Below are 94012 nucleotides of genomic sequence, written 5' to 3'. Positions count from 1 at the left end.
ACGATCCACGGACGGGACTCCCTCTTCCCCACGGATGGCCTAACGAGTAGCCCAGCTGACAGTCACGCCATCACACCACTTCTGTTAGGACCTTTAAGTCCGGGTTCCGCCGGATCCGGTGGTACCGCGGGGTGAACCATGACGGCCGGGTGGTACCGGGGTACCAGGGGCTCCCGGCGCGGCACGTGCGTCAGCGCAGGTCCGTGAGGAGGGTGCCGAGTTCGGCCTCCTGCCGGGCCGGCGACATCGGCGGGTTCGGGTGGTCGATGCCGAAGGTCTTCAGGACCTGGTCCATCTGGGCGTCGAGGAACGTCCAGCCGGTGTCGTCCAGCGGCTGCAGCGAGGCCTGGTCGGCATCCCAGAGGTCGCGCAGCGACTGGGCGGACGCGTGGGCCCCGGCCGCGTCGCCCGACCGCGCGTCCCTGAGCGAGGTCGACGCGAGTGTCCGCAGCGCGTCGACCTTCGCGGGCGGGAACTTCTTCACGGCCTGGCCGGGGGCGAGGTGCACGGTGGAGGTGGCGTCGGTCTCCGGCGCCGGGCCGACGTGCGGCCGGCTGTGCGCCCAGAACAGCAGGCCCCCGGTGGCGGCGGCCAGGAGGACGAAGCCCGCCAGCGCCATGCGCTCCCTGCGCGGGTCGGCGGTGGTCCGCGGGGTGTGCGTGGCCTCGTGGGTCTCGGTCACGTCGGAGCGTGTCGCGGTCAGGTAGAGGACGGTCGCCAGGATCAGGCCGAGGAAGATCAGGCTGGTGGTGAAGGTGCCCAACGCGAGACCGGTCGGGTCGCCCGGGCTCTGAGCGACCTTCGGGGAGGCGAGCCAGTCACCGATGTTGGCACCGAGCGGGCGGGTCAGGACGTAGGCGAGCCAGAAGGACAGCACCGGGTTGGCGCCGAACCTCCGCAGCAGCGCTGTCGACGCGATGAGGCCGAGCGGCAGCAGGACCGAGACTCCCGGGCTCCAGCCGGTGAGTTCGAGGGTCCAGTCGCCGGTCGCGGTGCCGAGCGCGAAGGTGACGAGCACGGTGAGCCAGTAGAACGACTCACGCGGCAGCGTCGTGACCGCGTGGATCGAGAGGGTGCGCTCGCGCAGCCACCACACGCCGAAGACCACGACGAGCAGGACCGAGAACACCGCGGAGCTGATCCACAGCGGTACGCCGAGCTGGTCGGTCAGGATGTCGGTGTACAGCGTGCCCGTGACGCTGACCACGACCACGGTCAGCCAGTAGGGGAACGGGACGTACCGCTTCAGCCGCAACTGGACGCCCAGGACCACCGCGAACACCGCGGTGAAGATCCAGGCCGTGTTCACCAGGCCGACGCCCAGCTTCATGTCGATCCAGTCGGCGAAACTCTCCCCGACCGTCGTGCACAGGATCTTGATCACCCAGAACCAGATGGTGACCTCGGGAACCTTGTTCAGCATCAGCCGCCCGCCGCGGCGCGCGCGGACTTCGCTTGTCGTCGTCATGGGGCCGAGGGTGGCGCGGCCAACCTGCACACAACCTGACCGCGCGATCGCCTAAGACGTGGGGAAGGTCACCTCGACGTGGCCGCGGCCCTCCGCGATCGCACGGACCCCCACGCCCGCGGCCGTGGCGAGACGCCTCACCACGGCCAGCCCCAGCCCGTGCCCGTCGCCGCTGGTCACGCCCGCGTCGAAGACCCGGTCGACGTCCGCCGGATCGAACCCCGGGCCGTCGTCGAGGACATCGATCACGACGCCCTGGGGCTGGACGCGCGCCGTGACCGAGACACGCGACCTCGCGTGCCGCAGGCCGTTCTCCAGCAGGGGCGACAACACCCCCACGACGACCTCGGCCGCCACGGCGACATCGACGTCGACCGGGACGGCGAGTTCGACGGCGCGACCGGCGATCGCCTGGAGCGCCGCCGCCCTGAGATCGCAACGGGTACCGCCCTCGCTCCGTGTCCGGGCGGCGCTCAGAATGGTCGTGATCGCCGTGTTCAGCCGGTCGACCTCGGTCAGGACGGTCTCCGGTGCCAGACGGTGGGCGGACAGCTGCGCCAGCTGTGCCTCACCCCGCAGGGCCGTCAACGGCGTCCGCAGCTCGTGGGCGATCTCGTCGGTGAGCCGGCGCTCGTCCGCGAGCGCGCTGTCCACGCGGTCGAGCAGCCGGTCGAGGGTCCGCCCGAGCTCCCCGAACTCGTCGCGAGGGACGCCGAGGTCGAATCGGCGACCGGGTTCGTGCTCACCCCAGTCGTCGGCGAGAGCGGCCATGTCGTGGACCACCCGCAACGCACGGCCCACCACGAGATGTGCGACGACGCCCGCGAGCAGGATCGAGAGGCCACCCAACAGGAGCGACATCACCAGGCTGCGCTGCTCGGACGTCTCGTACGGTGTCAGATCCACCCTCACGACCGCCGCGACCCGGTGGCCGTCGAGCCGGATCGGCTCGGCATACAGAAGGTCTCCGCCGACCGTGGCCGTGCCGGACCGCCCGGCGCCGGCGAGTGCCTCCACGCGGTCCACGAGGCCGCCCGGCACGATCCCGTCGATGAGGTGCCCGTCGGCGTACACCCACGCGACGGTGTCCAGCGCCTCGTTGCCGCTCTCGATCAGCACGACGTGGCCACCGCGCACGGCCACGTTCGCCGCCACGGCCTCCGCGCGCGCCTGCGCCAGAGCGTGCGCGTCGGCGTCGGTCACCCGGCTCAGCAGCACGTGCGAGACCACCACCAGCACGGCGACCACCGCTGTCGCGATCAGGATCGCCAGCGCGACGACCCTCCCGCGGAAGCCCGTCACTCCCATCGGTAGCCCACCCCGCGGACCGTCGCCAGGCGATCCGCCACGCCCAGCGCACCGAGTTTGGTGCGGAGCCGGCGGACGAAGGAGTCGAGGGTGTTGTCGCTGACCTGCGCGCCGTGGGGCCAACCGGCGGCGATGAGGGCGTGGCGGCGGACGGCGTCACCTTGCGAGGCGATGAGCCTGCCCAGCAGCCGGTACTCGGTCGGCGTCAGGCGCTCGCTCCTCGCACCGTGGATCACGACGTGTTTCGCCGGATCGAGAACGATGCCGTGCGCGGGTGTCGTCGCGGTCGACCTGCGGAGCAGGGCGCGGACCCGCACCAGCAGCTCCGGGACGTCGAACGGTTTCGTCAGGTAGTCGTCGGCTCCGGCCTCGAAGCCGCCCACCTTGTGCTGCATGCCGTCCAGGGCGGTGAGCATCAGCACCGGAGCGTCGACGCCACGTGCCCGCAGCGCCACGCAGACATCGCGTCCGTCGGCGTCCGGGAGCCCCAGGTCCAGGACGATCAGATGGGGGACGGGATCGAGGCGCCGCAGCAGACCGTCCGCCGTGGAAACGACCGCGATCGTGTGGCCGTCGTGTTCGAGTGCGCGCCTGAGGACGTCGCGGACCGCCGCATCGTCTTCGCACACCAGGATGAATGCCACATCTCGATCCTAGGTAGTCCGGGTACCCTTCGTGCGCGCCACGCTAGACCGACTACACACGTGTAGACAAATGTGATCTCCGATCCGTAGGGTGTCCGGGTGACTTCGACAGCTCGTCGCGCCCGTTCGGGCAGCACCACCACAGGCGCCCTCCACGGCGCGGTTCGCGTTCCCGGGATCATCGCCGCCTTCTGGGTGACCAAGGGATTGTCCACGGCCCTGGGGGAGGGGGCCTCGGACTACCTCGTCCAGGCCATGGCGCCCCAGATCGCCGTGGTCCTCGGATTCGTCGCCTTTCTCGTCGCGCTCGCCGTCCAGTTCCGCCAGGCCCGCTACCGGGCGTGGACGTACTGGTTCGCCGTCGCCATGGTCGGCATCTTCGGAACCATGGCGGCCGACGTGATGCACGTCGCCCTCGGCGTGCCCTACAGCGTCTCCAGCGCGCTGTACGCGGGGCTGCTGCTGGCCGTGTTCTGGCTGTGGCGGCGCACCGAAGGCACCCTGTCGATCCACGCGATCGACTCGCCGCGCCGTGAGGCGTTCTACTGGGCGACCGTGGTCGCCACCTTCGCCATGGGCACGGCGCTGGGTGACTTCACCGCCTTCACCCTGCACCTGGGCTACTTCACCTCCGCGGCCGTGTTCGCGGCGCTGATCCTCGTACCGGCGGTGGGGTACCGCCGGCTGGGCTGGAACCCCGTGTTCTGCTTCTGGGCCGCGTACGTGGTCACCCGCCCGCTCGGCGCGTCGATCGCCGACGGCCTGGCGAAGCCCCGCTCCGCCGGGGGCGCCGGCCTCGGGGACGGGCCGGTCGCCCTGGTCCTGCTCGCGCTCATCGTCCTGATGGTCGCCTACCTGGCGGTGACCAAGGCGGACGTCCCGCGCGCCCAGGAGCCCACCCCCGCGCCGGGACCGGTCGCCGCACGCGGCTAGCGGGGCGGGGTCCGCGCCTCAGTCGGCCAGGCCGTGCCCCTCCACGGCCGGCGCGGGAGCTGTTCGGCGCTCCCGCGCCTGGGCGTAGGCCATCAACACGACCAGCACGGTCGCCAACACGGCCGACGAGCCGACCGTGCCCAGGTCCAGGCCCCCCTTGGCGGCCGGCTTCGTCAGGAAGTCACCCGCGGTGGCGCCGAGAGGGCGCGTGAGGACGAAGGCGATCCAGAACAGCACCACGTTGGGGACCGCGGGCACCTTCATCAGCACCACGAGCACGGCGAGCGCCCCGGTCACGAGCAGCGCGCCCCCCGCGTAGCCGAGGCCGGAACTGTCGGACAGGAAGTCGCCCATGGACGTGCCCAACGTGTTGGACACGAGGATCGCGGACCAGAACAGCGCCTCTCCCCTGAGGGTGACGATGTCGCGGATCTGGAACGTCATGCCGCTCAGCTTCCAGGCGAGGAAGATCACCAGGAGGATCGAGATCAGGATCGCCGCGCCCGCCGGGTACCCCAGCCCGAGACCCTGAGGACCCCAGCCCAGTTTCGTCGCGCCGCTCGACAGGTACTTCGCGCTGGCGTCGCGGTTCATGAAGTCGGACATCGTGGTGCCGGCCATGGAGGTCGACAGGATCACGGTCCAGTAGAAGAACGGGTTGTAGTGGCTCGACCGCAGTTGGACCACCAGCGTCACCACGAAGATGAGGAACAGCGCGACCGTGGTCAGGAAGTAACCGAGCCTCAGGGTCTGCGCGAAGAGATCGCCCGCCGTCTCGCCCAGGGTCGTCGCGGCGATCTTCATGACCCAGAACGCCAGCGTGACCTCGGGCAGCTTCTTCATCACCGATCCCGGGACACGGGGCGCGCCCGTCCCGCCGACGCCGGTGGTGACCGACTGTCTCTCCATGGCCATCGCTCCCCTCGGTCCTGCCGTCAGGACGCACGTCCGCAAGGCCGGGCGCCCCGCGCGTTCCGAGCACACCCTTCCCTCGAACCGGGCCGCGCGATCGGACGCGTCGTCCGGTCGAGCGACCTCCTTGCGGGTGGCGGCACCGCGAGGTGTGGCATCACGGTCGGACAACTGAACGACTACAGGCTTGTAGTCGCAAGTCCGTTTGGGTTAGGTGTACCTAAGTTCGACGCCGTCGAGTCGGGCGGAAACCGTGCGGGGAGGGCCACATGTGGGATGACGCGTTTCCGAGCTTCCTGATCGGGCTGCGGGAAGGGCTGGAAGCGGGACTCGTCGTCTCCCTCCTCGTCGCGACGCTCGTACGGGCCAAGGCCCGGTCCCGACTGCCGCACGTGTGGACCGAGGTCCTCGCGGCGGTCGCGCTCGGCATGAGCTTCGGCGCCGTACTGACCTTCACCGCCGCGTTCTGTCCGCGACCGCGCAGGAGAGCTTCGGCGGCACCCTCAGCCTGATCTCCGTCGCGTTCGTCACCGCCATGGTGTTCTGGATGCGCCGCTCGGCCCGGGACCTCTCGGGCCGGATCAGGGAAAAGGTCACCGGCGCGCTCGCCATGGGCGCGGGCGCGCTGATCGTCACCTCGTTCCTGGCCGTCGGCCGCGAGGGCCTGGAGACCGCCCTGTTCCTGTGGACGACCGCCCGGGCGGCCGGGGAGTCCGCCGGACCCCTGACGGGTGCCGCGATCGGTCTGGTCCTCGCGGCCGGTCTGTGCCGGGGCCTGCACCGTCGCGTCCTGAGGATCGATCTGACGAGGTTCTTCACCGCCACCGGCGCCGTCCTCGTCGTCATCGCCGCCGGAGTACTCGGCTACGGCCTGCGCGATCTCCAGGAAGGCGGCGTTCTCCCCGGACGCGCGGCCCACGCGGTCGACCTGAGCGCAAGCGTCGACCCCGGCTCGTGGTACGGCACCCTGGTCCAGGGCGTCCTCAACCTGACGCCGGTCATGACCTGGTTGCAGGTCGTCGGCTATGTCGGCTACCTCACCGTGGTGATGACGCTGTTCGTCCGCGGCCCGCGCCCCACGGCACCGAAGCCCGCCGCCGGGACGGCTGCTTCCGGGCAGGGTGACGCCCCCTCTCCTCGGCGCCGCCCGGCCTGGGTCGTTCCCGTCGCCGTCGTCGTCGTTCCGGCGGTCGTCGCGGCCCTGACGGTCGCCCTGGGCCGCCCCGGACCGGCGGACGCCCAGACCGTCGCCGTCTCCCCGACGGAGTGCGGCAAGGGGTTCACCGCGCCCCGGCCCGGTCGGCGCACCTTCCAGATGCGCAACACCGGGAACACGACCTCCGAGGTGTACCTCGTCGACCCGGCGACCAACGCGGTCCACGGCGAGATCGAAGGCCTGGCCCCCGGTACCACCCGTCCTCTGGTCGCCACCGTCGCGGGCGGCACCTACGCATGGCGGTGCGTTCCCACCGGCGGCACGGCGGTCACCTCCAAGGCCGTACGCGTCAGCGGCACCGGCGCGGCCAGGGCGGTCGTGCCGGTCTCGGCGAAGGACCTCGCCGGTCCCCTCGACCAGTACAAGGCGTACGTCCGAACAGGCCTCGCCACCCTCGTCGCCCAGACCCGCCTCATGGCCGCCGACGTCAGGGCCGACCACCTCGCCAAGGCCCGCGCCGGCTGGCTCACGGCCCACCGAACCTACGCCTCCCTCGGCGCGGCGTACGGCATCTTCGAGGACTTCGACCGGAAGATCGACGGCCTGCCCGACGGCGTCCGCGACAAGGGCTTCACCGGATTCCACCGCGTCGAACTCGGCCTGTGGCACGGCGAGACGGCGGCCTCCCTCACCGCCTCGGCCGCGCGGCTGTCCGCCGACGCCGAAGGACTGCGCAGGGCGTTCCCTCACCAGGACTTCGACCCCGCCGACCTGCCACTGCGCACGCACGAGATCCTGGAGAACACCCTCCGGTTCGAGCTGACCGGCGACACCGACGAGGGCAGCGGCACCAACCTCGCCACCGCCGACGCCGACCTCACCGGCACCCGCCACCTTCTCACCGTCCTCAGGCCGCTGCTCATCAGCCGTGCGGCCCCGACTGCTCCCGACGCTCGACGCGGACATCGCCCGCCTGCGAAGGCTCCTGAACGGCGCCCGCCGCGCCGCCGGCTGGACCCCCGTCGAGCGGCTCGCCGCCGTACAAGCAGCGCCTGGACGGTGCCGCCGGCCGGCTGCTGGAAGACCTCGCTCCGATTCCGGACCTCCTCGAGATCCGGAGGTCCGCCTGATGGCCACCGCGCACCCGCACCCCGAAGGGAACCCGTCGATGTCCACTGCCGAACCGCCGACCTGCCCGGTCGGCCCCGCCCGCCTCTCCCCCGTGCGGACCATGGTGGGCGCCGGTGCCGCGGGGGCGGTCCTGGCGGGCGGCGGATTCGCCCTCGGCGCGAGCGGCACCACCGCGCAGGCCGAGGCGGTCGGAACCGACAGCACCGTGAAGACCCCCTTCCACGGCGCCCACCAGGCCGGCATCACCACCCCGGCTCCGGCCGCGGCCGCCTTCGTCTCGCTGAACGTCATCGCCGACGACCGCAGGGGCCTCGCCGACCTGCTGAGGACCGTCACCGAGCGGGCCCGCTTCCTGACCTCCGGCGGCGCCCCCGCCGATCTCGGCGTCGGCGCGCCGCCCTCCGACAACGGCATTCTGGGCCCCGACGTCCCCGCGGACGGCCTCACCGTCACCGTCGGTGTCGGCGCCTCCCTCTTCGACGACCGCTACGGCCTCGCCAAGGCCAGGCCCGCTCGGCTCACCCCGATGCGGACCTTCCCCAACGACAACCTGAACCCGGCCGAGTGCCACGGCGACCTGTCCCTGCAGATCTGCGCCCAGAGCCAGGACACCGTGCTCCACGCGTTGCGCGACATCGCACGCCACACCCGGGGCGGCATGCAGATCAAGTGGCGCGTGGACGGATTCCAGAACGCTCCCCGCCCCACCGGAGCCCAGCGCAACCTGCTCGGCTTCAAGGACGGCATCGCCAACCCCGACGTCAACTCCGCACGTGAGACGGATCAGTTGATCTGGGTCGGCGGCGGGCAGGGCGAGCCCGCCTGGACCGAGGGCGGCAGCTACCAGGTGATCAGGGTCATCCGGATGCTGGTCGAGTTCTGGGACCGGGTCTCGCTCACCGAGCAGGAGAAGATGTTCGGCCGCCGCAAGGACACCGGCGCCCCGCTCGACGGCGCCGTGGAGACCGACATCCCGCACTACGCCAAGGACCCGCAGGGCAACGCGATACCCATGGACGCGCACATCCGCCTCGCCAACCCGCGCACCCCGCACACCGACACCTCCCGCATCCTGCGGCGCGGCCACAACTACGACCAGGGCGTGGACAACGTCGGCAACCTCGACATGGGCCTGGTCTTCTGCTGCTACCAGCAGGACGTCAAGCGCCAGTTCGAGGCCGTACAGACCCGACTGATCGACGAGCCGCTGGTCGACTACATCTCCCCGACCGGCGGCGGCTACTTCTTCGCCCTGCCCGGCGTGCGCGACGGCAGGGACTGGCTCGGCAGCGCGCTGCTCGCGACCTGAGCCGAGAGTCTTGAGCCAAGAGGCCTGAGCCGAGTGGTCCTCGGCAGTCGACCTTCGCGCCCGAGGTGTGCCAGTGTAGGCTGAAGAGTGCCCTTGACCTGCAAAAAGCGGGCAGGGAGCCGTCATTCAGGAGTCCAAAGTGCTGCGTACTCTGCTCAAGTCCAAGATCCACCGTGCCACCGTCACCCAGGCCGACCTGCACTACGTCGGATCCGTGACCGTCGACGCCGATCTCCTCGACGCCGCCGACCTGCTGCCGGGTGAACTCGTCCACATCGTCGACATCACCAACGGCGCCCGGTTGGAGACGTACGTCATCGAGGGCGAGCGGGGCTCGGGAGTCGTCGGGATCAACGGGGCCGCGGCCCACCTGATCCACCCCGGCGACCTCGTGATCCTCATCAGCTACGCCCAGGTGACCGACGCCGAGGCGCGCGTCCTGATCCCCCGGATCGTGCACGTGGACGCGGACAACCGGGTCGTGGAACTCGGTGCCGACGCGTCCGCCCCGGTTCCGGGGACGGACCAGCGGCGCAGCCCCCAGGCCGTCCCGGCCCGAACGGCTGAGGCGGTCCTTTGAGCGGTGCGCCCACCGAGGGCACCCTCGCCCTGCTGCACACCTCACCCGTCCACGTCCCCGTCTTCGAGGCTCTGCGCGACGCGTCCCGCCCAGGACTCGGACTGCAGCATTTCGTGGCCGAGGACCTGCTGCTCCGGGCGCGCGAGCGGGGCCCCGAGGACGTCGCGGACGCCGTCCGTGCCCTGATCGGTGAAGCCGTCGGGGCGGGCGCCGACGCCGTCCTGTGCACCTGCTCCACGCTGGGAGTCGTCGCCGAACGCGCGGCGGCGCAGGTGGGGGTGCCCGTGCTGCGGGTGGACCGGCCGATGGCCGCCGCCGCGGTCGCGGCCGGGCCGCGGATCGTCGTCGTCGCCGCGGTGGAGAGCACCCTGGAGCCGACCGTCGCGCTGATCCGGCAGGAGGCGGCGGGACGCGCCGTCGAGGTCGTCGCCCGGGTGGTGGACGGCGCCTGGGAGCGGTTCGAGGCGGGTGACACCGAGGGCTACGCGCAGGCGGTGGCCGCGGGGGTGGACGGGGTCGTCGACGCCGACGTGATCGTCCTCGCCCAGGCGTCCATGACGGTGGCCCGGCATCTGGTGACGACGGCCCTGCCGGTGCTGGCGAGCCCCGAGTCGGGGTTCGCGGCGGCCGCGGAGGCGGCGGCACGGGCGGCGGCCGCGGCCGCGCCCGGGAACGCGGGCCGTTCCCTGCCGTGAGCGCCGGGCGCACGCGCCGGGTCCGGCGGGCCGGTTCCCCCGAAGGGCGGGTGTCCGCGGGGGCTCGCCGGGTACCCGGGGAGCCCAGGCCGACGCGCCGAAGGGCTGGAGGACACGATGACGCAGCCGTTCCCCGATCCCGCACAGCCGGGACCGCCTCCGGGACCGGGACCCGGACCGGAGCCGGCTCCCGGGCCGGGCCCCGCGCCGGGGCCGCACCCCGTGCCCGCGGAACCCCAACCCGTGCCGCCGCCGCCGGGACCCGCGCCGCCGGGACCCGACCCCGTGCCCCCTCCGCCGCCAGGCCCGAGCCCGGGCCCCACGCCGCCGTCCCCGGTTCCCGGCCCGGGCCCCGACCGCCCCCGGCCCGCTCCGGAGCCCGGCCCGGACCCCGAGCCGCGCCCCGTCCCGCAGCCGCCGCCCTCACCGGTCCCCGAACCACCGGGCCCGGACCCTGCCCCGCCCCCCGAGCCGGGCCCGCCCCTGAGCTGATCGGCCCCCCCCGGGGCTCGGCCAGGCGCGGCCGACCCCCACGACCGGACCGCCAGCCGGAGCCGGAGCCGGTCGGTGCGGGGGGTGTCCTGGGGTGCCGGGCCCTCGGCCCTACGCCTCCACCTCCGAGCGGTCCCCGCCCCACAGCGTGTGGAACGAGCCCTCGCGGTCCGTGCGCCGGTAGGTGTGCGCGCCGAAGAAGTCCCGCTGCCCCTGGGTGAGCGCCGCGGGAAGGCGCTCGGCGCGCAGTGCGTCGTAGTAGGCCAGGGCCGCCGAGAACCCGGGCGTGGGCACGCCCTGGCGGGTCGCGGCGACGAGCACCTCGCGCCAGTCGTCCTGCGCCGCCGCGATCTCCTGGGCGAACGTCGCGTCGGACAGCAGGCTCGGCAGGTCGGGCCGGGCGTCGTACGCGGCGCGGATCCGGTCGAGGAACGCGGCGCGGATGATGCAGCCGCCACGCCAGATGGAGGCCGTGGTGCCGAGGTCGATGTCCCAGTCGTACTCGTCACTGCCCACGGCGATCTCATGGAAGCCCTGGGTGTACGACACGATCTTCGAGGCGTACAGCGCCTGTTCGACCCGGTCGGCGAACGCCGCGGCCTCCGCCTCGCCCAGCGGCGACGCCTGCGGCCCCGCCAGGTCCCGTGAGGCGTCCCGCAGCGCCTTGTGTCCGGACAGCGACCGGGCGAAGACCGCCTCGGCGATACCGGACACCGGCACCCCGAGGTCGAGCGCGATCTGCACCGTCCACCGGCCGGTGCCCTTCTGCTCGGCCTGGTCCTGGACCACGTCCACGAACGGCTCACCGGTCGCGGCGTCCACATGGGCGAGAACCTCGGCGGTGATCTCGATCAGGTACGAGTCCAGACGGCCGGTGTTCCAGGTGCGGAAGATCTCCGCGATCTGCGCGGGGGAGTAGCCCGCGACGTCGCGCAGCAGCTGGTACGCCTCACCGATCAGCTGCATGTCCGCGTACTCGATGCCGTTGTGCACCATCTTCACGAAGTGCCCGGCGCCGTCGGGTCCGACATGCGTGACGCACGGCGCCCCGTCCTTGGCCTTCGCGGAGATCTTCTCCAGCATCGGGCCGAGGGAGGCGTACGACTCCTTCGAGCCGCCCGGCATGATGCTCGGCCCGTGCAGGGCCCCCTCCTCGCCGCCGGAGACACCGGTGCCCACGAAGTGGATGCCCCGTTCGCGCAGTTCCCTCTCCCTGCGGCGGGTGTCGGCGAAGTGCGCGTTGCCCCCGTCGATGATCATGTCACCGGGTTCGAGCAGCGGCGCGAACTCCTCGATCACCGCGTCGGTGGGGTCGCCCGCCTTGACCATGATCATCAGACGCCGCGGCCGCTCCAGCGCCGCCACGAACTCCTCGGCGGTCCTGGTCGGGACGAAGTCGCCCTCGTGCCCGAACTCCTTCACCAGGTCCTCGGTCCTGGCCTCGGTCCGGTTGTGCAGGGCGACCGTGTAGCCGTTGCGTGCGAAGTTGCGGGCGAGGTTGCGGCCCATGACCGCGAGACCCGTGACGCCGATCTGGGCGGTAGTGCTCATGACGGTGACTCCTAGAGGTCGGTCGTGCACGTCAGTATTGCCCGTCGACCATCCTTGCGTGCCGTCACGCCCCTCGCACATCCGGCCGTTGCGGTGCTCTCGCGACCGATACCTGTCTTGTCATGGCCTGTTCGGGGCGCTTACTTTTGGCCCTCCTGACGCATGCCTAGGGGGTCCCCATGGCCGCACGCGGCCGGCACCGCCGGTACCAGCCGACAAGGATCAACCGCGCCTCGCTGACCGTGACGGCGGGTGGCGCCGGCATCGCGATCCCGCTCATCGGCGCCGGCCTCGCGCACGCGGCCGACGCGGGCACCTGGAACAAGGTCGCCGCCTGCGAGTCGAGCGGTGACTGGAGCGTCAACACGGGCAACGGCTACTACGGCGGGCTGCAGTTCACCCGGTCCACCTGGGCGGCGTACGGCGGGACCGCGTACGCGCCGCGTGCGGACCTGGCGAGCAGAGGCCAGCAGATCGCCGTGGCGGAGAAGGTGCTTGAAGGGCAGGGTCCGGGCGCCTGGCCGGTCTGTTCCGTACGCGCCGGCCTCACCCGGTCCACCACGTCCACCACGTCCGCCGGATCCGCCGCGCCGCCCGCTGCCGCCGCGTCCGCCGCGCACGGGGTGCGGACGCGGTCCGCCGGGCGCTCCGTCCGCGAGGTGACCCCGGGGACCACGCCCCAGTCGCTCGCGGGCCGCGCCGAGATGTACACCGTGGTGCGCGGCGACACCCTCTCCGGCATCGCCGACACCCACCGCGTCCAGGGCGGCTGGCGCGGGCTGTACGCGGCCAACCGCTCCACCGTGGGCGTCGACCCCGACCTGATCCTGCCCGGGCAGCGGTTGGAGCTCGAGGGGAAGGCCCCCGTCCACCGAGCCCCGACCCACCCGGCACCGGAGAGCTCGCGGCCCCACAAGTCGGCCGCCCCGCACCCCGCGAAGCCCGCCGCCGGGCGGTCGTCCGCCTCGCAATCCCTGGTCGCCCCGGTGAACGCCTCGACGGGCACGCCGTACCACGCCGCGGGAACGGAGTGGTCGAAGGGCTACCACACGGGCGTCGACTTCCCCGTGCCCACCGGCACCTCGGTCAGGGCGGTGGCGGCGGGGCAGGTCGTCAGTACCGGTTGGGGCGGATCCTTCGGCTACCAGGTGATCGTCCGGCACGCCGACGGCCGGTACACGCAGTACGCGCATCTGTCGGCGATCTCCGTGAAGGACGGGCAGAGCGTGGCGGGCGGGCAGCGGGTGGGGCGCTCCGGCTCCACGGGCAACACCACCGGCCCGCACCTGCACTTCGAGGTGCGGACCGGGCCGGACTTCGGCAGCGACATCGATCCGGTCGCCTATCTCCGGGCCGGCGGCGTCAGGATCTGAACAACCGGCCCGCCCGGGCCGTCAGGTCTCGACCTTCGACCTCGGGCGTCCGCGGTGCCGGTGAGGCGCCGAGCGCGGTACGAACGGCCCGGGCACCGCGGGCAGGGAGACCCGCAGCTCGGGCAGCGGTTCCGGAAGCGGCTCGGCGGCCGCCCCCGGGCTCTCGGCGGGCGTCGCCGTGGTCCGCCGCTCACCGCCGATCCTTTCGGTGGTGAGCAGGATCAGACCGCCCGTGGCGAGCACGCCGCAGCCGAGGGCGAGCACCGTGCCCGTCGTGCCGTGGTGGAAGACCTCCCCGAACATGGTGAGTCCGACCGCCGCGGCGACCACGGGGTTGACCACCGTCAGCGTGGCCAGGGGCGCCGCCAGACCCGCGCCCCGGTAGGCGGCCTGCGACAGCAGGATGCCCGCCGTCGCGAGCACCGCTATCACCGCGAGGCTGGGCAGGTCGGACAGCGGGACGCCGCTCGCCCAGTCCATCGCGACCGTCTTCGTGAACACCGACGACATGCCGAACGCGACTCCCGACGCGACGGCCAGCAGCACACTGCGCACCGCGGGATGCCGCTGCGTCGCGCGGGCCGCCGCCATCAGAGCCACCACGGCGCCCGCGGTGACCACGGTCAGCAGGACGCGCGGGGAGGTGCCCAGCGTCCGTGTGTCGGACGCGTCGACCAGGGACAGCAGACCGGCCAGTCCCACGGTCGCCATCACGGCGCCCCGCCATGCCGTCGCGCCCGCTCGGCGGCCCACGAACAGCGCCGCCATCGGCAGCGCGAACACGATGGTCAGCGCGCCCAGCGGCTGCACCAGGCTCAGCGGACCGCAGGCGAGGGCCACGACGTGCAACAGCCCGCCCAGGCCGTTCAGCAGGACGGCCGCCCACCAGGCGGGGCGGCGCAGCGTGGCGCCCGACCGACCCGCGCAGGACACGGCCACCTGCTCCTGCACGATCGCCCCGCCCGCGTACGCGAGGGCGGAGACGAGCGAGAGAAGCACGGACAGCGCGAGGGCGCTCATGAGCGTCTCCTCCGCGTGGGGCCGAGGCCCGGGCCGCGGCTCGGATCCCGGCGCGACGAACGGTCTGGTTCCATGATGAACACGATGCCCTGGCGCGTCACTTCCGTCGTCGTCCCTGAGCACTTGATCGCTCGTACTCCTGGAGGAGTACGAGGACCCGCCCGTCCTCCTCCAGGGGGGTGACAGGGGAGGGCGGTCCCCGTGCCTCCCCCCGTGCCGGGCCGCCGACGCGGGCCTTGGTACTACTGACGTTCGTGACTCCCGATCCCGAACTCGCCGCGCTGAGCGCCCTCGGCGGCTTCTTCGTACTACGCACCGGCGTACCCGAGCGCGGCCCCCTGCCGACGCTCGCCCGGGCCTACGCGCACCCGCGCTCCGCCGACGCGCCCGAGGCCCACCGGGATCCGCTGACGTTCCGCGTCCGCAAGGTCGCCGCACGTCTTGACGCGCGGGAGGTCAGGGTCGCCGCGTCCATCGCCCACCAGGGACTCGCGGCACGGCTCAGCTCGATCGCCCTCGGCTGCGCCGTCCTGTATGGACGGCCGCCCGATCTCGGACCGGAACTGCTGCACTGGGACCCGGACGCCGCCGCGCCGGACGACCTGTGGCTGAGCGAGGTGCGGCCCTCGCCCGCCGGGACGGACGCCGAGCCGCTCGACGCGGTCCTGCGCGTGGCGCATCTCGTGCCGCTCGTGAGCGCGGTCGCCGCCCGCCACCGTGTCCCGGAACGGCTGCTGTGGGGCAACGCGGGTTCCGCTCTGGCGGGTGCCGTACGCATGATCGAGCGGTGGGCGCGGGCGGAGGGCCGGCCGGAGACCGCACGGCGCGCCCGGACGCTGGCCGCCGGCCTGTTCACCGGCCCCGGCCTGTCCGGCACGCTCGACGCCGGCACCGGCCGCAGGCGCAGCTGCTGCCTCTACTACCGGCTGCCCGGCGGCGGGCTGTGCGGCGACTGCTGCTTCGACCGCCCGCCGAACCGGCGTTGAGGGGGCTGAGGCCGAGGGGCGGTGCGGCACCGAGCCCGTGATGGCGTGTCAGTCGGACCAGTGCCAGTCGGATCATAGGGAGAAACCGTCGCCCTGTGGACATCGCGCGACGCGCACAGCGCCATATTTCGTAAGTTCCTCGGGAATCCGGCACCCCGCCACCACCATGTGCACAACGCCGTCGATCTTCCGGAGGTCTGCCTGATGAAAAGGACCCGGCTCCTGAGCCTGTGCGCCGCGGGTACGGTCGTGGCCTCGGCCCTGCTCGCCCCGTCCGGCGCCCGGGCCGCCCAGGCGCCGAGCGGCAGACTCACGGACCTGGTCAACCCGTTCATCGGCACCCAGAACGAGGGCAACACCTTCCCCGGAGCCACGGTGCCCTTCGGCATGGTGCAGTTCTCCCCGGACACCGGCCACGGCACCGGGTACGACTACTCCCAGCACCGGATCCGCGGCTTCTCCCTGACCCATCTCTCCGGCGTCGGCTGTGCCGTCGGAGGGGACCTGCCCGTCCTGCCGACGACCGGTGACATCACCCGAACCGACTACTCGGCGTACGCCGTGGGCTTCGACCACGCGAGCGAGCAGGCCGGCCCCGGCTCCTACCAGGTGAGCCTCGCGAACGGCGTCAGGGCCGAGCTGACGGCCACGACACGCACCGGCGTGCAGCGCTACACCTTCCCGGCCACCACCGAGGCCCATGTCCTGCTCAACGCGGGCCAGGCGCTGCACAAGAACGTCACCTCGAAGGTGGAGGTCCTGGACGACCGCACCGTGCGCACCTCGATCACGGGCAGTGGCTTCTGCCGGGACAGCAAGCCGTACACGGTGTACACCGTCACCCGCTTCAACCGCCCCTTCACGGCGCACGGGACCTGGTCCAAGGACGCCGTCACCCCGGGGGCCACCACGTCCTCGGGGGCCGGGCGCAACGGCGCGTACGTCACCTTCGACACGACCCGGGACCGCGCCGTCGAGGCGACCACGGCGCTGTCCTACGTCGACGCGCGGGGCGCGGCGGCCAACCTGGCGGCCGCGCCCCGCGGTTCGTTCGACGAGATCAGGGAGGCCGCGCGCGCCGCCTGGGAGGAGCGCCTCGCGCACGTCAGGGTGCGGGGCGGCAGCGACACTCTGCGCAGGACGTTCTACTCGGCGCTGTACCGGTCCTTCCTCGCGCCCAACACCGGCAGCGACGCCGACGGCCGCTACCGCGGCTGGGACCAGCGTGTCCACCGGGCCAAGGGGTTCACGTACTACCAGAACTGGTCGCTGTGGGACACCTACCGCACCCAGGTCCAGCTGCTGTCCCTCCTCGCCCCCCGCGAGGCACGCGACATGGCGATCTCGATCCTCAGGATCGCCGCCGAGGGCGGCTGGCTGCCCAAGTGGGGCTACGCCACGATCGAGACGAACGTCATGAGCGGCGACCCGGTCACCCCCTTCCTGACCCACACCTATCAGCAGGGGCTGCTCAAGGGGCACGAGGAGGAGGCCTACCGCGCGCTCAGGAGGAACGCCGACGGCATCCCGCCCGCCAAGAGCATGTACACGGGCCGGGAGGCCAACCGGGAGTACATCGCCAAGGGCTTCGCGCCGTACGTCAAGGACCGCCCCTACGCCAAGCCCGGCGACTCGGACTACCACCACGGCGGCTCGGTGACCCTGGAGTACGCGCTGTCCGACGCGATGCTCGCCCAGATGGCGCGCGGCCTCGGCCACGCCGGGGACGCCGACCGCTACGCCGCCCGGTCGCGCAACTACAAGAAAATCTTCGACCGTTCGACCGGGTTCTTCCGCGGCCGTGACGCCTCCGGCGCCTTCACCCAGCCGGCCGACCCCGCCGCGCGCGCGGGCTTCCACGAGGGCACGGCCTGGCAGTACCAGTGGCTCGTCCCGCAGGACATGCGCGGCGTGATCGGGCTCATCGGCGGCGACAAGGCGGCCGGCGAGCGGCTCGACGCGTTCTTCGCCTACGACCGCATGCTCAAGGACCCGGCGACGACGACGCGCGAGGTGTGGGGACACGGGCCGTACGCGTACTACGGCTCGGACAAGTACAACCCGCAGAACGAGCCCGACCTGACCGCCCCCTACACCTATCTGTGGACCGGGCAGCCGTGGAAGACGACGGACGTGGTGCACGCGGCGCTCACCCTGTTCACGGACGGGCCGACCGGCATGACCGGCAACGACGACCTCGGCACGATGTCCGCCTGGCAGGTCCTCTCGTCGATCGGGCTCTACCCGGTCCAGCCCGGATACCCCACCTGGGGGCTGACGACCCCCGTCTTCGAACGGGTCGACCTGGTCCTGGACCGGGACTACTACCCGGGCGGCGGGGTGACCGTCACCGCGCCCGGCACCTCCGACACCGACCGGTACATCCAGGGGGTGCGCGTCGACGCGCGGGCCTACGACCGGACGTACGTCACCACCGACACCCTGCGCCGTCCGGCCCGGCTGGACTTCACGGTCGGCCCGCGGCCGTCCACGTGGGGCACCGGCAAGGACGCCGCGCCCCCCACGCTCAGATGACCCGCGGTGGATGTCGGCGGATGTCCGGGAGCTGGGACTTAATCTGCTGTTAACTGAGGGTAGCTCGATCGTACTTGACCGTGATCGCCTGTCGGAGGTTGACTTCTTGCTCACCCGTCGCTCATCCGTCGTCGACGCGAGGCAAGCCCTTGACCTCTGACCTGCTCGCACCCCTCGACCTGGCGTTCTGGAACATCGAGTCCGCCGGACACCCGATGCACCTCGGGGCACTCGGCGTGTTCGCCTGCCACTCGCCCACCGCGGGCGCCCACGCCGCCGAGCTGCTGGCGGTGCGCGCCGCCGCGGTGCCGGGGCTGCGCATGCGGATCCGGGACGTGTGGCTGCCGCAGGTGAGACTTCCGCGCGACCTCGCCGCCGCCCGGCTCCCGCTCGCCCTGGGCGGCGCCACCAGGGAGAGCGCCCCGGACTTCGACCCGCTCGACCACGTGCGGCTGCACGCCCCCACCGACGACTTCCACGCCGAGGCGGGCCGCCTCATGGAGCGCCCCCTGGAGCGAGGCCGGCCGCCGTGGGAGGCCCATGTGCTGCCGGGCGCGTCGGGTACGTCCTTCGCCGTGCTGTTCAAGTTCCACCACGCGCTCGCCGACGGGCTGCGCGCCCTGGCCCTGGCCGCCGGGATCATGGACCCGATGGACCTGCCGGAGCCCCGGAGCCCGCGCCCCCCGGAGCCCGCCCGGGGCCTGCTGCCCGACATGCGCAAGATCCCGGGCTTCCTGCGCGGCACGCTCGCGGACGTGGGCCGGGCCCTGGACATCGGCGCCTCCGTGGCCCTGTCCACCCTGGGGATGCGCTCGTCCTCGGCGTTCGTCTCCGAGCCCAGCGGCACCCGCCGCACCGCCGGGGTGGTCATCGACCTCGACGACGTCCACCGCGTGCGCAAGTCGGCGGGCGGCACGGTCAACGACGTCGTCATCGCCGTCGTGGCCGGAGCCCTGCGCCGCTGGCTGGACGAACGCGGCGACGGCAGCGCCGGTGTCGCCCCGCGTGCCCTGATCCCGGTCTCCCGGCGCCGCCCGCGCACCGCCCACCCGCAGGGCAACCGGCTCTCCGGCTATCTGATACGGCTCCCTGTGGGCGACCCGGACCCGCTGGAGCGGCTGCGCTCGGTGCGCACGGCCATGGACCGCAACAAGGACGCCGGACCCAACCGGGGCGCGGGCGCCGTCGCACTGCTGGCCGACCACGTGCCCGCACTGGGGCACCGGCTGGGCGGCCCGCTCGTCGGCCAGGCGGCCCGGCTCTGGTTCGACATCCTGGTCACCAGCGTGCCGCTGCCCAGCCTCGGCCTGAAACTGGGCGGCAACCCGCTGGTCGAGGTGTACCCCTTCGCCCCGCTGGCCCGCGGCCAGTCCCTGGCGGTGGCGATCTCGACCTACCGCGGCCGCGTCCACTACGGGCTCGTCGCCGACGGGACCGCGGTGCCGGACCTGGACCGGCTCGCCCGCGCGGTGCCGGAAGAGGTGGAGACCCTGCTGGCCGCCTGCCGCGCGTGAACGGGGCGTGAGCGGTCCGCCGCGGGCGCACGGGAGCGTTCCCGTGCGCCCGCTCCGCGTTCCCGCCCGCCCGCGACCGGGACCCGCCCGCCGCCGGGCAACCCCTCTCGATCATGGTGGGTTTGGAGACCCGGCACGGCGCTCCGTACAATTCCCCGTTCGAAAGCGAGCGCGACCGGAGCGCCGCGCGGGTGAGCGAGGAACGGCAGCGCGATGACGGTGACAGAGGACGTCCTGGCGGGCGGCGACCCGGGCATGGGCGAGGTGCCCGCACAGGCCTCGGGCGAGGAGCCCGCACAGGCCTCGTACGGCCCCGGCGTCGACCCGGAGCGCCTGGCCGTCTGCCTCGGCGTACTGGAGGAACTGGAAAAGCTGGACGTCGACCACCCGGACGCGGTCCTGGTGCGCCGTGCCACCTCGCACATCTACCGGACGGTCAAGCAGCGCCGCCGCCAGGAGCGCCGGGCCGCCAAGACCGCCCACGACAAGTCGGTCACCGAGGCCACCGCCACCGGCTCCGCCCAGCGCATCGACGACGAGACCGAGGGCATCCTGCCGTCCTCCGTCACCGAGGCCGGCCGGATCGCGGGCGTCCTGCGCAGGCCGCGCTCCTGCTACGTCTGCAAGTCCCGCTACGTCGAGGTCGACTACTTCTACCACCAGCTCTGCCCCGCCTGCGCCACCGAGAACCGGACCCGCCGGGACGCCCGCGCCGACCTCACGGGCAAGCGGGCCCTGCTCACGGGCGGCCGCGCCAAGATCGGCATGTACATCGCGCTGCGGCTGCTGCGCGACGGCGCCCACACCACGATCACGACGCGCTTCCCCAACGACGCCATCCGCCGCTTCAAGGCCCAGCCCGACAGCGACGAGTGGATCCACCGGCTGAAGATCGTCGGTATCGATCTGCGTGACCCCGCCCAGGTGCTCTCGCTCGCCGACTCGGTGGCCGCCGAGGGCCCGCTGGACATCCTGATCAACAACGCGGCCCAGACCGTGCGCCGCTCACCCGCCGCCTACAGCGAGCTGGTGTCCGCCGAGTCCGCGCCGCTCCCGGCGGGTGAACTGCCCGCGGCCGAGGTCATCGGCACGTTCGGCTCCGGGGCCGTGGCCGCGCTCCCGACGGCCGGCGGCGGCGAGCTCAGCGCCCAGGACATCACCGAACTCGCGCTGGTGTCGGGTTCGGCCTCCCTGGCCCGGATCGAGGCCGGCACGGCCATCGACGCCGGCGGACTGGTGCCCGACCTGCACGACTCCAACAGCTGGGTCCAGGCGGTGGAGGAGGTCACGCCGGTCGAGCTGCTGGAGGTCCAGCTGTGCAACTCCACGGCTCCCTTCATACTGATCAGCCGGCTGCGGGCCGCGATGGTCGCCTCCGCCGCCCGCCGCACCTACGTCGTGAACGTCTCCGCGATGGAGGGCGTCTTCAGCCGCGGCTACAAGGGTGCGGGCCACCCCCACACCAACATGGCCAAGGCCGCGCTGAACATGCTCACCCGGACCAGCGCCCAGGAGATGTTCGACAAGGACCGGATCCTGATGACGGCGGTGGACACCGGGTGGATCACCGACGAGCGCCCGCACCCGGACAAGATCCGCCTGGCGGACGCGGGCTTCCACGCCCCGCTGGACCTCGTCGACGGCGCGGCCCGGGTATACGATCCGATTGTGCGCGGCGAGCAGGGCGAGGACCTGTACGGCGTCTTCCTCAAGGACTACGCGCCCGGCAAGTGGTGAGTCCACGCGCGGTCCCGGGGCGGTGACGCGCCCCGGGTGACGTGGTCGTGTGTCACCCGGTCCCGGTGGGGAACTCGCACTGGCGTGAGCACCGCGTGAGGAGGTCTCATGGCACTTCACCACCACGTCGATCCCCGTGCGAGCGGCGATCCCCGCAACATCTACCGCGATGACGAGCAGTTCTACGCGTCCGACCGGCCGGAGAACCCCGCCATGCCGGAGGACCGGCCGCGCGGGGGCGGCGCCCCGGACCCGTTGCGGCACCGCGGTACCTGGGCCACGGCCGCGCTGGTCATCGGCATCATCCTGCTGGTCCTCATCGGGATCGCCCTGTTCCCCTGAGGCCGGCCGTCCGGGACGGTCATGAGGCCGAAAACCGCTCGCCGTGTGCGAGCGGTTCCCCCTAGCCTCTCCTTGCCGCGTCGCGTGACCCGTGATCACGTGACCCCGTGAGCCAAGGAAGGCGGCCCCCATGACCGTCCCCGACCTCGACCTTCTCCTGTCCGGCATAGTCGGCTCGACCGCGTACGGGCTCGCCCACGAGGGCTCCGACGTGGACCGCCTCGGTGTGTTCGCCGCGCCCACCGAGGCGCTCCACGGACTGCACCGGCCCCGGGAGTCGCATGTGGGCACCGCCCCCGACCGCACCCTGCACGAGGCGGCCAAGTGGTGCAGGCTCGCCCTGAGCGGCAATCCCACGGCCATGGAACTCGTGTGGCTGCCCGACGAGTTGTACGAGGTACGCACCCCGCTCGGCGACGAACTCATCGGGATCCGGGCGTCGTTCCTCGGCGCACGGCGTGTCCGGGACGCCTATCTCGGCTATGCCACTCAGCAGTTCAGGCGTCTGGTGGGCCGCTCGGAGGGGCCCGTGGCGCCGGGGACCCGCGAGCGCACCGCGAAGCACGCCCGCCACCTCAAGCGGCTGTGCCACCAGGGCCTGGAGCTGTACGGCACGGGCCGGCTGACGGTGCGCGTCGAGGATCCGCAGGAGTACCGCGACTTCGGTGAACGCGTGGCCGAGGACGCCTCGGCGGCACAGCCCCTGCTCAGGTACTACGAGACGGCCTTCGACCAGACGCGCAGCGCGCTGCCGGACCGGGCGGACGAGGCGCCGGCCGAGGCCTGGCTGCTCCGGGTGCGCGCGCACTTCTACGCCCCCGAAGCGGCCCTCTCCCGCTGACGGGCCCCCGGCCGTGTGCCGCCCCGCTCCCACCCGGCCCCGCTCCCTGCGACGACGGCGGCCGGTGACAGCAGGGCGCACCGGAGAGCGGCCGAGCCCGGCCGGGCCGGCTGCCTGCCCGGGCTCAGTCCGCCGCCCCCAGGGGCACCTGCCGTGACGCCAGCATCTCCAGCACCGTCCGCCAGTCCTCCAGCACCCCGCCCTCCATGCCGGCCGCCTTCGCCGCCTCGTCCGCCTGCCGCAGAGCCACCGCGTCGTCGGCCAGCGGCTCCCGTTCGAAGGCGGCGGCCTCCGCGGAGGTCATCGGCGCCTCCCGCCGGGAAGGGGCCGGGGCGGGGTGCGCCCGGGGCCCGCGCCGGGGCGCCAGGTAGCGCCTGGCCGACGGGTGCAGACGCACGAGCCGGGAGACCCGTTCGCCGAGCAGGGGCCGTACGGCGTCGGCCGCCTCGTCGGCCTGCCCGTCCAGGTCGCCCGGGGCGAGGAGCCGGCCGATGCCGTGCACCAGCCCGGCCACCTGGAGTTCCTTGTCCGCGGGGCGGCTGCGGCGCAGCAGGGCGGCGGTCCGCAGGGCGTGCTCATGCGGATCGAACGGGTCGCCGCCGCCCGGGTCGCTCCGTGTGCGGCAGGCGTGCAGCAGATCCATCAGCTCCTCGACACTGCGCAGCTCCATGCGTCAGTCCTCCCGCGAGAAAGGCCGTTGCCGGGCGTCAGCACAGCATGGGGACCTTGCGACTCAGCCAACGGGACCTGAACTGAGCACGGTGTGCTCCGGTTCGTACACCTGCCGTACCGGGGATGCGTGCGAGGGTTGGTCCGAACGGGTGATGCTGAGGTCTGCGTAAAGCCGCGAAAGGGCCCATAGTGGGGCCGGGTGCGACGGTATGACCCAAGACAGTTACCTGGTTGTTTCAGCCCCATCGAGCGGGGGGCCGCTCATTTGGTTAATCTGGTCGGTGCGGACAGCCACTGGGGTGCCACCCACACCCACCGGTCCGCCCCGGGACAAGCCGGTCACCACGGCCTGCTCCCGTACGAGTTGCCGACGCCACCGCGTCCGAACGGATCTCGGCCCACACCCGGGCGGATGCCAAGCGTGCGGCGGCACTCTGGGTCGGCATGCGCAAGGGTTACCCGACACAGAAGGAGTGCGCGGTGACACCGGAGAAGACGAACTACGACCAGCTCCCCAACGAACGCCTGGAGCGCGGGGCGCGGCGGACGGAGAAGAAGCTCGGAAGCCTGGACGTCTGGGCGCGTTCCGCTCCCATCAGGCTGGCCGGATACGAGGACGACCTCGCCGAGCCCCACATCCTGCCGAGTGTCGACTGACGCACTCACGTGCCGCTCGACCCGCCGGGAGCCGCGTCGCACGCACCGCGTGCACGCGGCTCCCGGCGGGTCGCGGTGAGCGCCGTCCGCTCAGTCCTCGCCCCGGACGATGTTCGACTCCGGCCCACGACGTGCCCCGGGAGCCGCCGTCCGGGTCTCGACGGCGGCAACGCAGGTGCGCAGGCTGTCCTCGCCGGCGCTCCGGGACCGCGCCCAGCCCGTCTCGGGCGGGCGTATGACGACGGGCTTCTCGCTCGAATGTGCCGGGTGTGCGCTCACGACGCTTCATCTTCCTTCCGCAGACACGACAGGCGAGGCCTCGGCCGAGGCCGAACGACGCCTTCGGGGCGAGTCCCCGGATTCGGCGACGCGAAACACACGCCGCCGTCACCGGCCCGGCGGCGCCGTGCGCGGCCAGGGCCCCAGCTCCTCCAACCGGGCCGCCACCTCCAGCAGTTCCCCTTCCGACCCCGGCCGTCCGACCAGTTGCACCGCGCAGGGCGCGCCGTTCGGCAGGCTGGAGAAGGGGACCGACATCGCGGGCCAGCCCGTCAGATTCCACGGCGGGGTCATGGGCGAGTAGTTCGTGTCGGCCAGCAGGTTGCGCAGCCAGCCGCGCTCGTGCCAGGGACCCGCGGCCGGTGCGCGCCGGGCCAGCGCCGGGGTGAGCAGGACGTCGTGCTCGGCGAAGAAGGGCTCGAGCAGCGACCGCAGTTGCTCGCGCCGGGCACCCGAGCGCACGCCGCGGACGAAGCGGCGGCCCACCGCCGCGTGCACCCGGGTGCGCCGCGCCAGCAGCCGGGGATCGAGATCCGCCGCGTCCACGGCCGTCCCCGCCGTCCAGTGCGCCAGTGCGGTCGTGCCCAGCCACCACGGGTAGGGCGGTTCCGCCGGACGCACCTCCTCGCCCGCCTCCCTCAGCAGCGCGGCCGCCGCACGGGCCGACTCCGCGTACGGGCGGCTCACGGTCACCCCGAACAGCGGACTGCGCAGGGAGAGCGCGATCCTGCGGGCGCCGACCCGGCCGCCCTCTCCGTGCCGTGCGGACCGTCCCGCCAGGACCTCGAACATCAGCCGGGTGTCCTCGACGGTCGTCGCCAGCGGACCGTTCTCGGACATGCCGAACCAGTCCCCGTTGCCGATGCCCGCCGGGACCGTGCCGTGGCCGGACTTGAGCGTGACCAGCCCGCAGTTGGCGGCGGGGATGCGCAGGGAGCCCATCCCGTCGTTGCCGAGCGCGAGCGGCACCATGCCCGCGGCGACCGCCGCCGCGCTGCCGCCCGAGGAGCCGCCCGCCGTGCGGGAGAGGTCCCACGGGTTGAGCGCCGTCCCGAAGGGCCCCTCGGTGGTGCCGAAGACGCACAGTTCGGGCACGTTCGTCAGGCCGACGACGACCGCGCCGGCCGCGCGCAGCCGGGCCACCGTGACATGGTCCCGCTCCGCGGGGGTGTCCGCGGTCGCGGCGGAGCCGTTGCGCGTGGACTCCCCTCGCACGGCCAGGTTGTCCTTGACGGCCACGGGAACACCGGCCAGGGGAAGGTCCGCCAGGTCCGCCCGGCCCGCCACCTCCTCGGCCTCCGCGCGCGCCGAGGCCGCCCGCACCTGACGGAAGGCACCGATACGGCCGTCGAGCCGCTCGATCAGCGCGAGATGCTCGGCCACCACCTGGCCGGGCGTGACCCGCTTCTCCCGTACGGCGGCGGCGATCTCCGCGGCGCTGCGGCCGGTCCAGTCGTTCACTGCGCTCCCTGGCGTGCTCGGCGTGGTGGGGACATGGTGGTACAACGACGCGCCTTCAGCCAGCCCCACCCCACGGAGCGTTCCCATGCACGACGACCGCACCCTGGTAGAGGCCCGACTGCGGCGCGTGCTGGAGGAGCGGATCCGCCCCGCGGTGTACCCCGAGGCCGTGCCGCTGCGGGTGGCGGTGTGGCACGCGCCCGGCGAGCCCGTGCCGGTCGCCGAAGGCCTCGCGGCCCCGGTGCGGCCCGTCGCGGTGGGCGAGCGCTGGGGCGCCCCCTGGGGCACGAGCTGGTTCCGGGTGACCGGGACCGTGCCCGGAGCCTGGGCCGGACGAACGGTCGAGGCACTGCTGGACCTGGGCTTCGACGGGAACATGCCCGGCTTCCAGTGCGAAGGCCTCGTCCACCGCCCCGACGGCACCCCCGTGAAAGGGCTCCACCCGCTCAACCAGTGGGTGCGGATCGGCTCCCCCGTCCGGGGCGGAGAACCCGTCGACCTGCGGATCGAGGCGGCCTCCAACCCCGTCGTCCTCGGCCGGCCCGCCTTCGCCCCCACCCCGCTGGGCGACAGGGACACCGCGGGCGTCGCACCCCAGTACACGCTCGGCCGCATGGACCTGGCCGTGTTCGACGAGACCGTGTGGGACCTGGTCCTCGACCTGGAGGTGCTCGGCGAGCTCATGGCCGAGCTGCCGGTGGAGTCCGGGCGGCGCTGGGAGGTCCTGCGCGCGGTGGAGCGGGCCCTGGACGCGGTGGACCTCCAGGACGTCAACTCCACGGCCGCGGCTGCCCGCGCCCACCTCGCCGGTGTGCTGGCCGCGCCCGCCGTGCCCTCCGCGCACCGGATCAGCGCCGTCGGGCACGCGCACATCGACTCGGCCTGGCTGTGGCCGCTGCGCGAGACCGTGCGCAAGGTCGTCCGCACGGCCGCCAACATGACGGCGCTGATCGAGGAGCGGCCGGAGTTCGTCTTCGCCATGTCGCAGGCCCAGCAGTGGGCATGGGTGAAGGAGCACCGGCCGGACGTGTGGGCGCGCGTGCGCGAGGCGGTGCGCCGGGGCCGCTTCGTGCCGGCCGGCGGCATGTGGGTGGAGTCCGACACCAACATGCCGGGCTCGGAGGCGATGGCCCGTCAGTTCGTGTACGGCAAGAGGTTCTTCCTCCAGGAGTTCGGCATCGAGAACCAGGAGGCCTGGCTGCCCGACACCTTCGGCTTCGCGGCCGGACTGCCGCAGATCATCGCGGCCGCGGGATGCACCTGGCTGCTGACCCAGAAGATCTCCTGGTCGCGCACCAACAGGTTCCCGCACCACACGTTCCTGTGGGAGGGCATCGACGGCACCCGGATCCTCACCCACTTCCCGCCCGTCGACACCTACAACTGCTCCATGAGCGGCGCCGAACTCGCCCACGCGGAGCGCACCTTCCGGGACAAGGGCGCGGCCGGGCGCTCGCTGGCGCCGACCGGCTGGGGCGACGGGGGAGGCGGCACCACCCGCGAGATGGTCGGGAAGGCGGCACGCCTGCGCGATCTCGAGGGCTCGCCGACCGTGACCTGGGAGACCCCGGAGGCCTTCTTCACCAAGGCGGAGGCCGAGTACGCGCACCCGCCCGTGTGGGTCGGGGAGCTGTACCTGGAACTGCACCGGGCCACCCTCACCAGTCAGGCGAAGACGAAGCAGGGCAACCGGCGCAGCGAACACCTGCTGCGCGAGGCGGAGTTGTGGGCGGCCACCGCCGCCGTACGCACGGGATTCCCTTATCCGTACGAGCGACTCGACCGGATCTGGAAGACGGTCCTGCTCCACCAGTTCCACGACATCCTGCCCGGCTCCTCGATCGCCTGGGTGCACCGCGAGGCCCGGTCGACCTATGAACGGGTCGCCGAGGAGCTGACCGGCGTCATCGAGGCGGCCCAGCGGTCCCTGGCCGGTGACGGCTCCCTGCCCCTCGTCTTCAACGCGGCACCGCACGCCCGCCATGGAGTCCCGGCCGGCGGCGCGGCCACGCCGTCCGCCCAGGGGGAGGTGTCCCGCGCGCCGCGCCCCGGCGGCGGGTTCACGCTGGACAACGGGCTGCTGCGGGTGGAGATCGACGCACGCGGACTGGTGGTCTCCGTGTACGACCTCGGGGCCGGCCGGGAGACGATCGCGCCCGGGAGCGCCGCGAACCTGCTCCAGATCCATCCGGACCTGCCGAACATGTGGGACGCCTGGGACGTGGACGCGTTCTACCGCAACACGGGCACCGACCTGGTGGACGCCGAGGAGGTCGCGCCCGGCGCGGACCCCGCATCGGTCCGGGTCGTACGGTCCTTCGGCGCCTCCCGCACCACCCAGGTGCTGTCCCTGGCGGCGGGCCGGCGGCGCGTGGAGATCGACACCGAGGTCGACTGGCACGAGACGGAGAAGTTCCTCAAGCTCGCCTTCCCGCTGGACGTGCGCGCCGAACGGTACGCGTCCGAGACCCAGTTCGGGCACCTCCACCGGCCGACCCACACCAACACGTCCTGGGAGGCGGCCAAGTTCGAGGCGTGCAACCACCGCTTCCTGCATCTGGAGGAGCCGGGTTGGGGCGTGGCGGTGGTGAACGACTCGACGTACGGCCACGACGTGACCCGCACGATACGCCCCGACGACGGGGGCACGACCACCACCGTCCGGGTCTCCCTGCTGCGCGCCCCGCGCTTCCCCGACCCGGAGACCGACCAGGGCCGGCACCGCTTCCGGCACGCGCTCGTGCCCGGCGCCGGCATCGGGGACGCCGTACGCGAGGGCTGGCGGATCAATCTGCCCGAGCGGTCGCTGACCGGGGCCCGGGAGGTGCCGCCGCTGGTGTCCGTCGCCGAGGACGCGGTCGTGGTCACGGCCGTCAAGCTGGCCGACGACGCGAGCGGCGACATCGTCGTGCGCTTCCACGAGTCGCTCGGGGGCCGCTCGACGGCCACCCTCACCGCCGGCTTCGAGGTGGCGGCGGTGGCGGCCACCGACCTGCTGGAACGGACCCTCACACCCCCCAAGGCGCCGGCGTTCGACCGCGACGGGAACCGGATCACGCTGCGCCTGCGGCCGTTCCAGCTGGTGACGCTCAGGCTCACGCCCGCACCCGGGACGACAGCCGGGTCGGCGGCATGAACTCGCGGACGTAGCTCCGCTTCCAGCACGCCCCCGTCTCGCGCAGCTCCCGCCAGGTCGTGTACCGGTAGCGGAACAGCCGGGCCCGCACGAAGCGTGGGGGAGCGTCCGCCGGGAACGGGCTGCGGCGCAGGAGCCGCAGCGTGTCCCGGTCGTTCTCCAGGAGCCGCTCGACCAGCGGCCCGAACCAGGGTTCGGCGTACAGGGGGGACAGCGCCGCGAACCACATCAGCCAGTCCAACCGCAGATGGTAGGGGGCGTACTGGCGCGGCCACCGGCGCGGATCGCCCGGCTTGCCCTTGAACTCGTACTCCCGCCAGTCGGAGTCCTCGCGTGGTACGCCGTCCGCCGTGCCCTCGATCACGACCTCGTACCGGACACGGCTCACGCTGCCGAAGGCGCCATAGGTGTTGACCAGGTGCAGCGGGTCGAAGGAGCGGTTCATGACCTGGCCGCGCGAGATCATGTTCCGTACCGGGTGCCGGCTGAGCGCGATCAGACCCGCGGCGACCACGAGCACCACCACCACGTACCACAGCGGCGGCCCCGCCACGGCCGGGGCGGTGGCCGGGAAGGCGAGCGCGGACAGGGCCAGCACGATCGTGATCCAGTTCAGCCAGGCGAAGTTCCCCGACAGGACCAGCCACAGCTGGGTCAGGATCATCAGCGACGCGGCGGCCGTGGCGATGGGCTGCGGGGTGAACAGCAGCAGCGGGACGATCAGCTGGGTGACATGGTTGGCCGCCACCTCCACCCGGTGCAGGGGCCTGGGCAGATGGTGGAAGAACCAGCTCAGCGGGCCGGGCATCGGCTGCGTCTCGTGGTGGAAGTCCAGGCAGGTCAGCTTCCGCCAGCAGACGTCACCGCGCAGCTTGATGAGACCGGCCCCGAACTCGACCCGGAAGAGGATCCAGCGCAGCAGGAACAGCACGACGACGGGCGGCGCCACCTCGCCGTTGCCCAGGAACACGGCGAGGAAGCCGACCTCCAGCAGCAGCGACTCCCAGCCGAAGGAGTACCAGGTCTGCCCCACGTTGACGATCGACAGGTACATCACCCACGGGAGGAGCCAGAGCACCATCCCCGCCCACAGCGGGACGAGGGAGTCGGCCCCGGCGACCAGGGCCGCCGACACCGCGCAGCCCGCCCAGCACCACAGGGCGAAGAAGCGGTCCGAGTAGTGGAGGTGGAAGACGCCGGGCGCGTCCCGGAACGCGGTGCGCGCCAGATGACGGGGCACCGGGAGCATGCCGCGCTCCCCGATCAGCGCACGGAACTGCAGCGCCGCCGTCAGGAACGCGAAGAGGTACACACCGGCCAGCGCCCGCTGGAACACCAGCCGGCTCAGCCAGTACTCGGGTGCGACGAACCAGTCCACGGCCGGCCACTCTCCCCTCTGCCGTGCCCCTCGGGTACCCCGCGTGCCCGAGTACCCCGCGCCGTGCCCCGGTGACCCTGGGTGCGGCCGCGCGGGCCGGCCCCGGCTCCCGGGCACAGAAGGTGACGAGCGGGACAAACCCTGGCATGGTGGCCCCATGGCTGATCGGGGAGCGAGTGCCCCTTCACTCCCGGAAGACTGGCCCGCCCGACCGGATCCGATCCTGGCGCTCAACCGCATGGGCAGCTTCGACTGGGACCTGGACACCGCGCAGTTCCACCTGGACGCGCAGGCCCACTCGATCCTCGACCTGGACCCCGAGGAGTTCGACGGCCGCCCCGAGAGCCTCGCCTCGCGCGTCCCGCCCGACGAGGCCCGGCGGATCGATCTGCTCGTCGCCCAGTCGATCAAGGACGGCAGCGAGAACTACGGCACCTACTTCCGCCTGCGCCGCCGGGACGGCTCCCTGGGCTGGGCCCACACCCAGGGCTACATCCGCCGCGACCGCTCGGGCCGTGCGCGCCGGATCATCGGCATCCTCCGCGACGCCACCCAGGAACTGAGCGACAGCCGCGCCCACGCCGAACGGGCGGACCAGGGCGAGGCGCTGCGCCGCCAGACGAACGTGGTCGAGAGCACCACCGCGGCACTGGCCGACGCCCGCACGGTCCGCGACGTCATCGACGTCCTCAAGAACAGCCACGGACTCGTCCACCTCGGGGCCGCCAGCCTCGTCGTGGGCCTGGTGGAGGCGGGCCGCATCCGGCTCGTCGCCGAGGGACCGGAAGGCAGCTTCGTGCCGGGCACACGGGTGGACGAGCCCTTCCCCATGAGCGAGGTGGTGCGGACCCTCAGCCCCCGGTTCATCGAGTCCCCCGAGGAGTTCGCCGAGCAGTACCCGACGCTGTGGCCGTACCTCACGGACCTGCGCGTCACCTCGGCCGCCTATCTGCCGCTGGTCGTGCAGGGCCGTCCGATCGGCGCCATGGGCCTGCTCTACGACGACCGCCACGGCTTCACCGCAGAGGAACGCAACGTCCTGGTCGCCCTCGGAGGCTGCATCGCACAGAGCCTTCAGCGCGCCATGTTCTACGAGCAGGACAAGGACCTCGCCCAAGGCCTCCAGCAGGCGATGCTGCCCCGCTCGATCCCCGACGTCACCGGCGCCGACATCGCCGTCCGCTACCGCTCCGCCTCCCTCGGCCGCGACATCGGCGGCGACTGGTACGACCTGATCCCGCTGCCCGGCGGGCGGGTCGGCGCCGTCATCGGCGACGTCCAGGGCCACGACACCCACGCCGCCGCCGTCATGGGCCAGCTCAGGATCGTGCTGCGCGCCTACGCCGCCGAGGGGCACACGCCCGCCACCGTGATGGCCCGCGCCTCCGTCTTCCTCAAGGAACTCGACACCGACCGCTTCGCGACCTGCCTGTACGCGGAGGTCGACCTGTCCACCGGCGTGGTGCAACTGGTCCGGGCCGGCCACCCCGACCCGCTGCTGCGGCTGGCCGGCGGCGGCTGCCGGCGCCTGCCGGTGGAGGGCGGGCTGCCCCTCGGGCTCTCCGCCGACTTCGACTGCCTCGAGTACCCGGTCACCACCGTCGAACTGGACGCGGGCCAGACCCTCCTGCTGTGCACCGACGGCATGATCGAACTCCCGGGCGCCGACCTGGACGACGGCATCGCCGACCTCCAGGCCCTGGTCGGCAACGGGCCGCTCGACGTACGCGACCTCGCCGACCAGCTCATCGACGCGGCCGAGGCGCGCGGCGGCGACGACGACGTGGCCGTCCTGCTCCTCCAGCGCCGCGGCCGCTCCGCGCGCTCGGGCAGCCGGCTGCGGCAGCGGGTCGGCCCCGCCGACCCCGAGGCGCTCACCGAGGCACGGCGCACCATCCGCTCCGCGGTGCGCGCCTGGGGCGTCGGCGAACGCTCGTACGAGATCGAACTGGTCGCCGACGAGCTGATCACCAACGTCCTCATGCACACCGAGGGCCCCGCGATCGTGACCCTGAGGGTGCTCGCCGGGCACGACCGAAGGCTGCGCATCGAGGTGGAGGACTCCTCCAGCGCCCTGCCGCGCCGCCGCGAGGCGGGCGAGTCCGGGGTCTCGGGCCGGGGCCTGCTGCTGGTCGACCGGCTCGCGGACGTGTGGGGCGTGGAGGCCCGGGGCGGCGGCAAGGTGGTGTGGTGCGAGTTCATGGTGCCTCGGCGGGGCTGAGGCGCCCTGACACGCCGGCCGGTCCGGTCCGGGAGGAGCGGCGCGCCCGCGGGCCCGGTGGCACCCTGGGAGGCATGCCGGAACTGCCCGAGGTCGAAGCGCTCAGGGACTTCCTGGCCGATCGCGCCGTCGGCCGTGAGGTGGTGCGGGTGCTGCCCGTCGCGATCAGCGTCCTGAAGACGTACGACCCGCCCGTCACCGCCCTCGAGGGCCGCCCGGTCACCGCCGTGCACCGGCACGGCAAGTTCCTGGACCTGGACGCCGACGGGCTGCACTTCGTCACCCACCTGGCCCGCGCGGGCTGGCTCCAGTGGAAGGACCGCCTGCCCGACGGCGCGCCCCGCCCGGGCAAGGGCCCGCTCGCCCTGCGGCTCGCCCTGGAGACGGGCGAGGGCTTCGACCTCACCGAGGCGGGCACCCAGAAGCGGCTCGCCGTGTACGTCGTCCCCGACCCGCGTCAGGTCCCCGGCATCGCGCGGCTCGGCCCCGACCCGCTGGCCGCCGACTTCGACGAGAGGCGGCTGAGCGCCCTGCTCTCGGGCGAACGCCGGCAGATCAAGGGCGCGCTGCGCGACCAGAGCCTGATCGCGGGCGTCGGCAACGCCTACAGCGACGAGATCCTGCACGCGGCACGGATGTCCCCGTTCAAGCCGACCTCGTCGCTGTCGCCCGAGGAGACCGGGCGGCTGTACGAGGCGCTGCGCACCACCCTCACGGAGGCGGTCGAGCGCTCGCGCGGGCTGGCCACCGGGCGCCTGAAGGCGGAGAAGAAGAGCGGGCTGCGGGTCCACGGCCGCACGGGGGAGCCCTGCCCGGTGTGCGGGGACACGATCCGCGAGGTGTCCTTCAGCGACTCCTCGCTCCAGTACTGCCCCACCTGCCAGACGGGTGGCAGGCCGCTCGCGGACCGCAGACTGTCCCGGCTGCTCAAATGACCGCGCCCTCGCGTCGGTGCGCCCTTCAGCGCGTCTTTCAGTGCGCCTTGAGGGTGACCAGGTGCCGGCCGTCCCGGGTCCGCACCTCGAAGCGGTCGATCTGCTGCGAGCGCAACGCGGCGCCCCCCTGCACGGTGGTCGGGCCGCCGTCGTCCGCGGGCACCATCCAGCTCGTCACCGTCTGCTCGGAGCCGTCCTTGCCCACCGCGACGAGCCGGCAGGAGTGCGGCCCCGTCCTGTCCTTCACCGTGACACCTATCTGGCTGCCCCAGTCACGGTCCTGCGCGGTGACCTCGGCCCAGACACCGGTCCCCGGGTCGGTCGCGCTCAGCGCCCTCGCCTCGGGCGCCGAACCCTCCATGGACACGCCCGCCACCGCCGACCCGCCGACCGCGAACACCACGGCGGCGGCGAGCGCGTACAGCCGTCGCCTGCGCCGGACCCGGTGCCCCGACACCACCTCGTCCAGCAGCCGCTCCAGCAGCCGGGGGCCCGGCGCGGCGAACGGATGGACGGTGCGGGGGGTCACCTTGCGGTACAGCATCAGCTGCCGCGCGGCGGGCTTGAACTCGCTCACCCGCGCGGTGCAACTCGGGCACTCCATGAGGTGGTCCTCGAAGCGGAAGGCTTCCGCCTCGTCCAGCACGCCGAGCGCGTAGGCGCCGACATCGCGATGCCGTTCCAGGGACCTCATACAAAATCCTCATGCCGGTGGGCGGGGTGGGGGCGGTGGTGCTGTTGCCCATCGGTACGGACCAGGAGGCCGAAACACTCAAGCCCGTTACCGAATCGCGGCCAAGACCTTCGGAGCGGACCGGTGCGCGGATTGGTCCGTCCTCGAAAAAGGTTCGCGGTCCGGCGGAAAAGCGGCGGCACGGCGGGGCACGGGCTCGGAGCGCGGTCAGAACAGGTGGATGGCGAGATGGCCGAGGGGCAGCCCCAGCCGCCAGGCCGGTGTCCAGACCTTCGGCCCGTCGTCCTCACCCGCCGAGGCGCCGCCGGGCACGGCATCCAGATCGGGCGCGAGCAGCTCGGTCTCCTCCAGCCAGCGCCAGGCCGCGGCGGCCAGGTCGAGGTCCGGCGCCGGCCCCGCGTGGTGCGCCGCCTCGGCGGTCAGCTCGGCCATCCGCTCGCCCACCCAGTCCTGCCACGGCTGGTCGTACGCCGTCAGCGAGAGCCAGGTCTCCAGCTGTGTGATGACCCGGATCCCGGACAGCTCGCCCTCGGCGTCGGACAGGAAGATCGTCAGCGCCAGAGCGTCGCGCCCGGCACGGAACTCGAACGACGTGGGCGGCATCAGGTCGCCGGTGCGCAGCAGTTCGTCCGCGATGTACTCCGCGTAGAGCCACGCCATGGGGACGGCCAGGTCGCCGCCGCCGGTGCCGCCCGTGCTCTCTTGGCCTGTGTGCAGCATTCCTTCCTGCCTTCCTCCGGGTGCCTGCGTGCCCCGAACGGGACCCATTCCGGAACACGGATGAAGCAAGCTGATTGCTCAACCATGGTCAGCGGCAAGGCGCTTTACGGAGGCTTGACCTGACCTTCGGTTTCACCGCAGGTCGGCCAGGTATTCCGGGGGAATCCGGCGCGGTTGCGCACCAGGTGTAGTACACGCGGGACTTCACCGTACCGGCCGGGATCACCGGCTCGTGGCGGCGGCCGCCCCCCGCGCCCCAGGGCGCACACCCGCATCGGCCCCTCCCGCCCCCGGGGAGTGAAACTCTTCACAGCCGTGCGCGTGCGGGCGTTCCGAAAGGGTCCCTCAGGGCACCACGGTGACCGGCCAGCGGCCGGCCTTGACCAGGCGCACCGCCACCGAGCCGACGATCCGGTGGCCGGCCTGCTCCGAGGCGCCCACCACCACCGCGTCCGCCTTCAGTTCGTCCGCCGCCTTGACCAGACCGCCGTAGGGGTCCCCGCGGAAGGTGTGGAACTCCCAGCGCACCTCGAAGATGCCCTTCACCCGCTCGGTGGCCTCACGGATGTAGCCGACCAGGTCCTCGGCGATCTCGTCGGTCGTCTCGGTCACCGGTACCCCCAGTGCCGCGCCCGCCGCCATCACCGGCTGCACGTAGACGACCGCCAGCAGCGCGTGCTGACGCCGGGCCAGGCCTCCGGCGTAGGCTGCCGCGCGCAGCGAGGAGTCGGAGCCGTCCACCCCGACGAGGATGACCTTGGGTCCGTCGGTGCCCCGCTCGAACCGGTGCGCGTGCTGTTCCGTCACGGCGGTGAGGCTATCGGAAGCGCCGGATCCGCACCGGCCCGGGCTCCCGCGGAGCCCGGGCCGGTGCGGCCGACCCTCGCCCGGCACCCGCTCAGTGCACGTCCACCAGCCGGGCGAACACCACCACGTTGCCCGCGTACCCGTGTTCCTCGGAGTAATGCCCCCCGCAGGTGATGACGCGCAGCTCCGGGGCGCCCTTGCTCTTGTAGACGCGGTCGCCGGGGAAGTTCTTCTTGCTGAACACCTGGTTTCCGTAGACCTGGAACACCGCGGTCCGCCCGTCCTGGCGCCGCACCTCCACGCGGTTGCCCTGGCGCAGTGAGCCGAGCCCGTAGAACACGGCGGGTCCGTCCTGGTTGTCGACGTGGCCCACGATCACGGCCGTCCCCTTCTCCCCGGGTGAGACCCCGCCGGTGAACCACCCGGCGAGATTCGGGTTCTCGGGCGGCGGGGCGCTCACCCAGCCGGACGCGTCGAGCCCGACCGGCACCACGGGGGCGTCGACCTGGATGGCGGGGATGCGGACCCTGCTGGCGATGGAGTACGTGAGGGCGGAGGCTCTCGCGCCGGGGCTCGCCGAGCCGAGGACGCCGGGGCCCGCCGCCGACGCCGGCTGCGGCGGGCCCGTGTGCAGGTGTCCGGCGCCGTTGCGCACGAGGGCGACACCCATCAGCAGGACGAGCGCCATCGCGCCCCACGGGGCCCGCTTCCTCGGCGCCTCCCCGTCCTCGTCCGCCCCGGACCCGGACATCCGTCACCACCCCTCTCGACCCGGCCGCCGCCACGTCCGTCGCACTGGACAGCACGCTAGGCGCCCCGGCACCGGCGGGCGACGGGGCGCGGGCGAACGGGTGGCGGGCGAAAGGGTGATGCGGCCCCGCCGCGGGGTCCTCGTCCCCGAGCCCGGGACATGCCGCTTTCCGACGGCCGGTGACCTGCGGGGTCCCACCGGACCCGCACGCGTACCGGGGAGGCGCCGCCCTCGACATGCGCTCCCGCGTACGGCGTTCGAGGGTTCGTCCGGGAGGCGCTTTCCCTCCAGCGACCGGGGACGGCTCCCGGGGCGCCTCCACGGAGGCTCTCATGCGTACCACTCGCGCCCTGGCGGTCTGCGCCGTCGCCACCGCCGCTCTCGGGCTCGCCGCGCCCGGGGCGATCGCCCGGGACACGGCGGGCACCGCGGTCGCCGCACCGCACCCGGCCGTCGGCGCCCGCCATGCCGTCGGCGACAGCGGCGGCTCCGGTGCCACCCCGGCGGACATGGCCATCGGCGGCGCTCTCATGGCCGTGGCCGTCGTCGGAGGCGGCATCCTGTGGTGGCTCAACCGGTCTGAGGACGAGAGCTGAGAGCCTGCCGCGGGTCCGGGACCCCATGACGTCGTGTGCCCCGCGACCGACCGGCCGCGGGGCACACGACGTCATGCGACGAGCCTCAGGAGTCGCGGTTCGAGCGGCGGCGCGCCATGTGCCAGGCCAGGCCCACCGTCCCCATGATGAGTGCCCCTCCCAGAGCGACCTCCTTGGGATGGAAGCTGCTGACGCTGCCACCGAGACCGGCGCTCACGCCGTGGCTCTCGTAGCCCTTGCCCCCGGACTGGTTTCCGCCGTAGCCCCCGCCGCCGTACCCTCCGCCACCCCCGCCTCCGTAGCCCCCGCCGCCTCCGCCCCCGTACCCGCCGCCCCCGCCACCGCCGTAGCCGCCCCCACCGATGCCGCCGATCCCCCCGACCCCGCCGATCCCTCCGATTCCCCCCACGCCCCCGATCCCGCCGACTCCGCCGATCCCGCCCACGCCCCCCACTCCGCCGATTCCCCCGACCCCACCGATGCCGCCGACCCCGCCGATCCCGCCGACGCCCCCGACCCCGCCGTACCCTCCGCCGCCGTAGCCCCCGCCCTGGTCCCCGCCGTAGCTCGCGACCTTGTTGCCGACGGCTCCGCCGGTGGTGGTGCGCTCGTCCTGAGCGGCCGCGATGGCGAGCTTCTTGTGGCCGTACTCGTGACCGCACTGGAACGTGACGTCGTACGAGGTGCCGGGCCGGGCCTCGCGGTCGACCGTGGCCGTGGCCGTGGACTGGCCCTTGGGTATGGTGACCTGGTTGAAGACGCCCGAGACCACCGTGGCGTCACCGTCGCAGCCGTGCACGGGCAGCGACAGCCGGCCCCCGGGACTGACCGACTCCGGGTCGAGCTTGTACGAGAAGGCCGCGTCCGAGGCGTTGTTGCTCGCCGCGGCGGTCGTGCACGCGGTGAGGCCGCCGAGGGCGCCGACGCCCAGCATCGCGGCCGAGAGAGCGCGTATCGCGCGCATGGAATCCTCCAGGTCTCCGAGGAGCCTTGCCGCGGACCTCTTCCGCCTGCGCCGGAAATGCACCTCGATGACCGAAACGCTAAGAAGGTGCCCGCACGGGCGCGATCCCAGCCGGGCGAATGGCTCAACCCTGTGCGCCGCACAGGGGAGGAAACGGGGCGGGCGGCCGCGCCTCCCGCCCCGGTCGGCGGACCACCTCACCGCACCACCTCACCCGCCCGCGCTCGGGAACAGTGCCAGGAACGGCTGGGCCGAGGCGGCGACCCCGCGGCTGTAGGGCGCGTCGAAGTCCCAGATGAGGAAGAGCAGGAAGGCGATGAGCGCGGAGAACAACCCGGCCAGCACGAGCTCGCGCGTCGTGCGCCGGATCTGCAGCGCGAACACCATCCCGATGGTGACCACCGCTCCCGAGATCAGTCCGAACCACACCACCGGGGGCATGGTCGAGCCCGTCGCGTCGGAGCGGGCGGCCCGCGCGGCGTCGGCGGCCGTCACCTGGTCCAGGAGCGGCTGGTACGACTGGGCCTGGAAGTCGGTCCTCGGCTGGTAGTCGGTGACGTCCTGGCGGACGCGCTGAAGCAACTCCGCGCCGCGCGCCGTCACTTTGCCCTGGTCGGTCATGGCCTTCCACTCGGTGGTCACGACATGGCCGACATATGCGTTGACGTCGGACCGGATGCGGTCGCGGACGTCGGGCGGATAGACGCGGACCCGTTCGGAGATCTCGTGCAGTGCCTGCGCCTCGGCCTGAACGTGGTCCTGGGCGGCGCTGCGGGCCTCCCAGACGCCCGCGATGGCCAGGCCCAGCACGATGGCGTACACCACACCGATCCACATCGTCATGTACTCGATCACGTCGGGCGTCTCGGACGGGTCGTCGTCCTCGGCGGCCGTGCGCTGGCGCAGCAGGGTCACCAGGATCACGACGGCGCACGGGGCCGCCATCGCGAGGGTGAGAACAAGCCATTCCGACAAGAAGTGCCTCCAGGGGTGGAACGGGGTCGCTCGGCCGGCTCAGCGCGGGCGCAGCGCGGCGATGGCGAACACGGCGGGCGCGGCGATGAGCAGGGTGAACACGAGCGGCGAGGGGCCGTCGTGGGTGGGGCGCGGGTGCGAGAGGGGCCGGTAGCGCGGGTAGTGGACCGGTGTGGGCGCGGGGCGCGGTGCGGGCCCGCGGGCCGGTCGCGGTGCGGGCCTCGGTGCGGGGGCGGGCGGGGGGATCCGTGCCGGGACGGGTCGGGGTGATGGGGCGACGGGGCGCGGGGGCGGGGGTGGTGGCTTCGGCGTGGGTCGGGGCGCCGGGGGTGGGGGAGGGGGTGCGGGCGGCGGGGTGGGAGTCGGCTCCGGCGGCGGTTCCGGGGTCGGGGTCGGCGTGGGTGACGGGGTCGGCGTGGGTGTGGGCGGGGAGCACGGGGAGGCGGGCCGGTGGGGGCCGAGCGGCCAGTGGTCGCCGCGGGGCCAGAGGTGACCGCCCGCCGCGGACACCGCGTCCGTGCCGTCCGAGCCCGTGGAGGCGTACGCGCACGCGTCGGCCGATGCCGTCCCGGTCGGGGCGGACACGAGGATCCACCCCAGCGCCACGACGGCCAACAGCCTGGTGGGAAGGGTCGATCGGGTCCGTTCGGGTCGTTGCACGACCGAGATCATCGGCGGCCGTGCGCCCGACTACGCCGGGGAGCAGGGGAATTGCCCCGAAGGAAGGAGATCGCCTCGGGCGGGTTTGACCACCTGTGCCGGATCCGCCCCAGGGTTCGGAAAGTTTTTCGCGTCCGCGTTGAACGCATCGGGCGTCCCCATGCGTACCTAGGGCCATGCGCGGCAGATAAGAGGAGCCGCAACACCCAAGCGGACAGCGGGAGTTGGAAATGAAGACATCCTGGCGCAGCGCCAGTCTCGTGGCGGGTGCCGCGGCCGTGCTGGCTCTCACGACGGCGTGCGGTCAGGAGAGCGGGACCCCGTCGGTGGGCAGTCAGAACGTGGGGGCCACCGCGGTCCCGGGCGGCTACGGCACCAGCCCGACGGACCCCAACGGCTACGGCGCCGACTCGACCACCGCGCCCAGTGCCGCCGCGTCCGCGGGCGGCCAGACCGCGGGTCGGCTGTCCGTCGCCGACGACGCGAAGATCGGCAAGATCGTCACGGACGGCGCCGGTTTCACCCTCTACCGCTTCGACCAGGACACGGCCTCCCCGCCGAAGTCCACCTGCGACGGCGACTGCGCGAAGGCCTGGCCGCCCGTTCCCGCCGAGGGCGCCACCGTCGCCTCCGGGATCGACAAGGCCATGATCGGCGAGGTCACCCGGTCGGACGGCACCAAGCAGCTGACCATCGCCGGCTGGCCGATGTACCGGTTCGCCAAGGACACCAAGGCCGGGGAGACCAACGGCCAGGGCGTGAAGGGCACGTGGTTCGCCACCGCGCCCGACGGCAAGAAGGCCGGGGGGACCCTGCCGGGCCTGTCGGTCCGCAAGGACCCCAAGCTGGGGGACATCGTCGTCGACAAGAACGGCATGACCGTCTACCGCTTCCTCAAGGACAAGGCGTGGCCCAAGTCGGTCTCGAACTGCACCGGTGCCTGCCTGGAGAAGTGGCCCGCCGTCGCCCCGGTCGCCACCGATGACACCAAGGGCGTCAAGAAGAAGGGCCTCATGGGCTTCACCCGTCCGGACGGCACCAAGCAGATGACCGTCAACTGCTGGCCGATCTACACCTTCTCCGGAGACAAGGCTCCCGGCGAGACCAACGGTCAGGGCGTGGGCGGCACGTGGTACGCCGTCACGCCCGAAGGAAAGCCGGTCGGCGCGCCCAAGTAGGGATTCCCTCCCCAGGGTTGACAGCGCGCACGACCCCAGGCCCACCCCCTCCGCGCCGCACGGAGGGGGTGGGCCTTCCGTTGTGGCGGGGTGGACGGGCCGGTGCGGACGCCGCCCCGGGGCCGGTGCGGAGGGCGTCGTGGCACGTGCCGCGGGCAGTGTCCGGGAACGGATGGTCAATTTCCGTTTTTACTCGCTCCTTCGGCGGACGATCAGTAGCCTCAGCTCGAACACCCCATCGGCCGCTACGTCGTCCACGCCTTGGAGAGTCACATGGAGCGCCCTGCCTGGGCCCCGCGGAGCATAGACATCTCCGTGCCGAGTGTGTCCCGTATGTACGACTTCTACCTGGGCGGGTCGCACAACTTCGAGGTGGACCGGCGGACGGCGCGCAAGGCGATGGAGTACATGCCGGGGCTCCCCAAGATCATGCAGGCGAACCGGGCGTTCATGCGCCGCGCGGTCCGCTTCGCCGCGGGGGAGGGTGTCACCCAGTTCCTCGACATCGGCTCCGGCATCCCGACCTTCGGCAACGTGCACGAGGTGGCCCAGCAGGCCCGGCCCGGCGCGCGCGTGGTGTACGTCGACAACGACCCGGTGGCGGTCGCCCACAGCCAGGCGGTGCTTCAGGGCAACCCCGACGCGGACATCGCCGCGGCGGACCTGCGCAGGCCGCAGCAGATCCTGACGAGCCCTCAGGTGGAGGGCCTGATCGACCTGAAGCGGCCGGTCGCCCTCCTGCTGGTTGCCATACTGCACTTCGTGGAGGACACGGACGACCCGTACAGTGCGGTGGCCGAGCTGAGCGCCGCGCTCGCGCCCGGCAGCCTGCTCGTTCTCACGCACGCCTCGTACGAGGGGATCCCGCTTCCCCAGGAGCGTGCCGAGGGCGCGGTCGACGTGTACAGGAACATACGCAATCCGCTGATCATGCGCTCGCGCGACGAGGTCGCCCGGTTCTTCGAGGGGTACGACATGGTGGAACCCGGACTGGTGCCGATGCCCGAGTGGCGGCCTGACACGGCACCCGAGGACGAGGATCCGTATTCCTTCGCGGGGTTCGGCGGCGTGGGGCGCGCGGCGTGACCGCCGAACCGGGCGGCCCGGAGGACAGACTCCGCAGGTTCGCGACGATCTGGAGCCGGGCCGTGTTTCCGGTGACCTCGACGTCGCTGACCCGGCCGGCGTTCGAGGAGTGCCTGCTGCCGCTGGCCCGGCGGCTCAGCGAGGCGCTGCGGGCCCGGGTGTTCGACCCGGCGGCGGCCAAGGCGATCGGCGCGGCCCTCATCGACGTGCACTGCACCGATCCGGAGGCGCTCAGCCGCACGCTCGACTGCGTCGACGCCTATCTGGTGCTCTACTGCGGCGATCCCGACGGGTCGGCGCGGGCCCATGAGGCGCTGCGCACCCGCTGCGCGCGGGTGCAGCACGCGATGGCCGCCGGGTTCGCCGGGGCCCTGAGGGAGCGGACGCTGGCCGAGCAGGAGGCCATCTCGCACGCCGCGCTCACCGCCCAGGGCGCGGTGGCCCAGGCGCTGCACATCAGCGAGGCGCGCTTTCGCGCGGTCTTCGAGGGGGCGGCGATAGGGATCGGCATCGCCGACCTCGACGGAAACGTCCTCCAGGTCAACGGCGCGCTGCTGCGCATGTTCGGCGGCTCCGAGCACATGGTCCGCGGCCGCAACGTCGCCGAGTGGAACCACCCGGACGACGCGCCCCAGGTCTGGCGGCTCTACGACGAACTCGTCCGCGGTGAACGCGACCACTACCACGTCGAGAAGGCGTTCTGCCGCACCGACGGAACGGTTCTGTGGACCAACCTCACGGTGTCCCTGCTCCGCGACGCGGACGGGCGACCGCAGTACCAGCTCGCGCTCATGGAGGACACCACCGAGCGGCGCCTGCTCCACCTGCGGCTGCGCTACGAGGCCACGCACGACGCCCTGACCGGCCTGCCCAACCGCACGCTGTTCTTCGAGCGCCTGGAGAAGGCGCTCGCGGCGGGCGAGAGCCAGCGGTTCGGGCTGTGCTACCTGGATCTCGACGGCTTCAAGACCGTCAACGACAGCCTCGGCCACGCCGCGGGCGACCGGCTGCTGGTCGAGGTCGCCGACCGGCTGCAGTCCTGCGCGACCGCGCCGGGCGAGATGGTCGCGCGGCTGGGCGGGGACGAGTTCGTCGCGCTGACCACCGGGCCCGACACCCGGCGCGGGGTCGACGAACTGGCCGGGCGCATCATGAACGCCCTGAGCACCCCGATCCGCGTGGACGGGCGCGAACTGACCGTGCGCGGCAGCATCGGTGTCGTGGAGGGCCCGGCGGGGGAGCGGGGCCCCGCGGAGGTGCTGCGCAGCGCCGACATCACCATGTACCGGGCCAAGTCCGCGGGCGGCAACCGCTTCGAGTTCGCCGACCCGGAGGCCGACGCCCGCGCCATCACCCGGCACGGCCTGACCACCGCGCTGCCCACGGCCCTGAACCGGGGCGAGTTCTTCATCGAGTACCAGCCGCTGGTGCACCTCGGCGACGGGACCGTCCGCGGCGCCGAGGCCTTGGTGCGCTGGCTGCACCCGCAGCACGGCGTCCTCGGCCCGGACCACTTCATCCCGCTCGCCGAACGCACCGGACTCATCGTGCCGCTGGGCCGCTGGGTCCTGGAGGAATCGGTACGCCAGGCCCGTGCCTGGCAGGAGCGGCACGACCGCACGGGCCCGCTGCGCGTCAACGTCAACCTCTCGCCCTGCCAGCTCACCCACCCCGGGCTGGTCTCCGACACCGTGGACATCCTGGAGCAGGCCGGCCTCGAACCCGACGCGCTCTGCCTGGAGGTCACCGAGTCGGCCCTCATCGGCGCGGACGACGACCTGCTCAAGCCCCTTCGGTGCCTGGCCGAGATGGGCGTGGACATCGCCCTGGACGACTTCGGCACCGGGTACTCGAACCTGGCGAACCTGCGCCGGCTGCCGGTGCGGATCCTGAAGCTGGACCGGTCCTTCACCCAGGGCATGCAGCAGTACCCGGCGGACCCGGTCGACCTGAAGATCGTCGAGGGGATCGTGTCCCTCGCCCACAGCCTGGACCTGGCGGTCACGGTCGAGGGCGTGGAGACCGGCGCCCAGGCCGAGCAACTGCGCATCCTCGGCTGCGACACCGCCCAGGGCTGGTACTACGCGCGCCCCGGCCCGCCGGAGCGCCTGCACGAACTGGCGCTGGCGGACGCGACCGGCTGACGGTGCGATGAACGGCCGTTAACATGACGGGCAGGCGCCGGTCGCAGGCGTCCGCCCCGCAGGACGTCCCGCCGACGCCGAGGAGTTGACCATGAGCCGCGCCTTCCCCCTGTCCCGCGCGCAGTCTCCCGTGCCGGACGCGGAGCGGGCGGCGATGCTGTCGGACCCGGGCTTCGGGCGGTACTTCACCGACCACATGGCCGCCGCGGAGTGGACGGCGGCGGACGGATGGCAGGGGCACCGGATCGCGCCCCTGGAGCCGTTCTCCCTGCACCCCAGCGCGGCCGTGCTGCACTACGCGCAGGAGATCTTCGAGGGGATGAAGGCCTACCGCCACGCCGACGGCAGCGTGTGGCTGTTCCGCCCCGAACAGAACGCGCGGCGGTTCGCCCGCTCGGCCAGGCGGCTCGCGCTTCCCGAGCTGCCGGAGGAGGACTTCCTCACCAGCGTCGAGGAGCTGGTGCGGGCCGACCGGGCGTGGGTTCCGGCGCACGGCGGCGAGGAGAGCCTGTATCTGCGGCCGTTCATGTTCGCCGCCGAGGCGTTCCTCGGTGTCCGGCCGGCGCAGCGGGTGATCTACTCGGTGATCGCGAGCCCCGCCGGGCCCTTCTTCGCCACCGGGATCAGCGGTGTCACGCTGTGGGTCAGCAGCACCTACACCCGCGCGGCGAAGGGCGGCACCGGCGCGGCCAAGTGCGGCGGGAACTACGCGGCGAGCCTCGCCGCGCAGTCGGAGGCGCGTGAGCACGGCTGCGACCAGGTCCTGTACCTGGACGACACGGGCGGCGAGGGCCGCATCGAGGAGTCCGGCACCATGAACCTGTGCCTGATCACCGCGGACGGCGAGCTGGTGACCCCCGGCCTCGGCACGATCCTCGAGGGCGTGACCAGGGACACCGTCCTCGCGCTCGCCGACGGGTTCGCGCTGACCCCCGTGGAGCGGTCCGTCACCCTCGCGGAACTGCGTACCGGCGTCGAGGACGGCTCGATCACCGAGGCGTTCGCCGCGGGCACGGCGGCCGTCATCACGCCCGTGGTGGGCTTCAAGGGGGACGGATACGCGTTCGAGCTCGGCGGCGGGACCCCCGGGAAGCAGACCCTCGCCCTGCGCAACCACGTACTGGACATCCAGTACGGCCGCGCGCGGGACGACCACGGCTGGCTCAGGCGCGTGCTCTGAGCCACCCGGCGGGGCCGTCAGCGCTCCAGCAGCATCCGCTGGAGCTCGCGGGCCGCGCGCGGCGGTGCCACATCGCTGCGGTGGGCTAGCGCGATCGTGCGGAACAGACCGGGCCGGGCCAGCGGGGTGACCCGTAGGCCCCGCCCCGCCCGGGTGGCCACCATGCGCGGCACGACGGCGATGCCCAGACCCGCCCGGACGAATCCGAGGACGGCGTCCATCTCGCCGCCCTCCACCGCGAGGTCCGGCTCGAACCCCTCGGCACGGCACGCGGCCACGGTCAGTTCCCGCAGGTCGTAGCCGTGGCGGAACATCACCAGACGCTCGCCCTCCAGATCAGAGATCCGCACCGTGCGCCGGCCGCCGCCGGGCCGGTCGGTGTCCGGGGACGACACCACCACCAGGTCCTCACGCAACAGCTCCAGCGTGGTCAGTGCGGGGGAGGGGGTCGGCAGCGGCAGCACGACCAGGGCGAGGTCCAGGGCGCCGCGCGCCAGCTGCCGCACCAGGTCGTGGGAGCCGCCCTCCTCGATCAGCAGCCGGACGCCCGGGTAGCGGTCGTGGAAGGCGCGCAGCACGTCCGGCAGCAGACCCGTGCACACGCTGGGCGTCGCGCCCAGCCGCACCCGGCCGCGCCGCAGCTGCGCCAGCTCCTGCACCTCGTGCCGCGCGGTGTCCGCGTCGGCGAGGATGCGGCGGGCCAGCGGCAGCAGGGCCTCACCGGCGTCGGTGAGCGTGATGTTGCCGCGTGCCCGCAGGAACAGGTCCGCGCCCAACTCCCGCTCCAGGGCCTTGATCTGCTGCGACAGCGACGGTTGCGCGACATGGACGAGATCGGCGGCCCGGGTGAAGTGCCGGGTCTCGGCGACCGCCACGAAGTACTGGAGCTGCTGGAACTGCACCCTCCCAGCATACGCCGGCATAGGCGATGGCTATGGAAACGAGCCGGACCATGTCTTGGACCGATCGGCACTCCCGGGCCTAGCGTTCTGAGACATGGCACCGGCAACGCGGACGGACCGGCGGCCGTCCCTCGTACGCACCGTGTGGGACAGCTCCGTCGGCAAGAAGACAGTGATGGCGGTCAGCGGCCTGATCATGCTGCTGTACCTGGTCGTCCACATGATCGGCAACCTGAAGATCTTCTTCGGGGCGGCCGAGTACAACCACTACGCCCACTGGCTGCGCACGGTCGGCGAGCCGTTCATGCACTACGAGTGGACGCTCTGGCTGATCCGGATCGTGCTGGTCGCCGCCGTGGTCGCCCACGCGGTCTGCGCGTACCAGCTCAGCCGTCGCGACATCAGGGCGCGCCCCGTCGCGTACGTGCACCGCAGGCCCCGGGCGAGCTACGCCACGCGCACCATGCGCTGGGGCGGGATCATCCTCGGACTGTTCGTCGTCTGGCACCTGCTGGACCTGACGACCGGCACCGTGCACTCCGGCGGCTTCCAGGAGGGCCACCCGTACCAGAACGTCGTGGACACCTTCTCCACCTGGTACGGCGACGTGATCTACATCGTCGCGATGCTCGCCCTCGGCCTGCACGTCCGGCACGGCTTCTGGAGCGCCGCCCAGACCCTCGGAGCGGGCAGCCGCAGCCGCGACCGCGCCCTGAAGACCATCGCCAACGTCCTCGCGACGCTGCTCACGGCCGGGTTCATCGCCGTGCCGGTGGGCGTCATGACCAAAGTGGTGAGCTGAGATGACGACATACGCCGACTACCGGACCGGCGAGCCCCTCGCCGACACCGCCGCCCCCGCCGGGCCCGTCGAACAGCGCTGGGACAGGCGCCGTTTCGAGGCCAGGCTGGTCAACCCCGCCAACCGCCGCAAGCACACGGTGATCGTCGTGGGCACCGGCCTCGCCGGCGGCTCCGCGGGCGCCACCCTCGCCGAACAGGGCTACCGAGTCGTCCAGTTCTGCTACCAGGACTCCCCGCGCCGAGCCCACTCGATCGCCGCGCAGGGCGGCGTCAACGCGGCCAAGAACTACCGCAACGACGGCGACTCCATCCACCGCCTCTTCTACGACACGGTCAAGGGCGGCGACTTCCGGGCGCGCGAGTCCAACGTGCACCGCCTCGCCCAGATCTCCGTCGAGATCATCGACCAGTGCGTGGCGCAGGGCGTGCCGTTCGCCCGCGAGTACGGCGGACTGCTCGACACCCGCTCCTTCGGCGGCGTCCAGGTCTCCCGCACCTTCTACGCCCGCGGCCAGACCGGCCAGCAACTCCTGCTCGGCGCCTACCAGGCGCTGTCGCGCCAGATCGCGGCGGGCACCGTCGAGATGCATCCCCGCACCGAGATGCTCGACCTGATCGTGGTCGACGGCCGGGCCCGCGGCATCGTCGCCAGGGACCTGGTCACCGGGAGGATCGACACCCACTACGCGGACGCCGTCGTCCTCGCGAGCGGCGGCTACGGCAACGTCTTCCACCTGTCGACCAACGCCATGAACTCCAACGCCACCGCCGTGTGGCGGGCCCACCGGCGCGGCGCCCACTTCGCCAACCCCTGCTTCACCCAGATCCATCCCACCTGCATCCCGCGCACCGGCGAGCACCAGTCCAAGCTCACCCTCATGAGCGAGTCGCTGCGCAACGACGGCAGGATCTGGGTGCCCAGGGCGAAGGGCGACGACCGCCCGCCGAATGAGATCCCCGAGGACGAGCGCGACTACTACCTGGAGCGCGTCTACCCCTCCTTCGGCAACCTCGTGCCGCGCGACATCGCCTCCCGCGCCGCCAAGAACGTCTGCGACGAGGGCCGCGGCGTCGGCCCCGGCGGACAGGGCGTGTACCTCGACTTCGCCGACGCGATCGCCCGCATGGGCCGGAGGGGGGTCGAGGAGAAGTACGGCAACCTCTTCGACATGTACGAGCGGATCACCGCGGAGAACCCGTACGAGGTGCCGATGCGGATCTACCCCGCCGTGCACTACACGATGGGCGGACTGTGGGTCGACTACGACCTCCAGACCACGATCCCCGGCCTGTTCGCGATCGGAGAGGCCAACTTCTCCGACCACGGCGCGAACCGCCTGGGCGCCTCCGCCCTGATGCAGGGCCTCGCCGACGGCTACTTCGTGCTGCCGTCGACCATCAACGACTACCTCGCCCGCAACCCGCACCAGGACCCGATCACCGACGAACACCCCGCCGTCAGGGAGGCGTTGGCCGAGACGGACGAGCGGCTCAGGCGCCTGCTGGCCGCCGACGGGGACCGCACCCCCGACTCCTTCCACCGCGAGATCGGCGAACTCATGTGGGAGTTCTGCGGCATGGCCCGCACCGGGACGGGCCTGCGCACGGCGCTGGCCCGCATCCCCCTGATCCGCGAGGAGTTCTGGCGGCGCGTCAAGGTCCCCGGCACCGGCGAGGAGTTCAACCAGTCGCTGGAGAAGGCCAACCGCGTCGTCGACTACCTCGAACTCGCCGAACTGATGTGCCTGGACGCCCTGCACCGCGCCGAGTCCTGCGGCGGCCACTTCCGTGAGGAGTCCCAGACCCCGGACGGCGAGGCCGCCCGCCGCGACGAGGAGTTCTCCTACGCGGCGGCCTGGGAGTTCACCGGCACCGGCCAGGCGCCCGTCCTGCACAAGGAAGACCTTCTCTTCGAGTACGTCCACCCCACCCAGCGGAGCTACGCATGAGGCTCACCCTGCGCGTCTGGCGCCAGAGGAACACCGACGCCGAAGGCGCCATGTCCACCTACGAGGTGGACGGCGTCTCGGCCGACATGTCCTTCCTGGAGATGCTCGACACCCTCAACGAGGACCTCATCCTCAGGGGCGAGGACCCCGTCGCCTTCGACCACGACTGCCGCGAGGGCATCTGCGGCGCCTGCTCGCTCGTCATCAACGGCGACGCGCACGGACCCGAGCGCACCACCACCTGCCAGCTGCACATGCGCTCCTTCAGCGACGGCGACACCATCGACGTCGAACCCTGGCGCGCCTCGGCCTTCCCGGTGGTGAAGGACCTCGTCGTGGACCGCTCGGCCCTCGACCGGATCATCCAGGCCGGCGGCTACATCACCGCCCCGACCGGCTCGGCGCCCGAGGCGCACGCCACGCCCGTGCCCAAGCCGGACGCGGACCTCGCCTTCGAGCACGCCGAGTGCATCGGCTGCGGCGCCTGCGTGGCGGCCTGCCCCAACGGCGCGGCGATGCTGTTCACCTCGGCGAAGGTCAACCACCTGAACGTACTGCCCCAGGGCGCGCCCGAACGCGAGTCCCGCGTCCTGGACATGGTGGCCCGGATGGACGAGGAGGGATTCGGCGGCTGCACCCTGACCGGCGAGTGCGCCACCGCCTGCCCCAAGGGCATCCCGCTGGTGTCGATCACCGGCATGAACAAGGAGTGGCTGCGCGCCACCCGCAGGTCCGCCGGGCGCTGACCGCCTGAGCGAGGGACGTTCGCCGCGCCGGCGGACGGGCGGGGCCGGAGTGGTGCTCAACCCCGGCCCCGCCTCGCACACCCGGCGCCGATATGGTGCCCACACGATATCCACGGACGCCGCCGCGTCCGCGCCGTTCAACATCCCCACATCCCGTCTCCTGGCACAGGTCACGCGGAAGCCAACCGGCATCGGAAGAACAGGAGCGACGGGCCGCACGCATCCGGCCCGCCCTCCCCTTCCCGCCGGACCGGCCCGTGACCAGGAGAGAACATGAGCGGCGTTTCCACTCTCGATCGCCCCGCGCAGCCCGCGGCACCCACCCGTTACACCGTCTCCCTCGCCCGCGACGAGGACGACGTGCGGGCAGCGCAGCGGCTGCGCCACGACGTCTTCGCCGGGGAGATGGGCGCCCTCCTGTCCACCCCGCAGCCCGGCCTCGACATCGACGCCTTCGACGCGTACTGCGACCACCTGCTCGTCCGCGACACCCTGACCGACCAGGTCGTGGGCACCTACCGGTTGCTCCCGCCCGACCGCGCCGTCATCGCCGGCCGGCTCTACTCCGAGAGCGAGTTCGACCTCGACCCGCTCGCCCCGATCCGCTCCGGGCTGGTGGAGGTCGGCCGCTCCTGCGTCCACCCCGACCACCGGGACGGCGCGGTCATCGGACTGATCTGGGCCGGCATCGCCCGCTACATGGTCGACGGCGGCCACGAATGGCTCGCCGGCTGCTGCTCCCTGCCGCTGGCCGACGGCGGCGCCATGGCCGCGGGCACCTGGGACCGGCTACGGACCAAGCACCTGGCGCCCGAGCAGTACCGCGTACGGCCGCTGCTGCCCTGGCGCCCCGAGGTGCCGGCGCCCACCGGTCATCAGGAGCTGCCCCCGCTGCTGCGCGGCTATCTGCGACTCGGCGCATGGGTGTGCGGCGAGCCCGCGCACGACCCGGACTTCGGCGTCGCCGACCTGTACGTCCTGCTGTCGATGCGCCGGGTCAACGCGCGCTATCTGCGGCACTTCCTCTCGCTCGTCCCGGCATGACGGCGATGCCCAGGACGGACCACCGCACGGGGAGCAGGACCACGCTCCGCACCGCCGTGCTCCCGCGGCGCGGCGCGCCGGTGCGCGCGGCCCGGGGCACGGCCACCGTGGCGATCCCCGCTCCCGTCGCGGTGCCCGGCCCGCGCGGCCCGGACACCGCCCCCGCGGCGGACGACCGGGCCGGCGCCTGGCTGCCGAGCGCCCCGTGCACACCGCGGTCCTGCGTGGAGGCCACGGGGTCGGCGCGCGCGATCCCGCGCGCCCTGCTGCGGCTGGTGAGCGTGCTGGTGCTGCTCGTCGGCGGCATCGCCCTCCTCCCCGCCGTCCGCCGGCTGGCCACGGCCCGGCGCGAGCGGCTCATCAGGACGTGGTGCCGGACGGTGGTGAGCGCCGCAGGCGTCCGGGTGCGGATCACCGGTGAGGCACCGCGCGACGGCGGTCTGCTGATGGTCGCCAACCACGTCTCCTGGCTGGACGTCCCGCTGCTCGCCGCCGTCCGCCCCGGCCGGATGCTCGCGAAGACCGAGATCCGGCGGTGGCCGGTGGCGGGCGCGCTGACGGCGGCCAGCGGCGCGCTCTTCATCGACCGGGACCGGCTGCGGGCGCTGCCCGCGACGGTGGCGCGGATCGCGGACGGGCTGCGCGGGGGATCGGCCGTCGTGGTCTTCCCCGAGGGCAGCACCTGGTGCGGACGGGCCCAGGGGCACTTCCGGCGGGCGGCCTTCCAGGCGGCACTGGACGCGGGTGTCCCCGTCCTGCCGGTACGGCTGCTCTACCGGCAGGACGGCCCGGACGGGACGCGTGCCAGCACCGTGCCCGCGTTCGTGGGGAGCGACTCGCTGCTGACCTCCGTGTGGCGCGTGGTGTCGTCCCACCGGCTGGTCGCGGAGGTCCGGCTCACCCCGCTACTGGGCCCGGACCCGGCGACGGACCGACGCGCCCTGGCCCACGACGCCCAGCGGGCCCTGCGACTGCCGCCGGGCGAGCACACGGGAGGCCGCACGCCCTGACCTCCCCGGGGGCACACGGGCGGACGCGGCCGTGCCGTCGACGCGCGCAGGGCCGAGGATGTCATCGAGCGGCCGGCCCCGGCCCGCTCGTCCGACCGGACTCCTCCCGGTGGACGCGATGCACCCGATGAACCCGATGGAGACGACATGGCAGACGCGGCCCGCCCCCCGGTCCCGCCCTTCACCCGCGAGACGGCCGCGCGGAAGGTGCGGCAGGCGGAGGACGGCTGGAACACCCGCGACCCGCACAAGGTCGCCCTCGTCTACTCGGCCGACTCCCGCTGGCGCAACCGCGCGGAGTTCATCGACGGCCGCGAGGAGATCGTCGCCTTCCTGACCCGCAAGTGGCGGCGGGAGCTGGACTACCGCCTCATCAAGGAGCTGTGGGCCTTCGACGGCAACCGCATCGCCGTGCGCTTCGCCTACGAGAGCCACGACGACTCCGGCAACTGGTTCCGCTCCTACGGCAACGAGAACTGGGAGTTCGACGAGCAGGGCCTGATGACCCACCGCCACGCGTGCATCAACGACCTCCCCATCAAGGAGTCGGAGCGCCTGTACCACTGGCCCCTGGGCCGGCGTCCCGACGACCATCCGGGCCTGAGCGACCTGGGTCTGTGACCCCGCCGTCCTTGGCACCGCCGTCCTTGGCACCGCTGTCCGTGGCACCGCCGTCCGTGACCGGGCCGGGCCGTGCCGCCAGCCCCGCGAGGCGGGCCAGCCGCCGGTAGGAGTCCAGGAGCGCCGTGCGGTCGTACGTGCTGGTCGTCACGAGGACCTCACGCGCCCCTGTCCGGCTGAGCACGTCCGCCAGCTCGTGGGCCACCTCCTCCTCGGTACCGGTGATGTGACCGCTGAGCCCCGCCTCGTACACGTCGCGCTCCCTGGCGGTCATCGTGAGCGACCGGACCCGCTCGGCGGGCGGCAGCGGCGGGAAGGTGCCGCGGGTCCGCGCGTGCGCCATCGACCACGCCTCGGGCAGCAGGACGTCCCGGGCCTCCCGGGCGGTGGCGGCGACGGCGACCGTGCCGGAGACGATGACGTACGGTTCGCTCGCCCACCGCGAGGCCCTGAACTCCGCCCGGTAGCGCTCGATCCCGCGCAGCATCCTGTCCCGGTCGCGCAGATCCCCGATGACCAGGGGGAGCCCGGCCCGGGCGGCGATGCCGGCGCCCTCGCCCAGGGCCAGCACGAACGGCGGCACGGCCAGCCCCTCCGCGGGGCGCGCCCGCACCCCGGTGGGGGAGGTGCCGCCGAACCACGCCAGCAGCTCCTCCAGCTGCGCCGCGAAGTCGTCCGCGTCGTCCTTGTCCCGGCCCAGCGCCCGGCGCACCCCGTCCGTGAAGCCGACGGACCGGCCCAGCCCCATGTCGATCCGCCCCGGGAAGAGCGACTCCAGCACGCCGAACTGCTCGGCCACGACCAGCGGGCGGTGGTTGGGCAGCATGACACCGCCCGTCCCCACGCGGATCGTGCGTGTCGCCCCCGCCACGGCCGCCGCGAGCACGGTCGGCGCGGATCCCGCCACCCCGGGCACACCATGGTGCTCGGACACCCAGAACCGGTGGTATCCGAGCCGTTCGACCTCCCGCGCCAGGAGCACGGTGTCTCGCAGCGCCTGGCCCGGGTCCTGCCCCTCCCGGGTGCGCGAGCGGTCGAGGACGGAGAAGCGGGTGCGCGCGATCACTGAACTCACACAGGCGTCAACACCTGTGTGACGCGGTGATTCCCCGGCCCTCCCGGCCCGGCGGCCCGGCGGCCCGGCGGCCGGCGACGGGCCGCCGGGTCCGGGGCCCCGCACCCGGCCGGTCAGTCCAGGCCGGACCCCCGGAACACGGCCCGAGCCGTCTCCCGGTCGATCCGGTCCTGGATGTGCCGCAGCGCCGTCGCCCCGCACAGCAGGACGCCGTCGGCCTCCGAGCGCCGGGCGCCCTCGTCGAGGAGGTACCAGAGGTCGGGGTTGTCCACCAGGACCTGCGGGTCGAGTTCGACGCGGGTGCCCGAGACGTCGCGCAGGACGAGGCGTCGGCAGACGCCGTCCAGGCAGCGGACCGACACCAGGCGGTCCGTGCGCACGCGCCGTGTGCCGAACAGCCCGCGCGAGGCCAGCAGGCCCTCGCCCGCCGACACCCGCCGGGGAACCAGGACCAGGACCAGCAGGAGCGAGAGAGCGAGCCACAGCGCCGCGCGCCACCAGGACGCGCCGCCGGAGACCCGGTCGATCACCAGCAGCATGACGAGGAGCAGCGCCGCACAGCGCAGCGCGCTCCTCAGCTCCGCGCGCCAGCGCCGGTCGTACGCCGTCCGGCCGGAGCGCCGCGTGCGCGCGCCGGCGCCCAGCGCGTCGTCGCGCGTGTCGTCGATGCGTCCCATGGCGCCGACGATAGGGACCGCGACCACGGGCGCCACCCTCCTTGACGCGACTCTGACGAGTCACCGCCGGTTCTTGACGCCCCACGTTCGCGCAGGTCACCGAGGGGGCGTAAGGGACGCGTCAAGGCGGTGCGGGTGGCCGTAAGGGACCCGTCAACGGGGGGTCGAATCCGGCCAGGGGACTGCTTCCCTTGACCCGTTCACGTCCTGCCCGAACCTCATTCCAGGAGTTCACGATGGCCGATCTGGCCTTCGTCGTCACCACGATCGCGTGCTTCGCGCTGGTGATCCTCGTCGCCAAGGGGGTGACGAAGCTGTGACCGCCGAGAACATCGTCGGCCTCGTCGTGGCCGTCGCCCTCCTGGGCTACCTCGTCCTCGCCCTGATCTTCCCGGAGAGGTTCTGAGAGCCATGGGTCCCGTACTCGACGGCGTGCTCCAACTGCTCGCCCTGATCGGCGCGCTGGCGCTCTGCTACGTCCCCCTCGGCACCTACATGGCCAAGGTCTACACCTCCGACCGGCATCTGCGGGTCGAGAAGTGGATCTACAAGGGCATCGGTGCCGACCCCGACGCCCAGATGCGCTGGCCGGCGTATCTGCGCGGCGTCCTCGCCTTCTCCGCGGTGAGTGTGCTGTTCCTCTATCTGCTCCAGCGGGCACAGGGCTTCCTGCCCGGCTCGCTCGGCTTCAGGGCCATCGACCCGGACCAGGCGTTCAACACCGCGGTGTCCTTCGTCACGAACACCAACTGGCAGTCGTACTACGGCGAGCAGGCCATGGGCCACGTCGTGCAGACCGCCGCTCTGGCCGTCCAGAACTTCGTCTCCGCGGCCGTCGGCATAGCCGTCGCCGTGGCGCTGGTGCGGGGGTTCGCGCGCTCGCGCACGGGTGAGCTCGGCAACTTCTGGGCGGACCTGGTCCGCGGCACCGTCCGCGTCCTGGTACCGCTCGCCGTCGTCGGCGCGGTCGTCCTGGTCGCCTGCGGCGCGATCCAGAACTTCTCCGGCATCCACGAGGTCGGGCAGTTCATGGGCGGCTCGCAGCAGTGGAACGGCGGCGCCGTCGCCTCCCAGGAGGCGATCAAGGAGATCGGCACCAACGGCGGCGGCTACTTCAACGCCAACAGCGCCCACCCCTTCGAGAACCCCACCCCGTTCTCGAACCTGCTGGAGATCTTCCTCATCCTGCTGATCCCGTTCGCCCTGACCCGCACCTTCGGTGTCATGGTCGGCTCGGTCAGGCAGGGCTACGCGATCCTCGCCACCATGGCCACCATCTGGATCGGCTTCACCGCCCTGATGATGTGGACCGAGTTCGCCCACCACGGGCCGGCGTTCCAGATCGCCGGCGGTGCGATGGAGGGCAAGGAGACCCGCTTCGGCGTCGGCGGTTCGTCGATCTTCGCGGTGGCGACGACGCTGACCTCGACCGGCGCGGTGGACTCCTTCCACTCCTCCTTCACCGGACTCGGCGGCGGCATCACGATGCTGGGCATGATGCTCGGCGAGATCGCGCCCGGCGGCACCGGATCCGGTCTCTACGGCATCCTGATCATGGCGATCATCGCGGTGTTCATCGCGGGCCTCATGGTGGGGCGCACGCCCGAGTACCTGGGCAAGAAGATCGGCTCCCGCGAGATCAAGCTCGCCGCCGTCTACATCCTGATCACCCCGGCGCTGGTCCTGGTGTTCACCGCCTTCGCGATGGCCCTGCCGACCCCCGTCCACTCGATGACCAACAGCGGGGCGCACGGGTTCTCCGAGATCCTGTACGCCTACACGTCCGCCGCCAACAACAACGGCTCGGCCTTCGCCGGCCTGAACGCGGACACCCAGTGGTTCAACAGCACCCTGGGCCTGGCGATGCTCTTCGGCCGCTTCCTGCCGATGGTCTTCGTCCTGGCGCTGGCCGGTTCGCTCGCCGAGCAGAAGCCGGTGCCGGTCACCGCGGGCACCCTGCGGACCGAGAAGCCGCTGTTCACCGGACTCCTGGTGGGCGCGATCCTGATCATCACCGGTCTGACCTACTTCCCGGCGCTGGCGCTGGGCCCGCTGGCCGAGGGGCTGGCGTCATGACCACCCGCACAGAGAAGAAGCACGAGGACTCCATGTCCACAGCCACGGGGCCCCGGGCGCCGCACAGCGACGTACCCACCGGGCACAAGTCCGCCGAGGGCCGCGTCGGCGCGGGCCTCTTCGACCCCAGGCAGCTGCTCAGGTCGCTGCCGGAGGCGTTCCGCAAGCTCGACCCGCGGGTGATGGTCACGTCCCCCGTGATGTTCGTGGTGTGGATCGGCTCCGTGCTGACCACGGTGTTCTCCTTCCAGCACCCGGGTGACTGGTTCGGCTGGACCATCAGCGTCTGGCTGTGGCTCACCGTCGTGTTCGCCAACCTCGCCGAGGCGGTCGCCGAGGGCCGTGGCAAGGCGCAGGCCGACACCCTGCGCAAGGCCAAGACCGACACGGTCGCCCGCCGGCTCCTCGCGGACGGCATGTCCGAGGAGCAGGTCGCGGGCACGGAGCTGACCATCGGCGACCTCGTCGTCTGCGAGGCCGGCGACACCATCCCCGGCGACGGTGACGTCGTCGAGGGGGTCGCCTCCGTCGACGAGTCGGCGATCACCGGTGAGTCGGCGCCCGTCATCCGGGAGTCCGGCGGCGACCGGTGCGCGGTGACCGGCGGCACCAAGGTGCTGTCGGACCGGATCGTCGTCAAGATCACGACGAAGCCGGGCGAGACGTTCATCGACCGGATGATCAACCTGGTCGAGGGCGCGTCCCGGCAGAAGACGCCGAACGAGATCGCGCTCAACATCCTGCTCGCGTCGCTGACGATCGTCTTCCTGCTGGCCTGCGCCACGCTGCCGCCGTTCGCGCACTACGCGGGCACGCATCTGACGCTGGTCGTCCTGGTCGCCCTGCTGGTCTGCCTCATCCCGACCACCATCGGCGCCCTGCTGTCGGCGATCGGTATCGCGGGCATGGACCGCCTGGTCCAGCGCAACGTGCTGGCGATGTCCGGCCGCGCGGTCGAGGCCGCCGGCGACGTCTCCACCCTGCTGCTCGACAAGACCGGCACCATCACGCTCGGCAACCGCCAGGCCGCCGAGTTCGTGCCGGTCAGGGGCACCACGGAGGCCGAGGTCGCGGACGCGGCCCAGCTCTCGTCGCTGGCCGACGAGACTCCCGAGGGCCGCTCGGTCGTCGTCCTCGCCAAGGAGAGGTACGGCCTGCGCGAGCGGCACCAGGGCGAGCTGGCCGGCGCCGAGTGGATCGCCTTCACCGCCCAGACCCGCATGTCGGGTGTGGACGTGGACGGCAGGAGGATCCGCAAGGGCGCGGCCGGGTCGATCATCGCCTGGGTCAAGGAGCAGGGCGGCACGGTCGCCGAGGACGCGGACACCAGCGCCGACCGCATCTCCGAGGCCGGCGGCACCCCGCTGCTCGTCGCGGTCCAGGACGGCCAGGGCGCCCGTGTCCTCGGGGTCGTCCACCTCAAGGACGTCGTCAAGGAGGGCATGCGGGAGCGGTTCGGCGAACTGCGCCGTATGGGCATCAAGACCGTCATGATCACGGGTGACAACCCGCTGACGGCCAAGGCGATAGCCGAGGAGGCGGGCGTCGACGACTTCCTCGCGGAGGCCACGCCCGAGGACAAGATGGCCCTCATCAAGCGGGAGCAGGCCGGCGGCAAGCTCGTCGCCATGACGGGTGACGGCACCAACGACGCCCCGGCCCTGGCCCAGGCGGACGTCGGAGTCGCGATGAACACCGGCACGTCGGCCGCCAAGGAGGCCGGCAACATGGTCGACCTCGACTCCAACCCGACCAAGCTCATCGAGATCGTGGAGATCGGCAAGCAACTGCTGATCACCCGCGGCGCGTTGACGACGTTCTCCATCGCCAACGACGTCGCGAAGTACTTCGCGATCATCCCCGCGCTGTTCGCCGCGGTCTACCCCGGCCTGGACAAGCTGAACATCATGCACCTGTCCTCGCCCGACTCCGCGATCCTGTCCGCGGTCGTCTTCAACGCGCTGATCATCATCGCGCTGGTGCCGCTCTCCCTCAAGGGCGTCAGGTACCGGCCGATGAGCGCCGACAAGCTGCTGCGCCGCAACCTCGGGATCTACGGTATCGGCGGGCTGATCGCCCCCTTCATCGGCATCAAGATCATCGACATGCTCATCTCCCTCATCCCCGGGATCGGCTGACCGCCATGAACAACTCCGTCACGAACACCGCCCGGCTGCTCTGGGCGGGCCTGCGCGCCCTCCTCGTGCTCACCCTGGTGACCGGCGTCGCCTACCCGCTGGCCGTCACCGGCATCGCCCAGGGGCTGTTCAGCGACCAGGCGAACGGCTCCGAGATCAAGGACTCCACCGGCAGGGTCGTCGGGTCCTCGCTCATCGGCCAGGCCTACGACCTGCCGCTGAAGAAGGGTCAGGAGACCCCGGACCCGGACTTGAAGTGGTTCCAGGGCCGCCCGCAGAACGGCCTCGGCACCAACAGCGTCAACACCCAGTACAAACTGATCCTGTCGGGCGCCACCAACCGCAGCGGTGACAACGCCGACCTGATCACCTGGGTCAAGGACGCCAAGGCCGCAGTCGTCAAGGACAACTCCGTCCCCGGCTACACCGTCCGCCCCTCCGACGTCCCCCCGGACGCGGTCACCTCCTCCGGCTCCGGCCTGGACCCCGACATCTCCCCGCGCTACGCCGGGATCCAGGTCCACCGGGTGGCCCAGCGGAACGGACTGCCCGTCGCCCGGGTGGAGAAGCTGGTCGCCGCGCACACCTCGGGCCGCACCCTCGGCTTCATCGGGGAGCCCCGGGTGAACGTCCTGGAACTCAACACGGCGCTCAAGGCCCTGCTGGCCAGGAGCTGACGGCGACACCGGACCGAGCGGCCGGCCCGGCCCGGGAGACCACCTCCCGGGCCGGGCCGGCTCCCGCTCGTGGACGACAGGACCCGCGGCTGGTACGGGCCCCTCGTGATCGACCTGCGGGCGCGCCGGTACGCGGTCGACGCGGCCCCCGACGGTGCCACGGCACCGCGCCTCGCCCCAGCGCTCCGGAGCGCTGGGGCGCAACAGTCCCCGGACAACACGAAAGCGTCATCTCCCGGCACCGGAGCAGGAGATGACGCTCCACGTCGAAGGGACCTCAGACCCCCGCTCGCCCCGGACGCCCCCGAAGCGCGCGGGCCGCCTCCTTCTCCAGGCGGCCCGTGTCCAGGCCCAGCCGCCACCGATTGCGGCGGTGCGCCGCCGCGAGTGCGGCCTCCAGCGGGGACGGGGGCACCGCGAGCACCGGGCACACCGCGTGCGCCAGGCAGTAGCGGCTCACCGAGCGGCGGCACGCGCGGCGCCACGGGCCGCGCCGCCCCGCGCCGACCACCAGCACGTCGCCCTCGCGGTCCGCCACCTCCAGCAGAGCCATGCCCGGCACCCCCCGGGCGACCAGGGCGTGCGTCGGCACCCCGGGGCCGCCGTCGCCGAACACCTCGCCGAGCGCGGTGACCAGCCGGGTGCGGGCCAGGTCCTGCCAGGCGTCGCACATCACGGCCGCGCCGGGGCCCCGGCGGGTCGCGACATCGCCGCCGGGCGGTTCCCAGGCCAGCACCGGCCACAGGGCGGCACCTCTGCGCCGCGCCTCCCCCTCCGCCCAGCGCAGGGCGGCGAGGCTGCCCGTCGAGCCGCTCACCCCGACGACGACCCGAGGACCTGACAGGGCGTCCGTACCGGACATGACTCCACCGTTTCCACATGTGCTGCGCCCCGCCCGCGAGGACGTCCCGCGGGCGGCCTCAGAGAGAGGCCGACCCATCCCAACTCCCCGGCCCCGCCCGAGAACAGCCCACGCCCGATCTCCTGACGCCTCCCTGACGGGCCGTCGCCGGGCCACCGAGGCCACGCGTCAGCATCCCGTCAGCGTCGTCCCCGCCGCCGTCAGCATCGCGTCAGGACACCTGCCGACCCCGGACCGTACGGGCATAGCGTCGGTGCCGCCCCCCGGTCCGCCTCCCCGCGTCCCGGGGGCCGTCACCTCAGCCGCGGCACCTCGGATCGGATCGATCCCGAAGGAGACACCCCCATGCACGACATCCTGTGTGGCGAAGACCCCGAACCCTGCGATCGGTACCCGGCCGGACCCCTGTTCGTCCCGGTCCGGCCGGGCCCGGCGGGCTTCCGCGCCCGGCTCTTCCGCACTCCCGCCGGCGGCCGCACGGCCGTCGGCTTCACCACCGAGGCCCGGCTGCGCGCCACCCTCGGCCCCGGTCAGCGGTGGATCAGGCTCGCCGGGCCCGCGCTGCACGCCCTGACCGCTCCCCTCGGCGTGCGGACCCTCACCGTGGACCCCCGGTTCTCCGCACCGGCTCCCGCGTCCGGCCACGTCGGCTCACCCACCTGGACGCCCGAGCGGACGGGCTCCGCGGACCGGCGCCGGAGCGGAGACCCGCAGGCCGTCGGCGTGCCGCGGGTGACCGGTGCCGCCGCCCTCGCCTCGCCCGCCCCGTGGATCGGTTGAGAGGGGACAACACCATGACCACCGTTCACGAACCCGCCGTCACCGCCCCCGCCGACCTGTCGGTGTGGCCCGCCTCCACGACCGAGCAGCCCGGGGGCGACCTCGCGGTCGGCGGGGTCGCGCTCGCCGAGATCGCGGACCGCTTCGCCACGCCCGTCTACGTCCTGGACGAGGCCGAGGTGCGCGACCGCTGCCGCACCTACCGGCACGCCTTCCCCGACAGTGAAATCCTCTACGCCGCCAAGGCGTTCCTGTGCCGGGCGATGGTCCACTGGATGGACGAGGAGGGCCTCGGGCTCGACGTGTGCTCCGCCGGTGAACTGGAACTCGCGGTCACCACGGGCTTCCCCGCCGAGCGGATCGTGCTGCACGGCAACGCCAAGTCCCCCCGCGACCTGGAGACCGCGCTGCTGCTCGGGGTCGGCCGTGTCGTCATCGACAGCCCCTCCGAGATCGCCCGGCTCGCCGCCGCGGTCGGACCCGGCGGCCACCAGAAGGTCATGGTCCGCGTCGTGCCCGGCATCAGCGCCGGCGGCCACGCCAAGATCCGAACCGGTACCGACGACCAGAAGTTCGGCCTCTCGATCTCCGACGGATACGCCCAGCACGCCGTCGCCCGGATCCTGGACCAGCCGCAGCTCCACCTGACCGGCCTGCACTGCCATCTGGGTTCGCAGATCACCAGCGCCAAGCCGTATCTGCTCGCCGTGCGCCGCATGGTGGGGCTGATGGCCCGCCTGCGCGAGCAGCACGGCCTTCAGCTGCGCGAACTCGACCTGGGCGGCGGCCACGGCATCGCCTACCGCCCAGGCGAGCACGCCCTGGACCTCACCACGCTGGCCCGCAGGGTCCGCGCGGAACTGAACGAGGCGTGCGCGGCGGCGGGCCTGCCGGTGCCCCGCCTCGTCATCGAACCGGGCCGGGCCATCGCGGGGCCCGCCGGGATCGCCCTGTACCGCGTCCTGTCCGTCAAGCGCACCGGCGCGCACACCTTCGTGGCCGTGGACGGCGGCATGAGCGACAACCCCCGCCCCGCCCTGTACGGGGTGCGGTACGCGCCGCGGCTGATCGGACGCCGCAGCACGGCGGCACCGGCCGCGGTCACCGTCGTCGGCCGGCACTGCGAGGCCGGTGACGTCCTCGCCGCCGACGTACCGCTGCCCGGTGACGTCCACCCCGGCGACCTGCTGGCCGTGCCCGTCGCGGGCGCCTACCACCTGTCCATGGCCTCCGGTTACAACCTGGTCGGGCGCCCGCCCGTGGTCGCCGTGGCGCACGGCAGGGCGCGCCTGCTGGTGCGCCGCGAGTCCCTGGAGGACATGCGCCGCCGCGACGTCGGTCTCTGACCCCGTCCCCGTCACCCGGACGGGCCGGCTCGCCCTCCCGCACGCCGGCCGACCCGCCCGGGCCATCACATGACGCGCGCCGACGGGCCCCGACGGACACTGGAGCCGACCGCCCGACCGGCCGTGGTGAGGTTCCGATGGTGTTTGGCCTGGCACGTCGTGAGCTGACCCCCAGGGTTCCGCTGCGCCCGGGAGAGGGCGAGAAGGGCCACCTCACCAGCCTGGAGGGGCTGGCGGCGCTGTCGCTGGACGCGCTCAGCTCGGTGGCGTACGGACCCGAGGCGATCGTGCTGGTCCTGGTCGCCGCGGGCACCGGGGCGTTGAACGCGACCCTGCCCATCACCCTGGCGATCGCCTTCCTGCTCGCCGTGCTGGTGGTGTCGTACACCCAGGTCATCGCCGTCCACCCGGACGGAGGAGGCGCCTACGCCGTCTCCAAGCACGATCTGGGCCCGGCCTTCAGCCAGCTGGCCGCGGCCAGCCTCGTCGTCGACTACGTGCTCACCGTCGCCGTCAGCCTCGCCGCCGGGGCCGACTCCCTCGTGTCCGCTTTCCCCTCGCTCGGCAAGGACAAGCTCGTCGTCTGCCTCGTCGGACTCGCCCTGCTGACGGCCGTGAACCTCAAGGGCGTCGCCGAGAGCGCCCGGGTGCTGATGCTGCCGATGGCGCTGTTCGTCGTCGCGATCCTCGGCGTCATCGCCTTCGGTCTGCTGCGCCCCCACCCGCTCGCCGTGGTGGGGGCCGCGCAGCCCGTCCACGCGAGCGAGGCGCTGGGAGTGCTGCTGATCCTCAAGGCGTTCTCATCCGGTTGCTCGGCGCTCACCGGTGTGGAGGCCATCGCCAACGCGGTACCGGCCTTCCGCACCCCCCGGGTCCCACGGGCCCAGCGCACCGAACTGATGCTCGGCGCGCTGCTCGGGCTCATGCTGGTGGGCCTCGCCGTGCTGATCCACCACCACCATGTGGCGCCGCGCGGCGGGGTCACCGTCCTCGCCCAGCTCACCGCGGCCGCCTTGGGGTCCGGCTGGCTCTACTACGCCGTGAACCTCATCGTCACCCTGGTCCTGCTGCTCGCCGCGAACACCAGCTTCGGCGGTCTGCCGGTGCTCATGAGCCTGCTGGCCCGCGACCACCGGCTGCCGCACCTGTTCGGCCTGCGCGCCGAACGGCCCGTGTACCGCTACGGAGTGGTCACCGTGGCGCTGGCGGCCGCGCTGCTGCTCCTCGCCGTCGACGCCGACACCCACCGGCTGATCCCGCTGTACGCGATCGGCGTGTTCATCGGCTTCACCCTCAGCCAGGTGGGTCTGGTCCGCTACTGGACCACCAGCAGACCCCCCGGATGGCGGCACCGCGCACCGGTCAACGCCATCGGGGCGCTGCTCACCACGGTGGCCCTGGTCATCCTTCTCACCACGAAGTTCCTGGAGGGCGCCTGGATCGTCGTCATCGTCGTCCCGCTGATGATGCTGCTGTTCTCCCGGATCCAGCGCTACTACACGAGGGTGGGGCGGGAGTTGGGCCTGGGCCGGATCCCCGGCCCACCGCGAGGGCGCGCCGGCAGCCTCGTGATCGTCCCGCTGGGGGAGGTCAGCAAGCTGGCCCAGCACGCGCTGAGCGCCGCCGTCGCCCTGGGGGACGAGGTCGTCGCGGTCGCCGTCCACCACGATCCGGACAAGACCCGCGCCCTGCGCGAGGCGTGGGAGCGCTGGGACCCGGGCGTACGCCTGGACGTCATCGACAGCCCGCACCGGTCCCTGGTGCAGCCGCTGGTCGAGTACGTGCGGGAGGCGGCCCGGGACGGACGCCAGATCGCGGTCCTCATCCCCGAGGTGGAACCCCGCCACCGCCGCTACGAGATCCTGCAGAACCAGCGCGGACTGCTGCTCGCCACGGTGCTGAGGGCCCGCACCGACGTGGTCGTGTGCATGCTGCCGTACCGGTTGACGGTGTGAGACCGGGCGCCGGACCAGGGCCACCGGACCACGGCGACCGTTTCCGGCCGATCAACCTCACGTCCCGGTTACGGAACTCTCAACCTCTGGTGTCCGCGCAGTGATGCGACGACGATAAGGGCCATGACTCTGGCCCAGCGCGCCCTGGAGCGACTCGACGCCTGGCCCGACCTCACGGCGGGTGCGGCAAGTTGCGGTACGGGGCGGGCGCTCCGTTCGCAGCACAGCGAGATCGTGCACTTCCACACCGGCCACGAGGCGGACCTGCACCTCACCGGCGGGGCCCTGCAGCGGATCTGCCACGACCTCGCGGAGTCCACCGCCATACGCATGGTGCCCGGTTCCCGGTGGGTGACCGTGCACCTCGACTGCGACACCGACGTGGACCTGCTGCTCAGCCTCGTCAGCGTGGCGCTCAAGGCCGATCAGGCGCGCCCCGCCCGCGCCGGGAGCGCGCCCGAGGCGTGCAACTTCCACCGGGTGACGGTGCTGCCCCGCGCTCGCTAGCGCCGTCCCCTTCCGGGTGCGAGCGGGTGCTCGCGGGGGTACCCGTCACGGTCGGACGGCCGCGACCGATCCGGGAGGAGGCGCGGCGTGGCACGGATGACCGAGGACGAGGCACGGCGCAGGTTCGTCGAGGCGCGCGTCGCACGGCTGGCGACGGTGGATCCCGAGGGGCGCCCCCATCTCGTACCGGTGGTGTTCGCCCACCACGGTGGCGACGGCATCGTCATGGCCGTCGACCGCAAGCCCAAGAGCACCCGGCTCCTGAGGAGGCTCGCCAACATCGCCGTCACCCCGGCGGTGTCCCTGCTGGTGGACGTCTACGACGAGGACTGGGAGCGGCTGTGGTGGGTCCGGGCCGACGGCGGCGCCCGGGTCGTGCCACCCGACGCTCCGGGCGAGCGGGACCGCGCCGTGTACCGGTCGGCCGTCGGCCTGCTCACCGCGAAGTACGCCCAGTACGGGCACAGCCCGCCCGACGGACCGGTGACGGCGGTCGTCGTCAACCGGTGGAGCGGCTGGAGCGCCACCCCGTAGACCACGGGCCCTCGCACCCGTGGACCAAGGGCCCCGCACGGCCGCGGGGCCCGGCCGCCGAGTGCGCTCAGGCCGCCGGAGGCGGCGGGCCGGCATGTCCGACGTGGGCGCGGGCCCGGTGCCGGTGGTGCATCACCGCGCTCACCATCGCGGCCAGGCCCAGCGCGAACAGCAGCGCCAGGGCGAGACCGGAGGCGAAGATCGCGAGGGTGTTCATGGTGGCGATCGGCTGATCGAACATGGACACCGTGTAGTGGGGGCCACCGGACATGTTCCCGGCGATCGCCAGCACGGTGAAGGCGACGGTCGCCGCGACGAGCAGCAGTCCGAGGATCAGCATCCGAGTCATCTCCTCAGTGGGTCGTGACGACCCCCGGGTACCCCCACCGGCGCCCGGCTCACAGCGGTGTGACGCTCACCGTCACGACGTAGGCCCCGTAGGCGACCGAGACCGCGGCCAGCGCGCCGCCGAGCAGATAGGCGTGCCGGGGGCGGACCCGTCGACTGCGCGCGAAGGCGAGCGCCAGCGGGATCAGCAGCGGGAACGCGGGCACCAGGAACCGGGGCTTGGACGCGAACGGCCCCGACCCCGCCACCGTGACCAGCAGCAGGACGGCGGCGTAGACGACCAGGGCCAGGGGAGCGCGCTCGAAGCACAGCAGGCAGAACAGCAGCACGGCCGCCACGACGATCACCAGCGCCACCGTGAACACGACCCGGCCGCCGTTCAGCATCAGCCCCTTGAGGAACGTGAGGGACCCGGCGCCGAAGTCGAAGCGGGAGTCCCAGGCGCGCTGCACGGTGAAGTAGCCGCCCAGCAGATCGCCTCGGTGGGCGCCGACCCACAGCACGAAGCCCACCCACCCGAGGGGGGCCACCGCGGCACCCGTCCACAGGCGCCACGGCACGCGCCCGCGCCGCCTGACGATCTCGTACACCGCCGTGACACCCACCGCGGCGGCCACGGCGAACCCGGTGGGCCGGGACAGCCCCGCGAGCGCCGCGAGCACCCCCGCCCACAGCCACCGGCCCGTCAGCACGCAGTACAGGGACCAGACGGCGAGCGCGGTGAGCAGGGACTCCGTGTAGGCGATGTCGAGCACCACGGAGTGCGGCAGCGAGGCCCAGACCGCGACGAGCGCGGTGGCGGCCGCCGGCCCGTACAGGCGCAGCCCGATCGCGTACAGGCCGTAGGCGGCGACGGCCGCCGCGCTCCACGCGACCAGCAGGGCGGCGGAACCGGGGGAGACGGGCAGCACCGTGTACACGCCGCGGATGAGCGCCGGGTAGAGCGGGAAGAAGGCCCAGTCACGTTGGACGGCACCGTGGTAGACGTAGGTGTGGGTTCCGTAGCCGAACTGCGCGATGTGCAGGTACCAGCGCGCGTCCCACCGGTGCGCCAGGCCCCCGGCCAGCGGCCGGCCGGTCAGGTGGTTGACCAGCAGGACGGCCGCGACACCGGCGGCCCGGATGGCGGCGAACAGGGCGAGGGCCTGCCCGGCGCCGGGCAGGAGCCGGAAGGGGAGGTGCAGGCGGACGCGCCGGACTGCGCGCCCCGCGCGCTCGGTGACGGGGGCGGGCGGGAGTGCGCTCACACGTCGACTCTGTGGTGCGGCCGGACGGTCCGCAACGTGAGGGTTGGCCATGGATGGGTGATATACCAGGCTTGTACAAGACGCTGTCGTGCCCAAGTCATGAGGCGGGTGAAAGACGCCTGATGGGAGCCCCGGCGGGAGTGTCCGCGAGAACCCCGTGAGAGTGGGGCTTCGGCGCCGCGGTTCCCTCGTCGGAGTGGTCCGGGTGGTCCCGGCCGGCCTCGGCGCCCGCGACCGGCGAAGAGCCCTCAGTCCTCGCCGTCGATACGGAAGCCCACCTTCAGGCCGACCTGGTAGTGCTCGATCCGCCCGTTCTCGATATGACCCCTGACCTGGGTGACCTCGAACCAGTCCAGATTGCGCAGGGTCCGCGAGGCCCGGTCGACGCCGTTGCGGATCGCCTGGTCGACGCCCTCGGGCGAGCTGCCGACGATCTCGGTGACCCGGTAGGTGTGGTCGGTCATGGAGGTGCTCCTCTGCTGTGCCGTGCGTCCGCGGTGGCGGGTGCGCCACACGTCGAGTCCACGGTGCCGCACCGCACGGCCGCCCGCGAGGCAAGGGGCCGCCCCCGACGGGAGGCGGCCCCGGCGCGCTACCGCGGCGTGCTCAGGGACAGCGCGAACCTGCCCGCCGCGTCGGTCCACCAGTGCGTCAGCTCCAGCCCCGCCTCGGCCAGCTCCCGGCGCACACCCTGCTCGCGGAATTTCGAGGACACCTCCGTGCGCAGGAACTCGCCCTCGGCGAAGTCCACCACGAGGCCGAGCGCGGGAATCTTCACGGTCTGCGCGGCACGCGCCCGCAGCCGCATCTCGATCCACTCGTTCCCGGCGTCCCACACGGCCACATGGGTGAACGCGTCCAGGTCGAAGTCGCCGCCCAGCTCGCGGTTGATGACGGCCAGGACGTTCTTGTCGAACTCGGCGGTCACCCCCGACGCGTCGTCGTACGCCGCCACCAGCACCGACTCGTCCTTGACCAGGTCGGTGCCGAGCAGCAGCGCGTCGCCGGGCGCCAGCAGGGCCCGTACGGACTTCAGGAACGTCGCACGCTCGTGCGGCAGCAGGTTGCCGATGGTGCTGCCGAGGAACGCCACCAGCCGGGGCCCGGGCGTGTCCGGCAGGGTGAGACCGGCGGTGAAGTCGGCGATGAGCGCGTGGACGTGCAGACCGGGCCGCTCGGCGATCAGCGCCCGGCCCGCCTGGCTGAGCGCGCTCTCGCTCACGTCGACCGGCACATAGGTGTGCAGGTCGGTCAGCTCGTCCAGCAGGTGCCGGGTCTTCTCGGAGGACCCGGAGCCCAGCTCGACCACGGTGCGCGCGCCGGACGCGGCCGCGATCTCCCCGGCCCGGGCGATCAGGATCTCCCGCTCGGCCCGCGTCGGGTAGTACTCGGGCAGTTCGGTGATCCTCTCGAACAGGTCGCTGCCGCGGGCGTCGTAGAACCACTTGGGCGGCAGCGTCTTGGGGGTGGCCGCCAGGCCCTGGAGCACGTCGGCGCGCAGCGCGGCGTCCGTGGCGTCCTCGGGAAGGGTACGGGTGAGAGAGAACGGACTCACGTGCGGGTCTCCTCGGATGGTGCGGATGCCAGGTCGTCGCGGAGGTCCTTGAGCGGGGTCAGCAGGACCTCGGTGCGGGTGGCCGACAGCAGGGTGCGGTCGGGCACCTCCTGCCAGTGCGGGTCGTCGTCGCAGGGTTCGGAGGCGACGACGGTGAAGCGGCCGGGCTCGGTGAGGTACCAGAGCGTGTCGCCCCACGCGGTCGCCGTGATGGTCTCGCCGCCCGTGAGCAGCAGGTTGAGCCGGGAGTCGGGAGCCGCGCCGGCGACCTCCAGCACGGTGTCGGCCAGTGCCTGCGCGGGCTCGTCGCCGGAGCTGAGCCGGTTGAGGACCAGCGCCCACAGCAGCGCCGAGTCGCACCGGGCCTCCAGGGACAGCAGTTCGGCGGGCGGCAGGGTCCGGGCCACGGCGGCGACCGACCGGGGCCACCCGGACACGGCCCCGTTGTGGCTGAACAGCCAGCGGCCCGCGCCGAACGGCGCCGCGGCGGCCTCCCCGGCGGCGTTCCCCTCGGTCGCGTCCCGCACGGCGGCCAGGAAGGCCCCCGAGCGCACCACGCGCGCCAGGTCGGCGAAGGAGGCGTCGGCCCAGATGGGCCCGGCCCGGCGGTAGCGCGCCGGCACCGGGTCGCCCGGGGCGTACCAGCCCACCCCGAACCCGTCGGCGTTGACCGTCCCGTAGCGCTGTCTGCGCGGCGCCCAGGACTGCCGGTACAGGCTGTGCGCGGGCTCCACGATCAGGCGGCCGAGCGGTTCCTCGGCCCCCACGTAGGCCAGATGGCGGCACATCAGGCGTCCCGCGCGGTGCGGAAGCCGGAGAAGATCTGCCGGCGGATCGGATAGTCCCAGTTGCGGAACGTGCCCCGGCACGCCACCGCGTCCACGGCGAACGAACCGCCGCGCAGCACCTTGTGCTCGGGCCCGAAGAACACCTCCGAGTACTCCTTGTACGGGAAGGCCGCGAATCCCGGGTACGGCGCCAGGTCGCTGGACGTCCACTCCCACACGTCGCCGATCAACTGCCGCACGCCGAGCGGCGAGGCGCCCGCCGGGTAGCTGCCCGCCGGCGCGGGGCGCAGATGCCGCTGGCCGAGGTTGGCGTGCTCGGGCCCGGGATCGGCGTCGCCCCACGGGTAGCGCCGTGACCGGCCGCTCGCCGGGTCGTGGCGGGCCGCCTTCTCCCACTCGGCCTCCGTGGGCAGCCGGCGCCCGGCCCAGCGCGCGTAGGCGTCCGCCTCGTACCAGCACACGTGCAGGACGGGCTCGTCCGGCGGCACCACCTCGGTGACGCCGAAGCGGCGCCGCAGCCACTGCCCGCCCTCGTGCCGCCAGTACAGCGGGGCCACAAGGCCGTGCTCGCGGACGTGGTGCCAGCCCTGCGGGGTCCACCACCGCTCGTCCGTGTACCCGCCGTCCTCGACGAAGGCCAGGTAGGCGCCGTTGGTGACCGGCACGGTGTCGATGTGGAACGGGGCGACCAGCCGCTCGTGCGCGGGCCGCTCGTTGTCCAGTGCCCAGGGCTCGGTGGAGGTGCCCATCGTGAACGGGCCGCCGGGGACCAGCACTTCGGAGGGCCCCCGGTACGGCTCCACGGGCCCGGGATCGGGCGCGGTGAGCGCCTGCGGCCCCCTGCGGAGCTGATGGGTGATCAGCATCGTCTCGTCGTGCTGCTGTTCGTGCTGCGCGATCATGCCGAAGGCGAACCCCGCCTCCGTCAGCCGGTCCTCGCCCTCGAACGGGGCCTTCTCCAGGACGTCCAGGGCCCGGCCCCGGACCTCGGCCGCGTAGCGCCTCGCCTCGCCGGGCGCCAGCAGCGGCAGCGAGGGCCGCTCGGAGCGCGGGTGCTCGAAGGCGTCGTACAGGCCGTCGATCTCCGGCCGCATCGCCTCACGGCCGGCGACCCCGCGCAGCAGCCACAGCTCCTCCTGGTTGCCGATGTGCGCCAGGTCCCAGACGAGCGGCGACATCAGGGGCGAGTGCTGGGCCACCAGCTCGTGTTCGTCGACGCAGGAGGTCAGCAGCGCGGTCCGGTCGCGAGCCGTGGTCAGCGCGTCGAGCGCGCGCTCCCTGAGCCGCTCGGGATCCTCGGCGACTGCCGGTGAGCGGTCGTCGGTCATGTGGGGATGTCCTTCCCGTGGAACTGGAGCAGCAGATCGTCGGCGGGGCAGCGGCCCCGGGCCACATAGCGGTCGGTGAACGCGGCCACGGCACGCCGTACGGCGGTGCCGGCGCCGAGCCGGGGCAGTGCCCGGGCCGCCGCCGCGAAGCAGAGGACGGCGGCCTCGTGCAGTTCGGGATCGGCCAGGCCGTCGCGCGCGGCGGCCTCCCACAGCGGGTTGCACGGGGCGGGCAGGGACCCGGCCCGCTCCGCGAGGGGCTTCACCGTGCGGTAGGCGGTCTCGGCGGCCTCGGGGTCGTCGAAGAGCGCGGTGGTCACGGCGAGCGGCACGATCCATCCGTCGTCGCCCGGCTGGGCGTCGATCATCCGGAACTCGAGGTGGCCGCGGGGCCGGATCGGGGGGAAGAGGGTCGTGAGGTGGTAGTCCAGGTCGCCGCGTCCCGGCGGGTGGGCGGATCTGGACCAGTCCCTGAAGCTCATGCCCCGCGGCACGCCCCACGGGCCGCTGTCGGCCCGTACGCACATCACGGGCGCGTCCATGACGTGCCGGGCCCAGGAGGCGCGCGGGTCGCCGTCCAGGGGCGGCGCGCTGGAACGGCCGGGCTCCATGGCGGCCCACAGGGACTGCCGGGTCGAACGCAGGCCCGTGGGGCGGCCGGCGGCCAGGGGCGAGTTCGCGAACGCGGCGACCAGCACCGCGCCCAGATGGTGCGCCATCCACCAGCGCCGCCCGTGGCCGAGCGCGCCCGGCTCCTCGTAGCCGGCGTCCAGGCACACCTGGACGGAGGCGGAGGAGCACATCATGGACCGGCCCTCGGGGCCGGTGCGGTCGAGGTAGGACTCCATGGCGTCGTAGCGCGGCTCATGGAGGAAGCGGCGCGGGGGGTTCCAGGGGTCCTGGCCGTAGCCGCTGAGGCCGATGCCCGCCTCGCGCAGTACCGAGCGGACCGCGTCGAGGTCGGCGCGGACGGACTCCACGCACTCCATCAGTGAGGCGGCCGGAGCGGAGCTGAGCTCCAGTTGGCCGCCCGGTTCGACCGTCAGGGCCGAACTCAGGGTCAGGGTCCGCAGCGCGGCGTAGGCCGCACGCAGACGTTCGGGTGGGACGGGGAGCCGTGGCTCGCCCAGCTCGTGGACCAGCCATTCCACTTCGACACCGACGGTGCGGGGCGGCCCGGTCTTGAAGCAGATGCCTCGGACCAGCGCCTCCACCTCGGCGTCGGTGACGGCGGAGCGGTGCTCCGTACAGTCACTGACCGAATCGGACATGTCGGGGATCCTCCTGAGATTCCAGCATGCCGCCGCCCCGGGGTCGGATGAGCCGGGACGGCAATCGCTCGTCCCACCCAAGACCCTTGTGCGGCTTCGCACAAGGGAGCACCGTGTCATGTTTCGGACTGGTTCTTTTCCGTGCCCAGGGCGGGAGCGGTCGGCTGCCGGGGCCGGGAAACTCTGTTGCGGCCCAGGACCAGCATCGCTCACCATTCGTTCATGAGCACGACGGGGGAGCCCGGCCGGGTACCGGAGCAGGCCGTGCGCGACGCCTTCACGGCGCCCACGGGGGTGGCGCCGTGAGCGCGCGTCTTCGCGGGGTCGCGCGGGAGACGGTGGAGATCGTCGCGGCGGGCTCCTACCGCGCCCCGGGCGGGCACACGGTGACCATCGCCCCGGCGGTGGCCGCCGCCCGCGCCGGCACGCGGATGTTCGGCCCGGATGCCGTGCGCACACCGGCGATCGCCCTGCGTGCGACGGCCTTCGAGGTCACCGGCGAGAGCAGCCTCGAAGCCGCCCGCCGCCTGGTGAGCCGTTCGAGTGACCCGGTGGCCGTGCTCAACTTCGCCTCCGCCCGCAACCCGGGCGGCGGCTTCCTGAACGGAGCGCAGGCGCAGGAGGAGGCGCTGTGCCGGGCCTCCGCGCTGTACGCGTGCGTCCGTGAGGCCCCCGAGTTCTACGAGCACCACCGGGCGCATCGCGACCCGTTCTACACCGATCGTGTGATCCACACGCCGGGCGTGCCCGTCTTCCGCGACGACCGCGGGAATCTGCTCGACGCGCCGTACCAGGTGGGCTTCCTGACCGCCGCGGCGCCCAACGCGGGAGTGGTGCGGCAGCGGGCTCCGCAGCGCGTGCCCGAGGTGCCGCGTGCTCTGGCGGTGCGCGCCGAGCGGGTCCTGGAGACGGCCGTGGCCTGCGGCTACCGGCGCCTGGTGCTCGGTGCCTGGGGCTGCGGGGTGTTCATGAACGACCCGGCGACGGTGGCCGGGTCGTTCCACGGGCTGCTGGTGCGGGGGCGGTTCGAGGGACACTTCGACGAGGTCGTCCTCGGCGTCCTGGACCGCACGGCGGGGGCGACGACGCGGGGCGCGTTCGCACGCGCCTTCGCCGACGTCCGCGTGGCCTGATCCGAGCGGTGGCCCGGCCGGCCCCGGTGGTCAGTTCCAGCCGTAGCGTTCCCGCAGCCGGTGCACCACCAGGTTGAACCGCATCCGGTCCAGCGCGCACGCCTCGCGCCGCATCCCGTCCTCGTGCAGCCGCAGCACGCGGTCGACGTCGACCCAGGAGTCGCGTCCCGACCGGTCCCACGGTCCGCTCCCGATCGGCACCCACTCCCGGTCGCTGTCGTGCCGCTTGCTCGACAACTGCACGGCGAGCAGAGTGCCGGCGGCCTCGCGGGCGACCACGAGCACCGGGCGGTCCTTGCCCCGCCCGTCGTTCTCCTCGAAGGGCACCCAGGTCCACACGATCTCCCCGGGGTCGGGGTCGCCGTCGTGCGCGGGGGAGTACTCGGTGCGTACCCGTCCCACGTCCCGCGGGTCGGCCTCGGTGGTCGCCGAGGGGCCGTGGCGGCCGGCTATGCCGTCGGAGGGGTCGTCGTGGGTGTCATCGGGCTGATGGATGAAGGCAGTCACCCGGCTCACGGTAGAGCGTCCCCTCCGCCGGGCGCCGGGCGGGTCGGGGGCCGGTGAGACGGCATCAGTCCGCCACCCTGTGCCCCGGCTTGCTAGGGGCGTGGTGGGTTGTCCCGGTCCTGAGGGGAGCGCATCTGGTCCCGCAGCGCGTCCGGGCCCTTGTCGACCGGGCGTCCGGGGCCGCCCCGGACCGTGTCGTCCCTCCGGTCGCGCGCCGTGTCGGCCGTCTCGCGCGCCTGGTCCTCGTGCCCCTTCAGCATCCGCTTGAGCTTGTCCATCATGGACATGGTGGCCTCCTGGCGAGTCTGCCCCTGCCGTGCCTCGCCTTCAGGATCGGCGCCCCGGCTCCCGGGTGCATCCGCTGCGGCCCGAACGGTGCGGCCGGGCCGGGCCCGCTTCCGCGTGGTCCCCGGCCCGGCCGCCCGGCACCGCGCCCTCAGGCGGCGACGGCCTCGCCCATCTCCTCCTCGGCCAGCACCTCGGCCGAGTCCTGCTCCTCGTCCTCGCTCCTGTCCGGGGTCGGGCCGGGGCTCCCGGCCGGTGCGGCGGCGGTGCGGCGCTCGGTCAGTGCGGCCGCGGCCAGCAGCACCACCCCCGCGACCAGCCAGAGAGCCAGGGTGAGGACGTGTCCGCCCATGTCCCGCGAGCCGAAGTACAGCAGGCCGCGTACGCCCTCGATGAAGCCGGCGCCGTTCCAGAAGGCGTGCAGCGCGCCGAAGAAGCCGTTCTGCAGCGCGGGCTGGAAGATCCCGCCGGAACTGGTGAAGTTGAGCATCACGAACAGCACCATCATCCCCAGCGTCGTCCAGCGCCCCAGGAAGGTGTGCAGGGCGACACCGATGGTCAGGATCCCCGCCGAGTAGAGCAGGGCCATGCCCCACAGCCCGGCCAGGTGGTGGTCGGCGACATGGAAGACCGGCCCGGCCAGCACCGTCCCTATGACGCTGACCGCCAGCGCGGTGGCGAGGCCGATGGCGGCCCGGATGCCGATACGGAGCGTGGCGCCCCCGGCGCTGATGGCGGCGACGCTGGCGTAGGAGCCGATGCTCAGCGCGACCAGCAGGAAGAACAGGCCCTGGCCGGTGGGGTCACCGCTGGAGAGCCGGGACAGGTCGGTGACGTGCAGCGGGACGCCCTGCTGGTCCGCCACGGTCGTGAACACGGCCTGCGCGGCGGTCGCGGAGGTGTCCGAGCCCGCCTTGGCGACCAGGAGCTCGGGGTGCGTGGCGCTCGGCACATAGGCGCCGACCAGGTCGCGGTCCATGATCTGGTGCCGTGCCGCGGCCCGGTCGGGCACGGTGGTGACGTCCAGTGCGTCACCGGCCTTGTCCTTGATCGTCTGGGCCAGTACCTGCTGGCGCGGCGAGGTGCCGACGACGGCGACCTTCAGCCCGTGCGCGTGCGGGGCGTGGAAGGCCCCGAGGTAGGCCATGCCCATGCCCAGACACATCAGGAGCGGGGTGATCAGGAGGACCACCACATGGCGGACGGTGTGGCGGGTGGAGGTCGCCGCCGGCCGCTCCGTGGCCGGACCGTGGGTACTCATCGGGACTCCCCTTCCAAGTGGATGGTTGTAAACTACACCTTAATCTCGTTGTAGTCTACAACCATTGGTGGAGGAGGGGTGCCCGCCCCCCAGGGGAGACGGGGGGCGGGCGGCGGTCGCCGCGCCGACGCGAACAGACCGCTCCCGACCCGGCCGCGCTACCGTCGGACTGTCGGTGCGGTCGCCCGATCGTCCGGCTCCGCTCACACCCTCGACGGGGAGCCACGCATGACCACTGCACGGGACCTTCTGACCGTCGCCCTGGACACGGACCCGGGTCATCCCCCCGAGCAGGGTGACCTCTCGCTCGCGCTCGCCGGCGCCGAACTGCTCGACCTCCTCGACGCCCGTGCCCTCACCCTGGACGCGGAGCTGATCGTTCCGGGTGACCGGCCCACGACCGAGGACCGTCTGCTGGAGTCGGCCGCGGCCTCACTCCAACGGCAGACGCCCTACGAGCCCGTCGAGGAGTGGCTGTGGCGCAGGGGGCGCGGGCTCGCCTCGGCCTACCTGGCGGCGTTCGAGGAGGAGGGGCGGTTCGCCCGGCAGCGCCCCCGCCGGCTGCCGTCCTGGACCGGGGTCGCGACCCTGGTCGACTCGCCCGCCCGCCGGTGGGCGGGCGAGCGATGGGAGGCGCGGGAGCCCGTGCTCGCGACGCTCGCCTGCGCCGCCCGGATCGGGGGGACGCCGCAGGACGCGTCGCCCGTACTGCCCGAGGAGACCGACGAGGCCGTCGTGACCGTCCTCGCGGCGGTGGACGACGCGGTCACGGAGTTGACGGCCGTACGCCAGCGACGGGACATCGAGCAGGCCGCCTTCGACAACGTCTGGAGGGGCCCGGGCGGGTGAGCCCGCCGAGGTGTCTCAGGACGCCCCGGTCTCAGGACGCCCTGGTCTCAGAACGCCCCGGCCTTAGGGTGCCCCGGTCTCCGGAGGCCGGGACAGGGCGGCCTTGACCTGCCGCGTGCCCTCGTCGGCGAGAACCTCCGTCCGGTCCTCCTCCACCGCGCGCATGGTCTGCTCCGCCACGTCCTCGGCGGTGATCTTCGGCGCGTCCGTCCACGCCGCCAGGTCCGTCTCCACGAAGCCGGCGTGCACGCCGACCACCAGGGTGCCCTGGTCGCGCAGCCCCTCGCGCAGCGCGCCGGTCAGGGACCACTGCGCCGCCTTGGAGGCGGCGTATCCCGGCCAGCCGGGACGGCCGAGCCAGGAGGCCACCGACAGCATGTTCACCAGCGCGCCGCCCCCGTTGCGGGCGAGGACGGGGGCGAAGGCCCGGGAGACGGACCAGGTGCCGTAGAAGTTGACCTCCATCGCCTCGCGGGCCCCGTCGAGCGGACCGTCGAAGAGCCGGGTGCCCCAGCCGCCGACCCCGGCGTTGTTCACGAGGATCGAGACGTCGCCCGCCGCGCCGACCGCCTCGTCGATCTGGTCCTGCCGGGTGACGTCCAGGCGCAACGGCGTCAGGTCGCCGTCCATGACGTTCGCCGGGTCCCGCACCGCCGCGTACACCTTGCTCGCGCCGTGGTCGAGCAGGGCCCGGGCGAACGCCCTGCCGATGCCGCGGTTCGCTCCGGTGACCAGCGCCACCGCTCCGTTGATGTCCATCGCCTCTCCCTCGCCATGGGAATCGAGAATGCGGACCCGGGCCCAGACCCTTTCACCATCATGCGCGAGAGGGAACCGGGATTCCCCCGTGATGACGCTCGTCGCCCCGCTCGTTGTCCTGTGCCGCATCACCTGCCAGGATGGTGATGTGAATCCGGAGCATGCCTTTCCCTGCGGAAGCCCCGCTCTCGACTTCGCCGCCACCCTGCGCGCCCGCCGTACGGTCCGGTTCGAGATGTTCGGGTCGCCGGACCGGCTGGACGCCTGGTACGTCGAGTCGGGTCTGGTCGACGCCGTCAGCCCGAGCCGCGAAGCCGACGTCGAGCGTGCGATCGAGGTGCGTGAGGCCGTCTACGAGCTGGTCACGGCCCGGCTCGCCGGACAGGGGTACGACCGGGGGGCCCTCGCGACCGTGAACGGCGCGGCCCGCGGACCGGCCGCCACCCCGCAGCTGACGCCTTCGGGACGATGGACGGACGCGACGCCCGCCGAGGCCCTGTCCACCGTCGCGCGCCACGCCGTGGAACTCCTGAGCGGGCCGGACGTGCCGCTGATGAAGGAGTGCGGCAACCCGGAGTGCACCCGCGTCTACGTCGACCGGTCACGCGGCATGCGCCGCCACTGGTGCGGCATGGAGTCCTGCGGCAACAAGCTGAAGGCGCAGGCCTATCGCGCCCGCAGGAAGCAGGCCCGGGAGTCCGCCACCGCCTGACCGGCAGGCACCGCCCGCGCCCTCGCGTCACCAGGGCACGACCCCCTGGTCGTCGAACAGCTGACCGGTGGGGCCGTCGTCCGGCAGGGTCGCCAGCCGGACGGCGACGGCCGCGCCCTGCCGCGGGGTCTGCGTGCCGCTGAACCCGTTGAGATCGGTGGCCACATAGCCGGGGCAGGCGTTGTTGATCAGGATGGAGGTGCCGCTCAGCTCCTTCGCGTACTGGACGGTGACGGCGTTGAGATGGCTCTTCGTCGGCGCGTAGGCCCCGCTGATCCCGCCGAGATCGACACCGGGCGTCGTCTGCAGGGCCAGGGAGCCCACATGGCTGGACTGGTTGACGATCCGCGGGTGCGCCGAGCGGCGCAGCAGCGGAAGCATCGCGTTGGTGACCCGGATGACGCCGATGACGTTGGTCTCCACCAGCCGCCGCACGGTCTCCGGGGAGAGGGCCGAGGGTTCCTGGGGCCAGTCGCCCGCGATACCGGCGTTGTTGACCAGCACGTCCAGGCGCCCCGCCCGCTCCTCGACCAGCCGGGCCGCGGCGTTCACGCTTTCGTCGTCGGTCACGTCCAGGGGCACGCCGAACGCGTCGGCGCCCGCCGCCCGCAGCTTCGCGACGGCCTCCGTCCGGCGCCGCTCGTCCCGGGCGCCGACACCGACGCTCCACCCCAACGCGCCCAGCCCGGCCGCGATCTCGTACCCGATTCCCTTGTTCGCGCCGGTGACCAGCGCGATCGTCGTCTCGCTCATGACAGCGAGCATGGCCCCGCTTCGGCCGGGCACCAACACCGTCTCGGTGGTGCGGCGATACTCGGGCGGCATCGATCGGCCCCGCACGGCTACCGTGCGGGCATGGAGATGCGCGAGCTGCGGTACTTCGTGGCCGTCGCCGAGGAACTGCACTTCGGCAGGGCGGCCCAGCGTCTGGAGATGGCCCAGCCGCCCCTGTCGCGTGCCATCGCGCGCCTGGAACGACAGCTCGGGGTCACGCTGCTGGAGCGCACCAGCCGCACCGTCGCGCTCACCGAGGCCGGGGCCGTGCTGCTGTCGGAGGCGCGCTCGATCCTCGCCGCGGCGGCCGCGGCCGAGCGGCGTACCCGGCAGGCCGCGCAGGGCCGCTCCCGCCTCGTGCTCGCCGGGGCAGCCTTCAGGCGGCCTGCGCGTCCCCGGCCGCCGCGTGCGGCGGCGGCCACAGCTCGTGCCACCCGAGGTCGGCCTCCAACTGGGCGGCCAGCGAGACCAGAAGCGCCTCGCTGTGCGCCGGGCCGAGCAGTTGGGCGCCCACCGGGAGCGCGCCCGTGCCGCCCTGGGACACGTCGGAGTCGACGAACCCGGCGGGCACGTTGACCCCGGGCCAGCCCAGCACGTTCCACGGCCAGGCGTACGGGCAGGCGGCGATCATCGCGCGGTCGGTGTGCCAGCCGTTCATGCGGGCCAGGGTGCCGATGCGCGGTGGGGGAGCGGCGGTCGTCGGGGCCAGGACGACGTCGTGGTCCGTGAACAGCGCGCCCACCCTGCGCTGCAGCGCCGCCTCCGCGCGCCGCGCCACCCGCAGCGGCGCCCCGGCCAGGAGCCGGCCGAGGCGGGCGCTCTCGTGGGTGCGCCGGTCGAGCAGGGCCGGGTCCGGGGCGTCCCGGACCCACTCCGCGACGCCGGCGGTGGCCCGGGGCACGAAGGAGAGCCCGATCTGCCCGTAGCGGGGATCCGCCTCCTCGACCACGTGCCCGAGCGCGGCCAGCCGTTCACCGAGTGCGCGGACCCGCTCCCGGATGCGGGGGTCCAGCCGGACGGGCACCGCCGTGAAGGGCGGCTTCAGCGACAGCGCGATCCTCAGTCTTCCCGGGTCGCGCCCCACGGCCGCCGACACGTCGAGCGCGGGCGGTCGGTGCAGGTCGCCCGCGTGGTTGCCGCTCGCCGCGTCGAGGAGCAGCGCGGCGTCGGCCACGGTCCTCGCGAGCGTTCCGTTCACCGTGATGCCCTGGAAGGACTCGGCGCGCGGCCAGGTGGATATCCGGCCCCGCTGGGGCTTGATGCCGACCAGATGGGTCCAGGAGGCCGGGATGCGGACCGAGCCGGCGCCGTCGGAGCCGAGCGCGGCCGGCACGAGGCCCGCCGCGACGGCCGCGGCGGAACCGCCGGAGGAGCCGCCCGGGGTGTGTCCGAGGTGCCAGGGGTTGCGGGTGGCGCCGAAGGCGGGCCCCTCGGTGAACGGCCACTGCCCCAGTTCGCAGGTGTTGGTCTTGCCGACGACGACCGCACCCGCGGCCCGCAGCCTGCGGACCGCCTCACCGTCCTCGGCCGCCGGCGGGAAGTCACCCGCGCAGCCGAACGCGGTGGGCTCGCCCGCCACGTCCATGTCGTCCTTGACGGCCACCGGCACCCCGAGCAGCGGCAGGCGCGCGCCGGACGCCAACGCGCGGTCGGCGGCGTCCGCCTCGGCGAGCGCGGCCTCGGCGCGCACCAGACGGAAGGCGTTGACCGAGGGTTGCGCCGCCTCGATCCGGGCGAGCGCGCGTTCCACGAGATGACGGGACGTCATCTCGCCCTCGGCCAGGGCCCGTACGCAGTCGGCGAGTGAGGGGCTGCGGTCGAAGGTCATGGGGCGCCCTCCCTGAGTCCGTGGTCCACCGCGGAGTAACCTACGGTAACCTGTCACCGTGCCGCGCGGCAGACGACTCGCAACTGCCCCTGCACTGCCAGTGGTTGAGACGTGAAGAGCGGACGAACCCGGGACCCTCGGGGGAAGGATCGGTGTGCGGATTCTGCAAGGACGCGCCGCGTGAGGGTCCAGACGCCGGAGCCGCCCGCCCCCACCGTACCCGTGGCCCCCGCCACGCCGACGAGCGCCGACGTGGCACGCCTGGCCGGAGTCTCCCGCGCCACCGTCTCCTACGTCCTGAACAACTCCCGCGCCGTGCGCATCAGCGAGCCGACCCGGCGCCGGGTGCACGAGGCGGCGGAGGAACTCGGCTACGTGCCGCACGCGGCCGCCCGCAGCCTGCGCGTCGGGCACAGCCGCATGGTGCTCATGCCCGCCCCGAGCGTGCCGGCGGGCCCCCTCTACAGCCAGTTCCTCAACGACCTCCAATGGGCCCTGGGCCGTCTGGACTACACGGTCGTGCAGTACGGCGGCATGGGGCTGCGCGGCGACCAGGCCGCCCGGGCCTGGGCCGAACTGCGCCCCGTCGCGGTCGTCGTGCCCAGCGGCGGCCTCGGCCCCCAGGGCGTGCACGTCCTCAAGCGCTCGGGCGCGCGCGCCGTCGTCGTCATGGGCCCCGAGCGCATCGAGGGCGCCCACACGCTCCTGCTGGACCACCGCGAGGTCGGGCGCAGCGCCGGCGCGCACCTGGTGGCGGCCGGGCGGCGCCGGATCGGCGTGGTGATCCCCAGGGAAGCGGGGCACGAGGTCTTCTCCGTGCCCCGGCTGGAGGGGGTGCGGCGGGCGGTCGAGGGCACCGGCGCCACCGTCACGGAGCTGCCGCTCGGCTACCGGGAGGAAGCCGCCGCGCGCCTTGCCGGACGCTGGCGCTCCCTGCGTCTGGACGCCGTGTTCACGTACAACGACGAGTACGCGCAGCTGCTGCTGCGCGCGCTCCAGGACGAACGCGTGGGCGTTCCCGACGAGACCGCCCTGGTGGGCGCCGACGACCTGCTGCTGGGGCGGTTGCTGCGTCCCCGGCTGAGTACGGTCCGCATCGAACTGCCGTCCGGGAGGGAGCTCGCCGAGCTGGTCGACCGCGCGGTGCGCGATCCCGCGTGCGTGCCGCAGGTGCACAGCACGCTCGCGGCGCGCGTGGTGCCCCGGGAGTCCGGCTGAGCGGCGCGCGACCGTCCAGGACACGACGGCACGGTGACGCGGCAGGCACATCGCTGAGACGTGCCTGCCGCCTCACGGGCATCCGGGCATGTCGGCGGCGTGGACGCCGCCCCGCTCACGCCTCGTCCTGCCCACCCTGCGCCTGCTGCTCGGCCACCGCCTTGCGGACCTCGTCCATGTCCAGCCCGCGGGCCTGACCGATGACGTCGTCCAGCGCCTCCTGGGGCAGCGCGCCCGGCTGCGCGAACACGGCCACCTGGTCCCGGACGATCATCAGCGTGGGAATCGACTGGATGCCGAAGGCCGCCGCCAGCTCGGGCTGGGCCTCGGTGTCCACCTTGCCGAACACCAGGTCCGGGTTCGCCTCGGCGGCCTTCTCGTAGACCGGGGCGAACTGACGGCACGGCCCGCACCAGGACGCCCAGAAGTCGATCAGGACGAATTCGTTGTCCTTGACCGTCTCGTCGAAGTTCTCCTTGGTGAGCTCCACGGTCCTGCTCATGGCGTTGTCCCTACTTCCTGGTCTGCGGGGGTGAGCCGCTGTGCACAACGGCGGCCCGAAGTCGTGTATTCCACTCGGTATCCCCGCGCACGTACCCGATGTGGCGACCGCGCACACCAGCAACCACACTGGGCCCATGACGGAAACGGAATCCATCGCCTACGACGTAGTGGTGCTCGGTGCCGGACCCGTGGGGGAGAACGTGGCCGACCGCACCCGTGCGGCCGGCCTCTCCACGGCCATCGTGGAGAGTGAGCTGGTCGGCGGCGAGTGCTCGTACTGGGCGTGCATCCCCAGCAAGGCTCTCCTGCGCCCGGCCATCGCCCGCGCCGACGCCCGCCGCGTGCCCGGCCTCGCCCCCCTCGTGCAGGGCCCCCTCGACGTGTCCGCGGTCCTGGCCCACCGCGACTACGAGGTGTCCGGCTGGAAGGACGAGGGCCAGGTCGCCTGGCTCGACGGCATCGCGGCCGACCTCTACCGGGGCCAGGGGCGGCTCGCCGGGCCGCGCACGGTCACGGTGACCGGCCAGGACGGCGAGCGGCGGGTGCTCACCGCCCGGCACGCCGTGGTCGTGTGCACGGGCAGCGACGCCGTGCTGCCGGACCTGCCGGGACTCGCCGAGGTGAAGCCGTGGACGAGCCGTGAGGCGACCAGCGCCGCGTCCGCTCCCGGCCGGCTGGTCGTCGTGGGCGGCGGCGTGGTCGGCGTCGAGATGGCGACGGCGTGGCAGGCCCTGGGCTCCCGGGTGACCATGCTGGTGCGCGGCAAGGGCCTGCTGCCCCGTATGGAGCCCTTCGCCGGGGAACTCGTCGCCGAGGCACTCACCCAGGCGGGCGCCGACGTGCGCACCGGGACCTCGGTGGAGTCGGTGCGGCGCGAGGGCGGCACGGTCGTCGTCGTCACGGAGACCGGGGACCGCGTCGAGGCGGACGAGATCCTCTTCGCCACCGGACGCGCGCCCCGTACCGCGGACATCGGCCTGGAGACGGTCGGCCTTCAGCCCGGATCCTGGCTGTCGGTGGACGACACCCTGCGCGTGACGGACAGCGACTGGCTCTACGCCGTCGGCGATGTCAACCACCGGGCCCTCCTCACCCACCAGGGCAAGTACCAGGCGCGCATCGCGGGCGCGGTCATCGCCGCCCGCGCGGCCGGGGTCCCGCTGCTGGAGACGGACCGCTGGGGTGCCCACGCGGCGACCGCGGACCACGCCGCCGTACCGCAGGTGGTCTTCTCCGACCCGGAGGCCGCGGCCGTGGGCCTGTCCCTGGCGGAGGCCGAACGGGCGGGCCGCCGGGTGCGGGCCGTCGACGTCGACATGAGCTCGGCGGCGGGCGCGGGCCTGTACGCCGACGGCTACCGGGGCCGGGCCCGCATGGTCGTCGACCTCGACAGCCGGACGCTCGTCGGTGTCACGTTCGTCGGTCCCGGGGTCGGCGAGGTGATCCACTCCGCGACCGTCGCGCTGGCGGGCGAGGTGCCGATCGACCGGCTCTGGCACGCGGTGCCGTCGTTCCCGACGATCAGCGAGGTGTGGCTGCGCCTGCTGGAGGCCTACCGGGACTGAGAGCCCCCGCTCCCGGAGTCCCGGCCCTGCCCCCGCGCCGTGCAAGGCGTGGGGAGCGGGGCCTCCGGGTGTTCCGGGCGGCTCAGCCGGGCAGGCGGAAGCCCAGTGCCGAGGCGGCCCGTTCCGACGTCGGCTGGCCCCAGCGCGCCGCCACCGCCTCGTTGGACGACAGGGAGCGCGACTCCGCCCTGTCCAGGTACAGGGTGCCGTCGAGATGGTCCGTCTCGTGCTGGACGATGCGAGCGGGCCAACCGGTGAACTCCTCGTCCACCACGGTCCCCTCCTCGTCCAGCGCCCGGAGCCGCACCCGGGCGGGCCGCGCCACCACGGCCTGCCAGCCGGGCACACTGAGGCAGCCCTCGAAGAACGCCGCGCGTTCGGCGTCGAGCGCCTCGTAGGACGGGTTGACGAGCACCCGGAACGGCACGGGCACCCGCCCGCGCGCCACCCGCACCTCGTCGGACACCTTCGCCGGGTCCTCGATCACCGCGATCTGCAGGGGCACCCCGACCTGCGGCGCCGCGAGCCCGACCCCCGGCGCGGCCCGCATCGTCTCGCGCAGCGCGCCGACGAACCGGGCCAGGAGCGCGGGCGGGAGCTGGCCCTCGAAGGGCACCGCCGCGCGCCGCAGGACCGGATGCCCCGCGGTGACGATGGGCAACGGCCCCGAGGCGGCGAGGAGTTCCTCGACGCGTTCGGCGATCGCACGGGCGCTGGACTCAAGGAGGTCGGTGGGATCGACGTCGAATGTCATGCCCTCGATCTTCCCAGAGTCCGACGGCGCGGCGCGTACGACGGCGGGTCAGGACCCCTGGCTCGCCCGCGGGATCACCGGGATCACTCGGAGGTGAACTCACCGGCGAGCGCGGAGGCGATCCGCAGATGCGAGGCCGCCTCGTCGTGCCGCCCCTGGCGCTGAAGCGTGCGGCCCAGCAGCAACCGGGCGTAGTGCTCCACCGGGTCGCGCTCCACGAGCGCGGTCAACTCGGCCTCGGCGCGGCGCAACTGGGCCGAGTGGTAGTAGGCGCGCGCCAGCAGCAGCCGTGGCCCGGTCAGCTCGGGCGCCTCCTCGACCAGGTCCTTGAGGACCTTCGCCGCCGCGTAGTAGTCCTTGGCGTCGAAGAACATCCGCGCCCGCTCCCAGCGCTCCGCCGGAGCCCCGTGGCCGTAGTACGTCGTCTCCACTCCCGACCTCCTCACGGGCCCGACAACGGCACCGGGAGGTTGAATATTCCACCGGGTACTCCGGGGGAGTGGTGGGACTGACGCGGACAGGCGCGCGGGACTAGGTTGTGCGGCATGAGCAATCTTGATCGCGAGGCGGTGCCCGCCGTGTGCGGTGGCCGCGGGTTCGTGGTGGCGGAGCCGGTGCGCGAGCTCCTCAGCCCGCGCAAGGTCCAGCTCGGCGAGTCGACGGAGGTCCGCCGGCTGCTGCCCAACCTGGGTCGCCGCATGGTGGGTGCCTGGTGCTTCGTCGATCACTACGGCCCCGACGACATCGCGGACGAGCCGGGCATGCAGGTCCCGCCCCATCCGCACATCGGCCTGCAGACGGTCAGCTGGCTGCACGAGGGCGAGGTGCTGCACCGCGACTCGACCGGCAGCCGGCAGACCATCAGGCCGCGCGAACTGGGCCTCATGACCTCCGGTCGGGGGATCGGCCACTCGGAGGAGAGCCCCAGGTCCCACGCGCGGTTCCTGCACGGGGCGCAGCTGTGGGTGGCCCTGCCGGACAACCACCGGCACACCGAGCCGCACTTCGAACACCATGCCGACCTTCCCGTGGTCACCGCGCCCGGCCTCAGGGCCACGACGATCCTCGGCGAGATCGACGGGGCGGCCTCACCCGGAACGACGTACACCCCGATCGTGGGCGCCGATCTGGCCCTGACCCGCGGAGCGGACGTACGGCTGCCCCTGAACGGGGACTTCGAGTACGCGGTCCTGTCCATGTCCGGCGAGGCCCACGTGGACGGCGTGCCGATGGTGCCGGGCTCGATGCTCTACCTCGGCTGCGGCCGCACCGAACTCCCGCTGCGCGCCGAGTCGGACGCGGGCCTGATGCTCCTGGGCGGTGAGCCCTTCGAGGAGGAGCTCATCATGTGGTGGAACTTCGTCGCCCGGACCGGCGAGGAGGTCGCGCAGGCCCGCGAGGACTGGACGAAGGGCTCCCGCTTCGGCACGGTCACCGGCTACGACGGCCCCCCACTGCCCGCCCCCGACCTCCCCTCCACGTCCCTCAAGCCGCGCGGGCGGGTGCGCTGAGCGGACGACGAACCGGTGAGGGGCTCAAGCCGGCCTCCGCTTCGGGAACAGGGCGTACGAGGCGGCGATGAGCACGTTGACGCCGATCAGCCACACCATCCTCCACTGCCAGGCCCGCAGCGAGCCGGTTCCGCCGTTTCCGACGTACCAGATCGCGGCCTGGAGCAGGCCGATGGCCACCAGCGCGGCCACGAGCCAGCGGCCCGCGACCCTGCACTCGTGGACGGTGCGGGCCATGCCGTACCTCGGCGGCTTCACCGGCGGCGGACCACCGGCGAACCGGTGCGCGATCCGGGCGTCGGCCCATGCGATCGTGGAGTGCCCGAGGCCCACCGTGAAGCCGATGTAGACGGCCGCGAGGCCGTGCCGCCAGTCGGGCTCGGCGCCGTTCCTGAGGTCGACCGCCGTGACGACGAACAGCAGCAGCTCCAGGAGCGGCTCGCACAGCAGCAGGGCCAGTCCGGTGCGCGGCATCTTCAGCAGGTAGCGGAAGGCCAGTCCGGCCGCCAACAGCACCCAGAACGCCACCTCGCAGGCGATGATCAGTCCGACGATCACGGCTGGCTCCCTTCGCTCCGCGCCCAGCCTCCCCCGGGGCCGGCGCCCCGGGCGTCGTCATCGCGAGTGAAGTCCGCCTAAGCGAAAGTCGCAGCCCAGGACCGTTCCAGGGGAGCAGACACCAGGCGCGCGGGCCGTGTTGGATGGATTCATGCCCCCTGCCACCCCGTCCCGCCCGCACCGCGACGACTGGCGCATAGCCGCGGGCGGACTGGCCGGCGGTGTGCTGCTGTGGGCCCTCGGCGTCCACCCGCGCCTGGCCTCGGACCCCGTCGTGCTGTGGCCCGCGTCCTGGGCCCCGCTGCTGCCCCTCACGGTGGCCGTCCTCTGCGAGCCGCTGCGCCGCCTCCGGCCCCGCCTCGGTCTGCTGATCGGCACCGCCGGGCTCGCCCTGGACACGGTGACCCTCGGCAACCTCGCCACCCTCGTGCTGTACACCGACCTGGTGTACGCGGCGGTGCTGTACGGCGGCCCCGCCACCGCCCGCCGCATCCCCTGGGTCACCGGCATGCTCACGGTCCTGTGCGGCGTCGTACCCGCCGCTCTGTGGCGGGATCCGCAGGGCCTGCTGATCGGAGTGGGCGTGGGCGTGGTCGCCTACGCGCCCGCCTCCACCGCCTGGGTGGTGCGCAACCACCGCGACGCGGCCGAAGCCGCCCGGCTGCGCGCCGAACAGACGGCGCTGCTGGCCGAGATGGACCGCGCCCAGGCGGTCGTCAGGGAACGGGCCCGGTTCGCCCGGGAGTTGCACGACGTGGTCGCCAACCACCTGTCCGCCATCGCCATCCACTCCACGGCCGCGCTCTCCCTGGACGACCGGAAGACGTCGCGGAACGCCCTGGGCGTCATCCGGGAGAACAGCGTCGTGGGCCTGGCCGAGATGCGCCGGCTGATCGGGCTCCTGCGGGACAGCTCCGGTGACCACGAGCCCGCCGCCTCCCCCACCCTCGACGGCCTGGGCGCCCTGGTGGACGGCGCCCGGGCCAACGGCCTGGACGTCACCCTCGACGCCGGCCACGACGGTGTCCCCGCCCCGGTCGAACTGGCCGCCTATCGGATCGTGCAGGAGTCGTTGACCAACGCCCTCAAACACGCGGCGCCGGGGCGCGTGCACGTCGGGCTCGACGAGCGGGGCGGCATCCTGTACGTCCGGGTGAGCAGCCCCTACCGGCGCGGCGACACCCCCCGCGCACCCGGTTCCGGCTCCGGGCTCTCCGGGATGCGCGAGCGGACGGCGCTGCTCGGCGGCACCTTCGAGGCGGGTCCCGAGGACGGACTCTGGACCGTCCGCGCCACACTTCCCCTCAGCCAAGGAGACCCCTCATGAACCGCGCGATCCGCGTCCTCGTCGCGGAGGACCAGTCCGCCGTCCGCGCCGGTCTGGTCCTCATCCTGGACAGCGCCCCCGACATCGAGGTGGCCGGGGAGGCCGCCGACGGTCAGGCGGCGGTGGAGCTGGCCCGGGAACTGCGCCCCGACGTGGTGCTGATGGATGTGCAGATGCCCCGACTGGACGGGGTGTCGGCGACCCGGCAGATCGTCACCGAGGCGACCGCGGACGTGCTGGTGCTGACCACCTTCGACCTGGACGCATACGTGTTCGGGGCGCTGCGGGCCGGTGCCGCCGGGTTCCTGCTGAAGAACACCGAGGCGCGGGACCTGCTCCAGGCGGTGCGCACCGTGGCACGCGGGGAGGGCATGGTCGCCCCGGCGGTCACCCGGCGGCTGATCGCCGAGTTCGCCGCGACGCCGGTACGCGAGCCGGCGGCGGGACACACCGCGCTGCGGACGCTGACCCGACGCGAGCGCGAGGTGCTGTCCTGCGTCGGCGAGGGACTGTCGAACGCCGAGATCGCGCGCCGGTTGGAGATGGCGGAGGGCACGGTGAAGGCACACGTCAGCCGACTGCTGGCCAAGCTGGGGCTCCGCAGCCGGGTGCAAGCGGCCGTACTGGCCCTGGAGTCGGGGATCTAGCGCCGCGCCGGCGCCGCGCGGGAGTGTCCGCGGGAGTGTCTGCCCGTCGGGTCCCGAAAGTGTGCCCTCTTTCCTGTCGCGCCGGTGCATGCGCGTGCGGTCTCGTGAGAGGGACATCGACAGCCCGGCCCACCGGTGACGTGCAGGGGCCCTTGTGCGCCCCGACCACTGGATAGGGTGGTCGAGGTGGGGCGTGGCGCGGGCGTGTCGAAGTGGGGCGTGGTGCGGACGTGAGAGAACTCCCGTTACAGGGACCGGAGACGGTCCCCCACGAGCACGCGCCGACCGTCCGCCGGCTTGCACCCCACTCACCCCCACCCTCCACGCGCCGCCGGATCCCGCCCCGGCCGCCAGCCCCCGCGAGCAGCGGTGGCCCCTGCGCGCGCTCCGCCGCTCGACGACCCGGAGCACATGTCGTCCCAGCCGCCCGGACCCGCCATCGAGCCGCACCCGGCTGAGGACGGAAAAGGTTCTGTACCTCCCAGAAAGGCGACACGGAAATGGCCGACCTTCGTGGTGTCCAGCTTTGGAACTCGCTGACGATCGAGAGGCGATTGATTCCTGATCAGGGACGTATGACCTATCAGCCTCCCCGGGACCGGTTCACCATCGTGGCTCCGCTGCGAGGCCTGTGCCAGGTCGAGTACCCCGACGGGGCGGGCTGGCATCGGACCACCCTCGTCTCCGGGGACACCTCCCGCCTCGTCGGCCGGAGCACGGTGCGCCTGTGGCGGCAGCCGTCCGGGAAGCAGCGCGTCGAGGTGGCGTTCATGGCGCTGCCCACCCGGCACTTCCGGTACTACGTGGACGAACATCCCGAGGTGGCAGTGCGCGACCTGTCGGCCCTGGAGACCCCGCGGGCCTTCGACCCCGTGGCCGCGGCCATGGCCTCCGCGTTGCTGCGCGCCCAGGACGCGGGAGCGAGCGAGCACTACGCGTTCAGCGCGGCCCAGTACCTGACCGCCCATCTGCTCTACCCGCACCACGACCTGCCGCCGGGCGCTCCGGGCCTGAGCCCGGAGCGCCTGCTCGCGGTGACCGACTACATGCACGAGCACCTGGCGACCCACATCACGCTCGAGGACATGGCCAAGGAAGCCCTGCTCAGCCGCTACCACTTCTTACGTCAGTTCGCCGCCGCCACGGGGAAGACGCCCGTGCAGTACCTGACCGAGTTACGCGTGGAGACCGCGTGCCGCCTCCTCACCACGAGCAGCGAACTCGTCTCCCAGGTCGGCAGCCGGTGCGGTTTCCCCAACCCGGAGAACTTCGCCCGCGTCTTCAGAAGGCACCTGGGCTGCTCACCCCTCCAGTACCGGCAGCGGTCCCAGCCGGCGTGACCCCGATACCCCGCGGTCCCTCCGATCCCGGCGGGTGACCGCGAGGCGCTCCGGGACGGGTGGGTGCCCGCCACCGGCCCCGGAGCGCCTCGGCCCCGCCGGTCTCAGACGGCGATCGTGGCCTGCTCGATCCTGTCGACCACGTCCTGGACCGTGCGCAGCTCCTTCAGTTCCTCGTCGGGGAGGTCGATCCGGAAGGTCTCCGCCACGGCCACCGCCATCTCGATGAGGGCGAGCGAGTCGATGTCGAGGTCCTCCACCAGCCGTTGCCGCCCGGTCACCTGGTCCGCCGGGACGCCGCTGATGTCCTCGACGATGTCCGCGACCGACCCGAGGATCGTCTTCTTCCCGTTCACGTGTGCCTCCGCTGCTGGTTGACGGTGTTCCCCGTCGACGGTGTCCCTCATCGAAGGGCCCTGTTCCGGTCCGCGTTCCGGTCCGCTCCGGCGGCAGCGGCGGCGAAGTGCTCCCGCTGCCGCTCCGCCCGGAGGTTCAGCGCCTCCAGGTGGGCCGCGAGGCGCTCGCGCTCCCGCTCCGCCGCCCCGTCGAGCCCCTCCAGCTCGAACAGCTGCCAGTGCTTGAGCAGCGGACGCACCACTTCGTCGTGGTGGATGCGCAGGTCGTAGATGCCGGCCCGGGCGATCACCAGCGACTTGCGCCGGAAGTTCGGGATCACGGTGCCCGGCATCGCGAAGTCGACGACCTCCTTGACCAGGGCGCGGACCGTGGCGGAAGGATCGATCGCCATGCTCGCCGACACCAGCGACCGGTAGAAGAGCATGTGCAGGTTCTCGTCGGCGGCGACCCGGGCGAGCAGGAGGTCGGCGACGGGATCGTCCACGAGGCGGCCGGTGTTGCGGTGCGCGATCCGCGTGGCCAGCTCCTGGAACGACACGTAGGCCAGCGTCTCCAGCGGGCTGCGCCGGTCGTCGCGGTAGCCGGCCTGCACCACGGCCATGCGCGCGGCTTCCAGCCGGTCCGGGTCCAGCGCCCGGGTGACCAGCAGGTAGTCCCGTATGCACATGGCGTGGCGTCCCTCTTCGGCGGTCCAGCGGCCGATCCAGGTGCCCCAGGCGCTGTCGAGGCCGAAGCGCTGTGCGATCTCGCGGTGGTAGCTCGGCAGGTTGTCCTCGGTGAGCAGGTTGACCTCGAGGGCCGTCCGCGCCTGCGGGGTGAGCCGCGACTGGTCCGGGTGCCACGGCACCTCCCCGAAGTCACGGCCCTCCTCCCACGGCACGTACGCGTGGGGCATCCAGTCCTTGGCGATGGCCAGATGGCGGTCGAGGTTCCGGGCGACCACCGGTTCCAGCTCGGCCAGCAGGTCGATCGTCACACAGGTCTCCTGGGGGTTTCATGACGTCGTGAAGGACAGCACCACGTTGTGCCCGCCGAAGCCGAAGGACGTCGACAGGGCGGCCGCCGCAGCCGCCTCACGGGATCGGCCGGTGACGAGGTCGAGACCGATCCCGGGGGCCGCCTCGGCGAGGTTGCGGATGGCCGGGACCACGGCGTGCTCCAGGCTGAGCACCGTGAAGAGGGCCTCGACGGCACCCGCCGCGCCGATCAGATGCCCGGTGGCGGACTTGGTCGCCGTGACCAGGGGGTGGGTGCCGACGGCCCGGCGCAGGGCTTCGGCCTCGATGACGTCCCCGGTGGGCGTGCCCGTCGCGTGCGCGTTGACATGGGTGATGTCCTCGGGGCCGAGGTCCGCGTCCCGCAGGGCCTCCTCGATGGCCCTGACCTGCCCCTCGGGATCGGGTGTCGTCATGTCGTAGGCGTCCGACGTGACGCCGGCACCGGCGAGCCGGGCCCGGGGCCGTACGCCCCGGGCCGCCGCGAACTCGGCCCGCTCCAGGACGAGGACGCCCGCGCCCTCGGCCATGACGAAGCCGTCACGGTCCTTGTCGAAGGGCCTGGACGCCAGCTCGGGCGAGTCGTTGCGGGTGGACAGCGCTCCCATGCGGGCGAACCCGCTGATGGTCAACGGGTGCAGGCAGGCGTCCGTGCCCCCGGCCACGACGACGTCGGCGCGGCCCGCCCGGATCAGCATCGCCCCCAAGGCCAGCGCCTCCGCGCCCGAGGCGCAGGCACTGGTCGGCGCGTGTGTGCCGGCTCGCGCACCGAGGTCCAGACTCACCACCGCCGCCGCGCCGTTGGGCATCAGGCGCGGGACGGTGAAGGGCGACAGCAACCGCGGCCCGAGCTCCTCGAGCCGGTCGTCCTGGTCGAGCATCGTCAGGATCCCGCCGATGCCCGTGCCCACCACCACGGCCAGCCGTGCCGGATCCACGTCCGGAGCGCCCGCGTCCGCCCATGCCTCGCGGGCGGCGACGAGCGCGGCCTCCTGGCTGCGATCCAGGCGCCGCCGGTGGACGCGGTCCACGACGTCGGCCGGGTCCTTGCGCAGGACGCCGGCGATACGGACGGGCAGCCGGTCGGCCCAGGGCGCCTCCAGCGCGCACACGCCGGACTCACCGGCCAGGAGAGCGGACCAGGTCGACGGCACGTCGCCACCGAGCGGGGTGGTGGCGCCCAGGCCGGTGACCACGACGTCCGTCCTCGTCGAGGTGCCGCGGGCGGACCGGTCAGCCCGCATGGAAGGCGCGTTTCGCGAGGGCGTCCGCGGCCGTGTAGCCGCCGTCCACGGTGAGGTCGGCGCCGGTGACGAAGCGGGCGTCGTCGCCGAGCAGGAACGCCACCACCGAGGCGATGTCGTCCGGGAACGCGTTGCGCCCCAGGGGGGTCAGTCCGGCCGAGTCCGCGGGTGCGTCGACGTCGAGGTGGCAGGGCGAGACGGTGTTGACACGGATCCCGGACGGCCCCAGCACGTTGGCGAGGCTCTTGGTCAGATTGGTGAGCGCGGCCTTGCTCGCCGAGTAGGCGAGTGTGTCGAACGAGCCCGTCGCTGCCGCCGTGCTCGAGATGTTGACGATCGAGCCGCCGGGCGCCATGGCGGGTGCGAGCGCGATCGTGGTGGCCAGGGGGCCCCGGAGGTTGACGTCCACCACCCTGTCCCAGGAGTCCAGACTGGACTCCCAGGAGGCGAACTCGATCACCGCCGCGTTGTTCACGATCCCGTGGAACGGGCCGTCGGCGGCCAGCCGCTCCAGCGTGGCCGCCGCTCCCTCCCGGTCCAGGTGATCGAGGTGGACCATCTCCTTGAGGCCGAGGGCGAGGAGTTCCTCCGCCTCGGCCGCGCCGGTGTTGTACGTGCCGACGACGGTCGCTCCCCGCCCGGCCAGGTCGAGCGCGATGCCCCGGCCGATGTCCCGGGAGGCTCCGGTGACCAGGACGCGCTTGTCCGTGAGCGTCACGCGTCCACCTCCGGCGCCACCGAGGGTGCCTGGCCGTGGGCGGCGGCCAGGACGTGGGCCAGTCGCCGTGCGAGAGCCAGGGTCGTGAGCGAGGGATTGGCGGCCCCCATGCGGGGGAAGGTCGCCGGCCCGCAGGCGTAGAGGCCACGGACGGCGGCGAACGCGTGGCGGTCGTCGAGCACGTCCCCCAGCGGGAGCGTGCATCCCTCGTGGTCCTCGGTCCCCAGCGGGCTCGACCAGGTGAAGGGCCCCTCGGACGACTGGGCGCCGATCGCCTCCGGCAGCACGAACGCGTTGGTGCGAACCGGATGGTCGAAGTCGTCGAAGGCCAGGGGCGTGGCGGTCAGGCCGAGTTCGGCGGCCAGCAGGCGCCACACCTCGTCCAGCACCTCGCGCTGGCGCCCGATGACGTCCCGGTCGGCCGGGGCCGGTTCCGCCGTGACCCGGGTGCGCCACGGGTGGTCGTCGGACGGTTCGCACACGACGCGGCCGCCGGGGCCGGGCAGCTGCTCCCCGGTGAGCCGCACGTCGAACTGGAGGACGCCGGGCTCGGGCCGTCCGACGGTGAGGAACAGGTTCGACCGGACGGCGTCCTCGCAGGCCGTCACGTACGAACCGGGTACGACGTCCGACAGGCCGCCGGACGCCCCGTCGTCGCCCGTGTCGCGCACGCGCAGGAAGAAGCCCTGGACGATGTGGTCGGTCAGTCCCTCCAGCCGGGGCGGGCGGCCGGGGTCGATCGCGCACAGCGCCTGGATGGCCAGCCTGCTGCTCTCGATGGTCCCGGCGGCCAGGACCACCGCGTCCGCGGTGATACGGCGGGCCCGGGCCTCCGGGCCGGGTTCCCGGACGAGGACGCCGCGGGCCCGCCCGTCCTCGACGTCGACCGAGAGGACCTCTGTGCCGCACAGGAACCGGACGCCGCGCGGGCCGTCCAGCGGGGCGCCCGTCACCGGATGCCGCCAGTGATCCAGCGGGGAGTAGGCGTACCAGCGGCCGTCGTCACCGAACCGCTGGGTGGCCTGCGGGGTGCGGACGAGACGGAACCCGCCGACCTTCAGCACCGGTTGCTGCGCGTCGAGCCGGCTCGGGTCCACACCGAGGTCCGACGCGACCTGCTCGTAGAGCGATCCGCCCCCCTGCCACGTACCGCGCAGGTCCGCCACGACCGACCGCGGCCAGTCGGCCAGCGCCCAGTCCTCCACCGGCAGCGCCGCGCCGTACCAGTACAGCGAGCGCCCGCCCAGGCGTCTGCGCAGGCCGGCGTTGACGGCGTAGTGCGGAGCGGACCGCGGTGTCCAGCACCGCTGGAAGTACGGGTCGTCGGCGGGGTCGAGGAAGGCGCGCAGCGCCCGGTCGGGGTCGTGCGCGGCGTTGACGTGCAACAGGTCCCGCGCGGGGCCGGCTTCGACGACGAGGACGTCGTCGACACCGAGAGCGGCCAGGTGCCGGGCCACTTCGAGGCCGGCGAGCCCGCCTCCGGCGATCACCACCCGGCAGTGCGGTTCCTCGGTCCCCGCGGCCGTGGGCCACTGCCATGCTGCGAGATCCGGGGGGAGATCGGCTGTCGACACGGTGGTTCTCCCTTGGGTTCGTCGGGTTCGTGCACGCGGCCGGCGGCCGGCGGTCGGGGGGCCGCGGGGTGGACGGGGCGCGAAAGGCCGGCCTGAGCGCCGTCGAACGTGTCCGGGATTCGACGCGATTGGTCGCCGCCCGGAACGGTGCGGGTGAGTGGGGCGGGAATCCGTGACCCGGCGGAGTGCTCGCGCCGAATTCCTGATGAAGTCCGCCGGCCACGACAGCCGCATAGGCGCCCACTCCCCAGTTTAGGGAATCAAGTGGAAAGGAGTTGACCGGACTTGCGCAGTGCATGGCCGATGTTGCGCGTCACCCGCAACATCGGCC

At 72.9% G+C, this 94012-nt stretch carries 88 protein-coding genes and 2 pseudogenes; 48 read left to right on the top strand and 42 right to left on the bottom strand.

What is annotated here, in order from left to right; all coding sequences use genetic code 11:
* Positions 1-190 precede the first annotated feature (190 nt).
* From AB0C59_RS28235 to AB0C59_RS28225, 3 genes are read right to left on the bottom strand one after another with little or no spacing between them, the layout of a single operon-like run.
* The gene (locus AB0C59_RS28235; RefSeq protein ID WP_363009453.1) at positions 191-1468 is read right to left on the bottom strand and encodes a hypothetical protein; all 1278 of its coding nucleotides are present in this window, start codon (positions 1466-1468) and stop codon (positions 191-193) included.
* Positions 1469-1519: 51 nt separating this feature from the next.
* A complete protein-coding gene (locus AB0C59_RS28230; protein ID WP_363009451.1) occupies positions 1520-2776 on the bottom strand; it encodes a HAMP domain-containing sensor histidine kinase in 1257 nt (418 codons plus the stop codon).
* Positions 2767-3420, bottom strand: a complete 654-nt coding sequence (locus tag AB0C59_RS28225) for a response regulator transcription factor (RefSeq protein ID WP_363009449.1) — start codon at positions 3418-3420, stop codon at positions 2767-2769. The genes AB0C59_RS28230 and AB0C59_RS28225 overlap by 10 nt, the downstream gene beginning before the upstream one ends.
* A 99-nt stretch (positions 3421-3519) precedes the next feature.
* On the opposite strand from AB0C59_RS28225, the gene AB0C59_RS28220 reads away from it, so the two are divergent.
* Positions 3520-4353, top strand: coding sequence for a hypothetical protein (locus AB0C59_RS28220; RefSeq protein WP_363009447.1), 834 nt, complete (start codon positions 3520-3522; stop codon positions 4351-4353).
* Positions 4354-4371: 18 nt separating this feature from the next.
* Here the strand turns inward: AB0C59_RS28220 and AB0C59_RS28215 are convergent, their stop codons facing one another.
* Entirely contained in the window at positions 4372-5262 is an 891-nt protein-coding gene (locus AB0C59_RS28215; RefSeq protein WP_363009445.1) for a hypothetical protein, read from the bottom strand.
* A gap of 272 nt (positions 5263-5534) precedes the next feature.
* Here AB0C59_RS28215 and AB0C59_RS28210 point away from each other — a divergent pair, with 272 nt between their 5' ends.
* The 5 genes and pseudogenes from AB0C59_RS28210 (at position 5535) to AB0C59_RS28190 (ending at position 10136) form a co-directional block, all read left to right on the top strand.
* The gene (locus AB0C59_RS28210; RefSeq protein WP_363009443.1) at positions 5535-5777 is read left to right on the top strand and encodes an FTR1 family protein; all 243 of its coding nucleotides are present in this window, start codon (positions 5535-5537) and stop codon (positions 5775-5777) included.
* A pseudogene (locus tag AB0C59_RS28205) lies at positions 5660-7108 on the top strand (FTR1 family protein); the annotation flags it as partial. The gene AB0C59_RS28210 and the pseudogene AB0C59_RS28205, both read left to right, overlap by 118 nt.
* A gap of 481 nt (positions 7109-7589) precedes the next feature.
* On the top strand, positions 7590-8861 hold the full coding sequence (gene efeB, locus AB0C59_RS28200) for an iron uptake transporter deferrochelatase/peroxidase subunit (RefSeq protein ID WP_363009441.1): 1272 nt from the start codon (positions 7590-7592) through the stop codon (positions 8859-8861).
* A gap of 139 nt (positions 8862-9000) precedes the next feature.
* Entirely contained in the window at positions 9001-9441 is a 441-nt protein-coding gene (panD, locus tag AB0C59_RS28195) for an aspartate 1-decarboxylase (RefSeq protein WP_363009439.1), read from the top strand.
* Positions 9438-10136 carry an aspartate/glutamate racemase family protein gene (locus AB0C59_RS28190; protein WP_363009437.1) on the top strand — a complete coding sequence of 233 codons (699 nt, stop codon included), beginning with the start codon at positions 9438-9440 and terminating at the stop codon, positions 10134-10136. Before panD ends, AB0C59_RS28190 begins: the two co-directional genes overlap by 4 nt.
* A 603-nt stretch (positions 10137-10739) precedes the next feature.
* On the opposite strand, the gene gndA is transcribed toward AB0C59_RS28190, so the two are convergent.
* Complete coding sequence (gene gndA, locus AB0C59_RS28185) at positions 10740-12179, bottom strand: NADP-dependent phosphogluconate dehydrogenase (RefSeq protein ID WP_363009435.1); 1440 nt, start codon at positions 12177-12179, stop codon at positions 10740-10742.
* A gap of 179 nt (positions 12180-12358) precedes the next feature.
* Between gndA and AB0C59_RS28180 the strand changes: the two genes are divergently transcribed.
* Complete coding sequence (locus AB0C59_RS28180; protein ID WP_363009433.1) at positions 12359-13552, top strand: transglycosylase family protein; 1194 nt, start codon at positions 12359-12361, stop codon at positions 13550-13552.
* A gap of 21 nt (positions 13553-13573) precedes the next feature.
* Here AB0C59_RS28180 and AB0C59_RS28175 read toward each other — a convergent pair whose 3' ends face one another.
* Complete coding sequence (locus tag AB0C59_RS28175; RefSeq protein ID WP_363009431.1) at positions 13574-14572, bottom strand: DMT family transporter; 999 nt, start codon at positions 14570-14572, stop codon at positions 13574-13576.
* A 254-nt stretch (positions 14573-14826) separates the two neighbouring features.
* On the opposite strand from AB0C59_RS28175, the gene AB0C59_RS28170 reads away from it, so the two are divergent.
* From AB0C59_RS28170 to AB0C59_RS28145, 6 genes are all read left to right on the top strand, one after another.
* A complete protein-coding gene (locus tag AB0C59_RS28170; RefSeq protein ID WP_363009429.1) occupies positions 14827-15558 on the top strand; it encodes a (2Fe-2S)-binding protein in 732 nt (243 codons plus the stop codon).
* 204 nt (positions 15559-15762) lie between these two features.
* Positions 15763-18093, top strand: a complete 2331-nt coding sequence (locus tag AB0C59_RS28165) for a GH92 family glycosyl hydrolase (RefSeq protein ID WP_363009427.1) — start codon at positions 15763-15765, stop codon at positions 18091-18093.
* 149 nt (positions 18094-18242) lie between these two features.
* On the top strand, positions 18243-19607 hold the full coding sequence (locus AB0C59_RS28160) for a wax ester/triacylglycerol synthase family O-acyltransferase (protein ID WP_363009425.1): 1365 nt from the start codon (positions 18243-18245) through the stop codon (positions 19605-19607).
* A gap of 255 nt (positions 19608-19862) precedes the next feature.
* A complete protein-coding gene (locus tag AB0C59_RS28155; RefSeq protein WP_363009457.1) occupies positions 19863-21344 on the top strand; it encodes an SDR family NAD(P)-dependent oxidoreductase in 1482 nt (493 codons plus the stop codon).
* Positions 21345-21452: 108 nt separating this feature from the next.
* On the top strand, positions 21453-21686 hold the full coding sequence (locus tag AB0C59_RS28150) for a hypothetical protein (protein WP_363009423.1): 234 nt from the start codon (positions 21453-21455) through the stop codon (positions 21684-21686).
* A 130-nt stretch (positions 21687-21816) separates the two neighbouring features.
* Positions 21817-22527 carry a nucleotidyltransferase domain-containing protein gene (locus tag AB0C59_RS28145; protein WP_363009421.1) on the top strand — a complete coding sequence of 237 codons (711 nt, stop codon included), beginning with the start codon at positions 21817-21819 and terminating at the stop codon, positions 22525-22527.
* Positions 22528-22651: 124 nt separating this feature from the next.
* Here AB0C59_RS28145 and AB0C59_RS28140 read toward each other — a convergent pair whose 3' ends face one another.
* Positions 22652-23197, bottom strand: coding sequence for a metal-dependent phosphohydrolase (locus AB0C59_RS28140; RefSeq protein ID WP_363009419.1), 546 nt, complete (start codon positions 23195-23197; stop codon positions 22652-22654).
* Positions 23198-23679: 482 nt separating this feature from the next.
* Between AB0C59_RS28140 and AB0C59_RS28135 the strand changes: the two genes are divergently transcribed.
* Positions 23680-23856: a hypothetical protein gene (locus AB0C59_RS28135; protein ID WP_363009417.1), complete on the top strand. Its 177-nt coding sequence runs from the start codon at positions 23680-23682 to the stop codon at positions 23854-23856.
* A gap of 90 nt (positions 23857-23946) precedes the next feature.
* Here the strand turns inward: AB0C59_RS28135 and AB0C59_RS28130 are convergent, their stop codons facing one another.
* Positions 23947-24135 carry a hypothetical protein gene (locus AB0C59_RS28130; RefSeq protein ID WP_363009415.1) on the bottom strand — a complete coding sequence of 63 codons (189 nt, stop codon included), beginning with the start codon at positions 24133-24135 and terminating at the stop codon, positions 23947-23949.
* 108 nt (positions 24136-24243) lie between these two features.
* Positions 24244-25596 carry an amidase gene (locus tag AB0C59_RS28125; RefSeq protein ID WP_363009413.1) on the bottom strand — a complete coding sequence of 451 codons (1353 nt, stop codon included), beginning with the start codon at positions 25594-25596 and terminating at the stop codon, positions 24244-24246.
* A gap of 85 nt (positions 25597-25681) precedes the next feature.
* On the opposite strand from AB0C59_RS28125, the gene AB0C59_RS28120 reads away from it, so the two are divergent.
* Positions 25682-28732, top strand: coding sequence for a glycoside hydrolase family 38 C-terminal domain-containing protein (locus AB0C59_RS28120; protein WP_363009411.1), 3051 nt, complete (start codon positions 25682-25684; stop codon positions 28730-28732).
* Here the strand turns inward: AB0C59_RS28120 and AB0C59_RS28115 are convergent.
* Positions 28692-30110 (bottom strand): lipase maturation factor family protein, encoded by a 1419-nt coding sequence (locus tag AB0C59_RS28115; RefSeq protein WP_363009409.1) that lies wholly within the window; start codon positions 30108-30110, stop codon positions 28692-28694. The genes AB0C59_RS28120 and AB0C59_RS28115 overlap by 41 nt on opposite strands.
* 157 nt (positions 30111-30267) lie before the next feature.
* Here AB0C59_RS28115 and AB0C59_RS28110 point away from each other — a divergent pair, with 157 nt between their 5' ends.
* Positions 30268-32331, top strand: a complete 2064-nt coding sequence (locus AB0C59_RS28110) for a SpoIIE family protein phosphatase (RefSeq protein ID WP_363009407.1) — start codon at positions 30268-30270, stop codon at positions 32329-32331.
* Between the two features lie 74 nt (positions 32332-32405).
* Positions 32406-33266 carry a DNA-formamidopyrimidine glycosylase family protein gene (locus AB0C59_RS28105; RefSeq protein ID WP_363009405.1) on the top strand — a complete coding sequence of 287 codons (861 nt, stop codon included), beginning with the start codon at positions 32406-32408 and terminating at the stop codon, positions 33264-33266.
* Between the two features lie 37 nt (positions 33267-33303).
* Here AB0C59_RS28105 and AB0C59_RS28100 read toward each other — a convergent pair whose 3' ends face one another.
* From AB0C59_RS28100 to AB0C59_RS28085, 4 genes are all read right to left on the bottom strand, one after another.
* Positions 33304-33960: a zf-HC2 domain-containing protein gene (locus tag AB0C59_RS28100; protein WP_363009403.1), complete on the bottom strand. Its 657-nt coding sequence runs from the start codon at positions 33958-33960 to the stop codon at positions 33304-33306.
* A gap of 207 nt (positions 33961-34167) precedes the next feature.
* Positions 34168-34680 carry a hypothetical protein gene (locus AB0C59_RS28095; protein ID WP_363009401.1) on the bottom strand — a complete coding sequence of 171 codons (513 nt, stop codon included), beginning with the start codon at positions 34678-34680 and terminating at the stop codon, positions 34168-34170.
* Between the two features lie 345 nt (positions 34681-35025).
* Positions 35026-35487 carry a universal stress protein gene (locus tag AB0C59_RS28090; protein ID WP_363009399.1) on the bottom strand — a complete coding sequence of 154 codons (462 nt, stop codon included), beginning with the start codon at positions 35485-35487 and terminating at the stop codon, positions 35026-35028.
* A 91-nt stretch (positions 35488-35578) separates the two neighbouring features.
* Positions 35579-36238, bottom strand: coding sequence for a class F sortase (locus tag AB0C59_RS28085; protein ID WP_363009397.1), 660 nt, complete (start codon positions 36236-36238; stop codon positions 35579-35581).
* A gap of 332 nt (positions 36239-36570) precedes the next feature.
* Between AB0C59_RS28085 and AB0C59_RS28080 the strand changes: the two genes are divergently transcribed.
* Positions 36571-36834 (top strand): hypothetical protein, encoded by a 264-nt coding sequence (locus AB0C59_RS28080; protein WP_363009395.1) that lies wholly within the window; start codon positions 36571-36573, stop codon positions 36832-36834.
* Positions 36835-36919: 85 nt separating this feature from the next.
* On the opposite strand, the gene AB0C59_RS28075 is transcribed toward AB0C59_RS28080, so the two are convergent.
* Together AB0C59_RS28075 and AB0C59_RS28070 are read right to left on the bottom strand one after the other, a co-directional pair.
* Positions 36920-37798, bottom strand: a complete 879-nt coding sequence (locus AB0C59_RS28075; protein WP_363009393.1) for a hypothetical protein — start codon at positions 37796-37798, stop codon at positions 36920-36922.
* 210 nt (positions 37799-38008) lie between these two features.
* On the bottom strand, positions 38009-38773 hold the full coding sequence (locus AB0C59_RS28070) for a DUF4239 domain-containing protein (protein WP_363009391.1): 765 nt from the start codon (positions 38771-38773) through the stop codon (positions 38009-38011).
* 890 nt (positions 38774-39663) lie between these two features.
* On the opposite strand from AB0C59_RS28070, the gene AB0C59_RS28065 reads away from it, so the two are divergent.
* The 4 genes from AB0C59_RS28065 to AB0C59_RS28050 all read left to right on the top strand — a co-directional run bounded on the left by AB0C59_RS28065 (position 39664) and on the right by AB0C59_RS28050 (position 45021).
* A complete protein-coding gene (locus AB0C59_RS28065; protein ID WP_363009389.1) occupies positions 39664-40611 on the top strand; it encodes an SCO0930 family lipoprotein in 948 nt (315 codons plus the stop codon).
* A gap of 273 nt (positions 40612-40884) precedes the next feature.
* Positions 40885-41697 carry an SAM-dependent methyltransferase gene (locus AB0C59_RS28060; RefSeq protein ID WP_363009387.1) on the top strand — a complete coding sequence of 271 codons (813 nt, stop codon included), beginning with the start codon at positions 40885-40887 and terminating at the stop codon, positions 41695-41697.
* Entirely contained in the window at positions 41694-43841 is a 2148-nt protein-coding gene (locus AB0C59_RS28055) for an EAL domain-containing protein (RefSeq protein WP_363009385.1), read from the top strand. Before AB0C59_RS28060 ends, AB0C59_RS28055 begins: the two co-directional genes overlap by 4 nt.
* 91 nt (positions 43842-43932) lie before the next feature.
* Positions 43933-45021 carry a branched-chain amino acid aminotransferase gene (locus AB0C59_RS28050; protein ID WP_363009383.1) on the top strand — a complete coding sequence of 363 codons (1089 nt, stop codon included), beginning with the start codon at positions 43933-43935 and terminating at the stop codon, positions 45019-45021.
* Positions 45022-45038: 17 nt separating this feature from the next.
* Here the strand turns inward: AB0C59_RS28050 and AB0C59_RS28045 are convergent, their stop codons facing one another.
* Positions 45039-45923 carry a LysR substrate-binding domain-containing protein gene (locus AB0C59_RS28045; RefSeq protein ID WP_363009381.1) on the bottom strand — a complete coding sequence of 295 codons (885 nt, stop codon included), beginning with the start codon at positions 45921-45923 and terminating at the stop codon, positions 45039-45041.
* A 94-nt stretch (positions 45924-46017) separates the two neighbouring features.
* Between AB0C59_RS28045 and AB0C59_RS28040 the strand changes: the two genes are divergently transcribed.
* The 6 genes from AB0C59_RS28040 to AB0C59_RS28015 all read left to right on the top strand — a co-directional run bounded on the left by AB0C59_RS28040 (position 46018) and on the right by AB0C59_RS28015 (position 52097).
* Positions 46018-46725 carry a succinate dehydrogenase gene (locus tag AB0C59_RS28040; RefSeq protein ID WP_363009379.1) on the top strand — a complete coding sequence of 236 codons (708 nt, stop codon included), beginning with the start codon at positions 46018-46020 and terminating at the stop codon, positions 46723-46725.
* 1 nt (position 46726) lies between these two features.
* Positions 46727-48676 carry a fumarate reductase/succinate dehydrogenase flavoprotein subunit gene (locus AB0C59_RS28035; RefSeq protein ID WP_363009377.1) on the top strand — a complete coding sequence of 650 codons (1950 nt, stop codon included), beginning with the start codon at positions 46727-46729 and terminating at the stop codon, positions 48674-48676.
* A complete protein-coding gene (locus AB0C59_RS28030) occupies positions 48673-49422 on the top strand; it encodes a succinate dehydrogenase/fumarate reductase iron-sulfur subunit (RefSeq protein ID WP_363009375.1) in 750 nt (249 codons plus the stop codon). Before AB0C59_RS28035 ends, AB0C59_RS28030 begins: the two co-directional genes overlap by 4 nt.
* Positions 49423-49695: 273 nt before the next feature.
* The gene (locus AB0C59_RS28025; RefSeq protein WP_363009373.1) at positions 49696-50466 is read left to right on the top strand and encodes a GNAT family N-acyltransferase; all 771 of its coding nucleotides are present in this window, start codon (positions 49696-49698) and stop codon (positions 50464-50466) included.
* A complete protein-coding gene (locus AB0C59_RS28020) occupies positions 50463-51476 on the top strand; it encodes a lysophospholipid acyltransferase family protein (RefSeq protein ID WP_363009371.1) in 1014 nt (337 codons plus the stop codon). Before AB0C59_RS28025 ends, AB0C59_RS28020 begins: the two co-directional genes overlap by 4 nt.
* Positions 51477-51623: 147 nt before the next feature.
* A complete protein-coding gene (locus tag AB0C59_RS28015) occupies positions 51624-52097 on the top strand; it encodes a nuclear transport factor 2 family protein (protein ID WP_363009369.1) in 474 nt (157 codons plus the stop codon).
* On the opposite strand, the gene AB0C59_RS28010 is transcribed toward AB0C59_RS28015, so the two are convergent.
* Positions 52015-53172 carry an LLM class flavin-dependent oxidoreductase gene (locus tag AB0C59_RS28010; protein ID WP_363009367.1) on the bottom strand — a complete coding sequence of 386 codons (1158 nt, stop codon included), beginning with the start codon at positions 53170-53172 and terminating at the stop codon, positions 52015-52017. The two genes, AB0C59_RS28015 and AB0C59_RS28010, sit on opposite strands and share 83 nt — an antisense overlap.
* Positions 53173-53285: 113 nt before the next feature.
* Positions 53286-53876, bottom strand: a complete 591-nt coding sequence (locus AB0C59_RS28005; protein ID WP_363009365.1) for a hypothetical protein — start codon at positions 53874-53876, stop codon at positions 53286-53288.
* 164 nt (positions 53877-54040) lie between these two features.
* Between AB0C59_RS28005 and AB0C59_RS28000 the strand changes: the two genes are divergently transcribed.
* The 5 genes from AB0C59_RS28000 to AB0C59_RS27980 are packed head-to-tail and all read left to right on the top strand — an operon-like array spanning position 54041 to position 58740.
* Complete coding sequence (locus AB0C59_RS28000; RefSeq protein WP_363009363.1) at positions 54041-54169, top strand: hypothetical protein; 129 nt, start codon at positions 54041-54043, stop codon at positions 54167-54169.
* Positions 54166-54255, top strand: a complete 90-nt coding sequence (gene kdpF / locus AB0C59_RS27995) for a K(+)-transporting ATPase subunit F (protein WP_016434100.1) — start codon at positions 54166-54168, stop codon at positions 54253-54255. The genes AB0C59_RS28000 and kdpF overlap by 4 nt, the downstream gene beginning before the upstream one ends.
* 5 nt (positions 54256-54260) lie before the next feature.
* Positions 54261-55925 (top strand): potassium-transporting ATPase subunit KdpA, encoded by a 1665-nt coding sequence (gene kdpA / locus AB0C59_RS27990; protein ID WP_363009361.1) that lies wholly within the window; start codon positions 54261-54263, stop codon positions 55923-55925.
* Positions 55922-58063, top strand: coding sequence for a potassium-transporting ATPase subunit KdpB (kdpB, locus tag AB0C59_RS27985; RefSeq protein WP_363009359.1), 2142 nt, complete (start codon positions 55922-55924; stop codon positions 58061-58063). Before kdpA ends, kdpB begins: the two co-directional genes overlap by 4 nt.
* A 5-nt stretch (positions 58064-58068) precedes the next feature.
* Positions 58069-58740 carry a potassium-transporting ATPase subunit C gene (locus AB0C59_RS27980; protein ID WP_363009357.1) on the top strand — a complete coding sequence of 224 codons (672 nt, stop codon included), beginning with the start codon at positions 58069-58071 and terminating at the stop codon, positions 58738-58740.
* Between the two features lie 277 nt (positions 58741-59017).
* Here AB0C59_RS27980 and AB0C59_RS27975 read toward each other — a convergent pair whose 3' ends face one another.
* Positions 59018-59602 carry a universal stress protein gene (locus tag AB0C59_RS27975; RefSeq protein WP_363009355.1) on the bottom strand — a complete coding sequence of 195 codons (585 nt, stop codon included), beginning with the start codon at positions 59600-59602 and terminating at the stop codon, positions 59018-59020.
* A gap of 345 nt (positions 59603-59947) precedes the next feature.
* Here AB0C59_RS27975 and AB0C59_RS27970 point away from each other — a divergent pair, with 345 nt between their 5' ends.
* The 5 genes from AB0C59_RS27970 (at position 59948) to AB0C59_RS27950 (ending at position 64724) form a co-directional block, all read left to right on the top strand.
* On the top strand, positions 59948-60382 hold the full coding sequence (locus AB0C59_RS27970) for an SAV_915 family protein (RefSeq protein ID WP_363009353.1): 435 nt from the start codon (positions 59948-59950) through the stop codon (positions 60380-60382).
* Positions 60383-60396: 14 nt separating this feature from the next.
* The gene (lysA, locus tag AB0C59_RS27965) at positions 60397-61728 is read left to right on the top strand and encodes a diaminopimelate decarboxylase (RefSeq protein ID WP_363009351.1); all 1332 of its coding nucleotides are present in this window, start codon (positions 60397-60399) and stop codon (positions 61726-61728) included.
* 137 nt (positions 61729-61865) lie between these two features.
* Positions 61866-63683 carry an amino acid permease gene (locus tag AB0C59_RS27960; RefSeq protein WP_363009349.1) on the top strand — a complete coding sequence of 606 codons (1818 nt, stop codon included), beginning with the start codon at positions 61866-61868 and terminating at the stop codon, positions 63681-63683.
* 123 nt (positions 63684-63806) lie between these two features.
* Positions 63807-64190: a luciferase family protein gene (locus AB0C59_RS27955; RefSeq protein WP_363009347.1), complete on the top strand. Its 384-nt coding sequence runs from the start codon at positions 63807-63809 to the stop codon at positions 64188-64190.
* Positions 64191-64277: 87 nt separating this feature from the next.
* The gene (locus tag AB0C59_RS27950; RefSeq protein WP_363009345.1) at positions 64278-64724 is read left to right on the top strand and encodes a TIGR03668 family PPOX class F420-dependent oxidoreductase; all 447 of its coding nucleotides are present in this window, start codon (positions 64278-64280) and stop codon (positions 64722-64724) included.
* Positions 64725-64791: 67 nt separating this feature from the next.
* Here AB0C59_RS27950 and AB0C59_RS27945 read toward each other — a convergent pair whose 3' ends face one another.
* From AB0C59_RS27945 to egtA, 7 genes are all read right to left on the bottom strand, one after another.
* Complete coding sequence (locus tag AB0C59_RS27945; protein WP_363009343.1) at positions 64792-65064, bottom strand: hypothetical protein; 273 nt, start codon at positions 65062-65064, stop codon at positions 64792-64794.
* A 58-nt stretch (positions 65065-65122) separates the two neighbouring features.
* Positions 65123-66319, bottom strand: coding sequence for a hypothetical protein (locus AB0C59_RS27940; protein WP_363009341.1), 1197 nt, complete (start codon positions 66317-66319; stop codon positions 65123-65125).
* 248 nt (positions 66320-66567) lie between these two features.
* The gene (locus tag AB0C59_RS27935) at positions 66568-66783 is read right to left on the bottom strand and encodes a dodecin (protein ID WP_363009339.1); all 216 of its coding nucleotides are present in this window, start codon (positions 66781-66783) and stop codon (positions 66568-66570) included.
* Positions 66784-66911: 128 nt separating this feature from the next.
* Positions 66912-67874 (bottom strand): L-histidine N(alpha)-methyltransferase, encoded by a 963-nt coding sequence (gene egtD, locus AB0C59_RS27930; protein WP_363009337.1) that lies wholly within the window; start codon positions 67872-67874, stop codon positions 66912-66914.
* Positions 67871-68662 (bottom strand): ergothioneine biosynthesis protein EgtC, encoded by a 792-nt coding sequence (egtC, locus tag AB0C59_RS27925; protein WP_363009335.1) that lies wholly within the window; start codon positions 68660-68662, stop codon positions 67871-67873. The genes egtD and egtC overlap by 4 nt, the downstream gene beginning before the upstream one ends.
* Positions 68662-69990, bottom strand: coding sequence for an ergothioneine biosynthesis protein EgtB (gene egtB, locus AB0C59_RS27920; protein ID WP_363009333.1), 1329 nt, complete (start codon positions 69988-69990; stop codon positions 68662-68664). The genes egtC and egtB overlap by 1 nt, the downstream gene beginning before the upstream one ends.
* Entirely contained in the window at positions 69987-71261 is a 1275-nt protein-coding gene (gene egtA / locus AB0C59_RS27915) for an ergothioneine biosynthesis glutamate--cysteine ligase EgtA (RefSeq protein WP_363009331.1), read from the bottom strand. The genes egtB and egtA overlap by 4 nt, the downstream gene beginning before the upstream one ends.
* A gap of 302 nt (positions 71262-71563) precedes the next feature.
* On the opposite strand from egtA, the gene AB0C59_RS27910 reads away from it, so the two are divergent.
* The gene (locus AB0C59_RS27910) at positions 71564-72394 is read left to right on the top strand and encodes a TIGR02452 family protein (RefSeq protein WP_363009329.1); all 831 of its coding nucleotides are present in this window, start codon (positions 71564-71566) and stop codon (positions 72392-72394) included.
* 30 nt (positions 72395-72424) lie between these two features.
* On the opposite strand, the gene AB0C59_RS27905 is transcribed toward AB0C59_RS27910, so the two are convergent.
* The 3 genes from AB0C59_RS27905 to AB0C59_RS27895 form a co-directional block, all read right to left on the bottom strand.
* Complete coding sequence (locus tag AB0C59_RS27905) at positions 72425-72847, bottom strand: type II toxin-antitoxin system PemK/MazF family toxin (protein WP_363009455.1); 423 nt, start codon at positions 72845-72847, stop codon at positions 72425-72427.
* 146 nt (positions 72848-72993) lie between these two features.
* A complete protein-coding gene (locus tag AB0C59_RS27900) occupies positions 72994-73188 on the bottom strand; it encodes an antitoxin (protein ID WP_363009327.1) in 195 nt (64 codons plus the stop codon).
* A 149-nt stretch (positions 73189-73337) separates the two neighbouring features.
* The gene (locus AB0C59_RS27895; protein ID WP_363009324.1) at positions 73338-74447 is read right to left on the bottom strand and encodes a hypothetical protein; all 1110 of its coding nucleotides are present in this window, start codon (positions 74445-74447) and stop codon (positions 73338-73340) included.
* A 228-nt stretch (positions 74448-74675) separates the two neighbouring features.
* Between AB0C59_RS27895 and AB0C59_RS27890 the strand changes: the two genes are divergently transcribed.
* Positions 74676-75296 (top strand): GPP34 family phosphoprotein, encoded by a 621-nt coding sequence (locus tag AB0C59_RS27890; RefSeq protein WP_363009322.1) that lies wholly within the window; start codon positions 74676-74678, stop codon positions 75294-75296.
* A 63-nt stretch (positions 75297-75359) separates the two neighbouring features.
* Here AB0C59_RS27890 and AB0C59_RS27885 read toward each other — a convergent pair whose 3' ends face one another.
* Positions 75360-76055 (bottom strand): SDR family oxidoreductase, encoded by a 696-nt coding sequence (locus tag AB0C59_RS27885; protein ID WP_363009320.1) that lies wholly within the window; start codon positions 76053-76055, stop codon positions 75360-75362.
* 148 nt (positions 76056-76203) lie between these two features.
* Here AB0C59_RS27885 and AB0C59_RS27880 point away from each other — a divergent pair, with 148 nt between their 5' ends.
* Positions 76204-76767, top strand: a complete 564-nt coding sequence (locus tag AB0C59_RS27880; RefSeq protein ID WP_363009318.1) for a CGNR zinc finger domain-containing protein — start codon at positions 76204-76206, stop codon at positions 76765-76767.
* 27 nt (positions 76768-76794) lie between these two features.
* Here AB0C59_RS27880 and AB0C59_RS27875 read toward each other — a convergent pair whose 3' ends face one another.
* Positions 76795-77532, bottom strand: a complete 738-nt coding sequence (locus AB0C59_RS27875) for an SDR family oxidoreductase (RefSeq protein ID WP_363009316.1) — start codon at positions 77530-77532, stop codon at positions 76795-76797.
* Between the two features lie 90 nt (positions 77533-77622).
* Here AB0C59_RS27875 and AB0C59_RS27870 point away from each other — a divergent pair.
* Positions 77623-77907 (top strand): annotated as a pseudogene (locus AB0C59_RS27870) (LysR family transcriptional regulator); the annotation flags it as partial.
* Positions 77908-77917: 10 nt separating this feature from the next.
* Here the strand turns inward: AB0C59_RS27870 and AB0C59_RS27865 are convergent.
* The gene (locus AB0C59_RS27865; RefSeq protein WP_363009314.1) at positions 77918-79369 is read right to left on the bottom strand and encodes an amidase; all 1452 of its coding nucleotides are present in this window, start codon (positions 79367-79369) and stop codon (positions 77918-77920) included.
* 180 nt (positions 79370-79549) lie between these two features.
* On the opposite strand from AB0C59_RS27865, the gene AB0C59_RS27860 reads away from it, so the two are divergent.
* A complete protein-coding gene (locus AB0C59_RS27860; protein ID WP_363009312.1) occupies positions 79550-80587 on the top strand; it encodes a LacI family DNA-binding transcriptional regulator in 1038 nt (345 codons plus the stop codon).
* A 115-nt stretch (positions 80588-80702) separates the two neighbouring features.
* On the opposite strand, the gene trxA is transcribed toward AB0C59_RS27860, so the two are convergent.
* On the bottom strand, positions 80703-81089 hold the full coding sequence (gene trxA / locus AB0C59_RS27855; protein ID WP_363009310.1) for a thioredoxin: 387 nt from the start codon (positions 81087-81089) through the stop codon (positions 80703-80705).
* A gap of 136 nt (positions 81090-81225) precedes the next feature.
* Here trxA and AB0C59_RS27850 point away from each other — a divergent pair, with 136 nt between their 5' ends.
* The gene (locus AB0C59_RS27850) at positions 81226-82656 is read left to right on the top strand and encodes an NAD(P)/FAD-dependent oxidoreductase (protein WP_363009308.1); all 1431 of its coding nucleotides are present in this window, start codon (positions 81226-81228) and stop codon (positions 82654-82656) included.
* A gap of 82 nt (positions 82657-82738) precedes the next feature.
* On the opposite strand, the gene AB0C59_RS27845 is transcribed toward AB0C59_RS27850, so the two are convergent.
* Together AB0C59_RS27845 and AB0C59_RS27840 are read right to left on the bottom strand one after the other, a co-directional pair.
* On the bottom strand, positions 82739-83410 hold the full coding sequence (locus tag AB0C59_RS27845) for a peptide deformylase (protein WP_363009306.1): 672 nt from the start codon (positions 83408-83410) through the stop codon (positions 82739-82741).
* Between the two features lie 83 nt (positions 83411-83493).
* Entirely contained in the window at positions 83494-83841 is a 348-nt protein-coding gene (locus AB0C59_RS27840; protein WP_363009304.1) for a tetratricopeptide repeat protein, read from the bottom strand.
* A 114-nt stretch (positions 83842-83955) separates the two neighbouring features.
* On the opposite strand from AB0C59_RS27840, the gene AB0C59_RS27835 reads away from it, so the two are divergent.
* On the top strand, positions 83956-84921 hold the full coding sequence (locus tag AB0C59_RS27835; protein ID WP_363009302.1) for a pirin family protein: 966 nt from the start codon (positions 83956-83958) through the stop codon (positions 84919-84921).
* A gap of 24 nt (positions 84922-84945) precedes the next feature.
* On the opposite strand, the gene AB0C59_RS27830 is transcribed toward AB0C59_RS27835, so the two are convergent.
* Positions 84946-85479, bottom strand: a complete 534-nt coding sequence (locus AB0C59_RS27830) for a hypothetical protein (RefSeq protein WP_363009300.1) — start codon at positions 85477-85479, stop codon at positions 84946-84948.
* A gap of 151 nt (positions 85480-85630) precedes the next feature.
* Between AB0C59_RS27830 and AB0C59_RS27825 the strand changes: the two genes are divergently transcribed.
* From AB0C59_RS27825 to AB0C59_RS27815, 3 genes are all read left to right on the top strand, one after another.
* On the top strand, positions 85631-86806 hold the full coding sequence (locus AB0C59_RS27825) for a histidine kinase (RefSeq protein ID WP_363009298.1): 1176 nt from the start codon (positions 85631-85633) through the stop codon (positions 86804-86806).
* On the top strand, positions 86803-87453 hold the full coding sequence (locus AB0C59_RS27820; RefSeq protein WP_363009296.1) for a response regulator transcription factor: 651 nt from the start codon (positions 86803-86805) through the stop codon (positions 87451-87453). Before AB0C59_RS27825 ends, AB0C59_RS27820 begins: the two co-directional genes overlap by 4 nt.
* Before the next feature lie 575 nt (positions 87454-88028).
* Positions 88029-88793 (top strand): AraC family transcriptional regulator, encoded by a 765-nt coding sequence (locus tag AB0C59_RS27815; protein ID WP_363009294.1) that lies wholly within the window; start codon positions 88029-88031, stop codon positions 88791-88793.
* A 104-nt stretch (positions 88794-88897) separates the two neighbouring features.
* Here the strand turns inward: AB0C59_RS27815 and AB0C59_RS27810 are convergent, their stop codons facing one another.
* The 5 genes from AB0C59_RS27810 to AB0C59_RS27790 are packed head-to-tail and all read right to left on the bottom strand — an operon-like array spanning position 88898 to position 93681.
* Positions 88898-89149 carry an acyl carrier protein gene (locus AB0C59_RS27810; RefSeq protein ID WP_363009292.1) on the bottom strand — a complete coding sequence of 84 codons (252 nt, stop codon included), beginning with the start codon at positions 89147-89149 and terminating at the stop codon, positions 88898-88900.
* Positions 89150-89196: 47 nt separating this feature from the next.
* Positions 89197-90126, bottom strand: a complete 930-nt coding sequence (locus AB0C59_RS27805) for an acyl-ACP desaturase (RefSeq protein WP_363009290.1) — start codon at positions 90124-90126, stop codon at positions 89197-89199.
* 18 nt (positions 90127-90144) lie between these two features.
* Complete coding sequence (locus AB0C59_RS27800; RefSeq protein ID WP_363009288.1) at positions 90145-91389, bottom strand: beta-ketoacyl-[acyl-carrier-protein] synthase family protein; 1245 nt, start codon at positions 91387-91389, stop codon at positions 90145-90147.
* Positions 91379-92107, bottom strand: coding sequence for an SDR family oxidoreductase (locus AB0C59_RS27795; protein ID WP_363009286.1), 729 nt, complete (start codon positions 92105-92107; stop codon positions 91379-91381). Before AB0C59_RS27795 ends, AB0C59_RS27800 begins: the two co-directional genes overlap by 11 nt.
* Positions 92104-93681 (bottom strand): FAD-binding protein, encoded by a 1578-nt coding sequence (locus AB0C59_RS27790; protein WP_363009284.1) that lies wholly within the window; start codon positions 93679-93681, stop codon positions 92104-92106. The genes AB0C59_RS27795 and AB0C59_RS27790 overlap by 4 nt, the downstream gene beginning before the upstream one ends.
* Positions 93682-94012 lie beyond the last annotated feature (331 nt).

Origin of the sequence: Streptomyces sp. NPDC048664 (assembly GCF_040650555.1) — a bacterium.
Taxonomy (GTDB): Bacteria; Actinomycetota; Actinomycetes; order Streptomycetales; family Streptomycetaceae; genus Streptomyces.
This window is presented reverse-complemented; position numbering and strand designations above follow the sequence as displayed.

Excerpts from the sequence above, each read along its gene's own strand:
- AB0C59_RS28235 (WP_363009453.1), bottom strand. The coding sequence starts at position 1,468 with ATGACGACGACAAGCGAAGTCCGCGCGCGCCGCGGCGGGCGGCTGATG.
- AB0C59_RS28230 (WP_363009451.1), bottom strand. The coding sequence starts at position 2,776 with ATGGGAGTGACGGGCTTCCGCGGGAGGGTCGTCGCGCTGGCGATCCTG.
- AB0C59_RS28215 (WP_363009445.1), bottom strand. The coding sequence starts at position 5,262 with ATGGAGAGACAGTCGGTCACCACCGGCGTCGGCGGGACGGGCGCGCCC.
- AB0C59_RS28210 (WP_363009443.1), top strand. The coding sequence starts at position 5,535 with ATGTGGGATGACGCGTTTCCGAGCTTCCTGATCGGGCTGCGGGAAGGG.
- efeB (WP_363009441.1), top strand. The coding sequence starts at position 7,590 with ATGTCCACTGCCGAACCGCCGACCTGCCCGGTCGGCCCCGCCCGCCTC.
- gndA (WP_363009435.1), bottom strand. The coding sequence starts at position 12,179 with ATGAGCACTACCGCCCAGATCGGCGTCACGGGTCTCGCGGTCATGGGC.
- AB0C59_RS28180 (WP_363009433.1), top strand. The coding sequence starts at position 12,359 with ATGGCCGCACGCGGCCGGCACCGCCGGTACCAGCCGACAAGGATCAAC.
- AB0C59_RS28175 (WP_363009431.1), bottom strand. The coding sequence starts at position 14,572 with ATGAGCGCCCTCGCGCTGTCCGTGCTTCTCTCGCTCGTCTCCGCCCTC.
- AB0C59_RS28165 (WP_363009427.1), top strand. The coding sequence starts at position 15,763 with ATGAAAAGGACCCGGCTCCTGAGCCTGTGCGCCGCGGGTACGGTCGTG.
- AB0C59_RS28155 (WP_363009457.1), top strand. The coding sequence starts at position 19,863 with ATGGGCGAGGTGCCCGCACAGGCCTCGGGCGAGGAGCCCGCACAGGCC.
- AB0C59_RS28150 (WP_363009423.1), top strand. The coding sequence starts at position 21,453 with ATGGCACTTCACCACCACGTCGATCCCCGTGCGAGCGGCGATCCCCGC.
- AB0C59_RS28145 (WP_363009421.1), top strand. The coding sequence starts at position 21,817 with ATGACCGTCCCCGACCTCGACCTTCTCCTGTCCGGCATAGTCGGCTCG.
- AB0C59_RS28140 (WP_363009419.1), bottom strand. The coding sequence starts at position 23,197 with ATGGAGCTGCGCAGTGTCGAGGAGCTGATGGATCTGCTGCACGCCTGC.
- AB0C59_RS28120 (WP_363009411.1), top strand. The coding sequence starts at position 25,682 with ATGCACGACGACCGCACCCTGGTAGAGGCCCGACTGCGGCGCGTGCTG.
- AB0C59_RS28110 (WP_363009407.1), top strand. The coding sequence starts at position 30,268 with ATGGCTGATCGGGGAGCGAGTGCCCCTTCACTCCCGGAAGACTGGCCC.
- AB0C59_RS28105 (WP_363009405.1), top strand. The coding sequence starts at position 32,406 with ATGCCGGAACTGCCCGAGGTCGAAGCGCTCAGGGACTTCCTGGCCGAT.
- AB0C59_RS28100 (WP_363009403.1), bottom strand. The coding sequence starts at position 33,960 with ATGAGGTCCCTGGAACGGCATCGCGATGTCGGCGCCTACGCGCTCGGC.
- AB0C59_RS28095 (WP_363009401.1), bottom strand. The coding sequence starts at position 34,680 with ATGCTGCACACAGGCCAAGAGAGCACGGGCGGCACCGGCGGCGGCGAC.
- AB0C59_RS28085 (WP_363009397.1), bottom strand. The coding sequence starts at position 36,238 with ATGTCCGGGTCCGGGGCGGACGAGGACGGGGAGGCGCCGAGGAAGCGG.
- AB0C59_RS28080 (WP_363009395.1), top strand. The coding sequence starts at position 36,571 with ATGCGTACCACTCGCGCCCTGGCGGTCTGCGCCGTCGCCACCGCCGCT.
- AB0C59_RS28075 (WP_363009393.1), bottom strand. The coding sequence starts at position 37,798 with ATGCGCGCGATACGCGCTCTCTCGGCCGCGATGCTGGGCGTCGGCGCC.
- AB0C59_RS28065 (WP_363009389.1), top strand. The coding sequence starts at position 39,664 with ATGAAGACATCCTGGCGCAGCGCCAGTCTCGTGGCGGGTGCCGCGGCC.
- AB0C59_RS28060 (WP_363009387.1), top strand. The coding sequence starts at position 40,885 with ATGGAGCGCCCTGCCTGGGCCCCGCGGAGCATAGACATCTCCGTGCCG.
- AB0C59_RS28050 (WP_363009383.1), top strand. The coding sequence starts at position 43,933 with ATGAGCCGCGCCTTCCCCCTGTCCCGCGCGCAGTCTCCCGTGCCGGAC.
- AB0C59_RS28040 (WP_363009379.1), top strand. The coding sequence starts at position 46,018 with ATGGCACCGGCAACGCGGACGGACCGGCGGCCGTCCCTCGTACGCACC.
- AB0C59_RS28035 (WP_363009377.1), top strand. The coding sequence starts at position 46,727 with ATGACGACATACGCCGACTACCGGACCGGCGAGCCCCTCGCCGACACC.
- AB0C59_RS28030 (WP_363009375.1), top strand. The coding sequence starts at position 48,673 with ATGAGGCTCACCCTGCGCGTCTGGCGCCAGAGGAACACCGACGCCGAA.
- AB0C59_RS28025 (WP_363009373.1), top strand. The coding sequence starts at position 49,696 with ATGAGCGGCGTTTCCACTCTCGATCGCCCCGCGCAGCCCGCGGCACCC.
- AB0C59_RS28020 (WP_363009371.1), top strand. The coding sequence starts at position 50,463 with ATGACGGCGATGCCCAGGACGGACCACCGCACGGGGAGCAGGACCACG.
- AB0C59_RS28015 (WP_363009369.1), top strand. The coding sequence starts at position 51,624 with ATGGCAGACGCGGCCCGCCCCCCGGTCCCGCCCTTCACCCGCGAGACG.
- kdpA (WP_363009361.1), top strand. The coding sequence starts at position 54,261 with ATGGGTCCCGTACTCGACGGCGTGCTCCAACTGCTCGCCCTGATCGGC.
- kdpB (WP_363009359.1), top strand. The coding sequence starts at position 55,922 with ATGACCACCCGCACAGAGAAGAAGCACGAGGACTCCATGTCCACAGCC.
- AB0C59_RS27980 (WP_363009357.1), top strand. The coding sequence starts at position 58,069 with ATGAACAACTCCGTCACGAACACCGCCCGGCTGCTCTGGGCGGGCCTG.
- AB0C59_RS27975 (WP_363009355.1), bottom strand. The coding sequence starts at position 59,602 with ATGTCCGGTACGGACGCCCTGTCAGGTCCTCGGGTCGTCGTCGGGGTG.
- AB0C59_RS27970 (WP_363009353.1), top strand. The coding sequence starts at position 59,948 with ATGCACGACATCCTGTGTGGCGAAGACCCCGAACCCTGCGATCGGTAC.
- lysA (WP_363009351.1), top strand. The coding sequence starts at position 60,397 with ATGACCACCGTTCACGAACCCGCCGTCACCGCCCCCGCCGACCTGTCG.
- AB0C59_RS27960 (WP_363009349.1), top strand. The coding sequence starts at position 61,866 with ATGGTGTTTGGCCTGGCACGTCGTGAGCTGACCCCCAGGGTTCCGCTG.
- AB0C59_RS27955 (WP_363009347.1), top strand. The coding sequence starts at position 63,807 with ATGACTCTGGCCCAGCGCGCCCTGGAGCGACTCGACGCCTGGCCCGAC.
- AB0C59_RS27945 (WP_363009343.1), bottom strand. The coding sequence starts at position 65,064 with ATGCTGATCCTCGGACTGCTGCTCGTCGCGGCGACCGTCGCCTTCACC.
- AB0C59_RS27935 (WP_363009339.1), bottom strand. The coding sequence starts at position 66,783 with ATGACCGACCACACCTACCGGGTCACCGAGATCGTCGGCAGCTCGCCC.
- egtC (WP_363009335.1), bottom strand. The coding sequence starts at position 68,662 with ATGTGCCGCCATCTGGCCTACGTGGGGGCCGAGGAACCGCTCGGCCGC.
- egtB (WP_363009333.1), bottom strand. The coding sequence starts at position 69,990 with ATGACCGACGACCGCTCACCGGCAGTCGCCGAGGATCCCGAGCGGCTC.
- egtA (WP_363009331.1), bottom strand. The coding sequence starts at position 71,261 with ATGTCCGATTCGGTCAGTGACTGTACGGAGCACCGCTCCGCCGTCACC.
- AB0C59_RS27900 (WP_363009327.1), bottom strand. The coding sequence starts at position 73,188 with ATGTCCATGATGGACAAGCTCAAGCGGATGCTGAAGGGGCACGAGGAC.
- AB0C59_RS27895 (WP_363009324.1), bottom strand. The coding sequence starts at position 74,447 with ATGAGTACCCACGGTCCGGCCACGGAGCGGCCGGCGGCGACCTCCACC.
- AB0C59_RS27890 (WP_363009322.1), top strand. The coding sequence starts at position 74,676 with ATGACCACTGCACGGGACCTTCTGACCGTCGCCCTGGACACGGACCCG.
- AB0C59_RS27885 (WP_363009320.1), bottom strand. The coding sequence starts at position 76,055 with ATGGACATCAACGGAGCGGTGGCGCTGGTCACCGGAGCGAACCGCGGC.
- AB0C59_RS27875 (WP_363009316.1), bottom strand. The coding sequence starts at position 77,532 with ATGCTCGCTGTCATGAGCGAGACGACGATCGCGCTGGTCACCGGCGCG.
- AB0C59_RS27865 (WP_363009314.1), bottom strand. The coding sequence starts at position 79,369 with ATGACCTTCGACCGCAGCCCCTCACTCGCCGACTGCGTACGGGCCCTG.
- trxA (WP_363009310.1), bottom strand. The coding sequence starts at position 81,089 with ATGAGCAGGACCGTGGAGCTCACCAAGGAGAACTTCGACGAGACGGTC.
- AB0C59_RS27850 (WP_363009308.1), top strand. The coding sequence starts at position 81,226 with ATGACGGAAACGGAATCCATCGCCTACGACGTAGTGGTGCTCGGTGCC.
- AB0C59_RS27845 (WP_363009306.1), bottom strand. The coding sequence starts at position 83,410 with ATGACATTCGACGTCGATCCCACCGACCTCCTTGAGTCCAGCGCCCGT.
- AB0C59_RS27835 (WP_363009302.1), top strand. The coding sequence starts at position 83,956 with ATGAGCAATCTTGATCGCGAGGCGGTGCCCGCCGTGTGCGGTGGCCGC.
- AB0C59_RS27825 (WP_363009298.1), top strand. The coding sequence starts at position 85,631 with ATGCCCCCTGCCACCCCGTCCCGCCCGCACCGCGACGACTGGCGCATA.
- AB0C59_RS27820 (WP_363009296.1), top strand. The coding sequence starts at position 86,803 with ATGAACCGCGCGATCCGCGTCCTCGTCGCGGAGGACCAGTCCGCCGTC.
- AB0C59_RS27815 (WP_363009294.1), top strand. The coding sequence starts at position 88,029 with ATGACCTATCAGCCTCCCCGGGACCGGTTCACCATCGTGGCTCCGCTG.
- AB0C59_RS27800 (WP_363009288.1), bottom strand. The coding sequence starts at position 91,389 with ATGCGGGCTGACCGGTCCGCCCGCGGCACCTCGACGAGGACGGACGTC.